This window comes from Chryseobacterium sp. L12, assembly GCF_056133985.1.
The window spans coordinates 115,343-230,685 of sequence record NZ_JBVYOF010000012.1 but is presented as its reverse complement, the minus strand read 5'-3'; the positions used below and the strand labels follow the sequence as shown (position 1 = coordinate 230,685).

Here is a 115,343-nt window from a genome sequence, read left to right as displayed (position 1 = left end):
CCTCAGGAGCATCTGGATATGTTTACCAGCAGAAATGTAAATATTGAAGGAATTGAAATCGTAAAAGAAGGAAAAACTTTTTTCTGGGCGGGAAAATATCATAATGATCTTAATACGAGAGATACTTTGGTAACCGAAGTTAATGTATTGGAGAATTTTGATCCTAAAATTCCGGATTCAATGCAGGATGCAGAGATTTTACTCTTAGGAAATCTTCATCCGGGAGTACAGCTTTCTGTATTGGAAAAAATGAACAACCGTCCCAAGCTGGTTATTTTGGATACAATGAATTTCTGGATGGATTCTGCAATGGATATTCTTGAGCAGATGATTGCCAAAACTGATGTAATCAGCATTAATGATGAAGAAGCGAGACAGCTTTCAGGAGAATATTCTTTGGTAAAAGCTGCTAAAAAAATCCATGAAATGGGTCCTCAGTTTGTAATCATTAAGAAAGGGGAGCATGGCGCGCTTTTATTTCATGATAACAAAATTTTTGCAATTCCTGCGCTGCCTTTGGAAGAAGTTTTTGACCCGACAGGAGCAGGAGATACTTTTGCCGGAGGTTTTGCAGCTTATCTTGCCAAAAAAGGAACATTCGATTTTGATACCATGAAGTCTGCATTGATCGTAGGTTCTGCAATGGCATCGTTTACTGTAGAAAAATTTGGTACTGAAAGATTGGAAGAAGTAAAGGAGGCAGATATTCAAAACAGGTTGAAGCAATTTAAGGAATTGACAACTTTTAATGTGGAACTTCAGTAATATTCTTTTTTTAAGAAATATTTATAATAAAAAATTGAGTGCAATTCGTTAAGAATTATAAATTTGCAACTTGTTTAAAAATTTAAAATGGTAAATAAACTAAAAATCACTTTTCTTCTGGGAGTATTGGTGATGTTTTTTTCAGGAAACATCAATGCTCAGCTTAAAAAAGGACAGTTGGTAGATGGTATCGCAGCGGTAATTGGTGACGAAATCGTGCTGGAATCTGATGTTGAAGAACAGATCAATTACGGAAAGCAGCAAGGGGTTGCTGTTACCAACAGATGTGAGTTTTTGGAAAACCTAATCAATAATAAGCTTTTGGTATACGAAGCCAAGAGAGATACTCTTATCGAAAACCGTTCGGCAATGATCAAAGAGCAGGTAAATGCAAAATACAATCAATTGCTTTCTCAGTTTCCGGATGAAAAATCAATGCTTGCAGCTTACAAATTCAGAAACCAGTATGAATTGAAAAATGCCATCGAAAAAATTGATACCGATCAGTATTACGGGCAGGCAAAATTTCAAAGAATCACCGAAAAAGCAGACGTTACACCAAACGAAGTGACAGATTTTTATAATTTATACAAATCCCAGCTTCCGGAAATCAAAGATGAGGTTTCTCTTTCCCAGATTATGATGTATCCTAAACTTACGGAAGCTCATAAAGATGAATTGATCAACAAGCTTAAAAAAATAAAAGCAGATATTGAAGGAGGCGAAACTTTTGAAAGCCAGGCAAGAATTTATTCTGAAGATGAAGGTTCTGCGGCAAACGGAGGTTTGTACAAAAATATCAATAAAGGTCAGATGGTAAAACCATTTGAAGCAGCAGCTCTCAATTTGCAGGAAGGTGAAATTTCAGATCCGGTAGAATCAGAATTTGGGTATCACATTATTCAGCTTGTGAAAAAATCAGGTAAGAATTATGATGCAAGACATATTTTGCTGAAAGCAATTCCTACAGAATCAGAAATGATGACTGCAAGGAAAAAATTAGACAGTATCAAAGGGTTGATTGTGGCTGAAAAAATCACTTTTAAGGATGCTGCTTTCAAGTTTTCAGATGATAAAAGAACCAAATTTAATGCAGGAGTTATTACAGGAAATGATGGTTCAAACAAAATCGAAAGAGAAAATGTTTCGGGAATAATCAGTTACGAACTTGCGGGTTTAAATAAAGGAGATATTACAAATGCTTTTGATGATGTTGCAGACAGAGACAGAAAAGTAGTAAAAATCATTAAAATTGAAGATGTGATCCCCGCTCATCAGATAAAACTGGAAACCGATTACGACAGAATCAAACAAATGGCGCTCAATAAAAGGAAAAACGAAATGGTAGAAAAGTTTGTCAATTCCAGACTTCCTGCAACATTCATTTCCATAGATGGCAGATATGACAACTGTGATTTCAGAGCCAATTGGAAAAAAGATTCAATCAAAAAATAAAAAATTAACCTTCAGTTTTCTGGAGGTTTTTTTTGTAGCTGTACACATCATCTTAATGACTCTTTGTGTTTTCAAATCAAGTCGATTTCATATATTTGCTCATTATTCAACTTATGGAGGCAACACAAGATAAAAGGCTTTTTCTCATTGATGCGTATGCAATGATTTTCAGAGGATATTATGCATTGATTAGAAGTCCAAGAATTACCAGTACAGGAATTGATACATCAGCAATCTTCGGGTTTACTAATTCTTTGATAGAATTAATAAGAAGAGAAAGACCTACGCATTTGGCAGTAGTTTTTGATGTTGGTGAAGCAAGTGTACGTACGAATGATTACGTTGAATATAAAGCCAACAGAAGTGAAACACCGGAAGCCATAACAATTGCTCTTCCTTATATTAAAAGAATTTTGGAAGCCATGCATATTCCGCATTTGGGAGTTACAGGCTACGAAGCAGATGACGTTATAGGAACGATTGCCTGCAAAGCCGAAAAAGAAGGTTATACAACTTTTATGGTAACGCCTGACAAAGATTTTGCCCAGTTGGTTACGGATAAAATTAAGATTTATAAACCCGGTTTAAAAGGAGGTGATATAGAAATTTTAGGCGTTGATGAAGTGAAAGCTAAATACGAAATTGAAGATCCGAAACAGGTCATTGATTTCTTAGCCATGATGGGAGATGCTGTTGATAATATTCCCGGATTGGAAGGCGTTGGCGAAAAAACCGCAATGAAATTTCTCAAAGAATTTGGAAGTATTGAAAATCTTTTAGCTAATACACACCAGCTTAAAGGTAAATTGAAAGAGAAAGTAGAAGCATCTGCTGAACGTGGAATTTTATCTAAAAAACTAGCTACTATTATCTGTGATGCCCCAATTGAATTTCATCAGCAACAGTATGACTTAGAAACTCCTGATTTTGAAAAAGTAAAAGAAGTTTTTGATGAAATAGAGTTCAGAAGACTATATGAAAATCTGTACCGTGCTTTTGCTCCGGCTGAAACCAATACTGCAAAATCGGAAGGAAATAATGAAAAAGAGAAGCAGACTCCACAGCAGAAAGTTGCCGCAAATGTTGGTCAGTTAGATCTTTTTGCTACCTATGAAGAACTTGATCAGGCAACTTCAACGAAATCAACTATTGAGGATAACGATCATCTATACCAGTTTATAAACAATCCGAAAGCGCAGAAAATATTAGTTCAGAATTTGTTGCTCCAAAAAGCGGTATGTTTTGATACAGAAACTACTTCACTCAACGAAATGGAGGCCGAATTAGTAGGAATGAGCTTCTCATATAAAAAAGGTTTGGCTTATTATGTCCCGCTTTCTGAAGATCAGGGTGAGGTTTTGCAGACTTTGGAAATTTTCAGACCGTTTTTCGAGAAAGAAGATGTAGTCAAAATTGCTCATAACCTAAAATATGATTATAAAATTCTTCAGCAATACAACATTACCGTAAAAGGAGCAATGTTTGATACGATGATTGCCCATTATCTTCTCAATCCGGACGGAAGACACGGAATGGACTATCTTTCTGAGGTTTATCTTGGATATAAACCGGTTTCAATTGAGACGATTATCGGAAAGAAAGGAAAGAAGCAGGGTAATTTCAGAGATGCTGATCTTAGAACACAGACTGATTACGCAGCAGAAGATGCTGATGTAACTTTTCAGTTGTATGAATTGTTTGCACCGCAGCTTAAGAAAGAAAACCTTGAAGATTTATTCTTCAAAATAGAAATGCCGCTGATGGAAGTTCTGGCTAAAATGGAATTGGCTGGAATTTCTCTTGACGAAAAGTGGCTGGCTCAGGAAAGTATTGATCTGGAGAATGATTTAAGACAGCTGGAATCAAAAATTTTTGAAATTTCGGGCGAAGAATTTAATATGAATTCTCCAAGACAGTTGGGAGAGATTTTGTTTGAAAAAATGCAGCTTGATCCTAAAGCAAAGAAAACAAAAACCGGTCAATATGCAACTTCTGAAGACATATTGCAGAAACTGGCTTCAAAACATGAAATCATTCAGCATATTTTAGAATATAGAACATACCAAAAGTTGAAATCTACCTATGTAGATGCATTGCCGTCACAGATTGACAAAGATGATAACCGCGTTCATACCAACTTTTCACAGACAACGGCTGCAACAGGTCGTCTGGCGAGTGTGAATCCGAATTTACAGAATATTCCGATTCGTACTTTAAGAGGACAGCAGATTCGTGGCGCATTTGTTTCCGGTGAAGGAAAGAAAATCATTTCAGCCGATTATTCTCAGATTGAACTTCGCTTAATTGCTGAAATTTCTGGTGAAGATAATATGATTAAGGCTTTTCAGAACGGAGAAGATATTCACGCTTCTACAGCAGCAAAATTATTCAAAATTCCGTTGGAAGAAGTGTCTAAAACGCAGAGAAGTCAGGCAAAAACGGTCAACTTCGGAATTATTTACGGGCAGGGTGCTTTTGCTTTAGCCGAGCAGACCGGACTTTCAAGAACGGAAGCAAAGCAGATGATCGAAGCTTATTTTGAAACCTATCCGAAACTGAAAGCGTATATGTCTGAACAGGTCGCTAAAGCACGTGAACTGGGATATGTGGAGACCATTTTAGGCAGAAAACGTCATTTGAAAGATATTAATTCCGGAAATTTTGTGGTAAGAGGTCATGCTGAACGAAATGCTGTTAATGCTCCGGTTCAGGGAAGTGCGGCAGATATAGTAAAAATGGCAATGATTAGAATAGATAAACAACTTGAAGCGCAGAATCTTCAAACCAAAATGCTGCTTCAGGTACACGACGAATTATTGTTTGAATCTCCTGTTGAAGAAGTAGAAACTGCTACACAGCTTATCAAAAAAGAAATGGAATCGGCTATTGAAACAAAGGTTCCGCTATTGGTTGAAGTGGGTGTAGGAGACAACTGGCTGGAAGCACATTAAAACTAGTTCAAAAATTTGGAGATTTGATGTAAATCCAATTGTATTAAATATACAAAAATCATATACAGCAAAAGTCATGGAACGCTAAGTGAAAATCTATGTTTGTTTTTATTAAATAACACAAGTTTTTCAGTTCCGCATAAAAACACTAATTTAAGACCTTAAAATTTTATACTTAAAATGATAGATAAAAGAGTAAAAAATGCCAAAGAAGCCATCGAAGGAATTAAGGATGGGATGACTTTAATGTTGGGCGGTTTCGGTCTTTGCGGAATCCCGGAAAATTCAATCAATGCTTTGGTAGAAAGTGATGTAAAAGATCTTACCTGTATTTCAAACAATGCCGGAGTAGATGATTTCGGATTGGGATTATTGTTACAGAAAAAGCAGATCAAAAAAATGATTTCTTCGTATGTTGGAGAAAATGCTGAATTTGAACGACAGATGCTTTCCGGCGAATTGGAAGTTGAATTAACACCACAGGGAACACTTGCCGAAAAATGCAGAGCTGCACAGGCAGGAATCCCAGCTTTTTATACACCTGCAGGTTTCGGAACCGAAGTAGCAGAAGGAAAAGAGGTGAAAGATTTCAAAGGAAAACCACATATTTTGGAACATGCATTTGAGGCAGATTATTCTATCGTGAAAGCATGGAAAGGAGATCATGCAGGAAATCTTATTTTTAAAGGATCCGCAAGAAATTTTAATCATCCAATGGCAGGAGCGGGGAAAATTACCATTGCTGAAGTAGAAGAATTGGTTGCTCCCGGAGAATTAGATCCCAATCAGATTCATATTCCGGGAATTATGGTTCAAAGAATCTTTCAGGGGGAAAAGTTTGAAAAAAGAATCGAACAGCGAACTGTGAGAAAAAAGATATAAAAATTATCTACAAAAAGGGATAATTATCTTTTGGGACCTCTGCTGAGTGGAACGCCTTCGCGAACTTGTAAAAAGGGTGATATTTAAAAAAGATCTTTGCGCCTTTTGCGTTTAAAAAAAAGATGGTAGTCAATTTTCAAGTTGCTACATCAACAAATTTTCAAATTAAAACATATGTTAAGTAAAGAAGATATAGCAAAACGTATTTCCAGAGAAGTAAAAGACGGATATTACGTTAATTTAGGAATCGGAATTCCAACTTTAGTTGCCAATTATGTCCCTGAAAATCTCAATGTAGAATTTCAGAGTGAAAATGGCGTTTTGGGAATGGGACCTTTCCCTTTTGAAGGAGAAGAAGATGCAGATGTTATCAATGCCGGAAAACAGACCATTACCATTTTAGATGGCGGTTCATTTTTCGATTCGGCTTTCAGTTTTGGGATGATCAGAAGTCAGAAAGTTGATCTTACGATTCTCGGAGCCATGGAAGTTTCAGAAAACGGAGACATCGCCAATTGGAAAATCCCCGGAAAAATGGTAAAAGGAATGGGTGGTGCGATGGATTTGGTAGCTTCTGCAGAAAACATTATCGTTGCGATGATGCATGTGAATAAAGCAGGAGAAAGCAAAATTCTTAAGAAATGTACACTTCCTTTAACGGGCGTGAACTGTGTAAAAAGAGTAGTAACTGAATTAGCAGTTTTGGATGTAACACCTGCAGGTTTCAAGCTTATTGAAAGAGCTCCCGGAGTTTCCGTAGAACACATCATCAAATCTACAGAAGCCGATTTACTCATTGAAGGAGAAATCCCTGAAATGCAGTTCTAATAAAGCAAAAACCTTGTCAGTCGACAAGGTTTTTTATTTGTAGTCTATTGACATTAGGAAAAAGGAACGTTAATAAAATTAAAAATTAATCCGTTAAAAAATTTCCACTGTTTGAAGCGCGGCATAAACTTTTAATTAAAAAATATATCTCGAATCCGCGCAAGTTTTGGAAATTTTAGGATTAAATTTTAATTTTTAGTGGAATTTTCCAAGTCTTAAACTTTTGTTTCTTTTGTTTCAAGACAAAAGAAAAATTAAAATAAACTTGAATTCGTTTTGTTCTGCTAATAAAAACTAAAAACTTATTTCCCATCCTGCGCTCCAAAAACTTTCTGCAAAACACTTGTAGTTCTCATTGCAGGTGTATTTCTGATACCGCTTTCTTTTTCGGCAACCATTTTAAAAACACCGTTGATGGTTTCGTTGGTTACATATTCATTAAGATCTGTAGAAACAGCTTGTCCGGTTAAAGTATTATACTTTGAAATTAAATTTGTCCATACTTTATCAGCGCCAACTTTTCCTAAAGAAGCCTTTACTTTTGGCTGAAAAGCAGTGAATAATTGATTTTGAGTTTTTGTCTGAAGATAGCTGGTTGCTGCGTTATTACTTCCTAATAAAATATTTTTTGCATCCGTAATCGTCATTGAAGTAATTGCCTTAGTGAAAATAGGAGCAGCTTCAACTACAGCATCTTCTGCAGCTCTGTTCAGCAATTTTACACCTTGATCGGCTAAACTTCCCAACCCGAGTGCACGAAGTTTGGTGTCAATAACTCTTAATTTTTCAGGCATTAAAATTTTTACGGCTTCATTTTTTAAGAAACCATCAGTTACGCCCAATTTTTTTACACCTTCTGTAACTCCGAGAGACAAAGCTTCCTTCAAACCAGATGAAATTTGAGTTGATGTAAGACCCCCAAGATTAATGGGAGAATTTTTAGCTGGAGTGGCAGCCGTTGTAGTAGTAGAAGTAGTAGTTGTCGTTTTAATAGGTTTATTGAGATCAACTCCTGTTTGATTTTTAACGGTGGATTTTATAGCATCAAAAATTTGTGCGTTTGCAGAAACTGAAAATAGAAGTCCGCCAACCAATAGAAATGTTTTTCTCATCGTTTATTTTTTGCAAAATTAGATGTTTTGTTTCTTAATAAGTTAAATCATTCATTAAATTTTTCAGAAAAGAATTATATTCGCTAAACTCAAATCATTTCGGAATGAAGCGTTTTTTACTTCTATTTTCAATAATACTTTCGGGAATATTCTTTTCCCAGACTAAACTCAATCTGATTCCTTATCCTCAGAAAATTGAGTTTCAGGAAGGTGAATTTATTATTCCCAGGAATTTCATACTAGATGAAAATTTACCAAAACAGGAAACAGAATATTTCAAAAAGCAAGCAGATAAGAAACTGAAATTCATATATGGTAAAAAAGATGAAGCGGTTCAATTGATATATTCTCCATTTCCACCTATATTGAGTCATTCACCTTCGAGTAGAATTCCGCCAAAAGAAAGATATACAATTCATATTTCTTCAAAACGTATTACGATTAATTCATATACAGAACAGGGATATTTTTTAGCACTTCAAACATTACTTCAGTTGTTTGAGCAATATAAAGATTCAGGGAAAATTTCTGCCGTGAAAATTCAAGACGAGCCAAAATTTGCTTGGCGAGGAATGCATTTAGACGTTTCCCGTCATTTTTTTACAGTTGAAGAAGTAAAACAATATCTTGATTATCTCGCCATGTATAAAATGAATACTTTTCATTGGCATTTAACAGACGATCAGGGGTGGCGAATTGAAATTAAAAAATATCCAAAACTTACTCAGGTTGGCTCAAAACGTAAAGAATCAATGATCGGAGCTTATGTTGATGATACTTTTGACGGAAAACCATATGGACCCTATTTTTATACTCAGGAACAGATTAAAGAAGTTGTAAAATATGCCAAAGAACGTCATATTACGGTTGTCCCGGAAATTGAAATGCCGGGTCATGCTTTGGCTGCTTTGTCGGCTTATCCTGAATTGGCTTGTACAAAAGGACTTTTTGAACCGGCTACAAAATGGGGAGTATTTGATGATGTTTTTTGTCCGAAAGATGAAACTTTTACATTTTTAGAAAATGTTTTGGATGAGGTAATGACTCTTTTTCCATCGCAATATATCCACATAGGTGGTGACGAATGCCCTAAAACAAGATGGAAAGAATGTACTCATTGTCAGGAATTAATTAGAAAAAATAATCTGAAAGATGAACATGGTCTGCAAAGTTATTTTATCCAAAGAATTGAAAAGTATGTCAATTCAAAAGGCAGAAAAATCATCGGTTGGGATGAGATTTTAGAAGGCGGTTTAGCTCCCAATGCAGCAGTAATGAGCTGGACGGGTGTAAATGGTGGAATTGAAGCAGCAAAAACCAATCATTTTGCGGTAATGACTCCCGGTTCTTATTGTTATTTCGATCATTATCAGGGAGATCCTGCAACGGAGCCAAATGCTTTCGGAGGATTTACGCCATTGGATAAAGTCTATTCTTACCATCCTATTCCGACTGAATTAAATGCAGATCAGGCAAAGTATATTTTGGGAGTTCAGGCTAATTTGTGGACGGAATATATTCTGGATTTCAGGCAGGTTCAGTACATGATTTTTCCTAGATTAATGGCACTTTCGGAGGTTGCCTGGGGAACTTCAGATCCAAAAAAATATAAAGAATTTGAAAACAGAGTGGTAGAGCATTTTAAAGTTTTAGATAAAATGGATGTCAACTATGCGAAAAGCATTTACAACATTTCAGGAAAAGTGACTGCTGCAAGTAAAGGTATTGTCTACGAACTTTTCACTTCACAAAACCCAAACGGAATAAGATATACGTTGGATGAAACAGATCCAGATGCAAGCTCTCAGGTTTATGAAAACCCGATTCCTATTTCAAAATCATTAACGGTGAAATCAGCGTATTTTGAGAATGGAAAATTAAAATCAGCAATTTCTTCACAATCGTTTTCTGTTTCCAAAACAACAGGAAAAAGTATTGTTTTGGAAGAGCAGCCGAGTGAAAATTATTCGTTTGGAGGTGCATTTACTTTAGTTGACGGAATTATTGGAAATCAAAGACAATTGGGAAAAACATGGTTAGGTTTTCAGGGTAAAGATGTTGTAGCAACAATAGATTTCGGACAAAAAACTCAGTTTTCAGAAGTTTATTTCAATACTTTAGACAACAAGGGAAGCTGGATTCATTTAGCAAAATCTGCGCAGATTTTTATTTCTGATGACGGAACAGATTTCAAAATGATTAAGGAAATCGGAAAAGAAGAAATTCTTTCTTTAAAAGGAAAAATAAAATTAAATGTGGGAAATCAAAATTCTAAATATCTTAAAATTAAAATAGAAAACGCAGGAATTATCCCTGCCGGAAATCCCGGAGCAGATTCAAAAGCATGGCTTTTTGTAGATGAAATCGGAGCAAACTAAATAATTCAATGTTCAATGTTGAATGTTCAAAGTTGTTTGAGGCATTAACATTGAACTAAAAACTTTAAACCTTAAACAAAAATGTCTTCACGCAGAAAATTTATAAAAAATACAGCATTCATGTCTTCAGCATTATTGTTAAATCCTCTGGATTTGATTGCGAAAAATATACCTGAAGATAGTAAGCCGGTAAATAAACCTATTGTACTTTCAACCTGGAATTTTGGTTTAAAAGCCAACGAAGAAGCTTGGGAGATTTTAAAAAAAGGCGGAAGAGCTTTGGATGCAGTGGAGAAAGGTGTGCGTTTGGTTGAAAATGATTCTGCAGAAAGGAGCGTTGGTTACGGAGGTCGTCCCGACAGAGACGGAAGAGTAACTTTGGATGCATGTATAATGGATGAAAACTACAATATCGGTTCGGTTGCAGCTTTAGAAAATATTAAAAATCCGATTTCTGTGGCAAGAGCCGTGATGGAAAAAACGCCTCACGTGATGCTTGTCGGTGATGGAGCATTGCAGTTTGCAGTTTCTCAAGGTTTTAAAAAAGAAAACATTCTTACTGCAGAATCTGAAAAAGAGTGGAAAGAATGGCTGAAAGACAGTAAATATCAACCGATTGTCAATATTGAAAATCATGATACAATAGGAATGATTGCTTTGGATGCACAGGGAAATCTTTCCGGCGCATGTACAACCAGCGGAATGGCTTTCAAAATGCACGGAAGAGTAGGAGATTCTCCCATTATTGGTGCAGGTTTGTTTGTTGATAATGAGGTAGGTGCAGCGACGGCGACAGGTCATGGCGAAGAAGTCATCAGAACGGTGGGAACTCATTTGGTGGTTGAATTGATGCGACAAGGCAGAAATCCGCAACAGGCTTGTAAAGAGGCAGTTGGAAGAATTGTGAAAATTACTCAAAAAAGAAACAAAAACTTAAAAGATATTCAGGTTGGTTTTATTGCCATCAATAAAAAAGGAGAATATGGTTCATATTGTATTCAGGATGGGTTCAATTTTGCGGTTTACGACCAAAAAGGAAACCGTCTGGAAAAACCTGAATTTGCTTTGAAATAGAGTAGAAAATAATTGAATTTTTAAACCATTAAGTTCTTTAGTTTGTAAGTTTGATTAAGGATTATCTAAAGATATTGCTTAAGCCAGCTGCTAAACTCAGATTTATCTAAGTCTTAAAAATTCTTATAATCTAATTTAACTTAATGTTTAAATTTATAAATAAATAACCATAATAGATGTTCTTAGAAATTGCCACATTCGATATTACTTCTGCTGAAATTGCCCTGAATTCTATTGCCGACAGAATTGAATTTTGTGCAGACATCAGTTTAGGAGGAATTACTCCGAATATTGAAGAATTCAAATATTTAAAAGAGAAATACCTTACACCGATTCATGTGATGATTCGTCCTGTTGGTGGAAATTTTTTGTACAGTAATCAGGAATTTCTGCAGATGCAAAATGATATTCTGGCTTTTTCAAAAGCCAATGCCGATGGTTTTGTATTCGGAATTTTAGATGAAAATCACGAAGTTGATATGGAGAAAAATAAAATTCTTGTTGATCTTGCGAACGGCAAACCCTGTGTTTTTCACAGAGCAATAGACAGAACCAAAAATATTTTTGAGTCAACAGAAAAAATCATTGAATTGGGTTTTAAAGAAATTCTTACTTCAGGCGGAAAAAATTCTGCTGCTGAAGGAAAAGAAAATTTAAAAAAACTGATTGAAGATTATTCGCATGACATTAGAATATTAATCGGAGGTGGTGTCCGTTCCGGTAATATTTCCGAGCTGAAAAATATAACGAAAGGAAATTATTTCCATTCTTCAGCGGTTCTGCCTTATGAAAGTTTTGCGAATGCAGAAGAGATTAAAAATCTCAAGTTTAATTTTTAAGAATTGATTTTAAACGCAAAGTCTTATGTAAACATTTAAAGCTTAAGGAGCAAAGAATAATCAATAAATTGATTTAAGCGCATGTATATTCAAGCTTAAGCAACTTGTTTGCTATTCTTTGCATCTTAAAATGTTAAATAAAAAAAATGATCTTTGCGTTACAAAGTAGCATTTAAACGCAAAGTTTAATAAAAACATTCAAAACTTAAGGAGCAAAGAATAATCAATAAATTGATTTAAGCGCATGTATATTCAAGCTTAAGCAACTTGTTTGCTATGCTTTGCTTCTGAAAATAATCATAATGAAATAAACTTTGCGGTTATTAAAAATAGCATTAATTAAACACGCTTAGCTTAATCTTAGGTAAATATTAAGCACAAACACAAACACAAATGACAGAAAACGAATTATCCTATAAAATTATTGGTGCAGCACTAGAAGTACATAAAACAATTGGAGTTGGTTTATTAGAAAATGCTTATGAGATTGCTTTAGCATATGAATTGAAAAAACTAGGGCTAAAAGTTGAAAATCAAATTTTATTGCCTTTGAAATATAAAGAAGTATCCATTGATAATGCTTACAGAATAGATTTAATTGTTGAAAATAAAGTAATTATTGAAATAAAATCAGTTTTAGATATTCATCCAATATTTTATTCTCAGGTTTTGACTTATTTAAAGCTGACCAATATCAGACTTGGGCTTCTAATTAATTTTAATACACCTTTAATCAAAGACGGAATACATAGAATTGTAAATAAATTATAATGAAAAAAACTCTATTTTTTCTTTTTTGTCTTATTCAAAATATAATATTAGCTCAATCTTATGAGCGGAATTTATCTTCTGAAAAATGGCAGTTTAAAAATGGAAAAGATCAAAAATGGTTTACTGCAACAATTCCGGGAACTGTTCACTTGGATTTGATGAATAATAAGATCATTCCTGATCCCTTTAAAGATGAAAACGAGAAAAAAGTTCAGTGGATTGAAAGTGAAGATTGGGATTATCAGACTACATTTAAAGTTTCATCTAAAGAATTGGAGAATCAGAATATTGAGTTGGTTTTTAATGGTTTAGATACGTTTTCGGATATTTATTTAAATGGAAAATTGCTGCAATCAACGGATAATATGTTCAGAAAATGGACAATTCCTGTGAAGCAGAATTTAAAAATTGGAGATAATTTATTGCAAATCAAATTCAAATCTGCGGTAAACGTTGGAAAAGATTTAGCACAAAAAGTTCCTTTCACCACACCAGAATCTCCGAGGAGTTTTGTACGGAAAGCGCAATATCAGTTTGGCTGGGATTGGGGACCGAGATTGGTTACTGCCGGAATCTGGAAAGATGTGAAGTTGAATTTCTGGAATAATGCTAAACTTCAAAATATAAAAATTGAGCAGAAAAATATATCAAAAGAAGTTGCAAATTTAGTCTTCTATACCGAAGTTTTTGTTGAAAAAGAAGGGCAATACAATGTGAGTGTTGATAATAATTTCAAAGATTTTAATTTAAAAAAAGGAAAAAACTCAATAGAAATTCCACTTGATATTAAATATCCAAAATTATGGCAACCTAATGGATTTGGATCGGCTTATTCTTATCAATTTGCAGTTTCTATATTTAAAAATGATATAATTCTTGATCAAAAACTTGTTGAAACAGGTCTGCGAACGGTAGAGTTAATTCAGGAAAAAGACGAAAAAGGAAAATCATTTTATTTTAAAGTTAATGGAAATCCTCTTTATGCAAAAGGAGTGAATTGGATTCCCGGTGACAGCTTTTCGCCCAGAATGACAAAGGAAAAGTACCATAAACTAATCAAAGACTGTAAAGAAGCCAATATGAATATGATTCGTGTTTGGGGTGGTGGAATTTACGAAGATGATGAATTTTATAAAGCCTGCGACCAAAACGGAATTCTTGTGTGGCAGGATTTTATGTTTGCGGGAAGTTTTTATCCGGCTGATGAAAATTTTCAGAAAAATGTAGAAGTGGAAGTCAAAGATCAGATCGAAAGATTACAAAATCATCCTTCTCTGGCTTTATGGTGCGGAAATAACGAAATTGATGAAGCCATTGTCAATTGGGGATATCAGAAGCAATTTAAATATTCAAAAGAAGATTCTTTAAAGGTTTGGAAGGATTATAAAACCATTTTTCATGAAGTGATCCCGAATGCAATAAAAAAATATGCTACCGCAGATAAACAAATGTATTGGGAAAGTTCGCCTTCAATCGGATGGGGACACAAAGAAAGTCTTACAGAAGGTGATTCCCATTATTGGGGAGTTTGGTGGGGCGAAGAAACTTTTGAAATTTATAACGAAAAAGTTCCAAGGTTTGCTTCTGAATACGGTTTTCAGGGAATGCCGACTTTGGAGACCACAAAATCTATGTTTTCTGGGAAACCAGATTTAAGTTTAGAAAATTCAACCATAAAAGCTCATGAAAAACATTCCAGAGGTTGGGAAATTATTCAGAAATATATGGAAAGGGATTATAAAGTTCCGACTGATTTTGTAAAATACAATTACGTTTCTCAATTGCTTCAGGCTCGTGGAATGCAGATTGCCATTGAAGCACACCGCCGTGCAAAACCTTACAATATGGGAACTTTATATTGGCAGCTGAATGATTGTTGGCCAGTTGTTTCGTGGTCGTCCATAGATTATTTGGGAAATTGGAAGGCACTGCATTATCAGGTGAAGAGAAGTTTTGAAAATCAGGTAATTCTGACGGAAGAAAAAGACGGAATTCTGAATTTTTATGGAATTAATGATGGTTTGGAAAACTTTGAAGATGTACAATTGGAATTTGAAGTGAACAATTTTAAAGGTGAAAATTTTCTTACCCAGGTTTCCAACCAGAAACAAAAATTAGGTCAGATAGTGAAGTTTGATTCCTCATCGCTTGTTGAACTGACAGGTGATTCAGATAAAAACGAATTATACTTAAATTTAATTCTCAGAGAAAAAGATGAAAAAATCATAGCCGAAAGCAATTATTTCTTCTCAAAACCAAAAGATTTAAAACTCACAAAACCCAATATTCAAATTAAAAAAATATCATCAACAGAAATCGAAATTTCAACTGACGCTCTGGCAAAAGATGTTTATTTAATGGGAGAAACTCATTTTAGTGATAATTTCTTTGATCTGTTGCCAAAAACTTCCAGAAGAATCAAATTATCTGAACCATCAAAAAATATTGAAGTGATGAGTTTGTGGGATACGATTTCTGAATAAAAAAGACCGATCCCATAAAGACCGGCCAATTTCAAAATTATTTATCTACCTCTACATATTTTTATGTCTGAACTTCCTCATCATTATTAGCATAACGTATAAATTTTATTTTTATTTAAAAAAAATTAATTTTTTTTATACAATTAAAGTACTGCTGACAAACTGTTGTCATCAACTGCTCTTACCTTTGTTTTAACATTAACAAATAAAACAAAATTATGACAACAACAACAACAAAAATCCAACAGTTTATCTCTTCGGCACAATTACTGGAACACTGGCAAGGTCACAGAAATCTTACAAGAAGAGTTATTGAGATATTCCCTGAAAAAGAATTGTTTGAATTTTCGGTAGGTGGAATGAGACCGTTCGCAAAATTGGTAGTGGAACTTATCAGTATTGCAGCTCCTGCTTTGAAAGGAATTGTAAATCATCAGATTGAAGAATTTTCTGAAGAAGAATTTAAACCTAAAACCAAAGAAGAAATCCTTGCAAAATGGGATGAAGAAACTGAAGTGATTAATCATTATTTTAATCAGATTTCTGAAGAGCGATTTCAGGAAACATTCAATCTTTTTGGGCAGTACGAATTTCCTGTGTATCAGAATATTCTATATTTTGTTGATAATGAAATACATCACCGCGGACAAGGTTATGTTTATTTAAGAGCTTTAGGAATAGAGCCACCTTTCTTCTGGGAAAGATTTTAAATTTTTCCACCTGTTTTTATTGTAATTTAGATTATCTCTCACAGATTTTGATATTGAACACATTTAAAATCTGTGAGAGATTTTTATTGGAAATTTTTAGAAACTTTCTGAATAAGTTCTTTCATCTTAATTTTTAAAGTTGCTGGTTCTATAACTTCGGCATAATCAGCGAAAGTAATCAGCCACCGCGGAAATCCTTCATCAATCCATTCTGTTTCAAAGGTCAGTTCAAAACCATTTTCTGTCTCTGTTTCTTTAATTAAGCCATAATAGATTTTAGAATTTCCTAAATGTCCCATAATTTTTTTATCAACCAGAATTCGTACGAATGTTTTATTTCCATTGGGATTTTTCCGGTAATCGTTAATCTGTCCGTATTCCTGTAGAAAAGGAATCTGTGTTTTTGTTAATTTTAAAATCCGGTCAATCCTAAATTGCCTGAAATCATTTCTCAAAGTGCAATACGCAATGATGTACCAATAATTGAATTCAAAAAATACGCCGACCACTTCAATCGTTCTGGTAGAAATTTCATCGTTTACTGTTTTATAGTCAATCTTTAGCTGAACTTTTTCCGCAATACTTTCCAAAATAGTCGGAATAATATTTTTAATCTTATCTTCAGTTTTTGGATAATTGTCAAAAATATCAATTTGCTTTTCGATGTTTGCCAATAAATTTCGGTCAGAATATTTCAGCACCGACCGTACCTTTTCCATTGCTGTTTTATAATGACTTCCGAGACTTTCATGGGAGAAGCGCTGCATCAGTTTTTCAGCGGTAATAAAACTCAGAACTTCTTCTTTAGTAAACATTACCGGAGGAAGTTTGTATCCGTCCATCAGAGAATACCCGCTTCCTGCTTCTCCAATAATGGGAATTCCTGCATTTTCCAGAGTTTTTACATCACGATAAATGGTTCTGATGCTTACATCAAATTTTTCAGCCAAATCCTGTGCTCTTACAATGGGTTTTGATTGTAACTGAGTGAGAATTGCAGTAACACGGTCGAGTTTTTTCAGATAATGATCGTTCATTTTAATTAAAATGCTCTTATCGGTTTAGATACAGTGCAAATTTAATTTAATTTGATGCTTTCTAAGCAGAGTCTGATTTTTAGCATAAAAAAAACTGACCTACGTCAGTTTTTGTAAAGTATTAGTTTAAGTTTTATTACTATTTGTTGAGTTCTATAACCTGAATTTGATTGGTTCCGTCTGTTGATCTCCATTTCTGAAAATTCTTTTTATTTTCTAAGATAATCCAGATTTTTGAAAATTCTTCACCACCATTTTTTATAGTCACATATTTTTCAGTAGCAGTCCAATCAAATTTTAGCTGATCTTTTCTTTCAATACCCATAATCTGAAAATTAAGATTTTTCTCACCAGAGTTATTTCCATTAAAAGTAATTGTTCCAATATTATTCAGTAAAATATTTTGTTTGCCTGGTGTTATCGTTTCATACTTTGCTACATTCCAAGTTCCTACTAAACGACTAGAACAAGAAGTAAGTGCTGAAAAAATAATAGTGGAAACAGTAATAAATAAAGATACTTTTTTTGAATTCATCATTGTAGATAAGTTGTGTTAAAGATTAAAATTAAACCAATTATACAAATTATTTAATAACATGTTTGGTTCCGATAGATTTTTTAAATAACAAAAAATAAGCCAATATTGTCATTATTTGCAGAAGATTATTAAAAATATGTTTATTAATTTAATAACAATTATTTTTATTTTAATGATATAATAAGGGATTTTAATTTTTTATATATATAATTCATTAAAATATGTGTAAAATGAATAATTAGCCCTCAAAACTGTAGCTGGTAAGATAATGCAATTCTTCTTTACCTGCCGCTTTTGATTCTGCTTCAGCCTGCTCCGGAGAATACTGGAAATTAATTTCTTTCTTCTGAAAAACAAAAGAATTATTGGCGGTTTTATCAACGATTTCGCTGAAGATGTGTTCAATCTCAGAATTGGCAAGAGAGGCAAAACTAATGTCTTCAAAACCATACATTAGCCTCAAATCATTAAACTGACTGAAGTTTTCATCCACAAAGCTTTGAAGTTGTGATTTTGAATCAAAATTTCCTGCCCATATATTATAAACATACGTTTTCTTCTTAGGTTTATCGAAAATACTCTGGTAAACGAAATTTTCTCCCAGATACGCTTCTCTCACCTGCGGATCATTGGCAAGATCTTCAGGAAGACCTTCTTTCAGAATTTTACCTTCAAACATGATATAGGTTTTGTTGGTAATCGCCAGTGTCTGCTGTACATTGTGGTCGGTGATTAGAATTCCGATATTTTTGTCAGTTAAGCTTCTTACGATTTTCTGAATATCTTCTACAGCAATCGGGTCAACTCCTGCAAATGGCTCATCCAGAAGGATAAAACTGGGATCTGTTGCCAAACATCTTGCAATTTCAGTTCGCCGTCTTTCTCCTCCGGAAAGAAGATCTCCTCTGTTTTTACGAACGTGCTGCAAAGAAAATTCCTCAATCAGCTCATCACATTTGATCTGCTGTTCTCGTTTTGAAAGCTTGGTAAGCTGTAAAACCCCAAGAATATTATCTTCAACGGAAAGTTTTCTGAAAACCGAAGCTTCCTGCGCAAGGTAACCGATTCCTTTCTGAGCACGGCGGTACATGGCATCATTTGTGATTTCCTGTTTATCGAGGAAAATTTTTCCGGAAGTAGGCTTTACCAATCCTACAATCATATAGAAAGACGTAGTTTTTCCGGCTCCGTTCGGGCCAAGCAAGCCTACAATTTCTCCCTGCTGAACCTGTACAGAAACACCTTTTACAACTTTTTTAGGGCCGTATTCCTTGATTAAGTTTTCTCCTCGTAAAATCATAGTCGCAAAGATAAAGTTTTTTGAATTATGAATATATTTTCAGTATTGTTAATTACTGTCTGAAAATTAAATGAACAGATTTTAAAATCAATGTCTTTCAACGGATGAAAAATATACTTGTCCTTTTATTTTTAAAAAGAAAAATCTAATTTTACACCTTAAATATTCCCTTGCAGTACGCTCAGATTATTTTACCGCTCAATCTTAAAGGAACTTTCACTTATAAAGTTCCCGATAATTTAGTACCAGCTATTCAGCCGGGAATGAGAGTTTTGATTTCCTTCGGCGGAAAAAAAATCTACACCGGAATTGTGTTTGAGCTTCATGATTCGGCTCCGGAAAGTTTTGTGCCGAAAGAAGTCATCAGCATTTTAGATGAGCAGCCAATTTTAACGCCACAACAGATCAGATTCTGGAAATGGCTTTCTGATTATTATTTGTGTAATCTGGGAGAAATTTACAGATTTGCTTTTCCGTCTTCCTTAAAACTGGAAAGCGAAACCTATCTTAAATTAAAGCCCAATGCAACGATCGAATTTGAAAATCTGGATGTCAATGAAATGTATCTTATTCAGGCGCTGGAAGTGAGACAACTCATTAATTTGTCTGATATTGAGGCTTTTATTCCCAAAAAGGATATTATTAAAACCATCAATTCACTTATTGATTTACAATATATCGAAATTGATGAAAAAGTGGCTGAAAAGTATAAAGCAAAAGAAGTTGCTTATGTGAAAATAAATGATGAGGTTCTGAAAACCAGAAATCTTACCGAAATTCTTTTACAGCTAAATAAGGCTAAAAAACAGAAAGATCTTTTCCTTCATATTCTTGAAAAACAAACTGAGCATCCTGATCTGCTAATCAGAAAATCAGAATTATTTGAAGACGGGTATTTCGTCAGTTCACACTTTAAATCTTTAGCAGATAAAAATCTTGTTGAAGAATATTATCTGCAGAAAGACAGGATTGAAAGCTACGACGGAGAAATTGAAGACGTAGAAGAGCTTACAGAAATCCAGAAAACAGCGGTTGTTGAAATTGATGATGCTTTTTCTGAAGATAAAAATGTATTGCTTCATGGGGTAACTTCCTCAGGGAAAACTCATATTTATCTGGAAAAAATTGAAGATTGCATTTCTCAGGACAAAAATGTGCTTTTTCTTTTACCGGAAATTTCCCTTACCAAGCAAATTACGCAACGTTTAGAAAAAAAATACGGAAGACAGTTGGGTTTTTACCATCAGAAACTCACCGATTTTGAAAAAGTAGAAATCTGGCGAAGAATCAAAAATGATGATATAAAAGTTTTAATTGCTACAAGAAGTTCCTTATTTCTGCCATTTCAGAATTTGGGATTGATTATTGTGGATGAAGAACATGATTCCGGATACAAACCCCGTGAAGTTTCTCCTTATTTTAATGCAAAAGATGCAGCATTGGTTTTGGCTAAATTTTATGATGCTAAAGTAATTTTGGGTTCGGCAACACCCTCTGTTGAAAGCTATTATTCCGCCAGAAAAGGAAAAATGCAGTATGTTTTTCTGGGCGAAAGATTCGGAAGTGTAAAAATGCCCGAATTTGAGCTCATCAACTTCAAAGAAGCACAGGATTCTAAAAAGGTTTCCGGTAATTTTTCTCTGAAACTGATTGATGAGATCAGGAAAACGCTTGAAGATAAAAATCAGACTATCATTCTTCATAACCGGCGTGGGTATGCAAGTGTTTTAGAATGCGAATCTTGCGGATATGTAAATTACTGCTCAAATTGTGACGTGGTGATGACGTATCACAAGTCTGCCAACGAAATGAAATGCCACTACTGCGGACAAAGGGCTGCAAAGCCAAAAGTATGTCCTAAATGTTATTCTGAAAACCTCAACGAAAGAGGGGTGGGAGTAGAGCAGATTCATGAGGAGGTTTCTAAAATCTTTCCGGATAGTGAAGTTGACAGGATGGATGTAGATTCTATGCGGAAAAAGTTTGCCTACGAAAAACTGTACGAAAAAATTGAAGAAAGAGAAACGGATATTGTTGTGGGAACTCAAATGATTTCTAAAGGTCTTGATTTTGATCATATCGAATTGGTAGCTATTCCTAAAGCAGATTCTATGCTGTATGTACAGGATTTCAGAGCAGAAGAAAGAGCCTATCAACTGATCACCCAGGTTTCGGGAAGAGCAGGAAGAGTTTCAGGAGCAGGAAGGGTTTTAATTCAGACTTTTAATCCTGATCATTCTGTTTTTCAGCTGATTAAAATGAATAGTATTCCTAAAATTTACAAATATTTTCTTACAGAACGTCAGAAATTTAATTATCCTCCGTTTACGAAGTTAATTATGATTGAGCTAAAACACAGACGTGATGAAAAAGTGAACAGAGCTTCTCAGTTTTTGGGATCTGTTCTAAGAAAATACCTTCCGGAAGAATGTGTTTTAGGACCAGAAAGATCGCAGATTGCACGTCTTAATAATCTTTATCAGTTTCAGATTTTACTCAAGTTACCGCGTGGCAAAAATTATGAAGCTTATAAAAAGCTGGTTTTGTTAAGTTTAATCGAATTTGATGAAATTACTGCATATCAAAGTATTAAAAAAGAGATTTTAGTGGATTTTTAACAAATTTTAACAAATTTTATAGCGTTTTATCATTCCGCTCTGGCTCAACGTACAGCAATAATCTCTACATTTGACCGTTGATTATATGCTTGGATTGTAATTAATCATTTAACCAATCATTTTTTATAGAATCCAAATTATATCAAAAAGAAAATTAGATGGTAAATTTCAGAAAATATATTTCAGGTGTAACGGTGTTGGCAGCCGGTTTTTTGTGGGCTCAAACCACTGTTTCTACAGTTCTTTACTCTCATAATAATGACAACTCAAGAAGTTTAAATCTGCCTTCTCCTGTAGATGCTTTAGAAAAAGCTGTTTTATCGCCCAAGGATATTGTTGATATCAATGTCAATACAATGATGGCAGATCCGGTGCTGAAAAATGCAACGTGGGGATTTGTAGTTTATGATCCTGTAACTAAAAAAGTAATTTCTTCTTATAATGAAACTACTCCTTTGGTTCCGGCTTCAACAACAAAACTTTTAACGACAGAGACGGCTTTGAGTTTGTTGGGTGAGAATTATCGCTGGATGACTCAGCTTGAGTATTCCGGAGAAATTGATGAGAACGGAGTACTGAACGGTAATCTTTATATTGTAGGAAGCGGAGATCCTTCTTTGGGAACCAACAAAGCGGGAGCATGGTCTTATAAAGATATTGTAGCAGATTTCGTTTCAGGTATAAAAAATGAGGGAATCAAAAAGGTAAATGGTGATATTGTCATTCAGACAGCGCTTTTCAAAGGTAACTTATCAAGACTTCCGGAAAATGTTGTGTGGTTGGAAAACAATAATTATTATCTTCCTGTAGGGACTACCAAAGAAATAAATCCTGCAAACGAAAAGCTGATTGTAAAGAAATCTTTAACGACTGCTGCAGATAAAAAGTTTTTCTATGTTTCACCTTATGCCGATCAGATGGTGTATGCAGAGAAATATGACGGTGACGGAACTTTAACTACCAAACTTCCTGATGCACCGGCTTATCTTGCCAATTCTTTCAAGGCCAATCTTGTAAAAAGCGGTGTTGGAGTTACAGGAAAAGTAAGTCCGAAAATGACTGATGCTGCGCCGGAAAGCAGAAAAAAAATAAGTGTTTATCAATCTCCGACTTTAGCCGATATTGTGTATTATACCAATCAGAGAAGTGACAATTCCTTAGCAGAAGCTTTACTGAAGACAGTAGGTTTCCAGAAAATGGGAGACCAGACTTCTGAAACAGGCAGAATTGTTGTAAACAATCATCTTAAAGATATTGCTTTCGATCTGGAAGGTTTGAATTATATGGATGGAAGCGGTCTTTCAAGAAGTAACAAGGTGACCCCGATTTCGCAGGTAAAATATCTTTCTTCTCTTATGGGAAGTAAGTTTTACAAAACTTATTTTAATTCATTACCGATCGGAGGTCAGTCAGGAACATTGAAAAGTATGTTTTTGACAGAAGGCAACGGACAGGTTTTTGCAAAAACAGGAACTTTAAATAAAGTAAAAACTTTAGCAGGGTATTTAAAAACCAATTCAGGAAAGACACTTTGTTTTTCGTTAATGGTTAATAATTACGCCGGTTCGGTGAGTCAGGTAAAAAGCAAAATGGAAGCAATTTTGAAACCTGCATTAGATCTATAAAAATATCAACTTTACATAGAAACCTTTTAATCTTTGATTGAAAGGTTTTTTTTATCTTTAAGCCTTAATAATTTATAAATGAAAAATATATATCTTTTGCTTTTAAGCCTGTTCACAGCAGGTTTGCTAAAAGCTCAAAATATGAATATTGAAAAAAAAGGGCTTGTAGAGAAAGAAATGGCAGCTTACACTGCAAAGATGGGGGCAGGAAACATCAACAACAATACTCTAAACTACGATCTTCAGTATCAAAGAATGGATGTTTCTATTGATCCTGCAGTGCTGCAGATTTCCGGAACGGTAACTTCTCATTTTAAACCCAGTCAGCCAATCAGCAATATTTATTTTGACCTCAACAATAATATGCCGGTTTCTCAGGTGGTTTTTCATGGTCAGAATCTGAATTTTCAACAGCTTTCAACCAGAGAATTAAAAATAGATTTTACATCATCTCTTCCTGCTAATGTGTTGGATTCTCTTACGATTCATTATTCCGGCAGTCCGTTCTCGTCCAATAATGCATTTTTTAACGGAACTCAGGGTGGTAATTCGGTTCTGTCAACACTCAATCAACCTTACGGTGCGCAGGATTGGTTTCCCACAAAACAAAGTCTTAACGACAAGATTGAAAAATTTGACATAAAGGTGACTACTCCTCCACAATATAGTGTTGCGGCTAATGGAAGACTTGTTTCGGAATCTATTTTAGGAAACGGACAGAAGCTTACATTCTGGCGAACTCAGTATCCCACAACTGCTTATTTAATCGCCTTGTCAATCACTAATTTTATTAAGATGAATGACACCATTGGCAATCCTCCGTTTCCGTTCGTAAATTATGTTTTTCCGTCTACTTTTTCCAACACTACAAGCATGAATAATATTGAGTGGACGAAAACACTGATGAATACTTTTGAAACTTATTTCGGAACTTATCCTTTCAGAAATGAGAAGTATGGTCATATGGAATTTCAGGCAGGAGGCGGAATGGAGCATCAGACGATGTCTTCCATGGGAGGCTGGAGCAGATCGCTGATTGCTCATGAACTGGCGCATCAGTGGTTTGGTGACAAGGTTACCTGTGGTGCATGGAACGATATCTGGCTCAATGAAGGTTTTGCAACATTTGGAGAACATCTGGCGAATGAAAAGCTTTTAATGACCAATGCACAATTTCTGAATTATCTGCTCAGCGAAAAAAATTATATCACAAGCTCTGCGGGAGGAAGTGTTTATGTTGCTGATGCAAATCTGGCAAATATTAATGCGATTTTCAGCAGCAGGCTTTCTTATTCTAAAGGAGGGTACATTGTAAGGATGATGAAATGGATTTTGGGAGATACTGTTTTTTATCAGGCAATAAAAGATTATCATGCAAGACCCAATCTGGCGTACAGCTATGCAAGAACAGCAGATCTTAACGCCTCTTTACTCCAATCCACAGGTAAGAATTTTACAGAATTTTTTAATGATTGGGTTTACGGTCAGGGGTATCCTACTTATGATATACGTTGGAAACAGGTGGGAAATCAGCTGACGTTTAAGGCTTCACAAACTCAAAGTCATTCTTCAGTAGGTTTTTTCGAAATGCCTTTACCGATAAAGGTGACAGGAACAGGCGGACAGATTGCTTATTTTGCTTTAAATAACACTTCAAACAATCAATATTTTACAGAAACTATCAGTTTTCCGGTAGCAAGTGTTCAGTTTAATTATGAATACCAGATTCTTGATAGAAATTCTACTGTAACGCAGGACAGCAGCCTTAATACTTCCGAATTAATTAGTAATAATTTCAATATATATCCTAATCCTGCTAAAAATGAGTTATTTGTTTCAGGTCTTAAAAAAGAAACAGAATTTGCAATTTATACAGCAGACGGAAGATTGATTATGAAAGGGAAAACTCTAAATAAGGTAGATGTATCTTCATTGGAAAAAGGAATTTATTTTATATCATTATCAGATGTTCATCTGAAATTCATTAAAGAGTAAAAATATCTTAATTTAAATAACTAAACTTTGTCTGTACAGGCAAAGTTTTTTGTTTTATAACCCCTCAGAAAATTGTATTTTTGTTGAAACTATTAGATTTTATGGAATTTTTAGACCGATACCAGCAGATTGTTGCTGACGCTATTAATAAATATACCTTTAAGGATAAGCCGACTGAATTGTATGAACCGATGAACTACATCATTTCTCACGGCGGCAAGAGACTTCGTCCGATTATGGTTTTAATGGCTTGTGATTTATTCAATGGTGATCAGAAAATGGCGATAAAGCCAGCGCTGGCGATAGAGTTTTTCCATAATTTTACGCTCATTCATGATGATATTATGGATGAAGCTCCACTCAGAAGAAACAAACCAACCATTCATACTCTTCACGGTATCAATACCGGGATTCTTTCAGGAGATGGGTTGATGCTGAAAGCATACAAGTTTTTTGAAGATCTTGAGCCCGAAATTTTCAAAGCCTGTATCCGGATTTTTACCCATACCGGATTGCTTTTGTGCGAAGGACAGCAATACGATATCAATTTTGAAACTCAGGAAAATGTAACTTTTGATGATTATATCCGAATGATTACATACAAAACAGGAGTACTGAGTGCATCATCCTTTGAAATTGGTGCTATGATTGCCAAAGCTCAGTTCAAAGATGCCAAAGCGATTTTCAACTTCGGAAAGCACATCGGAATTGCATTTCAGATTATGGACGATTATCTGGATGTATTCGGAGATCAGGCTCAGTTTGGTAAAAAACACGCAGGCGATATTTACGAAAATAAAAAAACTGTACTGTATCTGCTGGCAAGAGAGCACGGAACGGATGAAGAACGTAAAGAGCTGGATTACTGGTATTCTAAGAAAACGGATAATATTGATAAGGTTTATGGGGTGGAAAAGATTTTCAGAAGAACAAAAGTTGATGAGAAAGCGTTGCGCCTGATTGAAAAACATAATGAGATAGGACAAAGCTATCTTTCTAAAATTGATGTTCCCGAAGAAAAGAAAAAGCCATTTATAGAACTTGCAAATTATCTTTTGAGAAGGGAGAGTTAATTTATAATTCTCAAGTTTAATGAATGAAATTCCGTACAGAAGTTGATATTTACGAATCTGAAAGAAAAATAGAAGTTGAGGATAGAATATTTTCAATAGGATCTTGTTTTGCTTCTGAAATGTCAGATTTATTGGCGAAAGGTCAGCTTCAAAGTATGAATAATCCTTTTGGAACGATTTTCAATCCGTTTTCTATTAATAATGCCGTTAAAAGACTTCATGATTCGGAGTTTTACAGGGAGGATGAGCTGATCGTTTATGATGAAAAATATATTTCTCTGGATCATCACACCAGTTTTGATACAAGATATATTCATCAGACTTTACAAAAGATAAATTCAGGAATAGAACAGGGAAATCTTTTTCTGCAGCAGGCAGAATGGGTAATTATTACTTACGGAACTTCTTATATTTACGAATTTGAGCCTAAAGAAAAACTGGTTGCCAATTGTCATAAAATCCCTTCAAAATTTTTCAATAAAAGACTTTTGACCCAACAGGAAATATCTGATTCTATTTATGATACAATTATTAATCTGAAAGATATCTGTAAAGATCAGCTTCAGATTTTGTTTACCGTTTCCCCCGTGCGTCATACCAAAGACGGAATGATTGAAAACCAATTGAGCAAATCGAAATTGATTGCGGCAGTCCATGAAGTGGCTAATGAGTTTGACGATTGCCATTATCTCCCTGTTTATGAGATTTTGATGGATGATTTGCGGGATTACAGATTTTATAAGGATGATATGATCCATCCTAATTCTCAGGCAGTCAATTATATATTTGATAAATTTGGCTCGGCTTATTTTTCAACAGAAACAAAAGATTTTATCAAAGAAAATTTTAAGATTGTAAAAGCTCTTGAACATCAGAGTGATGACGAAAAAGATCCGAAATATATAGAATTCAGAGAAAAATTACATCTTAGAATTGAAGCTCAAAGAAAAAAAGTAAAGCACAAAGTATTTCCAAATGATTGATTTCACGAATATTGATTATCTGATAACCGGAAACGAAAAGCAAAAAAGAGCTTATGAAGTTTTAACTAAATATCATATTTTCAGGAAATTGAAATCTTATTCGCCCATTTTAGCAGGAACAATCCCAATAGAAATTGATGTTGATGGAAGTGATCTGGATATTATTTGTGAAGTTGATGTAGAATTTGAAGAAAATTTTTTAGAGGATCTTTCTTTGAATAAAATAATTCTGAACGAAAATGATGTTAAGATTGATTATCCGATTTTATATGGTGAAAAGTGCATTACAGTAAATTTTACACTTGATGAATTTCCTATAGAAATTTTCGGACAAAACAAACCTGTAAAAGAACAGAATGCTTACCGCCACATGATCGCAGAATATAAAATATTGCAGGAGAAAGGTGAGAATTTTAAGCAGAAAATAATAGAATTAAAAAAACAGGGAGTAAAAACGGAACCCGCTTTCGGAATGTTACTGAATTTGGAACATCCTTACGAAGACCTGTTAAAATTATAAAAATGATTGATACACATACACATTTATACTCTGAAGAATTTGATAATGACAGAAAAGAAACAATTCAGAGAGCTTTAGAAAAGGGAGTTACAGCGTTTTATCTTCCGGCAATTGATTCCGAATCACATGATAAAATGCTTCAGCTTGAAAGCGAATATCCTGAAAACGTTTTTTCAATGATGGGATTACATCCTTGTTATGTAAAACCGGAATCGTGGGAAAAAGAACTTGAAATTGTAAAAAATTATCTGGATCAGAGAAACTTTCCTGCTATTGGAGAAATTGGAATTGATTTATATTGGGATAAAAGTACTTTAGACATTCAGATAAAAGCTTTTGAACAGCAGATTGACTGGGCAATTGAAAAAGACTTGCCGATTGTCATTCATACCAGAGAAAGTTTTGATGAGACATTTGAAGTTTTAGAAAGAAAAAAGCATCCTAAACTTAGAGGAATTTTCCATTGTTTCTCTGGAAATGCAGATCAAGCAAAACATGCACTAGATTTAAATTTTTTATTGGGAATTGGTGGAGTTGTTACTTTTAAAAATGGGAAGATTGATCAGTTTTTACATGAGATTCCTTTAGAAAAAATTGTTTTGGAAACCGATTCACCTTATCTGGCTCCGGTTCCGCACAGAGGTAAGAGAAACGAAAGTTCATATCTTGATCTGATTGTGGGAAAACTGGTAAATATCTACAACAAAGATTTTTATGAAATCAGCATGATTACAACCGAGAATGCCAAAAGAATTTTTCAGTAATATTTGTTTTTTATAAGTAAATGAAAACAAGAATTTTACAGTTTTCGGATAATAAGAAAGTGATGAAAATCATTGTCTTTACAATTTATTTTATCATCAATTTCTTGTTTCTGGTAAAATATGGTATCCGTCAAAATTTCATTCATCCATTTTTATTAACAGCTGTTTTTGTGGCTTTGCATATAATCTTGTTTTATAGTGACCGTTATTTTAATAAATCACTGAAGATTAATACTAAGACTATCAATCTTTTAATTGTTTTTAGTGGTATTTTTTATCTTTTACTTTCCCACCTGATTACAGATCCTTATTCTTTAAAAATAGACAGATGGCAGACTGTAGAATATTCGCTTGATTATTGGCTTCATGGGAAATATATCTATGCAACCAAAAATTTCATGGGAAATATACCGTCTTACCTTCCTGGCCAACTCTTACTGATGCTTTTGTTTTATCTTTTGGGAAATGTTGGCTATATGCAGGCTGCTGCGATGATTTTATTTGGCTGGATTGTAAAAAGGGAATTCCATTCAGGTAAAATACGTATGATGGGAATTTTTTTGCTTTTTCTTTCTTTATCGTACATTTATGAAGCCGTTTGCAAAAGCGATTTTATTTCCTTATTTATAATCACTTCGTTTTTTATTTTATATTGGCATCAGAACTATAGAACGAATTATTTTCAAAAACCAATTATTTTGGGATTAATTGTAGGGGTGTTATGTTTAACCAGAAGTGTTGTGATTTTGCCGTTAGTTTTATTTTTATGCCGCCCGTTTTTTGTTTCCACTTGGAATGAAAAAATCAAATTTTCTGCTACTTTCTTTTTGACAGTTGCTTTTCTGATGTCTACCGTAATTCTTCCGGCAGAAAGTATTGATGAAGTATTGGCTTACAATCCTCTAGCAATGCAGGGACAGCTGAATTCCGCTGTAGTATTATTCTTTCTTTTTATTACAGTTTTTTTATCATTTGTGCTTAAAGAAATAAGGCATGTTTTTTTGTGGTCTTCAATCATTATATTTGCTGTTATGGCATCACATATTATAGAGCAAATTCTGAGAAATACAGCAGTTGAGTTTTTAAATGTTACCTATCTTGCAGCAGCATTACCATTTTCTATTGTAAATTATTGTTTTCTGTTACAGGAAGATAAATTTAGATCAAATAAAAATATCAGGACTGAATAGATTCTTTCAGAGTTCTTTTTAGCAGTTGGTAATCTTTGTCGGTCATAGATTTTTTCGGGAACATATAGCTGTATTTCCCTTCAACCAAAATACACTCCTGATTGCTGTCGAAATATTGAAAGTCTTTCCATTCACTGGTTTCTTTCTCACCGTTGATGTTTACGGTGAAAAAATTTTCATCAAATCTTATTTCATACGTTTTACAATTTTCAATTTTTAAAAGATATGCATTTACCTGTTTTCTCCATCGGGAAACTTTATTGATGCTTACAGAAAGAAAAACGGCACAAAGAAGGAAAAGAAAACTCACAAAATATAATATTCCTGCTTTTTCTTTGGTGAAATCGTTACGGAAAACAAAAACAATCAGTAAGATTGCTGCCACAACAATTGTTGTAATTGTTTTTCCTCTAGTTGTAGGAGAAAAAAACAAACTCCCCTGATTGCCTCCGAAATAGATTTTCTCAAAATCTTCTCTTTTAGGTCGTAAAACAATTAGTCTTTCTTCACTCATGATGATTAATTCTGATGCAAAGCTAAAAGAAAAAATCTATTTTGAGCCATAAACAATAGTTGGTAACAATGAATATTTGTTTTCGGGTTACATATTTTGTACTATGATATATTTAAATTACTCTATCTTTGATTAAAATTCGGTTATGAGCCAGATCCTTAAAAACTATTCCGGAATTTTACTTTTACTCTTAGGAATTACGGTGGGAAGCATCATTGGGATGTTGATGCCGGATATTGTTGATTATATAAAGCCTTTAGGTGATATTTTTCTGAATCTGCTTTTTGTAAGCGTTGTTCCGCTGGTATTTTTTGCAGTTTCCAATTCTATTGCTTCTCTTGAGCAGCAGTCAAAATTCGGGAAAATAATGCTTACAATGTCCTTTACTTTCCTGTTTTTTATTTTAACGGCAGCAGTATTTACAATTTGCGTTGTATATCTTTTTCCTGTTTCGGGAGTTTCAGGAAGCCATGAAATTGTAGAGGAGGCTGTAAGTAATGACACTTGGGGAAATAGGATTGTCGGATTTTTTACTGTAGGAGAATTTACTCAGCTTTTTTCACGGCAAAATATGCTGGCTTTGTTGATCTTCGCTTTTATGACAGGTTTTTCAGCACGAAAGGCAGGTGAAAAAGGACATCATTTCAGAGCATTTATTGCTTCAGGATATGAAGTAATGAAAGAGTTGTTGTTGTTAATCATGAAAGTAGCGCCCGTTGGCTTGGGAGCATATTTTGCATATCAGGTTGCCACTTTGGGACCACAGCTTTTCGGATTTTATGCTAAACCTCTGGGATTGTATTATATTGCAGGAATTGTTTATTTTTTCGTCTTTTTTTCTTTGTATGCATTCATGGCAAAAGGTCAGAACGGATTTAAAAGCTTTTGGGCTCATGCAGCTTACCCTTCTCTCACTGCTTTGAGCACATGCAGCAGTTTTGCAACAATGCCTGCGAATTTGCAGTCAGCTTCTTATATGAAAATTCCGGATCAGATTTCCAATATTGTCATTCCTATCGGAACAACATTGCATAAAAATGGGTCGTCAATGTCTTCTATTATTAAAATTTATATTGCTTTTTTGATTATTGGCAGAGACTTTTTTGACCCTGTGAATTTGCTTTTGGCTTTGGGAATCACTGTTTTTGTGAGTGTTGTTGCAGGTGGTATTCCAAATGGAGGATACATTGGGGAAATGTTGATGATTTCGGTTTATCAGTTACCACAGGAAGCAATTCCTGCTGTGATGATAATAGGAACATTGGTAGATCCTCTCGCAACTGTTCTCAATGCAGTCGGACAATTGGTGGCTTCTCTTTTTGTAAGCAGATTTGTAAAAGTTTAAATATGATTTATTTTATGAAAATGTGAAAAAATCATTTATAAAAAAGAGGCTTTCTAATGTAGAAAGCCTCTCTTCGTATGTGTTGTTGTCTGAATTATTTCTTGTAAGGAACGTCTTTAATTCTCGCTTTTTTACCTCTAAGGTCTCTGAAGTAGTAGATTCTTGATCTTCTAACTTTACCTCTTCTGTCAACTTCAATTTTTTGCAAAGCTGGCATGTTGATAGGGAAAACTCTTTCTACACCTACATCACCAGACATTTTTCTGATGGTGAAAGTTTTTGTAGAACCAGTACCTCTCAATTGGATAACTGTTCCTTTAAAGAACTGAGTTCTTGTTTTTTGTCCTTCTTTAATTTCGTAATACACAGTAATTGTGTCTCCTGCTTTGAATTCAGGGAATTCTTTTTTAGCGATGTACTTGTCTTGTACGTACTTTAATAAATCCATTATTAATTAAAATAAAATGTTAAAGCTAAGCAACTTACACGTTCTTCGTCAGAGGTTGAATAACAGACTGCAAAAATAAAACAAATTTTTCTGTTAACCAATACCTTATACAATATTTTTATTATTTTTTGTAGAAATGACTATAGCAAAAATAAAAACAATTTTTAAAGGTTTGTGTTCCTTCCAATCAATAATATGTTGAATAAATTTTGTCTTTTTCACATAAGAGAATACTTTTTGCTAAGACTATTTTCATGAAAAAACTTTACTTGCTCCTGACTGCATTTTGCAGCCCGTTTTTATTTTGTCAGGAGACAGATTCTGCTGCGGTAATTTCTGAAGTTACGATAGATGCTTATAAGAAGCCGGGTAAACTAGTCAATTCAACAAAATCTGTTTCAGTAATCACTAAAAATCTTCTCAATCAGAATACACCAGAACGTTTGCTGGAGTCTGTCAATCAGATTCCCGGTGCAAGAATGGAAGAGCGTTCGCCGGGAAGTTACCGTATTTCTCTTCGGGGAAGTACTTTACGATCTCCTTTCGGAGTAAGGAATGTAAAAGTTTATCTTGACGATTTTATCTTATCAGATGCTTCCGGGAATACTTATTTCAATATTATTTCGCCTGAGCTGATTGAGGGAATGGAGATATTTAAAGGTCCGGAAAGTGGTGATTACGGAGCCGTGACAGGCGGAACAATAATTCTAAATACTAAAAAATCGGAAAGTCTTTCCGTAAATTCTGCGATTGGAAGCTATGGAACATTTAACCAAAGTGCTGTTTTTTCCAGACATGCAGGGAAACACTTTTTTGAAATTTTTCAAAATTATTATCAGACAGATTCTTACAGAGATCAGTCTTCAGTCAGAAGAAAGCAGATTTTTATAAAAGATAATTTTCAATATTCTGAAAAAGGTATTTTAAAAGCAATGGTTATGTTCTCAGATCTTAATTATCAGACTCCGGGCGGATTAACTTTGCAGCAGATGGAAGCCAACAGAAAGCAGGCAAGACCTAAAACGGCAGTTCTTCCCGGTGTACAAGAACAAAATGCAGGAATCAGAAACAAAATGATTTTGGCTGGACTTTCAAATGAATTTAATTTTAATCAGAACTTTTCGCATTTCATCCTCGTTCAGGGTTCGTATGTAGATTTTGAAAATCCGTTTATTACCAATTTTGAAAACCGATTTGAAAAAAATCTGGCATTACGGACACATTTTAATTATGAGAAAAACTGGGATGCACTTTCTTTAAGCTACCGATTGGGTTTTGAAGGCGGAATAAACGATATATTTGTTAAAAATTACGACAATAACAAAGGAATTGAAGGGAATCCACAAAATTTTGATCAGATTAAAAATGCTTCCGGATTTTATTTTATCTCTCAAAGGCTGAATGTGCAGGATAAATTGTTTACCGACATTTCTTTAAGCCTCAATTCCAATTCTTATCAATGGCAAAGATCATTTCCGGAAGCTGAATCGGGCAATGTAAAATTTAGAAATCAATGGCTCCCAAATTTTGGAGTAACCTACGCATTTACAAAAGGATTTTCAGTTCGCGGTAAAATAGGGAAGGGTAATTCTGCACCAACGAATGAAGAAATAAGGTCTTCTAATCAGGAGTTCAATCAAAATCTGAGTCCTGAATTTGGTTGGAATAAAGAAATCGGGATCAGAAAACAATTAGGAAATTTTCTGTTTGCAGAAGGAAGTTATTTTGATTTCAGGCTGAATGATGCCATTGTGAGAAGGCAAAATGAATCCGGACAGGAATACTTCGTTAATTCGGGCGAGACGGTGCAGAAAGGTGTTGAATTTTTATTGGAATCTAAGAATTTCAGTCTTAAAAATGATTTTTTCAGCCATTTTAAATTTAGATTTTCAGGAAGCTTTTATGATTTTAAGTTTAAAAATTATCAGGACAATGAAAATGATTTTTCAGGAAATGATTTGACCGGAGTTCCCGCAACTGCTATCAACAGTTTGCTTAATTTTACTTTTTTTAAAAAACTGAATATTGATTATTCTCATTTTTATACTTCAAAAATACCTTTAAATGATGCCAACTCTGTCTGGTCAGAATCTAATTTGATTGCAAATATCCAGTGCAGATTTCCGTTGAATTTTGAGAAAACTAAAGTTAACTTATATCTTCAGATTCAAAATTTATATAATGAAGATTTTGTTTTAGGTTTTGATATTAATGCTTTTGGAAACCGTTATTACAATCCTGCAGCCAAAAGAAATTTTGTTTTGGGAGCGAAAGTTGATTTTTAAAAGGACTGTTTTGTAAGAATATTGTTTACGATCATTTCTGCATGAATTCTGGAGTTTTCTATAAACCACAAATGGGTGTCTTTTCCACCACAGACAACGCCTGCTAAATACAGATCAGCGATATTGGTTTCCATCGTTTCAGAATTGTATGTAGGGTTTAGACATTCGCCATTCAGCTCAATTCCTGAGTTTTTCAGAAAATCAAAATCGGGAAGATACCCTGTCATGGCGAGAACGAAGTCATTTTCAATTTCGTTAATAGCTCCGGTTTCATCTTTAAAAATAACAGAATTTTCTTTAATTTCAATTAATTCAGCATTAAAGAAAGCCTTAATAGATCCTTCTGCAATTCTGTTTTCAATGTCTGGTCTTACCCAATATTTTACATTGTCAGAAATTGTCGAGTTGCGAATGATCATGGTTACGTCTGCACCTTTTCTATAAGTTTCCAAAGCAGCATCTACAGAAGAATTGCTTGATCCTACAACTGCAACTTTTTGTCTCGCATAAGGATAAGGCTCAGTGTAGTAATGTTTTACCTTCGGAAGTTGTTCTCCCGGAATATTCATTAAATTCGGAATATCATAAAATCCGGTCGCAATAATCACGTTTTTGGCAAAATACTTAGATTTTGAAGTCTCTATATGAAAAGTTTCTTCTTTTTTTGAGACTTGTACCACTTTTTCGTAAAGCCTGATGTTGAGATCTTTCTGTCTTGCAATTCCCTGATAATATTCCAGTGCTTCCTGTCTTCCGGGTTTTGGAGCTGCTGAAATAAAAGGAATTTCTGCTATTTCGAGCTTATCGGCAGTAGAAAAAAACTTCATATAAAGAGGATAATTGTATAATGAGTTTACGATTGTTCCTTTTTCTATAATTACATAGGTGAGATTTTTCTTTTCAGCTTCCAAAGCACAATTCAGCCCGATGGGTCCGGCTCCGATGATGAGAATGTCTACAATTTCCATTACACAAATTTACAAAATCAAAAATTCCCGGTGGTCAATCTGCAAAATCTTTAGAGCAACTCGGCATTAGTTTTGATTTTATCGGATAAATTTTTTAGTTATGAAACATTTTTTTGTCATATTTATGATGATTTTTTTTATTTCATGTGAAAAAAAAGTAAGCGAAAATCCTCCGGTTTTTTCTGATACAGTCAAAAAGGCTGAAGAAAAAACAGAAACTAATCAGAAATCATTTTCTAAAGAAGTGATATTAAAGAAGATGAATAATGATTTGCTTCAGGCAATCAAGCTGGGTAATTATGGAACCTTTTCAGATTTTATTCATCCGGAAAAAGGAGTAAGATTTTCTATGTACGCTTTTGTGAACAGAAATGAAGACAAGCATTTTTCCAAAGCAGATTTTCAGAAATACTTTCCTTCAAAAACTATATTTACCTGGGGAAGCCGTGATGGAACGGGAGAAATTTATCGAGCGGCAATTGATCATTATTTTAAAAAATGGGTCTTTAAAAAAGACTTTACAAAAGCAAAATACTCACTCAATACATTTCAGGGAAGCGGAAATTCTCTGAATAATCTTAAAGAAATTTATCCTGATGCCGATTTCACAGAGAATTACGTTGCAGGTTCGGAAAAATACAGCGGTATGGATTGGAACTCACTGCGTTTTGTTTTCGAGGAAATTGAAGGCAAGTATTATCTGGTTGCTGTGATTAATGATGAATGGACGATATAAAAATTGTCATTCAGTATTAAAGGTGTCAAATTATATAATTTATTGTTGCACGGAATTTAATGCAGGTTTTTATCTAATATTTCTACTAACTGTTTCGTTAAATTTCTTCTTGAAAACTGTTCAATATTTTGAGTGCTTTGTGAAAGATCTCCGTCTTTCCACAATTCAAATCGGTTTAAAATAAAATCTTCAATTTCTTCAGAATCATGATAACTGAAATGTCTTCCCGCTTTTGTTTCATTTAAAATTTTGGAAACATCTGCTTCTTTTGGTCCAAAAGAAATAATCTGTTTTCCTGTCGCTAAATATTCAAAAATTTTACCCGGAATTATTCCTTTAGAAGTTTCACCCGGAAAATTAGTAATGAGGAGAAGTGATGATTTTGTCATTTCTACCACTGCTTTATCATGTGAAACGTAGCCCAGGTTCAGAATATGATTTTTCAGTGTGGAGTTTTCAATCGTATTTAAAATCTTGTCATCAATTCTTCCAACAAATTTTAAGCTGAAATTTTCAGCAAAATCTGAATTTTTTTGTACTAAATTTTCTAATGCTTTCCAAAGATTTTCAGGATTTCTCAATTGTTCCAAAACACCGATATAGCTGATGGTGAATTTAGCATGAGTTTCTGGAAGGTTCAGAGTTTCAGGTTTTGAATCTGCTTCATCAAATCCGTTGGTAATGCAGACCGCATTGGCTCCGTTTTTCCGAAAGTTTTCTGCATCAGTATAACTTGTTGCCAAAGTAATATCTGCATTTTTAAAAACTTCACTTTCCAGAAAACGATGCTTTTTATCAGATCTGTTGGTCAGTTTTAAATGTTTGTAGTAAGAAATTTCAGTCCATGGATCACGAAAATCAGCAACCCATTTTAATTCAGGAAATTTCTTTTTTAGATTTAAACCAATCAGATGCATAGAGTGGGGTGGTCCTGAAGTAACAACTGTGTCTATCTGATTCTCTTTCAGATATTTTTCAAGAAATTCCGTAGAAGGTTTTACCCAGAAAACTCTTGCATCAGGAATAAAAAAATTTCCTCTCACCCAGATTGAAAGTTTAGATTTCCAGCTTTGATTTGCTCCTACATCAAATTGTCCGGCTTTGAATTTTTTATTGCTTTTATTCAGTTTTTCTGCAAGCTGATAAGGCTCCCATATTTTTGTTTTTACAATTTCTAAATCTTTAGGAATATCTTTCACCAGACTTTCATCCAATAAAGGATAGCTTGGATTTTCCGGGGTGTAAATAATAGGTTTCCAGCCAAAATCAGGAAGGTATTTTGCAAACTTGAGCCATCGCTGAACGCCGGGTCCTCCCGCAGGAGGCCAATAATAAGTAATGATAAGAATTTTTTTATCTTCCATGAATTTTAATATAAATCCTGCGTCTTTTGTCATTCTGAATGAAATGAAACTGAATGAAGAATGGCAGTACAGAATTTAAACTTCTTCTTTAAATTGTGTCTCTTTTTTCTTATTTTTATTCAACCAGAAAATTCCGAAAGCACTTAAACCGATAAATAGTGCGAAACAAATCAGAGAAATCCATTTTCCTTTTTCGATAACTTCCGGCTCAAAAATCATTTTGATATTGTGAGTTCCGGCAGGAACGTACACCGCACGTAAAAAATAATCTGATTTAATGTAAGAAACTTCCTTTTCATCTATAAAAACTTTCCAGCCATGAGGATAATATACCTCTGAGAAAACAGCCAATTGCCCGGTTTTAGACTGCGATTTGAATTCTAATTCGTTCGGTTCGTATTTTGTGAGATTGATCGAAGCAGTAGAGTCTTGCTGTACATTTTTACCATTAAAATAGGCTTTATCATCAGCATTGATTATTGCCGTTTTTTTAGTGTCAATCTCTCCGATTAATTTTATTTCTTCATCTGGTGTACCTGCAAATTTCAGATCACTTACAAACCATGCATTTCCGTTGGCATTTGGATTAGGAACGACCTGTGGTTGTGAAGGATCACCAAAAATCATGTATTTTGTGTTGAGAAGATTGAGGATTTTTGGTGTTTTGATGCTGTCAACATTAGAAATATATCTGTTCATTACATCATCAAACCTTCTCAGTCTCACTGCATGATAACCGCCTACTGAAGATTTAAAATATGAAGTATTGGTTTCGCTGGTTACCCCTAAAACCTGATTGTAAATTCTGTAATGTTTTTTATCTTTTTCGGCAATAGTTTCCAGCGCTTTGTTGGTTGGAATGCTTGCTAAGATCGACTGCAGATTGGCGTTATCCCCCACTTTTTCAGCAAGATACTCTGAACCTTCAGTCTGAAAAGGGTTTTCAGCAAAAATTTTGTCAACGTAATTATCATCATTCAGATAACGTTTGTTCACCGTCCAAAGATCAAACAAACTTACTGCTCCGATAATGATAAGTGCAATATTCTGATTTAATTTTTCTTTTAAAGCAAAGAATAGAACCGCTGCAGTAATTCCTACATATAATAAGGCTTTGATGGCATCAGTTCGGAACATTCCAAATCTTGTATCAACCAAATAATCTAATAAGAAAGGAGGTAAGTAGGTTTTTTCGTTATCGGTAGCAAATCCTAAAAGTGATTTTCCAAAAAGGATCAATATAAGTGTTAGAGCCAAAGTGCTTCCTCCAACATAGGTAAGTATTTTCTTTTTATAATTTTCATCAAGATTTTCACTCTTGAAAAATCTGTATAATCCTACAATTGCAATTAAAGGGAATAATAATTCCACAACAACCAGAATAGAAGAAGGCGCCCTGAATTTGCTGTAAAACGGAACATATTCAATAAAGAAATCAGAAAGGAACATAAAGTTGCTTCCCCATGCTAATAAAATCGTTAAAATAGTAGCACCTAAAATCCAGTAGCGGTATTTTTTCGGAGCAAAAAAGAATCCTAAAAGAGCCAGAAAGCAGACAACGGCTCCCTGATAAGCAGGACCTGAAGTTCCCGGCTGATCTCCCCAATAAGTAAGGCTTCCGAAACCTTTGGCAATTCTTTCATATTCTGCCTGAGAACTTACGTTTTCCTGTACAAGCTGCTGTACATTTTCCATCATTTCTTTTCCTTCCGGTTCCTGGCTTCCGCCTCCCATCAGTCTTGGGATAAAAAGATTCAGCGTCTCCAGTTTTCCGTAGCTCCACATCAGAATACTTTCTTTATCCATTCCGGTATTTCCTGCTGTGTTGGTTTCGGTATTGAGAATCTGTTTTCCTCTTACTGTTTCTTTGATGTATTCGGAGTTTGCCATAATTCTCTGAGAATTCATCCCGACTCCGATTGCCAATGATGCCGCAACAATTCCTGACGAAATCAGAAAATGTTTCATCGGAACTTTCTTCTGAATGGCTCTTACCAATTCGGAAATAAATAGAAATCCTAATCCTAGAAAAAGGTAATACGTCATTTGCGGATGGTTTGCCGCCACCTGCAATCCGAAGAAAAGGGTAGTGACAATGAATCCCAGAATGTATTTTTTTCTGATATAAACGAGTAAAATTCCAGCCAAAAGCGGAGCAAAATATTCTATGGTATTTACTTTCCCATTATGTCCGGCTGCAATAATAATGTAAAAATAAGTGGAAAGACCGAAAAATGTGGCTCCCAAAAGGGCATATTTCCAGTTTCGTACAGCAACCATTCCCAGAAGAAAAAAACCTGAAAACAAAAGAAATAGATAATTAACCGGTCTTGGCAAAATGTTGAGATAGCTGTCGATTTTTTTGATAATATCTCCCTCAAACCGGCTCCCCATCTGGTAAGTGGGCATGCCTCCAAACATTGAGTTGCTCCAATAAGTTTCTTTATCGAAGTTATTTCTGTAGTCGATAAGTTCTTTAGCACCTCCGCGATATTGTACAATATCATGCTGAAAAAGCTGTTTTCCCGTAAATACAGGAGTAGAATATAAAAATCCCAATAATAAGAATACAACCAGTGAAGCTGCAACGTAGATTAAGTTTTTATTTTTTGCCATTTTGGTCATTAGGTAGATTAATTTTCAATCTTTTTAAATTATTTTTTCTCTTTTACCTCTTCATAGTCAACGGTTTCTGCATCCCATTTCACTTTCTGTTCAATATTCGGTTTTGAGCTTTTCTTTTCTTCCTGCTGATTATTTTGCGGTCTGAAACCTGTGTATTTGTAAAAAGATTTAAAAAACATTCTTTTTAAAATATTCCAGACAAAGAAAATAATTATTGTTGCGAGAATTAACTCAAAAATAAATTTCATAGATAGATATTTATTGTTTTTTCAGATCATAAGTTATCGCCTTTTTGTATTATAATTTAATATAAATTCTTTTGGGCGATTTCATAACCTTATTACTTTAATGTTCGGTTTTAAAGCTGAGGTTCAATTAAACATAAAATTGAACCTCAGACTGTTGTATTTATTTAGAAGAAGGATTTACCATTACAGAAGAGTTGGAGACACTTTTCATAGATTTAGATTCTTTACCGTCTGAAATGGTTTCTACCTGAGTAGTTTTTACACTGATGTTCTGGTTGTGGATCCATCCTGTATTTTGGTCAAACTTTATCGTTCCGTTTTGCTCAAGCTCGCTGCTCATGCTGTGGTTGATGCCGTTCTGACTTTGCTTTTCTGTTTTTTTAGGAATACCTCCGGTAATAGAAATCTCGGCAATTCCGTTGCCTACGCTTTTCAGAGTATAGTTTGAAGTAACTTTTACTTTTCCTGCTTCATCAGCACTTTCTGACGTATTCCATTTATCGCCAATTTTCACTCCTTTTTTGGGAAGTATAGACAGATTTTTTTCAAACTGATCTTTCAGCACTTTTTCGTTGAAAGTTTCTTTAAGACTTGCCACAACACTTGCTCTCTGATTGGCATCTTTCACAATATTTTTAAGTGCATCAGAAATTTTGGTATAAACTGCATCAAATCCTGTGATGGAAATTACCTTTCCGCTGGTATCCATTTTCATGTTCAGTTTATTCCCTGTGAGTGCTTTATTTACATTCCAGATCATTTTAAGATTGTCATCTTTCGGAATCGGCTGATTGGTATCTACTACGATTGTTTTTCCTTGTGCGGACTGAGAGTTTCTTTTTGCAATCAGATTAATGGTCATGTCGTATACATTTCCTTTAATATCATTTACCGTAAAGCTCATTTCATCTGTAGATTCGCTGGTTCCGCTCATGCTTTTTCCGTCCGGGTCGGTCATGGTTTTGGTGTCTCTCTGGTAAGTTGTTAAAGGATATGTTTTTCCTTTTTCCAGTTTAAAAGTCTGCTTGAAAATACCTGCCGAATCTTTGATTGCAGCATCGGCTTTTACTTCTTTTACAGAATCGGCAGGAACTTCTACCGTTATCGTTTTACCGGTTTTGGGATCTACTTTGGTGATGGTTGCCGTTTCTTTTTTACATGAAACAACGGCTAATGTAATTATGGCTAATGCAAATATTTTCTTCATAAATTTTTCTTGATAAACCGGACGTATTTTTTACAGTTAAATTTCCTGACCGGTTGTAGATGTTGATTAAAATTAAATTTTCGTGAGTTTCTGTCTCATCGCTTCATACAAAATAGCTCCACATGCTACAGAAACATTCAGAGACTGGGTTTTTCCTTCAATCGGCAGCTTTATTTTTTCGTCTGAATGATGCAGAACTTCCTTAGAGATTCCTGTTTCTTCATTTCCCATGACAATAGCGCACGGTTCGGTAAAATCTATATCATAGATAAGCTTTTGGGCTTTTTCTGTTGCCGAAAATACGGAAATCCCACTTTGCTGCAGGAAATCTACCATATGTGCCAAATTGGGTTCTTTACAGATTTTGATGTTGTACATTGCACCGGCAGACGTTTTTATGGCATCAGAATTAACGGGTGCACCGCCTTTTTCAGGAATAATTACGGCATCAATACCCACACATTCAGCAGTTCTGCAGATTGCTCCAAAGTTTCTTACATCTGTTAATCGGTCTAAAATCAGAATGAAAGGAGTTTTTCCCTGCTCGAATAATTCAGGAACAATATCTTCAATTTTGTGAAACTGCACATCGGATATAAAAGCCACCACACCCTGATGGTTTTTTCTTGTAAAGCGGTTAAGTTTTTCTACAGGAACGTAATTGGGACGGATTTTATTTTTAGCTAAAATAGCTTTCAGTTCTGCATAAATTTCTCCCTGCAATGCGTTTTGTACAAATATTTTGTCAATAGTTTTTCCAGCTTCAATAGCTTCCAGTACGGGACGAAGCCCAAATATAAAATCGTCTTTCATTTATTTGGTTTAAAGTTTAATGTTCAAAATTCAAAGTTTAGTTTCGTTGTATTTTGAACCTTTTAGTTCTGAATTTTTTAAGTAGTTAATAAAAGCACCAATTTTTTTATTTAAAGTTTCAGATTTCTCTTTTAAAATTTCAAATTCTTTAGAGGTAATAAATTTTCTATCGAAAACGCGATATAATTGTGACCTCGTTTCTCCACAAGATGCTTTTGCAATAGAAAGAAACTGCACAAATTCTTTATTTCCATTTCTTTCAAAACCTTCTGCAATATTATCCATTACTGAACCTGAAGAACCGTCAATTTGGTTACAAAGTCTGTAATTATTTTTAAGAGGTGTTGTTTCTATTATGGTGTAAATTTCATTACAAAGTTCTCGGGATAATTTCCAAATTTCTAAATCTTCGAATTTTTTAATAGTCGCCATAACTTTGAATTTTAAATTTTTGAACCTTGAATTGTTAGATTTTTTCTCCCAAAACGGCTCTTTTCTGCGCCATCGCATAGCCGAAGTGCAGACTTTCGTGGAGGTTATTAAAAATAATAGCATCCTGAATGCTTTTCAGATCCATGCCGAAACTAGTCGTGTAAGGAGTATAATCTGAAAAAAAATCGCTGTCAAAATCTTTCATTAAAGTTTTTGAAGTTTCGGTCAGTAAAAATTCAAGATCTTCCACTTCGGATTTTTGAACATTCAGGTTAGGTAAAGTTCCTTTTTTGTAAGTTTCTATCCAGTATTTGTCTATTCTAAAAGGATTTCCGCTCAGATAATAATGCAGCAATTGCTGTGTGGCAACTGTATGGGCAATATTCCAGTAAATATTATTGTTAAAACCATCGGGAATCAGCAAAAGATCTTCGTGGGAAGTATTTTGAAGAATATCTAAGAGGTTTTTTCTGACTTGTCTGTGCGCTTGAAAATGATAATTCATTTTGCAGAATTTTAATCCCCAAAATTAGTTTAATAAACTGAAAATGACAATTATTTGTAGTAGGAAAGGAAAATTTTTAGAAATGTTAACAGAGTTATTTTTGAATTGGGAAAGTTTTCTTATTTTTTATGTTTGTAAAAAACTAAAAAGAAAATAATTATGATGGAAACCATTAAACAAGAAATAGGCAAAGAATACAATCCTTTTAAAACAGAAGACAAACACTATTTCGGTGGATTTTTTAATTTAGCTGATAATAATATAAAAGAAGCTTTTAATGAAGTAAGTATAAGGCTGTCCCAGAAAGGAGCAAGTCCAAAAACTTTAATTGAAAAATATACAAAAGAAAATGTGTCTTTAGTTGATTATGAAAGGTTCGTCATTTTACTTTCTGATTATTTTCCTATCATAAAAGAAATAGATCAAATTAATAAAGATGAAAAAGACAATAAAGGAATTCTAATACCCAAAACTAAAAATGACCGAATTAAAGATTTTGAGGTTATTTTGGTATCAATGATAGATGCAATTGAAAATTTGAGAAATTATTATACTCACTTTTATCATGAATCAATAGAAATCGATAATAAAATGTTTTATTTTCTAGATAAGGTTTTATTTAAAACCGTTTTAGATACTAAGAGAAACTATCTTAAAGAGGATAAAACCAAAGAGATGATAAAAAATACTTTAAAAGAAGATTTTAATAAAATTTTTAATTTAAAAGTTGATGAATATCTAACAAAAGACAACTTAACTTCAAAAAAAATAAAAAAAGCAAGAAAATACGGTAATAGTTTCGATATTGGATTAACAAAAGAAATTACTGCATCAATTTACAACGATGCAATAAAATATTTCACATATGATAAAAATGAAAAATCAATATTATCAGATTCTAGAAAAACAGCTTTTAATGAAAGAGATTATTTTTATAGAGATAAAAATTTTGATTTACCTATTTCTTCCAGCGGAATTATATTTCTGTTATCTTGTTTTTTGAACAGAAAAGAAATTGAGGATTTAAAATCTAACATTAAAGGATACAAAGGAAAGGTAACTAAAAACGAAGAGCCGACTTTAGAGAAAAACAGCATTCGTTTTATGACTACACATAGAATTTATTCTATTTGGCATTACAAAGGATTAAAAAATAAAATAAAGACTTCGGAAAGTGCTACAAAAGAAACTTTACTCATGCAGATGATTGATGAAGTAAGCAAAGTTCCAAATGTTGTGTATCAAAATCTATCCAAAGATTTGAAGGATAGTTTTATAGAAGATTGGAACGAATATTACAAACATAACGAAGAAAATACCGAAAATACAATAAACTCAAAAGTAATACACTCCATTGTTAGACGACGTTACAAAGACAAATTTAATTATTTTGCCATTCGTTTTTTAGATGAGTTTGTTAATTTTCCTTCACTGCGTTTTCAAGTATATTTAGGAAATTATCTAGTAGATTCCCGACCCAAAGAAAGCGCAAATGTGATTACCGAAAGAGAAATAAAAAAGAAAATTTTTGTTTTTGGAAAACTTAATGAAGTGAATCAATTAAAAAATGACTTTTTTAGCAAAATTGAAGAAGATAAGCTAGAAACCAATTTGGAAGTTTTCCCAAATCCTAGTTATCATTTTCCTATGGAGAATAGTGAGGAATTGAAAAGTGCTAATAAAATAGGAATTTATCTTTCAGATATTGAGAATCTGTTAGAACCTTTCAAAAAGCATTTAAATAAAAATACTTCCCAAGAAAAAATATCGTTAATAGAAGATATAACGCAACAAAATGAGAATATAAAAATTGGGCAGCCTTTGGCGTATTTGAGTATGAATGATATTCATTCTGTTATATTTGAAGTTTTGAAAAACCCAATTATTAAAGATGGGAAAATTGATGGGAAAAGCGTTGAGAAAAAAATAAAAAATCAAATCTATAAACAGATTAATGAAATAAAAAATAAAAAAGAAGAGTCGAAAATTATTAAAAATTTTCGCAAAAAGACAGAAAGTGATCTTGATTTAAAAAAAATGATTGATGATCTAATAAAGGAAATAAAAATTACAGATGATAAGATTAAAAAATTAGATGAAAACAAAAAAGAATATTTTGATTACCAAAAGAATAAAACAGCTAAGAAGAGAAATTATATCTTACAAAATTCTGAAAAAGGAGAAATAGCTACTTGGCTTGCCAATGATATAAAACGCTTTTTTCCTAAAGAATTCAAAGAAAAATGGAAAGGTTATCATCATCGTGAGTTACAATTAAGCATTGCTTATTATGATACGCAAAAACAAAATGTAAAGCTGCTTTTGTATGGTCTAGATTATAGAAAGGAAATACCAATGTTAGATTTTTCTAAACCTAATTTTCTTGATTTTTACGAATATTATTTGAAAAAGAGGAAACCACAATTGTACAACCTTTTATCTGATTTAGAAAAACTAGAAAGAGGAGAGTCGATAAATAAGGAGATGCTTTTATCAAAATATTTTAAGCTTTTTAGAAAAAGTAACTATCAAAACAAAAGTTTAGATGATAAAATAAACACCGCTTTGGCAAATCCTATTTTTATTGAACGTGGTTTTATGGACGGTAATCCTACTGTTATTCCAAATACTACTATTAAAGGAAATGAAAGCCGTTTTGCCAATTGGTTTGTAGCCTATAAACAATTTGACGAATATCAAAAATTCTACAATACGGAAGAGTATTTTTTAGAATTAAAAGACAAAACGCCAAATGAGATAAAGAAAATACAATCTCAAATTTATACACAAAAGAAAAATGATTGGGCAATCTGGAAAATGATAAGCTACATTTTTAAAGATATTTTTAATCAGGATTTGCAAAATGTATCTCTTTCAGAATTATACCAAAACAGAGAGCAGCGTTTGGAGAATGAAAAAAAATCAAAAGAAGGTGAGCGAAAACAAAACTTTTTTTGGAACAAAACCGTTGATCTGCAACTAAATAATAAAATAAATATTCCAGAAGTAAAACTAAAAGATATTGGCAATTTTAGAAAATACGAAAAAGACGAACGTATAAAAGTTTTTTTATCTTACAATGATATTACCGATTGGATGGCTTACTTACCAAACGACTGGCAAGAAAAACACACAATAAAGCCTATCAATGTAATTGATATACAAATTGATAAATATGAGAAAATAAGACAGCATCATTTATTAAAAGAAGTGCAAAATTTGGAAAGCGAAATTTACAATAAGGCGATAAACAAAGAAGAACTTTTACAGGAAGACATAAAGGGCAATAAAAATCCTAATTTTAAAAAGTATATTGTCAATGGATTATTAAAACAGATAAAAGGATTGAATGTTGAAAATTTTAAAATACCAAATTCCGATAAAGAATTTAACGCATTATCTGAAGAAACACTTAGATCTTACACAGAATTAGAACAAAAAGTAACCCTTTTGGTATTGATAAGAAATAAATTTGCTCACAATCAACTGCCAAATAAGGATGTTTATGCTTTTACCCAATCTATCCGGAAAAGACAAAAGAATGAAACTTATGCTGAATATTATTTCAACTTATTTGAAAAAATAAGAGGAGAAATATGAAAGTTTGCATTTGATTAATTTTTCATCGACAAATGTAAAAAAAAATGAAGAAAATTGCTTGTTTTCAGGATTCTGAAAACAGGCTTTACACTCCGATAAAAAGAGCACTTTGCAACTCAAAAACATTGAGGTTGTAATTGCTCTCAGTTTTGGAGGGTAAACACAACTGTCCTTGGTAATTTCAAAAAAAGGATTTCGTTGTAACTGCTCTCAGTTTTGGAGGGTAAACACAACCGCCTTGATTTCTAACATATATATTGTGATGTTGTAACTGCTCTCAGTTTTGGAGGGTAAACACAACTCTATCAGAGTAGATACTTAATTTTTGTGTGTTGCGACTGCTCTCAATTTTATCAATGAATTTTTATGTTTTTAAAGGAATTGATGAATCTTCGATTTGGAGGGTAAACACAACAGTTCTTCTAAATAGTCATTAAGTGTTGTAGTTGTAACTGCTCTCAATTTTGGAGGGTAAACACAACATAATAGTACTCAAAATCCCATCTTTATGTGTTGCGACTGCTCTCAATTTTATCAATGAATTTTTATATTTTTAAAGGAATTGATGAATGTTATTTGGAGGGTAAACACAACAAACCCTGTCAAGATTCAGAACCTTGACAGGGTTATTCTTTGGTACATAAAAGAAGATGTAGAAATGTGAAAATTAAACAGTTGCTTTGTAATTCCTGTATATTCGAGATTTTTAACAAACTTTAACTCAAAAATGGCATTCATTATGTTGATTAATGCAAGTATTTATCAGAAATTTACCCATTATTTTAAATTAAACTATGTCAGATTCATATCAAGCAGAAGACATCCGTCAGCTTACGGAAAAAGTGAAAGAGCAAAATTACTTTTTTAATCTTCTGAGACAGGAAATCAATAAAGCAATCGTAGGGCAGCAATATATGATAGACCGTCTTCTGATCGGTCTTTTGGGGAATGGTCACGTTCTTTTGGAGGGTGTTCCGGGTCTGGCAAAAACTTTAGCGATAAAGACTTTGGCAGAGGCCGTTCATGGGGATTTTTCAAGAATACAGTTTACACCGGATCTGCTTCCTGCCGATGTTGTAGGAACGATGATCTTCAATATCAAAGACAACGATTTTTCCATAAAAAAAGGTCCTGTTTTTGCCAATTTTGTTTTAGCAGATGAGATCAACCGTGCTCCTGCAAAAGTGCAGTCGGCTCTTTTGGAAGTAATGCAGGAAAAGCAGGTAACCATAGGGGACGAAACAATGCCGTTGCCAAAACCGTTTTTGGTTTTAGCTACCCAAAACCCAATTGATCAGGAAGGAACTTATCTTTTGCCTGAGGCACAAAGTGACCGCTTTATGCTGAAATGTAAAATAGATTATCCGGAATTTGAGGACGAAAGAAAGGTTATGAGAATGGTTTCTACTTCATATCAGCCGGAAATCAGACCTGTAATTTCTCTTGAGAATATTGTGGAAGCAAAATCTTTGGTTAATCAGATTTATCTGGATGAAAAAATTGAAAAATATATCTTAGATATGGTTTTTGCTACCCGTTTCCCTGAAAAATATGGACTTTCTGATTTGAAAAATTACATCAGTTTCGGAGCTTCTCCAAGAGCATCAATCAATCTGGCAATTGCTTCCAGAGCGTATGCATTCCTGAAGGGAAGAGCATTTGTCATTCCTGAAGACGTAAAAGCTTTGGCGCAGGATGTTTTAAGACACAGAATCGGACTGACTTTTGAAGCGGAAGCGGAGGAAATTTCAGCCGAAGAAATTGTTAGCAGAATTTTAGCAAAAATAGAAGCACCGTAATCAGAATTTGAAAATTTGAAAATCCGGAAATTTGAAAATTATCTTTTCACTTTTTATTTTCAAATTCTCAAATTAGCACATTTTCAAATTGAGTATGCAGATAAAAGACATCATTAAAAAAGTAAAGCAGATAGAGATCCGGACCAGAAGGAAAACGGAAGCTTCGCTGATGGGACAGTATCACAGTGCTTTTAAAGGACAGGGAATGACGTTTTCAGAAGTTCGCCCTTATCAGTTTGGTGATGAGATCCGCAGAATCGACTGGAATAAAACAGCACGTTTCCGGGAGCCGTTTGTAAAAGTGATGGAAGAAGAGCGGGAACTTACGATGATGATTCTGGTAGATATTTCTGCATCCATGGATTATGGCACAAAAACTCAGCTCAAAAGAGAATATGCCGCAGAAATTGCAGCAAGTCTCGGCTTTTCTGCAGCAGGAAACAATGATAAAGTAGGTTTAATTCTTTTTGCTGACAAAGTCTATAAAGTGATTCCGCCACAAAAAGGAAGAAAACATATTTTATCAATCATCAGTCATATTTTAACGGCAGATTATATACCTGCTGTTTCAAAGATTGATAAAGCTTTAGAATATATGATGGGAATTTTCAAAAGAAAATCTCTGGTATTCCTGCTTTCCGATTTTGAAGATGAATATGATCCTAAAACGCTGCGTGTGGCATCCAAAAAACATCAGCTTTTAGGAATGAGAATTTATGATGAAAAAGATAACGAGATTCCCGATGTAGGATATGCGCTGCTGAACGATGCAGAAACCGGAAAAAAGATTTGGGTAAATACATCCAGTGCAAGATGGAGGTATACTTTTGCGGAAGCGCAAAAACAAAAAATAAAAATGCTTGAAGAAGATTTTGCCAATTCTTCTGCCGAGCTTCTTAATATAAACACAGGAACAGATTATTCTAAATTGTTGTATAATTATTTTCAGAGAAAATAGATCAGCAGCTATGTTTGCTAATCTTATTCTGACTTTAACCTTGAATGATAAATTAAATTGAAAAAAGTACTTTTATTACTCTCTTTTTTAATCTGCGCAAATTCTTTTGCACAGCTTCTATCTTCTAATCTGGAGAAAAAAACTCTGGCTTTGGGTGAGGTTAATCATTTGGTAATAAAAATTGATAATCTGGGAAGCAGACCTGTTACTGCTGCACAGAAAAATGAACTTCTGCCTTTTCATATTGAAGAAATAAAAGACAGTATCGGGAGCAATTTTAATTCCTATGAAAGAAAAATTGAATTTGCTGTTTACGAAGAAGGAACTTTCAAAATCCCTGAACTTGAGTTTAAAGTTGGAGAAAAAGTCCTGAAAACCATTCCCTACGAAATTGAAGTCATCAATACCGCTCACAAAGAAGATCAGATCAATGATATTATGAGCAACAAAGAGGTTCAGCTAGAAGTTACCGATTATTGGGAGCTGTACAAATGGTACCTTTTGGCAGCTTTAGCATTGATTGCCCTGATTATCGCGATCATAATGTTTGTAAAGTATGGCAGAAAAAGTAAAGATTCTCCTGTTGTAACCACCAACCAAACATTAAAGGAACTGGATTCATTAAAAAAGAAAAAGTATATCGAAGAAGGAAATTACCGTTTGTTTTATGTGGAATTAATTGATATTTCAAGGAAGTTTATTACCAGACAATACAGCATTCCTGCCGATGTTTTACTTACAGATGATCTTATTTCTCTGATGAAACAGAATAATACAATTTCTCAGGAAAATGAAAAAATAGTGGAAGATGTATTTTTAAGAGGTGATTTGGTGAAGTTTGCCAAAACATTTCCCGATCAGCAGATGATGGAGAAAGATTTTGCCGAAATAAGAGATTTCGTAAAACGCTCATCCAAAGATATAGAATTTGAAAACTTGAGAAAAGATGTTTAATGTAGATTTGGAATTGTACAGCCCGTGGTTTTTGCTTCTTTTTGTGGTTTTTATACCTCTTTTATTCAGAGATTTAAGCCAGAAAGAGAAAAAGGGAATCAAAGTTCCGACTACCCAAAGTATGGAGCAGAACAATGGTATTCTGCCGGTTCTTTTCCTTTTAAAAATTTCAAAATACATCATCCTTTCTGCCTTGATTATTGCCATGGCAAGACCCAGAACCTTTTCTGTGTCTCAGGACAGGGACGAGACAAAAGGAATTGATATTATGCTCGCTGTGGATGTTTCTCTGAGCATGTTTTCCAAAGATTTTGATCCGGACCGGTATTCGGTCTTAAAAAAAATTGCCGTTGACTTTATCAGAAACCGCCCGAACGACAGGTTTGGTCTTGTAAATTATAAGCTGGAAGCTTTTCTGAAAGTTCCGCTCACTTTTGATCACGACGCAGTCATCAACGAAATTCAGAACCTGAATCAGAGAGAAATGGTTGACGGAACATCTGTGGGAGACGGTTTGGCTGTTGCTGTGAATCACCTCGTGAAAAGCAAGGCAAAAAGCAAAATAGTAATCTTGATGACCGATGGAGTGAATAATCAGATCAACGGATTGTTTCCGCCACAACTTGCCGCCGTTCTTGCGAAAGAAAATGATATAAAAGTTTACTGTATCGGGATCGGAAGCAACGGATATGCTCTTATGCCCGTAGACGTAGATGAATTTGGATTTTTTTATCAGGAAATGCCGGTTTCTATTGATGAAGATACCTTGAAAGAAATTGCTTCTACAACGGGAGGGAAATACTATCGTGCAGATTCTGAAAATAAGCTTCAGGAGATTTATTCTGATATTAATACACTCGAAAAAACTGATATTAAAGTGACCAAAAATTATAATTATGAAGAGTATTTCAAAGTTTTTCTCTGGATTGCTTTGGGAATGCTGGTCTTTGATGCCGTTTTGCGTTGGGTGCTTTATAAATTTATAAGCTGATGAATTGGTATTTAGGAAATTACTGGTACTTACTGCTGTTGTTGATTTTGCCGTTTCTGTCTGTGCTTTTTGTGCGCTATCTTCGCTGGAAAAGCAGGAAAAAGGAACTTTTTGCAGAATCGAAATTTCATGACGGTTTATTTGAGAAAAACACTTCTTTTCTCAGATTTTTTCCTGTGCTTTATTTTTTGGCGGTTCTTTTTCTTATTTTTTCTATTGTTGATTTGCTGAGCGGATCCGAGAAAATAAAATCTGTTCAGAAAATGAACAATGTGATGTTTGTAATGGATGTTTCTAACTCAATGAATGCGGAAGACATCAGTCCAGATCGTCTGACTCAGGCCAAAAATATCATTATCAATACAATTAAAGAACTGAAAAATGATAAAATAGGCATTGTGATTTTTGCAGGAGAAGCTGTTTCTGTCATGCCGCTTACGACAGATTACGGTACGGTTGAAACTTATATTTCAGATTTAAAAACGGATAATATTACAATTCAGGGAACCGATTTTCTTCAGGCAATGGAAATTACTTCCGGAAAATTTAAAAATATCAGTAAAGGTTCGAGAAAGGTAGTTTTAATCAGTGACGGAGAAGATAACGAAGGGAATGATAATGCTGCGATAAGATTGGCAAACAAAGAAGGGATTACTATTACCTCTGTAGGAGTAGGAACCGATGAAGGTGCACCCGTTCCTGTTTATGAGCTTGGTCAGCTTGAAGGATATAAATTTGACAGAAATGGTGAAACAGTTATATCTAAAAGACAGACAGAAGCGCTAAAAAAAATGGCGGAATCTACAGGCGGAATCTATATTGACGGAAACAATATGAATGATGCACCTCGAAGAATAGCTCAGGAAATCAGCAAAAAGTCTTCCGAAACTGATACGGTAGTCAATTCCCAGAATGCGAATCATTATTATCAGTATTTTTTAGGAGTTTCCATATTCTTTTTTATACTCATTTATCTTTTTAATCCCAAAAGAGATTTTAATCTTTGATAAATTGCAGAATAATTACTTTAACCCAATTTTAACAATTAAACCGCTGTTTATTAACATATAAAGAGATAATTTTGCAATAGATGAATACTAAAATTCTATTTTCAGCGTTAATACTCGTTTTTGTGTTCTCAGGTTTTGTATCTGGGCAGGAAAATTACAGAACTTTAGTGTTTGAAGGAAATCAGAAGTTTAAGGGGAATGACTTTGATGGGGCATCTTCAAAATATATGGAAGCTATAAAATCCAACGAAAATGATTTTACAGCGCACTACAATTTAGGAAATGCACTTTATAAAAAGCAGAAATATCAGGAAGCGCAGGTAGAATATTCAAAAGCCGAAAAGCTCTCGCAGACTTTACCGGATAAAGCTGCAGCATTACATAATCTTGGGAATACGATGATGCAGATTAGCGAGCCGGCAAAAGCAGCAGAATATTATAAGCAGTCATTAAAGCAGGATCCTTACAATGAAGCAACAAGAAAGAATTACGAAATTGCCAAACTTAAAATAAAGGAACAGCAAAGAAATAACGGCGATAAAGATAACAGCCAAGGCAAAAGCGGAGGCGGAGAAGATCAGAATAAAGGCGAAAAAGGAGATTCTAAAGATCAGAAAAAAGATCAGGGAAATGGTCCTCAACAGAGTAAGGGAAAAGATAATAAACCGAATGGAAGCGGACAAGAAGGAAAACTCCCGAAAGATCTGCAAAAAGCGATTTTAGACAGTATTGACGGCAGGGAAAAACGTACTGCCAGAAGAATATTAAATAATAAATCTTATTCTAAGCCTGCGAGCAACGAGAAAGATTGGTGATGAAGCAAAAAATTATTTACGCATTTTTTACCCTCATATCTGTAATTTCTTACGGACAGGTTGAGCTTTCTATGAAGGCTGATAAAACCGATTATAACGGCAAAGATATCGTAAATCTCACCATCGTTCTGGAGCTTAATGGAGATGATCTTGTACAGCAAAGCAAAATAATGCTTCCTGATCTGTCCAAATTCAATATGATCGGGAACGGTTCATACAGCCAGGCTTTTATGGATGGCTCTACCAATACTTCTGTAGAACAGTATATAACCAGAATAGCACTGGAACCTAAGCAAAAAGGTAAGATAAGAATCGGATCTGTATTGGTCAATGTAAATAATAAGATTTACAAAACCGAACCATTTGATATTTTCATCAGGGATATAGATAAAAAACCTGTTGCTAACGTCAGCAATGATGTTTATCTCAATATGGAAATTGAAGATAGGGAAGTTTATCAGGATCAGCCGACAATCGCTGTTTTGAGGGTGTATTCAAAAAATATGGATCACCTTAGAAAAGTAAAAAACATCCGTCTTCCGCAGCAGGATAATATCAATGTACATCCCGTAAGTTTAAAAAGATCTGATATAGATCCGAATGGCTTTGGAAATATGGCATCACAGATTCTGGCAGTTTTCATGGTGTTTCCTAATGAATCCGGATTTGTGGAAGTTCCTCCGGTATCTGCATCGGTCAATACTTTTTCAAGCAAAAATTCAATTATTTCCAATAAGGTAAAATTAAATGTAAAAAAACTTCCTGAAGGTTCTCCTGATTCATTCAAAAATGCTGTAGGAAACTTTAAAGTAGATGTTTTCTGCAATTCAAAAGAAAAAATTGAAGTAAAAAAGCCTGTAAATGTTACGGTAAAAGTATCAGGTGAAGGAAATCTTGCTGACATGACTCTTCCCAAAATAGAAGAATCTCCTTTTTATGATGTGTTTACACCAAAAATCTCATCATATATACGTCCCGGTACAGCAGGGATGAAAGGTGAGATTCTAGCAAAATATGTAATTATTCCAAAAAAATCCGGAGATCTTGTCATTACAACGGAGGCTTTTTCGTTCTTTAATCCTCAGGAAAAAGAATATGTGGATCTTGGGGAGGAAAAAATTGCGGTCACAGCATTTTCGCACGATGAGGTTTTGGAAGCAAGATCTACTGTAGAAAAAGTAAATGAATATACGAATACATTTCTGGAAACGGTAGACAGCCCTGTATTGAAAACCACTTCTTTCAAAGTAAAAGAAAAAAGTAAATTTAACTGGAGTATCTTAGTTACCAATATTGTTATTCTTTTAGGATTAATCATTGCCTATTTTCTGTTTAAAAATTGGCAAAAAAAGCGAAATATTGTTAAAGAAAAGTCAACTCCTAAACCATTGGGTTCTGTAGCTGAAACAGAAGCTGAAATGAGACAGAGCTTAAAAACAGACATTACCGACTATTTTGCATACCTTGAGAATCTTAAACTTTCAGCAGAAAAACAAAAGTTTTTTGAAACATTTGAAGAAATGGATGCAGAAGTCAGAAGCCAGTATTTTCAAAGCTCTAAAGAGGATTTTATTGCTTTTCTCGAAAGACACAAAGGTCATGATGTAGCTGAAAATTACCAACAGCTGATTCATAAAATTCAGATGGAGAAGTTTTCTCCTCTTACTTCTGAAGAATCTCTTAATGATCTTCTTGTTGATATTGTTAAATTATACTCTGTAATTAGCAAATAATCATTTTTTATTCATAATTTTGCGAAATTAATAATTTTGAGTGATGGAAATCTTTGAAAGTTTTGCTATTAAAGAAGTATTTACCTGTTTTATGGTTCTTTTTGCTGTGATAGATATTATAGGTTCTGTACCTATTGTTGTAAGTCTGCAGCAAAAATTTGGTCAGATAGAAGCAGGAAGAGCCTCCATTACTGCGGGGCTTATTATGATTGTATTTCTTTTTGTAGGGAATAAAATTCTGAAATTTATCGGAGTAGATGTCAACTCATTTGCAATTGCAGGTGCTTTTGTAATATTTATTATTGCTCTGGAAATGATCTTAGGGATTGAAATTAATAAAACAACGGAAGCCAAATCGGCATCTATTGTTCCGATTGCATTTCCTCTGGTTGCAGGAGCAGGAACATTAACGACTACCTTATCTCTTCGGGCAGAATTTCATGATATTAACATTATCTTTGGGATCATTCTCAATACAATTTTCGTATATTTGGTGCTGAAATCAGCAAAGTGGATTGAGAAGAAAATGGGAGAGGCGTCGCTGGCTATTCTTCAGAAAGTTTTCGGAATTATTCTTCTTGCTATTTCAATTAAATTATTCACCGCCAATTTTGCACAGCTCGTGCAGAATTATATTAATTTTTAATGATCATGCAAAAGTTTTATAAAGTATTTCTGGTAGTTTTTATTGTCTTTATTGCTATCAATCTATATGCAATTGACTGGAGAACAGATGTATTGTCTGAAGATAACCTTAAGTTTGTTTTTTCAATTCTTGCTGCCTTTTTAGGTTTAATATTACTTTTTGTTCTGAATACATGGAGTAAAATAGGTGTGAAAAAATAATAAGACTTACAAACGATAAAAAACCTCTTTTAAATTGCTGAAAGAGGCTTTTTTATTTAAAAATTTATCTTATTGTTGTAATCCTGACCAGCCAATTGCCCAGGTCGGAGTTGAAATTCCGTTGCCTGCCCCAGTTGCATCTGGCTTTTTGAAGTAAGTAGAATCTGCAATTGCGACTGCAGTACCTCCGGAAGATTTTAATGAAACTTCAGTAGAAACATTATCAAATAAAATATTGCTGATTTTTTTTTTCCCGTTAAAATAAGTTACTGACGCATCACCTTCAATCATAATTCCTGTTTTCCAGTTAGATAAAACGATGTTGTCAAAACTTGCTCCAGCTCCTTTGGAGAATTTTACAGCAATAGAATCTCCCACATTACCTCCTGTGAAAGTGGCATTTCTAATGGTTGGATTAGATTTTGGAAGTGCATTATCGTTAAGGTCGTTGTTAATTCCTTTTAAGCCGAGATTTCCGGTACCGTCAGTTTTTCTTTTGGTGTAAATATTGGTTGCTGTACCAATCCAGCCATCTCTGTAGCTTATAGAATGATTTGTATTTCCTATCGAAACAATATTGGAAACATTCACTGTTCCGCCATAAATTTCTATGCCGTCTTCTGCGTTATTCACAGTTGCAATATTCTCAATTCGGGTTTCGTTGCCTACACCAAACAATGACAAACCGTTGAATTTCTTTCCACTGGTGATTTCTGCACCTGCGTATTCAATTCGAACATAATTTAAAGATCCCGAATTATCATCAGAATCTGTTCCGCCATATGCTGCATTTCCTATTTCTGAAACACCTGAAAACCCATTATTCACAGGAGCCTTGCCACAGATAACAATACCGCCCCAATTTTCAGAGTCAGGATTTTCTGAAGTGAAGAGCACCGGTGAACCAGAGGTACCGTTAAGATAAATTTTTCCGCCTTGTTCTACCAGAATATATGAGGATGCACCTTCAGTTGCAGTAATTCTGGTTCCTGCGGGAATTACAAGAATGCCACCGTTTTTGATAACAACAGAACCTGTGAGTTTGTAGTTTATCATGGCATCCAATGTTACAGTTTCTCCGTTTTTCACTTCTCCTTTAAAGTTATCAGGATTCAGTGCAATTCCCATCGGAACGATAGAGGGTAAAGTTTCTTCATCTTTACTGCACGTATGTATGGATGCACTTATTGCGAAACTTAGTAAAATTATTTTCAGCAGGTTTTTTTTCATTCAAAAAATATTATGTTTCAGATATTTTAATGATCTAAAACGTTGAATTGTTATTAAATATATTAAATTAAATGAATAATGTTATCAGTTTTCTGCTAATTTTTTAAAGCTTTCAATCTTATTTTGCAATTCAGTCAGCATATCGGGATTGATGATTCCGCTTTCCAGATCAAAATTTTCGTAGAACTTTGGAAGAGAAAATGTTTCTTTAATTTCTGCTCCGAAGTTTGGAAAGAAAGTTTTCGCAGCATTCATCACATTTCCTCCACCATATCCGCCAGGTGAAGTGCTCATCAGAAGCATCGGTTTATTTTGAAAAACTTTTACATTAATTCTTGATGCCCAGTCGAAAATATTTTTGAAAGCAGCAGTATACGAACGATTGTGTTCTGCTAAAGAACAAATAATGGCATCGCAATCTTCAATTTGCTTTAAAAACAAATGTGCTTCTTCAGGAAATCCTTTCTTTTCCAAATCAACTGAAAATACAGGCATAGAATAGTCATTCAGGTCAATGAGGTTGATATCATCGTCCTTAAAGCTTTTCAATACAAATTTTACAAGTTCTCTGTTGATGGATGTGGAAGAAACACTTCCTGCAAAAGCAAATATTTTCATAAGTAAATTTATTGTTTTTTAAAATTAAATAGCAGCTATTTTCGATTTAAAACAGCCTTCGGAAGAGGAACATATTCCTGATCATCACCGGGAATCAAAGGAAATGCTTCATGATTCTGGTCATGCCAATTGATTTTTGCTTCATCAATTTTTTCTTTATCCGAATGTACGAAATTCCAGAAGATATGTCTTTCTTCGGGAAATGGCTCTCCTCCAAACAGGTAGAGTGTGGTATTTTCATTGATCTCAAACTCACATAGTGAAGCATTTTTTGCGATCAGAAGCTGTTTTGTACCGTATTCATTTCCTTCAATATTCACAGAGCCTTCCAGAATATACATTCCGACTTCACCAAAAAGGTGATGGCCAATATTCAGTTTCTCTCGAGATGTGCTTTTTATTTCTACAAAATACAGCGGGCTGTGTACAGGAACTGTAGATTTTTGCCCAAAAGCTTCACCGGCAATGAGTTTATATTGAATATTACCTTCATTCCAAGAAGGAATTTCTTCTGCTTCAATATGGAAAAATGATGGTTCACTTTGTTCCAACTCTTTAGGAAGCGCCACCCAGATTTGAAAACCATGCATAAACTGGGGAGAATTTCTAAGGTATTCAGGAGTTCTTTCAGAATGTACGACACCTTTTCCGGCGGTCATCCAATTAACGGCTCCCGGCTTTATTTCTGTGGCTGAACCAAGACTGTCACGATGAAAAATTGAGCCTTCAAAAAGATAAGTAAGTGTAGAAAGACCAATATGAGGATGCGGCGGAACATCAAAATTCTGGTATTCCTGAAGACATATAGGTCCCATGTGATCTATAAAAATAAAAGGACCTACGCTTCGTTTTTCACGAAAGGGTAAAAGTCTTCCTACAAGAAAATTGCCTATGTCTGCAGCTCTTTCTTCTACGACAAGACCAATATTTGACATCATATTTATTGAATTTAGCAGTTAAATATAAGTAAGTTTTAATGAATAGAATACTATTAAACCAAGAGTTTGTTTATTTTTATCTCAATTATCTGTTAATATCTAAATGATCAACAAGGAATCTGTAATTTTATGTACTGTTTTAAGTTAAATAAACAAGTATCACGAAGCAGATAATTTTATTAAAATAAGCAAAGTTCTAGGAGTAAAAATAATCAAAAAGAATTAAAAGGATTATAGTTTTTCATAACCTTCAAATCTTTCATCTACAAGACCTTTCCATTCAGGATTTTTTTTAATAAAAGCAAATACATAAGGACAATAGGGCAGAAGCTTTTTACCACTTTCTTCAATATACATTAAAGTTTTTTCGACTACTGCAGCGGCAGCTCCGGTTCCTGCTAATTCTTTTGGCGACTCTGTATGAATAAGGGCAATCTGTCTGCTGTTTTCTTTATAGTCTATAAAAGCAAAATAACCATTTACTTCTATTTCAAATCTTTTTTTGTCTTCGTTTTTTATCAACGGGATGTTATCAAATTCTGGTTTCATAAGTTAAATATTTAAATCAAAATTATCATTTAATGCAGTTCTGTACATTGATGTGTGATAAGTTTGAAAAATTATTCCTGAGATTTCATATTTTTTCCGTCATAGACATGAAGTCGTCTGAAAACCAGTGAAGATAAAATCGTAAGCACACCAACCGTAAGAAAAGTATAACGGAAAGCCTGATGTACTTCATTATTGATAAGTTCTGTATTGTTTTCATAAATTTTCAGAACAATCAAGCCAAACGCAATTCCGAAACCGACCGCAAGCTGTTGATTAACTGATAAAAGTGAATTTCCGCTGCTTGTCTGAAAATTTCTGAGGTCTGCAATGGAAATTGTATTCATAGAAGTAAATTGTATGGAATTGAAAAAGCCCATGATAGCAATTATGGGAACAAACCAATAGATGGAAGTTTGAATATCCGGAATGGCTAGACAACAAATCAATATTCCGATTACAGAAGTATTCACCATCAAAGTACGTTTGTAGCCAAATTTATTGAGAATTCTGATTACAGAAGATTTTCCAAACATAGCTGTAAGTGCCATCGGAGCAACAATCCACCCCGAAACTACCGCTGACTGCTGATAGGCAATCTGAATCATCAAAGGGAGAAGGAGCGGTACAGCACTGATTCCTAATCTTGTGGCAAGATTTCCTACTATACCAACCCGGAATGTTCTTACCTGAAACAGATTTAAAGGAAATATAGGATTTTCACCTTTTTTAGCATGACGGTAATAATAATAAAGAAATAAAAAGCCTAATATAAAGACAACCAAAACAGGAGTGGTATTCTGCGATTCACCGAAAAGTTCCAGCGAAATTGACAATAGAAGTGAAGCGGCGGCAAATATGAGAAATCCTTTCAGATCGAAGTCTGTTTTTTTGGAATTGTAGTTGGGCATAAATTTCAACCCTAAAATAATTCCCAGGATTCCGAAAGGAATATTGATAAGAAAAATCCAGTGCCATGAAAGATAGTCTACCATATAACCTCCCACTAAAGGACCGAGAACAGGGCCTATTAATGCAGGAATGATCGCAAAATTCATTGCTTTGAGCAATTCATTTCTGTCAAATGTTTTAATAAGGGCTAATTTTCCTACAGGAGTCATCAGACTGCCTCCAACTCCCTGAATTACCCTTGATATGACGAGCTGTGTAAGGTCTTGTGAAACAGCGCAAAATAAAGAACCCAAACTGAAAAGAATCAGAGAAAAAACAAAAACTTTTCTGGTGCCGAATCTGTCTGCCATAAAACCGCTTACCGGCATAAAAACCGCCAAAGTAAGAACATAGCTGATAATCGCATTTTGCATATTAAGAGGTGACTCGTTGAGGTCTTTCGCAATTGATGGGAGAGAGGTGTTGAGAATAGTAGAATCCAGCATCTGCATAAATATAGCGGTTGCTAAAATCAGTGGCAGTACTTTTTTTACGGTTTGTCGCGGTGTAGATGTTGAAGGCATTAGCACAAAGATTAAAATCAGTTTAGATTTATAATTGAATATTCAGCTGTTTCGGCTCAATAAATTTAAGAATCTTATAATGAAAATAAATTCAGAAGATTCAGAATAAAAAAATATTTTTTGGATTGAGCAGCTATCTATTTTAAATAAAAACAGAAAACATCATTCCAAATCAATTATTTTACGAAATTTGTTTGATAAAAGTAATCTCAAAATATCATGATTAAAAGTAAAACATATCCCAACCAGCCTGTCATAAAAATGAACAACGGAGTAGATATTCCGGCTTTAGGCTTCGGTGTCTGGCAAATGGAAAATCAGCAGGAATGTGAAAATGCAGTAGTAAAAGCAATAGAAACCGGCTACAGAATGATAGATACTGCTTCTATTTACCTCAACGAAACGGCAGTAGGAAATGCTATTAAAAAAAGCGGAGCAAACCGGGAAGATTTATTTGTAACTTCTAAACTCTGGGTACAGGATTTTAGTTATGAAAAAGCAAAGTCTGCTTTTCGCAGAACACTGGAAAGGCTGCAGCTTGATTATCTTGATATGTATCTTATTCACTGGCCTTTCGGAGATTTTTCAGGAGCATGGAAAGCAATGGAGGAGTTATATGAAGAAGGACACATTAAAGCCATTGGTGTCTGTAATTTTACGGTTGAAAAAATGGAAGAGCTTAAATCACGTTCCAATATTCTTCCGGTGGTGAATCAGATTGAACTGCATCCTGTTTTTCAGCAGAAAGAACTTCAGGTTTACAACGAAAAAAATAATATCATCACACAGCCGTGGAGTCCGCTTGGTAATGGAAATGCAGAACTTCTGGATAACCCTGTGCTGAAAAAAATTGGTTTTAATCATAATAAATCAGTAGCTCAGGTGATTTTAAGATGGCATTTACAGGAAGGTTTTTGTGTGATTCCTAAATCTGTAACTCCGTCAAGAATTGAACAGAATTTTGATGTTTTTAATTTTCAGCTTTCAGAAGAAGATATAAAAATAGTTCGTTCTTTAGATACCGGAAAACGCTTGTTTTTTGATCCAAAAGATCCTGAATGGGAAAAGAAAATGCTGAATGCTGTGGCGGATATTTAATAGTTTTTATTCCTAATAAATGTTTTTTGTGCAAGTAAGAAATTAATCATACTCAGCAATATCAAATTATAACTAAACATCACCCTTCAGAATTCAGCCTTTTTAAAATAACCGATCGCAAACGCTCTTCATTTTTGTCGCCCCAGTTTCCTAAGGTAGAAATGACAGGAATCAGCGTTTCACCAAACTCGGTGAGGCTGTATTCTACTTTTGGAGGAACAACGGGATAAATTTTCTTGGTAATTAGCTCGTGCTCTTCCAGTTCTTTCAGTTGGATATTCAAAACCCGTCTTGTGGCATCGGGTATTTTTCGTTGCAATTCGCTTGGTCGTTGGTGACCTTCATTGATGAACCAAAGCAAACGGATTTTCCACTTGCCATACAATACTTCGCCTATCAAATCAAGACCGCAGTTCAGATTGGGTAAAATTTTTCTCTCATACATCATGTAAATTTAAACCTATGTTCCAAAATGTGCAATAGGGGATAAATTTATCCCTATGTGAATCGTATTTCCGTACTTGTGAGAAGGGTACATAAGTCTCAACTTTGCCCTAAATAATTCAACAATGAAACAAGATTTTAATTTCAACAATGAGCTTTCAGAAAAAATTGCTTTGGTTACCGGTGGTACAAAAGGTACAGGAAGAGCCATTGCACAGCGGCTTTCTCAGGCGGGAGCTACGGTAATTATTACTGCAAGAAATGCGCCCGAAGTCAGTAGTGAACAATTACATTTCATTTCGGCAGATCTGAGTACAACAAACGGAACTGAAAAAGTAGTAGATGAGGTTTTGGCAAAATACGGCAAATTAGATATTTTAATCAATAATTTGGGCGGCTCTGAAACAAAAAGCGGTGGTTTTTCGGTTCTTACCGATCAGGATTGGGAACATTCCATTCAAACCAATCTACTTGCCCCGGTCCGCTTAGACAGAGGATTTTTACCGAAAATGCTTGATCAGAAATCGGGAGTTATTATTCATGTTGCTTCTATTCAGGGAAAATTGCCTCTTTACGATTCCACATTGCCTTATGCAGCCGCAAAAGCAGGCTTAATCAATTACAGTAAAGGCTTGTCTAAAGAAGTTTCGGGAAAAGGTGTTAGAGTTTTAACGGTTTCACCCGGCTGGATTATGACCGCATCGTCCGAAAGGATGATGGATCGTATTGCAGAAAGTTCAGACATAACAAAAGAAGAAGCCACAAAAAGTGTGATGGATGCATTAGGCGGAATTCCCATTGGCAGACCTGCGCAGCCTGAAGAAATTGCAGAGTTGGTCGGTTTTTTGGTTTCGCCGAGAGCTGTTTATCTTACAGGAACTGAATTTGTAATTGACGGCGGCACCATTCCTACTATTTAACATTTGGGCGTGTCCCTTCGGGTCGGGCTATCCGCTATATCTTTTGCTCCATTTTATTTCGCAAAAGGATGCCGCTTCTATCCCTCACGCAATAAAAAATAATATTAAACATCAAAATATAAAAACAATGAATTTACCAAAAGTAATCACAGATCTCGTAATGGCACAAAACAGTTTTAGCAGTAACGCTTATGCCGATTGTTTTACCGAAACAGCAGTAGTTTTCGATGAAGGAAAAACATACAAAGGGAAAAAAGAAATACAGAACTGGATTGATAAAGCCAACAAAGAGTATCAGGCAACAATGAAACCGCTGGAATATTCTGAAAAAGATCATACTCTGAAGGCTGAAGTTTCGGGTACATTTCCCGGAAGTCCGCTAGTTCTGAATTATCACTACGAATTTCAGGAAGGCTTAATTGAATTACTGGAAATTGTATAAAAATCAACTTAACAGACAAAGGTTGGAAGAGAATTTAATATTAGTATTTAACCTCAGTTCGGGATAAGAAATAAATTTAAATAATTGATTTATAGCATCATATTAATTTATCGCAAGGAAACAAAAGATTTTTTACTTTTTGAAAGTTTTTAAGCTAAACAAAGGCACTTCGTTTATTGAAAAAAGACAAAAAATGGTATTATTTTGATAAGTTTTACGCCTTTGTATATCTTAAAAGCTGAATTCTTGATAATTGAATCTCTTTGTTTAACGTTGCGTTTAAGAAAACTTATCCCGAACTTAGGTTATTTAATAATCTTCCAACCTTTAACCAAAAAAATAAAATTTTGTTAAAAAAAAATGATGTTAATATTTTTTACACTTTTTTTATATATTTGAAGTGTGGTATGTGAAACCATACTTATTATTGTATGACACAACGTTAAATCAAATCTATTAACAAATGAAAAAAAAATTATTTCCTGGTTACTCTTTATTTTTAATTTCAAATTTCTATTTTGGACAGGTCGGGATAGGAACTACAACACCGGATCCATCCTCTATTCTGGAGCTTTCTTCTGCTAATAAAGGTTTGCTCATTACTAGAGTTGCTTTGCAAAGCCTTACTGATAATACCACCATTACCACCGGAAATGTAGAAAGTCTGCTTGTTTACAATACGACCGTAAATACAGAATTAAAAAAGGGTTACTATTATTGGTCAGGAACAAAATGGGAACTGCTGTCTGTTGAAGGAATCAATGATTGGAGTACTCTAGGAAATTCAGGGACAAATCCGGCATCCAATTTTTTAGGAACAACAGATAATCAGCCTGTTTTAATAAAGACAAACAATGTCAACAGACTAAGAGTGGGATCAGAGAGTTCTGTCGGACTTACAAATTTACAGTCAGGGGTTAATTCTTCTACTGCATATACAGGTGATGTTACCAACTTCAATTCGAATACAGATCTGCTTTCTGGTGCTCAGGCTGCTAATGTATACGGAATTGATAATCTGATGTATTTAAGAAGCGGTTCAACAATTACCGGGACTTTCAGGGCACAACGAAACCGTCTTTGGAATGTACAGACAGCTAATTATCCAAATGTAATAGGAGTTCTGAACGAATACAGAGGAGAAGGTACAGATATAACTACTTTTTACGGATTTCAGAATACCTATGATTTCAGGGTAGCTTCCAATACAACAGACCTGTATGGTTACAGCAATAATTTTACAGGACAGGTTAACGGCACCATTACGAACTATTACGGTTTTTTCTCCGGAGTTCATTCGTCATTAGGCGGGGCAACTAATTATTATGGATTTTATCAGCCCAATTTAGGAACAGCTTCCAACAGATTTGCTTTTCTTTATAAAGGAAACGGAACATCTACTAAAGATGTGTCAGTTACAGGATTAGGCAGAGTTGGCGTAGGAACTTCCACTCCAAATTCTCAACTTCAGGTCGATGGTTCTGTATCTACAAGTTACATTACAACCGGAACTAATACCGGAACCTTCAATGCCAATGAAAACCATTATACTATAAGAGTTTTTAATGATGTTTCAACTGTTAACCTTCCCAATCCAACGACTTGTCCGGGAAGAATTTATATATTAATTGGAAGTAACGGTATTACGAATAAAAATCTTACGGTAACCGGTGGCGGTGGTATTTATGATGATGTTGCCAATACTACAATCAATACTATTTCTGAAAGACAAAGGTTTCAGCTGCAGAGTGACGGGACAACGTGGATTGTTATCGGAAATTAAGCTAACGCAAAGTAGTTTTTTAGAAAATTATCTGAAGCTTAAGTATTTTAATCTATTTGATTCTAATAATTTGGCTTCAGGTCTTTTTCTCTTTCCAGTTTTTGAATTAGCTTTCCTTTTACTACTGTAAAAGTATAATCCTTCGCTTCTGCAAAAGAAATTTCATACCTTCTCTCAATATTTGCCAGCTCATGCGGGAATTTTGCCAGAAGATGATCATAGTATTCATCCAGAAAATCTCTGGAAGGTAAAATATAGTTGATTTTAAGCTGAAATCTTCTGAGAAGTGCGGCATCTATAATTTCGGGATGATTGGTAGCGCAGATTAAAAGCGCATTTTCAGGATAATAATCAATAAGCTGAAGCAGAGTGTTTACCAGTCTTCTCATTTCACCAACATCTTTGTCGTCGCTTCCTCTTGCTTTGCCAATCTGGTCAAGTTCATCAAGAAAGAGAACTGATTTTTCTCTTGCCGCTTTATCGAAAATCATTTTGATGTTCTGAGAAGTTTCCCCGATTCTTGAAGAGACGATATTGCTCAGATTAAGAATAATAATATTTTTGCCTAAAGCATTTGCAACGGCTTTTGCGGTCATGGTTTTTCCACAGCCTGAACTTCCCTGCAGCAGGATTTTGTTGTTGACAGGCAAACCATATTCCTGAAGTTCTTTGATATAAGTGTGTTCTTTGATGAGCTGTACAATCTCTGATCTGTTTTCAGGTGAAAGATACACATCATTCAGATTAAATTCTTCTTTGTCTTGAATGATAAGATTATACAAATTCATAATTATTATGCTTTAATGAAGCACAAATATAATCAGAACCGCCTGAATGAAAGATAAATTCTAGAAGAATAAATGGGAAATTATGTTTTCTAGGCTCTTTTACTCAGAAAGAGTAAAAGAGCAGCAGTTTAATGATAAACTGAAAACATATGAATAATAAAATTTGTTAAATAAGAAATGTTATAGCAGAAATTAATTCCCTTCTCTCCTTACTGTTGCAAAATAAGAAGTTACTAAAACTGCACATGTTGCGATACCGATATAAGCGATCATAATTTTTAAATTTTTAATATTATTAATTTATTTTGTGAATTTTGTAATGCAAAGATATGGTAATATTATCACTTTGCAAATACTGTAATTATGACGTTTATCAGTGTTAAGTGTTGTTTAAATTAGGTTTTTTGCTGTTTTAAGGTTTGTTTTAATAATAATTAAATAGGGATTCTCAGTGGTTATTTAATTATATTATTGCTAAAAAATTATTAAATTTTTAACAATTGTATATTTTGCTTTAAAACTGTGATAAATCCAAACTTCAGATCGTGCTGAAGATTTTGAACGAATTTTATAATTTCACAGAACTGTAATGTTCTCAGATTTAATGATTTTTTAATACAGCTTTTGGTCTTTTTCACAGTAAAAACTTGTCCTTTTACTTTTCCCTGTTTCTTTTTTACTAATTGATTTTCCGCAAAGAGGACATTTTTCCTGATGATATATCTGAAAATGCTTTTTTAGTTCGTTTTTCCTTTTCCATTTCAAAAAATCAAAGCTGTAACCTTGTGTTTCTTTAATTACTTGATGTAAAACTTTATCCGGAATCGCTTGAATTTTGCATTCAGGATGCACTTTAGCCCTGAACAATGCCTCGTTCTTAATGATATTTCCAACACCTGAAAACAGATCCTGATTCATCAATGCATCACAAATCATCATTTTTGGTAACGCTCTCATTTTTTCGACCGCTTTTTCAGAGTTCCATATATCACTCATAATATCAGCTTCCCAATCAATTGTATCAAGTTCTTTATTTTCGATGATTTTTGCAGAGCAGGTATAGAAATACATTGTTCCGTTATCAAACTGTAAAGAAAGTCTCAAAGATTTAACTTCGGGTTTTTCCTGTAAGCTGTATGATCCGAACATCAATAAATGAATTCTGAAGCTGAAATCTTCAAAGATTAAAAAAGTAAGTTTTCCAAAAGTTTTAATGTCTTTCAGGATTTTATTTACAACTGCTTTTTTATCAGAGATAATGCTTCCGTGTGCAGCGATAACTTTTTTTCCTTTGAATTGCTGCAAATCTTCTTTCATCAAAATAATGGTAGGTCCTTCCGGCATGGTAATGATTTTAGACGGAAAACTCAAATATTATTCCTTTAAAAGTAAAATTTGCTTTAATTTTGAAAAATGATGAATTTGAACCGTATATTTACCAGTCAGCGTACCGGTAATAATCCAAATACTGCTGCTTCAAGAACAGACTTTCAGAGAGATTTTGACAGGATTATATTTTCGTCAGCTTTCAGAAGATTGCAGAATAAAACGCAGGTGTTTCCGCTTCCGGGGAGTGTCTTTGTGCACAACAGGCTTACACATTCGCTGGAAGTATCTTCTGTCGGACGGAGTTTGGGAAGTGTGATTGGCGAATATATTGCGGATAATTTTCGTTCAGAACTTTCCGAAGAATCCATAAACTTTTATAATCACAATTTAGGAAATGTCATAGCTGCTGCCTGCCTGTGTCATGATGTTGGAAATCCTGCTTTCGGACATTCTGGTGAAGACGCAATTGCAAGTTATTTTGAAAGGAATGAAAGCCAGATAAAACATCAGTTCTCCGAAAGGGAGTGGGCAGATCTTGTAAATTTTGAAGGAAATGCAAATGCAATCCGTGTATTGACTCATCAGCAACAGGGAAAAGATTTCGGCGGAACGCAGCTTACTTTAACAACCCTTGCAAGCATTGCAAAATATCCTTGTGAAGCGGTTGCAAAAAAGAAAGGAATTATTCACAGGAAAAAATTCGGTTTTTTTCAGAACGAAAAAGAAACTTTTCTGGAGATTGCAAAAGGCGTCAGTTTATTACAGGAAAATGAGGAACCTTTTATTTTTAAAAGGCATCCCTTTGTCTGGCTGGTAGAAGCTGCTGATGATATCTGTTATAACATTATTGATATGGAAGATGCACACCGTTTGGGGATTGTTTCTACAGCCGACTGTAAAAATCTCTTTTTTGAACTCGTAAAATCAGAAACGGATGATATTAAACGGGTAGAGTCCAAATTAAGCTCTATAGGAAATGAAAATGAGCAGATTTCCTATCTTAGAGCAAAAGTGATCAATGCTTTGATTAATAAATCGGTTGAACTTTTTAAATCTAATTTTAATACGATTCTTGGAGGAAATTTGGATAAAGCACTTCTGGATATCTATAAATCTGAAAATAAAACTTTGCAGGATATTGAAATTTTTTCCATTGAAAAAATTTACAATCATAGAGCGGTTGTAGAGATCGAAAACGCGGGTTATAACGTGATGTATGAATTGCTGGATCATTTCATTCCTTCTATTTTAAAATCTGAGGATGAAAGAAAATCTTACGATAAAAAAGCGCTGAAACTATTGCCGAAGCAGTTTGTGTATGAAGAGGGAAGTGATTATCAGAAAACCTTGGGAATTATTGATTTTGTTTCCGGGATGACGGATAACTATGCTACAGATCTTTACCGAAAAATAAAAGGTATAGATATCGGGATGACGATGTAAAAACTCAGAAATATCATGATATTTCTGTAACAAATCCGTATCTTATCGACAAATCAATTAAAATAAAAAACTTATGGTGTATTTAGGTATTTTGGTCTTTTTCGGACTGGTAACATTACTGGCTTCTTTTTTTATCGTAAAACAGGAAACGGCAGCTATTGTAGAGCGTTTAGGTAAACTTCACTCTGTGCGTCATGCAGGTCTGCAATTGAAGATTCCTTTTATAGATCAGATTTCCAAGAGAATGAATCTCAGAATTCAGCAGTTGGATGTTATCATTGATACTAAAACTTTAGACAACGTATTTATCCGTATGAAAGTTTCGGTGCAGTTTCAGGTCATCAGAACACAGGTTGCAGACGCATATTATCGTCTTGAAAATCCTGAAGGTCAGATCACGTCATATGTTTTTGACGTAGTAAGAGCTGAAGTTCCTAAGATGAAACTGGATGATGTATTTGTTAAAAAAGATGATATTGCTGTTGCCGTAAAAGGTGAGTTGCAGGATGCAATGCAAAGTTACGGTTATGACATTGTAAAAGCTTTGGTAACCGATATTGATCCGGACGAGCAGGTAAAGCATGCAATGAACAGAATCAACGCAGCTGAAAGAGAAAAAACAGCTGCAGAATACGAATCTGAAGCACAGAGAATCAGAATTGTTGCGGTAGCAAAAGCTGAGGCAGAGTCTAAGAAACTTCAAGGGCAGGGTATTGCAGATCAGCGACGTGAGATTGCAAAAGGATTGCAGGAGTCTGTACATATGCTCAACTCGGTAAATATCAAGCCACAGGAAGCATCTGCATTAATCGTGGTAACGCAGCATTATGATACTTTACAGTCTATTGGTGCTAATAACAGAAGTAATCTTGTGCTTTTACCCAACTCTCCGACTGCAGCAAGTACAATGCTGAATGATCTTGTAGTGTCTATGGCAGCAACGCAGAAAATAGATGATTTAGGAATTAACGACAAATAATAATATTCTAAGTAAGAAAAAAATAGCTCTCAGATTCATGAGAGCTATTTTTATTTTTTGACTTTGGAAATCTGTTTTAGCAAAATATATCTTATTGAAGAGCCGTCCATCGGAGGATTTTCAATTTTTTCGGTTTTAATTTTTAGAGTATATTCAAAACCAGTTTCATAGGTAAATCCTTCAATATTCGTATACATCATTTCCCAGTTGTCTGATTCTTTCTCTTTTATCTGGAGGCATTTCATCGGAGCAACTCCGGTGCAGTCTGCAGTTTGAGAAGCAACCATAATTGTCTTTTCGTTGGACATATTTGATGTGGTTTTACACTGAAAAATAATCAAGAATACTGCTGATGCTGCAAAAGCTTTTAATAGTGGTTTAAAATAATTCATACGTTTAATTTTTCTTATTGAGAATTAAATTTTTGCTTTCCGGTTAAAAGTTCAAAAAATAACCTGAAATCTGACAGCAAAGACCATAAAGGATATCTGAATGTCGCCGGACTGTTTTTTTCTATCATGGCATGACTAAGCCAGGCAAAGCCGTATCCAAAAATCGGAACGTACCACAAAAATCTTTCTTTTCCTGAATAAATAACGTATCCTATAACCAACAATACCAAAAGAGTTCCGATAAAGTGAAAAATTCTTGTTCCTGTTTTGCTGTGTTCGGTAAGATAAAACTGATAGAATTCGGAAAATGTTTTTATTCTTTCTGACATGGCTTCAATTTTAGTTTAGAAAATTATTGCAATAAATCCGCCAAAATAAAAAGACGAACCATTTTCTGATTCGTCTATATCATGTTATTGTGCAGTGCTTCTAAGCTTGCTGTTTCTATACCCATAGCAGAAATATATAACCAAGCCTACAGCAAACCATAATCCGAACCAAAACCAGTTATCATGGCTCATGCCGGTTAGAAGATAAAGACAAGAGCTTAATCCTACTAAAGGAATTAAAGATAGGTTTTTAATAAAAGTAATAATGCACAGTAAAATATTAAGAATGATAAATACAAATATTGCAATTCTAAACTCAAGATATGTGTTATCTTTTACAACAATATGATTTTTATTCGAGAATGTTTTAAATGAACTTTCAATTGATTTTGATGCATCCTGACTTTCATTTTTTAAAACGAAAAACGGATCTTCTGTATTTTTTTTAGAAGTAATCAGTCTGTTTTCAATGTCTGTAATGCTGTATTTTTCACCATTTAAAAAAGTTTCTCCGTTTTTGGTAATAATTACCTTATCTGGTTCTTCAAAAAATGCTGGTTGATAAAAGTAAAATCCAATTAATCCTCCAATAAACAGGATGGGGAAAATAATTTTACCATTAATATAAGGAAGGTGAAAACGACCTTTGATTTTTTCTTTCGGAGGCAGCATTAAAACCCCTGCGCAAACCAAAACAAATGCAAAAATAGTTCCTATGCTTGTAAAATCCAGAATGAAACTTTTATCAGTGAAAATAATGGGAACTCCCACTACAATTCCCGTAACTATAGTTGCAAAAGCCGGTGTCTTATATTTTGGATGTACATTCTGAAATTTTTCCGGCATCAGTCCGTCGCGGCTCATGGCGTACCATATTCTCGGCTGTCCCATCTGGAAAACGAGTAAAACGGTTGTAATGGCGACAATGGCAACAAAGGAGATAGTAAGTTCCATCCATGCGACATTAGCATTAGATTTTTCAAAAATAAACGAAAGAGGATCTCCGATTCCGTCAAATTTTCTGTAATCTACCATTCCGGTAAGAACAAGAGTAAGACAGATATAAATTACCGTACATAAAGCCAGAGAAATAATCATTCCTTTAGGAAGTGTTTTCTGTGGATTTTTTGTTTCTTCTGAAAGTACACTGAGTGCATCAAAGCCAATATAGGCAAAGAAAACTCCGGAAACGGCGCTCATTACTCCGGCAAAACCATTCGGCATAAAAGAAGGAATTCCGGTTTCCAGACTTACAGGAGTCCAGTTTTCTGTATTGATGTAGGCTGTTCCAACCAAAATAATCAGAACTATTACAGCAAGTTTTAAGATAACAAGAGAATTATTAAAATTTTTGCTCTCTTTTACACCACGGTAGCAAAGCCAGGTAATCAATCCATTAATAACCAAAGCCGGAATATCCACAATAAATTTTAGATTTCCAAGCAGGGGAGCGGTGTTCCAGGCATTGATGAGTTCTTTATTTTCAGAACCGTTCTGGAAAGCTTTTTTTGCTTCTGTGTAGCTACAGGTAAAATAATCAGGAATATGCATTCCAAGTCGTTCCAGAAAGCTTGTAAAATAATCCGACCATGAAAAAGCAACATAAATATTTCCGAAAGAATATTCCATAATCAGTGCCCATCCGATAACCCATGCCATTAACTCCCCAAAACTTGCGTAAGCATAGGTGTAAGCAGAACCGGCTTTAGGGATTCTGCTTGCAAATTCAGCATAGCATAAAGCAGTAAAACCACAAGCAAAACCACAAATTAAATATAATAAGATCACGCCGGGTCCCCCTCTGAAAACAGCTTCTCCCAAACTGCTGAAACTTCCCGCACCAATAATGGCGGCAATACCGAAAAATACGATGTCCCAAACACCGAGAACACGTAATAAATTTGTTGAAGTATCGTTATCTGAGTACTGTTTTCTTCTGAAAAGCTGGTTCATTCAATAGTTGATTTGAAGTTTGAAAAAAACAAATGTAATTATTTCTCTTAAATAATTAATATTTTCTTAATATTTCTTTAGGCTATATTAAGATATATTAAAATATTGTCCACATATTAACATTGTCAAAAAAGGCTTGTCTGCATAATATATTTTACCTATTTTCGTTGGTAATTTGTGGATAAAATCTCATCTGAAATTTAAATAACCGGTCTAGATTTGCTTCCGGTTTCCATTTAAAATTTGATATTAATGAAATCAAAAAAAATACTATTAGCCGTTGCGGTTTTCTATTTCGGAATTTCCGAAGCGCAACAGTCTCAATATTTTACCCAAAAAGAAAACTACAGGTTTAATCTTGCCGAAAATCTTTATCAGACCAAAGTGTACAATGCTTCACAGTTTGAATATGCACGGCAGTATTTTTATAATCAAAATCTGGAACAGTCTAAGAAAGAAGCTGCTCAGTTTTTTGACAATGTAATTGGAGTTATTCTTCAGAAAAATCATGCAGAAGAAGGTCTGACTGCTTTTATGAAAGAATATCCCAAATCTGCATATTTTGCACAGGCAAATTTGCCTTTAGCCGATTATTATTTAGCAAAAAAAGATTTTAAGGAGGCTTTAAAAACGCTGAAGAAAGTTAATCAATATCAGCTTACCCGCGAAGAAAATACGCAATATGTTCTGAAACTCGGTTATGCAAAATTTATGACCGGAAATTCTAAAGGTGCTATTGATGCGCTGGAAGAAGCTTATAAAACAGCCGATGAATCTCAGAAAGGTGAAATTGCTTATATGCTCGGACATTTACACTATTCCAAGAGAGAAAACAGTGAGGCGTTTCAGTATTTTGATTCCATCAAAGATCAGCCTAAGTTTTCAAGACTTGTACGTCCGTATTATGTACAGATGTATTATAATGATAAAGATTATGACAAGGCAATAACTGAAGGAACAGCATTATTGAATGAGGATCTTTCGGATTCTTATAAAGCCGAAGTTCATAAGATCATCGGGGAAAGTTATTTTATGAAAAATGACTACAATTCTGCTTATCCACATCTGAAAGATTATCTGAGCGTACAGCAGAATCCTTCTGAAAATGATTTGTACGAAATGGGATTTGTTGCGGCACAGCTTAAGAAATATGACGAGGCTGTTTCTTATTATAATCAGTTACTGAACAGCAATTCTGCATTGGCTCAGAATGCTTATTATCAATTAGGAAATGCCTATTTGGCGGTTGATAAAAAGCAGGAAGCGCTTTCAGCATTCCGTTCTTCTTACCAAATGGATTATGATGTAAATGTTAAAAAGCTGGCTCATGAGCAGTATGCAAAACTCAGCTACGATATCGGAAATCCTTTTGAAAGCCCTACAACAGTCATTCAGAATTACATAACCATCAATAATAATGATGCTAAAACTGCAGAAATGAGATCACTTTTGGTGAAATCTTATCTGTATTCCGGTAATTTTAAAGAAACGCTTAATGCGATTGATAAACTTCCCAACTCAACTCCAGAAACGGATAAAGTAGACCAGGAGGTTTCTTATTTATTGGGAACAGAAGAATTCAACAAAGGAAATTTTGATGAAGCAGAAAGATATTTTCTGAGAAGTCTCGAATTTAATATTAATAAAGAATTTCACAGCAGAGCATTGTACTGGCTTGGACAGGTATATTACCAAAAAGGCAATTATCCTTCGGCAATCGTTCGCTACGAAAAACTTCTCAATCAGGATTTTCCTGAAAAACAGCAGCTTTCTTACGATTTGGGATATGCTTATTTTAAATCTAAAAAATTTGATCAGGCAGAGCAGTATTTTACGCAATATTTGAAAAATCCGAAGCCGGAGTTTAAAAATGATGCCGAACTTCGTTTAGCAGATATCAATTACGCCAACAATGATCTGGATAATGCAATCGCAATTTATGAAAAGAACGAAGATGCAACAGATTATACATTGTATCAGAAAGCTTTGGCATTAGGTTTTAAAAACGACAATGCTGCCAAAATCAGTAATTTGAAATCGCTCATCTCGAAATATCCAAATTCTGAATATGAGGATGATGCACAGTACGAAATCGGGGTTGCTTATGCTGCTCAGGATGATTATAATAACTCGAATGATTTCTTCGGGAAAGTAATAAAATCTTCTTCCGACCGGGATTTGGTTGCCAATGCATCTATCTATAGAGCCCAGAATTATATTGATCAGAACCAAAATGATAAAGCTTTATCTGAGCTGAGATCTTTAGGTGAGCAATACAAAAATACAGCTTACGCACAGAAAATTGTACAGGCTTCTAAACCGATTTTTACTAAAAACGGAGATGTTGCCGGGTATGAAGGTTTTGCGAGAAATATAGGAGTTAATATAGCGGCTTCTGAGATCGATGAAATCAATTTGTCTACAGCAAAACAATATTTCACCAAGAAAGATTACAAAAATGCAATCTCTTATTATGAAAAATATTTAACTCAGAATCCTACAGGAGAAGGTCTTTATCAGGCTAAATATGAATTGGGCGAAAGTTATTATCAGAATAGTAATCCTACAAAAGCACTTCTTGTTCTGCAGGAGGTTGCAGAGGTACAGAATGATTATCAGGATGATGCCGCAACCAGAGTAGCTCAGATTTATATTGCTCAGGGTAACAGCAGTGAAGCTAAAAAATACCTTCAGAATATTAGAAATTCGTCTAACATTAATGTCAGAAATTATGCGAATGTAGAACTGATGAAAATGTATGCGGAAGAAAAGAATTTCCCGGAGGCTGAAAAATTAGCCAATGCTGTTATTGCCAACAGTAAAAATTCTGCAGCAGTGATCGAAACTGCAAAAGTAATCAAGGCGAGAAGTCTTATGAATTCGGGGAAAGATAAAGATGCTCAGACAGCTTATGCTGCTCTTGAAAAATCTTCCAATACAGAAGTTGCTGCAGAAGCGCTTTATGCAAAAGCATATTATCAGAATAAAGGAAAAGCGTATAAATCTTCAAACGAAACTATTTTCAAACTGGCAAATAATTATGCATCAGAAGATTATTGGGGAGCAAAAGCACTGGTTTTGATGGCTAAAAACTATATTGGTCTGAAAGATAATTATCAGGCAAGTTATACCTGTGATCAGATTATTGCCAATTATGCAGATTTCCCTGAAATTGTAGCAGAGGCAAAAGAGGTGAAAAAAATGATTAAAAAGTAAAATGTACTGTCGTATTCATGTAAAATTTGTTGATGTAATTTAATCATTAATACTTTTTACTTTATACATTAATACAACATATATGAACAAGAAAATTCAAATATTATCTATACTTTTCTTAGGAGTTTCTTCTGTAGCGTTTTCTCAGATTAAAGAAGAAAGATTGATTCTTAATAAAAAAAGAGAGCCGGAAGTAAAAAAAATCGAAAAGAAAAAAACTTCTGTAGTAACGGAGAAGAATTATCCGCCCGAAGAGAAATCCGCAAATCCCGTAAAATATACAATTACAGATGTTCCTGCGGTATCAGATTTTAAAACTTCAACCATCCAGGGAGAAGATGTTGCTCCGAAATTTGAAGGAACAGCCCAAAACAACTATTTCCAGATTGGAATGGGGAATTACGGGAAGATTCTGGCTGATGGAAATATTTCCAAAACTCTTGAAAATAAACTGGAAGTAGGAGCGGATGTTCACGTTTTGTCTACCAACGGATTAAAAAAAGACTATCCTTGGGATTCTAAACAAAGTTCAGCAACTTTAGGTGCATTTTTAAATTCTTACGGAGAAAAGGGTAAGATCAACGTAAATGCAGAATATGGCTTAGATAATTATAATTATTACGGAATTTACGCTTTGGCTCCTTCGGCGGATGTAGATTTGACGCAGAAAGTCAATCAGTTTAAAGTGAATGGTTATTACGATTTTTACTCTAATGAAATCTTAAATGACGTAAGAGTAAAATCATCATTCTTAACGGATCATTTTAATGCCAAAGAAAATCAGGCATCTATTTTGGCAAACCTTTCCAAACACGCCGTTGAACTTTCAAAGAACGGAATTGTGATGAATGCTGATTTAGGTTTGGGCTTAGAAACCGTAAAAACCGACTTTGCTTTACTCAGCAAAAATTCTGCAACATTTTTTAATGCAGATATTGCTCCGAAAATTACTTTTGCGAAGGGAGAATCTTATCTTACTTTAGGTTCTGTATTTAATTTTTTAAATGCCAGAAACTCAAATATGATGCTTGCTGAAGAAGTGAAAAACAACAAAACGTATTGGTTTCCAAAAGCAGAATTTCAGGTAGCTGCCTCTAATGAATTTAAATTTTACGGAGGAATCGACGGTGGTTTAAAATTAAATACCTACGGAGAATTGCTTCAGGCAAACCCCTTTCTTGTTTCAGATCAAATGCTGAGACCTACAGAAACAACGTATCATTTTTATGCAGGTTTGAGAGGGGATATTGATGAAACTTTTAAATATGATGTTTCCGCAGGATTTGGCAAGATGAAAAATATTATGTTTTTCAGCGCCAACAATCTTTTTTCTAACGAGTTTACTTTAGACAGACCGGGATTTGATTTTGCCAACACATTTTCTGCTGTTTACGATGACGGAAATGTAAGCGACATCAAAGGAAGTCTTCAGTATTTTCCGCTGGAGAATCTGGTTGTAGATGCCGATGTAAGATTTTTAAGATATGATCTTAAGAATTACGAAAATATTTATAATGTTCCTTTACTGACAGGAAGTATCGGTGCAAAATATACTTTATTGGATAAAAAACTGTCTTTAGGCTTCAGAGGAATATTTGAAAGTGACAGAACTACAAACTCTTACTTGCTAGAAGGTGTGGCAAATCCTGCCATGATGTTTCAGTCTACGGAGGATACCAATGATAAAGTTGGCGGTTATGCAGATTTAAACTTATCAGCAGAGTACAAAATTCACAAAAATTTCAGTATTTTTGCACTCGGAAATAATCTTTTAAGCTCTAAATATCAGACGTACAAAGGATATAAAGTTCTTGGTGCACAGATTACAGGAGGAGTGAAGATCACTTTCTAAAAAATTATTGATAAATGGTGATTAATGAATGACCATCATATCAATTAAATAAAAAGGGCTGCATAGTTTAATGGATAGAACTTCGGATTTCGGCTCCGACAGTGAGGGTTCGAATCCTTCTGCGGTCACTTGACGGGAAAAGGCACTTTTAGGAGTGCTTTTTTCTTTTTTTTTAATTTGTAACTCATTGTTTATCATTAAGATATAAGCGAGTGCGGAATTAAGTTTGGGTGTTCGAAAAGCATTTTCGTAAAATTCAAGTTTTTCAGACAAAATCGAACACAGTATTTCTTTTTTTGTCTCAGAATCGCCTGTTTGATAGAGATGAGAGAGATTAGGAAGTACTTTTAATACTTGATCAAGTCTTAAAGTAATATCTGTATTTTTACGAGTTAATCTTTGATTTTGGAGCTCCATTTCTAATTCGTCGATTTTCTTTTTACTTTCATTTTTAATAATTTGATAATCTTCAAAATCTAATTTATCCTCTAAATATTTTTCTCTAGCACTATCTAATCGATTATTTAAATTGACAATTTGTAGTGATATTTCTCTTTTCTTAGTGCCAACACTTTGTTGAATATGTTTAAAATTAGCTGTAAGAACTTCCTTCAATAATGAATTTATTGCTTGATGATATTCATATTTTTTTAGTTCTTTTTCGAACGCCAGATTAACTAAATCTGCAGAATGTCTGTAACCACATTTTGAATTACAGTGGTAATAGTAGTAAACATCCTTTTTTCCCTTAGACCCGCTACCAGTAATATGTCCTCCACATCTAGGACATTTTAAAAAACCTCTCAATGGAAACTCACTAGTTGCAATAATTTTTCCTTGAGGTCTTTCAGCTAGGGTTTTTCCACTTAAAACATTTTGAACTGTATAAAATAAGCTCTCTGATATTAAACTTTCGTGCTTGGCATCTACCGTACATGCTTCCTCATCTTTGTATGGTTTTATATAAATTTTACCAATGTAAACAGGATTCTTTATTGCCCTGTAAAATGAAGTACTGCTAATCTTAGCACCTCCCATTTTATTCATTTTAAGCCGGATTTGATTGGTAGCGTATTTTCCCTTAGCAATTTCATTAAACGCCCACCGCATGTTTGAGGCTTCAGGTTCTTTTAATGCTATATATTTTCTTCCATCTTCTGTACATTTATTAATATAACCGTAAGATGCAGTCCCCATTAATCTTCCTTCTTTTTGAGCTCTTCTCATGCCGTAAAAAGTGTTAAGTGCTCTTCTGTCATTTTCAACCTCTGGAGCAGCTAAGTAAATTGCAAGCATCATCTTATTCTCTGGCACAGACATATCTAAGGGTTGTTCTATAGCTTGAGGAGAAATATTATGGTTTAACAACACTTTTATCATTTGATATGCATCACCTGCATTTCGACTAAAACGATCCCATTTTGTAAATAAAACGACATTAGATTTTAGACTTCTCTTCTTTAGATGATTGATATATTTAGTCCATTCAGGTCTGTTAAAATTTTTAGCGGAGTGATCTTCGAAAATAACCTGACCTATGGTGATTTGGTTTTGATGACAATATTTCTCTAATCTCTCATGTTGATCTCTTTGGGAGTAGCCTTTATCGGCTTGTTCATCTGTAGAAACTCTAATATATAAATCGGCTATTTGCATTGGTGAATATTTTGTGTTAATGATTTCGTAATCAAGGCAATATAAGGAATTTATTTTAAAATAAATTCTTTTATAGTTAGTTCAGCTAATTTGTGAATGAATTCCATAACTTCCTTAATTTCATTTTCTGTTAAATTGAGGTTATGATCATTTAATATTTTTTTTGATTTTTCAAAAGAAATTTTTTGAAATACATGATTGCTCTTCTCATTTTCAGATTGCGTATCGGTAGACAAGTTAATGGGAGTATTCTTTTTCATAAGCACGTATCATTATCTTCTTTTCAAGAGATTATCTCTTGGTTTTATTCAAATTATGATATGTTTCATGCATTGATTATTTACTGTCGCTACTCAATAATTACTTGTCAGCTTTTGTCTTCATTAAGTGGTTAAGAGTAAATTTTTTTGAATTCAATTTAGAATAGATGTAAACACATTTTCTCAAATACAACCGGTAAAAAGGCAGCTAAGGTATATCGGTCAGCCATCACACATTCCAGCCAAAAGACTACGGCATAAACGGTTTTCTCCCTAAAGGTACCCTCCAATTCCTTTGGTCGGAAACGTCTTTTCGCATTTTTTTTCAATAAAGTATGTTAAAGATAGTAGTATTGATATTTTACATATTCTTTTGATATTATTGCCCTTTATATTTTAAGATGATATTAAATCTAGTTCAAGGAATTTCTTTCAAAAATCCTTTTTCAAAGCTCACTTCTGCAAAGGATAGACTTAAATCTTGGCTTTATATTATTTTTTATGTGCTTTTTGCAATCTCACTATTTACTGGAATTATGATAGTCAATGGACCAAAAGGATGGAAAGATTTGATGGAAACTATCCATATAAATAACTGTAGTATATCGTTACCTTTATCGTTATTCATATTGGAGGAGTCTTATTGGCAGATATGGGCTCGGAACCAGGTATTATTTCGAAGATAATCAGTGGAGATAAGAACGTTTAAAAATTTAAATTCAGAAGGGAGTATATTTTAAAACAGACGCTAATCTGTAATCGAATCTTTTTTTCCAAATTTTTGATTCAGCTACAAAATTAGTGGATCTAAATTTTTAAATATACATTCTCTCTGTTTACTGATAGAGATATAATGACTTCAGATGTCTTTTGCTTAAATTGATTTTCAAATAATTAATTTGTCTAATTTTTCTCAAAATCTTAAATTTTGTACCTCAAAATTAGAATGTACAATAAGACAGGTATAATTGATGAAAAAGTTCTTTCATAATTTACTTTATATTTTGAGCTTCCTTATTTTGGTAATAAAGAGCTTTATTAACTCTGTAAATAATAAAACGGTTTTTTTTGTTTTGGAAATGTTTTTTATTTCCACAAAATATTTTCCACAATTTTTTTCATTGAATTGCACTGATCTGCATTGGTAAAAAAAACATAACCAAATTTTTTATTAGGATTGATTGTAAATGAATTGGTGTAACCCAAATTATTTCCTCCGTGCCAATAGTTTTGAGAACCATTAATCTCCTCAACGGCTAGTCCCAATGTCCAAGACTTGATTCCAAAGTATTGTTTGATGATATTATTATCTTCCAATTTTATAAAAGGCTTAAACATATCTTTGTATTCCGATTTGTGGTTCATTAACTGGATTAAGAACTGAGCATAATTCGTAGGATTGGAGTAAAGTCCTCCTGCCGGATCAAAACTTAATCGATCTCTTTCATCTTTAACTTCACTTTTTCCCTGATAAGCTGTTGTTAGATCCTTTTCTATTTCGGGGGTGATTACAAAATTAAAATTGTCTAATTTAAACTCATCGGCGACTTCTTTCTGAAAAATACTATCTAAATTTTTGAGATTAGTGTTATAAATCTTGGCAATAACTTTGGCAAGATAAACAAATGCCTCACCTGAATAAGAAAAGCTGGTTCCTGGTTCTGATTCTAAAGTTACCATTTTGGTCTCGCTCCAATTTGGAAGACCGGTAGTATGACTTAAAACCATTCTTGCTGTAATCTTTTTATAGCGTTCATCGCTAATATTATCAGAGGGAAGATATTCATGAACGGGTTTGTCAAGATTGATTTTTCCCTGATTGGCCAATTTAAGAACGAATAAGCAAAAAACGGGTTTGGACAATGATGCAGCCTCAAAGTAAGTTGAATTAGTAATTCTTTTTCCAGATTTTACATTAGAATAGCCAAAACCTTTGTTGTAGACAATCTTTCCATTATTAATTACTGCAATGCTCATTCCGTTGACGTCTAAAGAATCCATTGCCTTAAGTAATTTATTTTCAAATTCTTTTTTGTTGATTGTGTTATTGCTAAATGTTTTTATTTGTGCAAATGACAGCTGGGAAGTGAGTATTATGAAAAGAGCCTTTTTCATCATTAATAATCTTAAATTTAGATTTTAAAAATATTAATTATTTTAAAATTAAGGTATTATCTGTAATAAAATTAAATTAAAAAAGTGATTTTTGCTTTCAAATGTTGCTTTTCGACAGTTTTCAAATCTATTTATCCCTAATCTAAAGTATCAATTATATTTAAATTATCAATGTTACGGATCAGATTACTGATGAATAGATAATTTAAAATAAAAAAATGAAGTTTTTATTTGTTATTGAATTATGATCTTTTCTTAAATAAAATGATTATAAACTATAAATTTCGTTGATTTTGAACTGCTTAGGTAGAATAAATAAGTATTTTACCTATTGTATAGCATATAAGGGTGTCCTAAATTTGAAATCAATCATCTGGTAGCTACAATGATGAGTAAGTATGATTATTTAATTTCTAAAATTTAAGTATTATGGGTACGACCTCAATTTTAAGCAACCCATACAATCAAGTTGGGCAAATGCACAACGACGGAATGCAATTTGTTAGCGGCAATATCAATCCTTCTTCCACCATAGACCAGATTGTTCAGTCTTGCGCATTGTACGTTCAAAAATTATCAGACAATTCCAGTTCGGAAACATACGTAAATTGGAACGCTTTCATCTCCGAATCAATTAACAGAACCGAAAAATTACTATTGTCCGGTATGATCGACTGGTTACTGCAAAAAGATTTAATTACAAAAGAGGGGATGGATTTTATAAACTCCATTAATGATTTATCAGACGATCTATCGTTAAGCGAAGTAGTAAGTAAGATTGACAGCATTGAAAATGATATTCTATCGAGTAAGATGAGTGTCGAAAACAATCGTATCCTCTTCTTTATGCAGCTGTTGCAAAATACAGTGCCCAATATGGTGAATTACAGGAAACGAGTTCTAACTCAAAATGGAAAGAGATCAAAACTGCAAGAAAGTTTAGATGGCCTTGGAAAAAAGATGCTGAAGGAGCTATAAGTGGAGCAATTGGAGGTGCTATCGGTGGAATAGGTGGTGGTTTAGCTGGTGTAGGTATAGGGGCGTTACTCGGAGCTGTCGGTGGTAGGCTAGGATCTTCAATAGCAGCACTTTTTATCAAAGAATAACTGTTGAATTTAAATCTTAAAAAACTAACCTAAGTAAGGCAGTTCTCAAAAATTGCCTTACTGTTTAAATATATTGAGGATATGTTATCGAAAATTTTGTTTGTGCTTCTGTTAAATCCTTTGGTATTACTCTCTCAAACAAAGGCTGCTGAAAATTGCATTGAGAGTATCAAGCTTTACACAACCTATAAGAACTATGAAAATAATCAAACTAACGATAGCATCTGTCTTTCTGGTAAATCTAAAAAGTTCAGCATTTTCTATAATAAGTTGGTATTGAAAGATGGACAAAATAAACGTAAATATGCACATGGGAGTTTATGGGGATATCAAAAAGGCAACGATTTATTTCGTTATTTCGACAAAAATGCCACTTTTGGTACGTACGGGTATCACAAAGTCATAGATACAGAAGGGCTTATCATATATTCCAAAAAGGAATCAGGTGGTTACCGGATGTCTTCAACGTATAATGTGTATTTCTACAGTAAGGATCTGAATTCGCCTTTAAAAAAACTAACTATAAAAAATTTGGAAGCCGACTATCCTAACCCTGAGTTTATAAACGAATTGAAAAATTTGAAAAGCCTTCCAGATAAAGGAATCAACTCGAATACAATAATTAATGACATTTACAATAGGTTTTACAAACGTTAGCGTTTGGTTTATCTCAGCAAAAGAATAAATCTGTTGTAATTAAAAGAATAAATATGATTAAATCAATCTTTGCAATTATCTTGTTCTTGATAAGCATGTCACACTTAAAAGCTCAAGTACCTTTTTACAGGTATTACATACCACCGCATAAAAATCATTCTCTCACAAACAATCTTTACAAAAGAGGTGTTCTACCAAAAGAAGCCTTTCCAAATAAGATTATAGAATTGGATAAAAAACAATTTTTAATCATTCAAAAAACTGAAAAAAGTAGTGTTAGAGCTTTTAAAATATTGGATGAAAATGAGAAATTTTACATTTTATGCAGTGAAGACGTTGATATGTGCAATTGTGGATCAGGCAGTTTTATTTATTACAAACCTAAGTTAAAACTTCAGAGAATTGAAAAAGCCTTTAGTTTCTCATTGAAGAGGAATTTAGTTTCGAGACTTAATCAATTAGATATTCCAGTTCCAGCAAATTATAAAGATTTCAAATTTTGTGAGATTTTAGAGCAATTGAATTGAGATAGAGGTTTTAATGTGTGAGGTTAGCTATAACGTGGAAAACATAGAGATTTAATCGTATAGCAATATTATTATTCTCACATAGCTACAGTATATCAATAGTGTTAAAGATCATTAATCTATACGGACTTTATATTAAATGGTTTATCATATATTAAAGCAAATTTTAAATTTAGTATCATTTTATTAAAAAGTTAGCATATCATTTCAGTATAAAAGTAACCTAAATTATTTATTATGAGTAATAATCAAAACAGTTCTGGACAAGGCCAGGAAAAGCATGGTCATCAAGAACACCATTCCGAGAAAGAGCATCACGAACATCAAGAGCACCATGAAGGCTTTGATTCCAACCAACCAGAACAGCATGAGGAAATGGAGCATCATGATCATTCTGAACATCATTCTGAGAAAGAACATCACAATGATAAAGATCAGGAAAAACACAATGATGAAGAGCATCATGCTGAAAAGGAACATCATGAACATAAAGAACATCATCAGGGTTTTGATCCCAATCAACCAGAGCAGCATGATGAAAAAGAGCATCACGATCATCCTGAACATCATTCTGAAAAAGAACGTCATAATGATGACAAAAAAGAAAAAGAGAATTAAGAAAAGAGACTGTTTTACAAAAAACAGTCTCTTTTCTTGTGCTTTAAGCTATGATTAAAAATTCTACTTTTTCACTATTTTAAAATATATTTAATTTAATTTTCGGTTAGTCAAAATATATTAAAATCATAACAATTTTTTTTACGCTTCGTAATTTGATAGGAATAATTCTAACTAAAAAGTTTATGTAAAATTTATAAAAGAATATATGTGGAAATACTTCTCTATCAATTTAAAAAGTATGGTAATAATTACTATTATTACCATACTATGATAAATTAATTAAACTATGGAAAGCTATTTAGTATTTATTCTGAAATAACATCTAGCAGTCATCCTCAAAGTTATGATTGAAATTGGTATGACAAAATAGGTAAAACGACTATTTTTTAAATTGAATTTGTTTCAAGTCAATGATATTGTTATTGATACAATATAAAATAGCTTCCATAATGCTTTCAAAACCATACTTCTGCTGAATGTTCTGTTTATGTGAGTTAACTGTTTTCGTACTGATAAATAATGTTTCTGCAATATCTTTAGCTTTTAATCCCTGAACTATAAGAATTATTATTTCCAATTCCCTCTCTGTAAAAACAACTTTTTTGCAATCATTAGATAAAGAGGTCTTTGTATCGAGTAAAATTTCGTTTATGACAGATTGCAGGTTTTTCTCAAAATAAAAGCCATCTGTTTTAAGCTTCCAAATTGCATCCTCAAGTTCTTTAGGTGGGGTATTTTTTGTAAAAAAACCATGGACTCCTGATTTAAACATTCTGCGAATAGTATCTGTTTCAGTCATATGAGTTAAGATTAAAATCTTTATATGCGGAAACATCTCTTTTATTTTCAAAGCAGTGGAGTACCCGTCCATTTCAGGCATTTGTAAATCAAGTATCACTATATCAACATTTCTATAAGACAATTCTTTCAAAAGATCCTTACCATTGGCAGCATCAATTAGAACATTAATGCTATTAAAACTATTAATCAGCAAGACCAAACTCTTTCTAAATAGGGTGTGATCGTCAGCAATTGCAATACGCATCATAAGTTTTGAGATTAATTAAAATTTGTATTTTGTTACCTTTTGCAACGGAATGCTGGAGAAGGCTGGCATGAATGTATCGTATTCTTGATGTTATATTTTTAAGCCCCATACCCATAGGTTCTTTTACGCTTTTATAAAAGTTAAAACAAGATCCATTATCTAATATTTCAAAAATAATATTGCTTTCTGCCTGGAATACTGAAATTGTTATTTGATCCGGTTTACCATGTTTGATAATATTGGTAACAAGTTCCTGAATAATTCTGTAAATTTCGTACGAATCCGATGCAGGAATTGGTATATCCTCGATTAAATATTCTTCAAATATTAAAACATTATTCCACTTTCTTATCCTTTCAAAATAACTTTTTAAAGTGGAAACAATACCTAGGCTTTCCAGCATTGGAGGCATCAGATTATAGCTAATAGCCTGAATGTTTTTGAGAGTATTATGTAAAGCGAGTTCTACTTCCTGAAATATTTCCTTTTTAAAACTATCAGACTCTTTATTGTGAAGATAGGTAATGTAATTCTGAACAGCACTAAGATCCCCACTAACACTATCATGAAGATCAGATGCAATCCGCTTACGTTCTTTTTTTTCAGATTCTAAAGATATATTCAACAAACTTTCAGACTCTTTCCTTTTAATTTTATATAGTTTATTGCGATAAATTGTAATTAATAAAATAATACATAAAATAGAAATTGCAACAATTATTGCTCCTATAAAAAAAACGAATTTTAAACTTTTTTGATGTTCCATAAATTTGCTGTATACACCCTTACAAGAGTATTGTTAATATTGCTTCATTTCTATTAGATTGGAAATAGAATTCATAAAAAGGAAAAATAAGAAACAGTAATAATTATTTGAAATTGATTTCATTATGCAACAAAAGCTAGTGATTATTATTTTTAAATAAAATTAATTTAAGTGGTATACAATTTAGTTATTATTTACAAAAATCGACGGTTTTATAGTAAGGGTCAATAGGTAATTTAACTATTCCAACATGTGTAAGAAGAGGCGTATTGCCTGAGCTCTTTTGCTTAATATATTTTTTATTTTTCTAATATTCCCTTTTCTAAATGCAATCATTTTTTTAAACGTATAAAAATGTATCTTTTTAACTATTTTTTAGTCTACATAATAGAATTTAAAAATAAAGATTATTATGTCAAAATGTAAATGTAAAGATTGCAGCTGCAAAAAATGTGATTGTGTTAATTGTAAGGACAGAAAATGTACCTGTTCAAATTGTGATTGCACAAAATGCAGCTTCTGTAATAATTAACAGGTATAAAGGGCTGATTTTCTCAGCCTTTTTTTAATTTTGTTTCGATATGAACAGTGAGGATAGACTTTTAAAATACCATAAGGAATTATACAACTTTATTTTAAAGTTTTCAGAGAAAAGCTGTATCGGCTGAATACAAGGCTCTTATGTGGATAATCAAAGATTACAAGGTAACGATTTGGTAACGGTGCTTATTGCTTTGCTTTTCAACACGTTTCCGTTAGCTCATAGCAAATATACAAAATATTTACTTCTCAAAAACAAATAAACATTTTATTCCCTGTGTGGATTACAGGACAAGAAAAAAGGGCTTAGCAAAGCCCTTTTAACATAATACTGATAGAACAATTGCTATCTTCCGTCCTGCTCGTCCATTTTTCTGATAAGGGTTTCTTTAAGACTGTCAAGGAATTTGGTGCGGTTTATTTTTCGGGATTTAAGTTCTACAAATGTATGGTAGAAATCCCCCAAATCAATATTAAAGGTGCTTTCAAAGACTTTGACGATAGGTTTAGTATCTGCATTGCCATTATTGAATATGCCTTGTGAATGTAGTGCGTAAATCAACTCCGTTAAAGCGGTCTTGCTACCTGTCCAATTCAATTTTTGCAGTGTTGGCGGTTTATTCTCGTTGGCAATGTCGTTAAGTTGGTCTTCGAGGTAGCCCTTTATCAAATCGTTGGCAATAATCTTGGCGACCTTGTAATCGTGGGAAGTGGCAAAGCTGTGGTCGGTTTCAAAATAGAACGTGTCCAAATTCAATTTTATATCGTGCTTGCCACGCACAAAATAAGTATGGTCGAGATACTCACTATCGGTTCTGTAATAGCTGTAAAAAGTCATATTGTTATCGAAAAACCTTTTGAGCTTTGACAATTCCTTATTTAAGTAGGCTTCCATAACTTCTTTTCCACCGTAAGGCTTCTTGGCTTCAATCTTATAGACTGCATTGTAATAAATGAGCTTTGCAACAATTGCAGGTTTCTGATGCTTGAAAAAGCGGATTTCTTCGTCTTCACTGCTGAACCCTGTTTTTAGCACATATGCTTTTACTTCGGACAGGCATTGGGTAATAGTAGAAATAATGGCTTCTATCTGCTGTAAAGGATTTTCGGTTTCAATTTCCAACCCGTTGATTGCCGTTTCTAACCTGCTCAGCATTTCGTTGTAAAATTGTTCCATTCTGTTTATGATTGACATTATTTGACACACAAAAAATAGCAATATTCACGCTTTTCTCGGCTACAACTTAGGCAAGTAGCTTTCGTCCACCTTATATTGCTACCTTTTTGTTCTTTTGGGGAGTGGGTTTAAACTTGTTCAGAAATAAAGCCTTTTAATCTTGTTGTGATTTTATTTTTTTTCGTTTGTAATACAGTTGTGTCAATCCTGTTTCAAACGTTTTGACTTCGAGAAATTCAAGTGTTTGCTCTGGTCTGCTGTCTTTAAAAAGTCTTGTTCCATTACCTAATAAAACAGGGACTATCGAAATGATAAACTCATCTATTAAATCGTGCTTCAATAGTTCATTTATTACTTCCGCTCCTCCGTCACAATAAATATTTTTACCTTTTTCAGATTTCAGTCGTTTGACCAATTCATTCAAATTACCTGTGTAAAAAGTCGTTCTACCTACTTGCGGTCTTTCCGTTCTTGTGATGACATAAACATCTCGTTGTCCATTGTCGTAATGAGATAAACCGACATTTTTTAGCACATAATCATAGGTTCTTCTGCCAATAATCAATGTGTCAATTGTGTCTGTAAATTCTCCATAACCATAGTCTTCTCCTGCTTTTTCAACGAGTTTCAAGAAAGTAAGGTCGTCATTAGGTTTTGCAATGTAACCGTCTAAACTCATTGCAATGAAAAGTGATATTTTTCGCATTTTTTTAAATATTAATGTTTCTGCAAAGTTAGCTTTGGACGGCAGTTTCTACTTTGGAAAAATGCGACAATTTTAAAGTTGTGATGGCGAAAGTCCCGTATTTCGTTTGATTTCATTGGTAAGGTGCGAATGGTCATAGTAGCCACATTCAAAGGCAATATCTAAAAAACTTCTATTTTCATCTGAATTTTTGATAATGGTCAAAGCATTTTGAAAGCGAATGATATTTGAATATTCTTTCGGGGATAGTCCAACGAACTTTTTGAAATTTCGCTCTAACTGTCTTACGGTTGTGAAATTTCGTTTTGACAGCTCGTGAATACTGATCTGTCCGTTTGTAGAATGAATATCATTAATAACCGATTGCAATGGAATATTTTTTGCTTTTATTCTGTCGGAGAAAAATTGGCTAAGATAATCAAATGGGTTGTCAAAGATTTTATCGACATTGAATGAATTGGATTTTTCAAACTCAATTGTATCGTTTGTCAATTCATTTTGTGAGGCATAATTATAGAAATTTGCAAAAGTTGCGGGTTTTAGACACACGCCCAATAAATGAGTATCATTATCGATAAAGCTGTCTTTAAATGAAGTCATCGCACCCACCACATACGTTTTTCCAAACTCCAAAGAAAATGAGCCGTTGTCTGTCAAACAAGTATTTCCTAAATTTATCAATACACCTGCACAACCGTCTGGAAAAACCCGTTCCCACTGTCTTTCAAGTTTATTTCCTTTTAATTCCCAATAGAAATGAATAAAGCGTTTGAGGTCTTTGTAAGGCTCTTTCTTTTTGTACTCCATTTATTTTTTGACGATTCTACAATGAACACTAACGTGTTTATAGATACGACAAAATTACAAAATATTTTCTGCTGTTCGCTTTGCAGGGAAGGTGTGATTTGCAAGCAAATTACAATCTCCTGCCTTTCTTTTTTTTCTTTTTCATTCGGTTGGCAAACTGCTCTTCCTCGTAATCCTCGCCCTGTGCTTGGGGTAACGGGCTGAACAACCCCAAATCCACATTTTGCGAATGCTCCCGTGAGATAAACCCAAAAAGGTCTTTTGTTGGCAAATTATCTATTGTATTCGTCTTGGAAATAGGGTTGTCCTGTGTTTTCAGTTTGGGTTTGTTACCGTTGTTCCACCAATCGTTGAAAACATTTGCCGACAGGTTTCTATCTAAAGCTGAACCGTTCCAAACGGTACGGCTCTCGTGGTCGATGAAAGTTACTCCGTAAATCCGTTCGTCGTCGTTTCTGCGAACAACCATATTAATACCGTGTTCGGTCAATTGTTTTCTAAATTCTATTTCGTTGCTTGTCGTGTGCATAGCCAATTCAACGGTATTCTTTAAAACTGACCTTGCAGGGTTGGTTTTCATCTTGTCTTTGGACTGTTCAAAGTGTTTTTGAAGATGTGCAACCCCTGCTTCTTTACCGAAAAGCGATGCTTTGAATGGATTGCTTGCCTTGTTTCCGTTCCCGTCCAATGCCACATACACCAATCCGTTTACGGTCTGACCGTTCCGCTCGCCTTTGACTTCTTCTGCTGTAATGTTAAATAGCGACAGCAAAGCATTATAGCTTCCCATAGTCGGAAAGCTGTAATATTTCGGCAAATGACGGACTACCGAAGCAATTTGGCTTTTTATATCGCCACGCCGATAATCAACAGGTTTGAAAACTTTATTGCCCTGTTTCTGTTCCTGCTCGGTGGCTTTGTGCAGGTTATATTTCTGTTCCAAATCCCGACAGATAGCCATTGAACGTGGGTGGTCGTAATCATCGGGGATTTTCTTTCCGTCAACGCCTACGCAGGTCGAAACGATGTGGATATGCGTTCGGTCAATGTCGGTATGTTTGAAAACGATATAGGGCTGATTGCCGTAGCCCATACGTTCCATATACTCTTGTGCCATTGCCGTAAACTGTTCATCGCTTACCTTGTCTTTTGGGTCGGGATTCAATGAAATGTGCCGTACCGTTTTTTCCGTTTTGATGTTTGCTGACAGATACGGCTCAAAACACTGATTGAAATACGCTACGGAATACCGACCGTCCACCGTGTCGGGTATTTTGTTCAGCAACAGAACCGCTCCGTTTTCCCTGTCCACTTTCTGCTGATTGTACAAAATCGCTCCGTACATTCCCGACATATATAAAAATATTTTGATTAAGATATATGTTGAAGCAAAAAGTCAGAAGGAAGTCGCTGAAGAGAATTGTATATCATTATCTAATGTAAAGGTTAGGCTGAAGAGAGCTAAAGGTATTCTGATCAGTAATTTTGTTGACTGCTGCAGATATGAAATCGACTCAAAGGGGAAATTGAGAGGGGAGTCCATATGTCAAATTTGTGGGCAGTATATCAAATCTTAACATCAAATAACTTTGATAAGTATTGTAGCTTAAGTATCGTCATCAAGTTTTGATTTTCTGGATATCTAGACTACTCATGACTGATATTTTAGTTTTGTATTATTGATGTTTAAAATTTTAGGTATTTAATATGGTCTATTTTAGGCTCTTGGGATTTTAAGAATAATTCTTGTGCCTTTTCCTTTAATAGACTCAATGTCAATTTGTATATTAAGCAGTTGAGTTATTTTTTTAACTATTGACAGTCCCAATCCAGTTCCTTTAATGTGCTGATGTTCTCCTGGTTCAGAACGATAAAACTGGTCAAAGATTTTATCCATATTATTAGAATGAATACCAATGCCTTTATCGCTCACGACACAAATAATATTATTATCATCAGTTTTAACTAAAATATTAACAGTCCCACTTTGATGGGAATATTTCACAGCATTTGAAAGGATATTTCCTATCATAATTGACAGCATAGATTCGTGTGAGAAAACTAAAATATTTTCTTCACAAGAAACCTCTATGGTAATGAATTTAGATTCAATTTTGTCCTTATTTCTTTGTATTGCATTTTCTATTGTGTTTCTAATATTTAGAGGCTGAAGCATAAAATTTGAATCGGATTCTTCGAATCTTGCAAGCATCATTAACTGAGTGATTGTATGTTCGATTCGGTTAACCTCTTCTATACAGGAATTAATCTTTTCCTCATATTCTTCTAAACTTCTTGGTCTTCGAATGAGTATTTCAAGTGTTGTCTGAATGATGGCTAAAGGAGTTCTAAGCTCGTGTGAGGCATCAGTTGTAAATTGTTTCTCACGATTAACAGCATTTTCTATTCTATTCAACAATTCATTGATATTCTGAGACAAAGTGTAAAGCTCGTCTTTGTTGGCTGGCAGTGTAATTCTTGCCTTAAGATTGTTTGCGGTTATGTTTTTGGTTGTTTCCATTATGGAAAGGGCAGGACGAATACTCCTTCCAGCAATAAAACGCGTGAGGAAAAATAGAAACAGCAAGGAAAAAAAATAGGTTATTACCAAAATATAGATCAAACTTGATAATATACGGTACTGAGGATTTACAGACATCGCAATTACTGTGTATCCAAACTTTTGCCCATCTTCCTCAAGATTGATCTGAATCTGCCTTATAGGAACTGAATTTAAGTGGGAATCTGAAAATTTTTCATCTTGAGAAGAAAGATCTAAAATAAGACTTTTAGCTCCGAGGTTCGGAGATTTGTCTATGCTTTCACCATTGTTGTTGAAAATCTGGATATAAACAGGATTCATATCAATCGTGTTATGCTCTGACTGCTGCCACTCTTCTTTATGAACAAGCGTAATTTTACCGTTGATTTTAGTGCTTTTTTCACGATGTACATTTACTTCCCTCTTCAGCTCTTCATTAATATCAAAATTGATGGTCACCGCAACGGTTATATAAATGGCTGAGAAAACGCCTAAAATCAGTACTGCAACTCCTAATAAATTGTAAAGTGATATTCGGTCTTTAAATGTTAAATCTGGCATTGTTTATCAGTCTTTTGCAATAAATCCACGACCACGAACAGCCTTTATTCTCTCATCACTTGGGGTTATGCCCAGCTTCTTTCTAATTCCGTTGATAAATACATCAATAACTCCGGCGTCATACTGATAATTAATGCCCCATACATGGTGCAAAATATCTGGTCTTGACTGAACAGTACCTTTATTCTTAACGAGATATTTCAGGAGGTCATATTCTGTTTGGGTGAGCGGAATTTCTTTGTTATTCCTTAAAACCTGAAATTTTTCCGTTAAGATTTTAATATCTCCAAGCGAATATTCTCTGTCTTCTCTATCAATATTTCGAGCGTATACATTTATCCTTGCAATAAGCTCCTCAAAGCGGAAAGGTTTTTTAATGTAGTCGTTTGCTCCTGTTTCAAGACCTAATATCACATCTTCCAGAGAATCACGTGATGTTAGAAATAGAATAGGAGTATTACTGTCATTTTTTCTTATCCTCAGGCATACTTCCAGGCCTGATAATTCGGGAAGCATCCAATCAAGAAGTATGAGGTCAAATTTTTGATTAACAGCCTTAATTAGACCACTGTTTCCATCTTTAGCAGTGTCGATTTGATGCCCTTCTTCTGCCAGCCCATCTTTTAGAAGCTGAAGCAGCTTCTCTTCATCTTCAATAATTAAAATCTTCATCTAATTGCCAAATAGTTTTTAATATTTCAGTTAAAGGATAATTTGTTCAAATTATCAGGTTTACTAACAAAAGTAAAAATATTTTCGAAGAACGACTTGTATTTATCGCTAAAAAAAATAATTAGTAAGTAAAGACAAATAATTAAGTAAATCTTAAGGCATATTATTTATTTGTCATCTGAATATAGAATAATTTTGCAGGGTACGGTTTATATTCTCTGTCTTGTAGATTGGATCCCGTAGTTTCTGTAATTATCTCAATGCTATGTATTATCTCTGAGTTTAGTTTTTTTGAGGTTTCATAATTTATATACATAGTTTTTCTTGTTGCCGGAAGATTGTCTTCCGGTTTTTTGTAAACTGGAAATTTTGATAATTGTTATTGATTGTAAATTTTTTAAGTTAAAGAGAATTTTAAAGAAATCCTTTAAAAATTTTAATGACAGTATTTTTTTAAATTTATTATCTGTCAGAATATCTATTTTAATGATTCGTATAAATGTTATGTGAGAACTAGATGAAATTACAACCTGTGGTGTTATTATAAAAACCTATAACTTAAGATTTACTTAAGAATGCTATTGTCAATATGTGTGTTGGTTAAAAAGCAGTATTTTTACATCGGTAAAATAGTTAACCTATTTTTTCTGATATTATGTTGATAGATGAAAAAACCTAGGTCACTTATTATACTTGTTTTAGGATTAATTTTTTTTTAATGAAATTTTTGAATCTTTTATTGACATTCTACTTTATGGTACTTTCTTTTGTACCATGTAGTGATGTGTATGTAAAGTTTTCAAATAATGCTAAAGAAACTTACAGCAGTCAGCAAAAATCTGAAAAAAACCATTCTGATGAACATAAGGAAGATCTTTGTTCACCTTTGTGTTCTTGCAATTGCTGTCAGATAACAGTAGCTTCCTTTCACAGTGAACCCCTTCCATTTCAAAAAAAGGTCACTGAATATTTCTCAAAAAAAATTCATTTTCAGAAAAATGATTTCGCTTATTTAGTTTACGACCAGATCTGGCAACCCCCCAAGATTTAATTTTTATTGATTCAATGAAGGTCATTCGACTTTCATCAATTTGTCATAGGAAACATTGCAATATCATTGCATGGTATTTCTGTTCATCTTTGTAGTTCTTTCAGGTATCTTTTATAATGGTACCTCGTAGAAGTTCAATAAAAATTATATTTAATGTTAGATAAAATCATAAGATTTAGCATCAAAAATAAGATCATTATAGGAATAATGACCTTGATGTTAGTCATTTGGGGAGCGTGGAGCGCTACCAAACTGCCAATCGATGCCGTACCTGACATCACTAATAATCAGGTACAGATTATAACTGTATGTCCTACACTTGCCGGACAGGAAGTTGAACAACTTGTCACATTTCCTATTGAACAGAGCATTGCGAATGTTCCAGATATTGAAGAAACAAGAAGTATTTCAAGGTTTGGACTTTCTGTAATTACCGTTGTTTTCAAAGAAGATGTCGACGTTTATTTTGCCCGCCAACTAATTAGTGAACAATTAAAAAGAGCTGCCGAAGAAATTCCGAAAGGTGTGGGAACACCTGAAATGGCTCCTGTAAGTACAGGTTTGGGCGAAGTCTATCAATATATTCTTCACCCTAAAAAAGGCAGTGAGAAAAAATACAGCAGTAAGGAACTAAGAACAATGCAGGACTGGATTGTCCGCAGACAGCTTAACGGAACTCCAGGAGTTGCAGAAATTAACAGCTTTGGAGGAGAGTTGAAACAATATGAAGTTGCAGTAAATCCAAACCGTCTAAAAGCAATGGGAGTAAGTATCACAGATATATTTACTGCTTTAGAGAAAAACAATCAAAACACCGGAGGTGCTTATATTGATAAAAAGCCGAATGCTTACTTCATCCGTGGAATCGGAATTGTTACTTCGATTGAAGATGTTAAGAATATTGCCGTTAAAAACGAGACAGGAAGTGTTCCGATTTTCATTAAAGATGTAGCTAATGTTGGCTTAGGCCACGCAGTTCGTTATGGAGCTTTGACTTATAATGGCGAAGTAGATGCAGTGGGAGGTGTAATTATGATGCTGAAAGGCGCCAATAGTAATGAAGTCGTTCAAAGAGTTAAAGAAAAAATTCCTACCATTCAGAAATCGCTCCCTGCAGATGTTGTGATTGAGCCATTTTTGGACAGAACAGATCTGGTAGGAAGAGCAATCAGTACTGTTGAAAAAAACCTGATTGAAGGAGCATTGATCGTAATCTTTGTTTTGGTTCTTTTCCTTGGAAATTTAAGAGCAGGTTTGATTGTAGCCTCAGCAATTCCCCTTTCATTACTATTCGCTTTAGGAATGATGAATGTTTTTGGGGTAAGTGCCAACCTGATGAGTTTGGGAGCGATTGATTTTGGTTTGATTGTCGATGGGGCAGTAATTATTGTCGAGGCCACCCTTCATCATCTCGGAATGAGAAAAAGTATGAAAGTAATGACTCAAAATGAAATGGATGAAGAGGTTTTCCTTTCTGCGTCAAAGATTAGAAGCAGTGCTGCATTTGGAGAAATTATTATCTTAATCGTTTATATTCCGATTTTGACTTTAGTGGGTGTTGAAGGTAAAATGTTCACACCAATGGCTAAGACAGTAGGATTTGCAATTCTAGGTGCTTTGATTTTGTCACTGACTTACATTCCTATGATGAGCGCCTTGATCTTATCAAAAAAGCCATCTCATAAAGAGACTTTCTCAGATAAGATGATGAACAGACTCCAAAAGATCTATCAGCCTCTTCTGGAAAAAGCTCTGAAAATTAAATATTGGCTTGTAGGAGTGACAGTTGCCATATTTGCCATTGCAGTTTTGATTTTTGGTAGAATGGGAGGAGAATTTATTCCTCAATTACAGGAGGGAGATTTTGCTTTTCACTGTATTTTACCACAGGGAAGTTCTTTAAGTCAAAGTATTGAAACTTCAATGCAGGCTTCAAGAATTATCAAGCAATTCGATGAGGTTAAAATGGTTGTAGGAAAAACAGGAGCTGCAGAAGTACCTACTGATCCGATGCCGCCGGAAGCCACAGATATGATTGTCGTATTAAAACCGCAGGATGAGTGGAAGACCAAGAAATCCTATGAACAATTAGCCGATGAAATTTCTGAAAAACTGGAGACCATTCCAGGAGTTTTCTTTGAAAAAAACCAGCCGATCCAAATGCGCTTCAACGAGCTTATGACGGGTATCAGACAGGACGTTGCTGTGAAGATATTTGGTGAAAACTTAGATTCATTGGCAATTTATGCAGATAAAACAGCAAAAGTTATTCAATCGGTTCAGGGAGCAACTTCTCCACAAATAGAACGTGTCAGCGGTCTTCCGCAGATTAATGTGGAATACGATAGAACCCGAATGGCCAACTACGGACTGAATATTCAGGATGTCAACAGTGCTGTAAGTACTGCATTTGCAGGACAGGCAGCAGGGCAGGTTTTTGAAAATGAAAGAAGATTCGATCTTGTTGTCCGTTTAGACAGTTTGAACAGAACGAATATAGACGATGTAAATAACCTAATGATCTCTACCAATTCCGGAGTGCAGGTTCCTCTTTCACAGGTGGCAAATGTAAGTTATAAATTAGGTCCCGCACAGATCAGTCGTGAGGCAGGAAAAAGAAGAATTGTTATCGGTTTCAATGTGAAAGGCAGAGATGTTGAAAGCGTTGTGGAAGATATTCAGAAAAAGCTGGATCAACAGGTTAAGCTCCCGTCGGGATATTATTTCACCTATGGTGGTCAGTTTGAAAATCTAAAGGCTGCGAGCGCAAGGTTGATGATTGCTGTTCCTGTGTCGTTGCTACTGATCTTTATGCTTTTATATTTCACATTCCATTCCTTTAAACAGGCAGCATTGATTTTTACAGCTATTCCAATGAGTGCTATTGGTGGTGTCTTCGCTTTACTATTAAGAGATATGCCATTCAGTATCAGTGCAGGAATTGGATTTATTGCTTTGTTTGGAGTTGCGGTTTTGAACGGAATTGTTTTGATAGGCACTTTCAACCAATTGGAAAAAGAAGGCGAGACCGATATTCTAAAGCGCGTAATGGAAGGTACAAAAACGAGATTAAGACCTGTTTTGATGACGGCAACTGTAGCTTCTTTAGGATTTTTACCAATGGCGATTTCTACGGGAGCAGGAGCAGAAGTTCAGAAACCATTGGCAACAGTTGTTATCGGAGGTTTGGTTACGGCTACATTCCTTACTTTGTTTGTATTGCCTATGCTCTACATTATTTTTAATACTAAAATCAATTTTAAAAAAATAGGCAGTAAATCTGTTACAACAATTGTTGTTTTAGGGTTTCTTTTTTTAGGTCAGACTTTTAAAGCACAACAAGGTAATCCTTTGAGTCTTGAGGAGGCTACCAAGATGGCGCTAACCAACAATAACCTCATAAAGTCAAAAGATCTGGATATCAAAGCCACGGAAGCACTATTGCCTACAGCTAAAGAACTTCCTAAAATGAATGCAGATATGCAATTGGGACAGTATAACTCGAAAAAGTTTGATCAAATGTTCTCCATTTCCCAGACAATTCCATTTCCAAGCTTATTTAAGGCAAAAAGAGAGCTGATTAATGAGCAGGTAAAAGGTAAACAGATCAGTAAGGAAGTTTCTGCAAATGAGCTGGCTAAGCAGGTTAGAACATATTATTATCAGATAGAGTATCTGCAGTATAATCAAACAAAGTTGCAGAATCTAGATAGCTTATATACTGATTTTATTAGAATTGCAACAGTTAGGTTTAAAGCAGGGGATGTCAAAAAAATTGAGATTAATACTGCAGAAACGCAGAAAGGAGAAATTAATCTGTTACTTAAGCAAAATTGGGTGTACTTGATTAATGCGTACAAAAACCTGAAAGCACTTTTAAATACCTCTGAGGATTTTACCATATTATATGATGAGAACTATCATCCTCTGAAAGCGGATTATGTTCTGGACAGCACTGTTGTTGCAAGACATCCTACGGTGAGGGCTTTTTATCAGGATATGGAGATCGCTGAGAAAAACAAAAAGGTTGAAAAGTCCCTAGGTTTACCAGATTTCACAATAGGTTATACGAATCAGTCACTGGTTGGTTTTCAGACTGTCAACGGGATGGATCAATATTTTAATAGTGGAAACAGATTTCATTCTGCGACAATAGGCGTTTCAATTCCTTTGACTTTTGGTGCAACAAAGGCGAGAATTCGTTCATTGGATTATCAAAAACAAATGGCGGAGTCCAATGCTAAGTATCAGCAAAAACAATTGGAAGCACAGTTGGAAAACGCTTTAAATCAGTATCAGCAAAATGTAAAACAATATGATTACTATGTCAATCAGGCTATTCCAAATGCTGAGAAGATTACGAAAGCAGGACAGTTGGGATATAAAACAGGGGAAATCTCATATGTGGAATATCTTTTTGCTTTGCAGACTTCGACTAACATTCAATTGAAATATCTGCAATCCATTCAGCAGGTCAATGAATCTGTCATTATCATTAATTCAATAATCAATCAATAAAATGAAATGCCTGTAATGCTATTAATAAATCGGTATTACAGGTACTTCATCTGACAAATAAATTTATAAAGATGAAAATCAAATATAGTATTGTATCTCTAGCTTTAATTTCACTTTTTGCCATTAGTTGCGGAAAGAAAGATACAGCGGAAGCAACAACCGAAAAACCCAAAACAGAACAAGCTGAAGAAGGTGCTCACGAAGAAGGACCGAAAACTATTGCTGAACTTACAGAAGAACAAATGAAATCTGTAGGAGTCTTATTGGGACAGGTAGAAATGAAAGATCTAACGTCAAACATAAAAGCTAACGGATTGTTGAGGGTTCCCAATGACAAAAAAGCAATGATGACCTCATTATATGGGGGTGTTATTAAAACGATTAATTTTCAGATTGGTGATTATGTAAGAAAAGGGCAGGTGTTGGCAAGTATCAGTAATCCAGAATACATTCAGCTGCAAGAACAATATCTCACCATAAACAGTAGAATATCTTTTGCGGAACAGGAATTCAGAAGACAGAAAGAGCTATTTGACAATGATGCGGGAGCAAAAAAGAATCTTCAGAGTTCTGATGCAGAACTGAAAAGCCTGAGAACACAAAGAGCATCTTTACAGAGACAGCTTCAGCTGATGGGTATAAGCCCAGGAAGAGTAACTAATGGAAACCTGCGTTCAGGATTGGTTATTACTGCTCCTATCAGTGGTGTAATTAGTAATATCAACGCCCAAATAGGAAGCTATGTAGATGTTTCATCTCCTGTTCTGGAAATGATTGATAACAGTTCAATTCACTTGGATCTTCAGGTTTTCGAAAGAGACTTACCTAAAATGAAGGTAGGACAGAATGTACAGTTTAAACTTACAAATAACCCAGAGATATTTTATAATGCAACGGTTTACAGTATAGGTTCTTCTTTTGAAAATGAAAGCAAGACCATTTCTGTTCATGCCAATGTGACAGGAAATAAAGTAGGATTGATTGACGGAATGAATATAACAGGTGTAATTAATCTTGAGAGTGCTACAACACCTGCTGTTCCTGATGAAGCAATAGTAGAGGCTGACGGTAAATTTTATGTATTTGTACAAACAGACAAAAAAGCTGAGGAGCATGAAGCTATAGAGAAGGCAGATGATGATCACGGACATGGACATGATGAAGGGGAAGCTGAACACGGTCATAAAAATGAGCAGGAAGCTGGAAATCATGCAAAAGAACAGGGAAAGAAAATGAATTTTGAAAAAGTTGAAGTGGCTAAAGGTTCATCAGAAATGGGCTATACCGCTATTACTCCTGTTACTGAAATTCCAAAAGATGCAAAGATTGTAGTTAAGGGAGCTTTCTTCGTGAATGCTAAATTATCGAACGCTGGAGATCACGGACATTAATTAACAAAAAGAGTGAAATTAACCGGAAGGTATTTCACTCTTATTTTTAAATATTGATTATTATGGCTTTAAGACAAGAATTAGAAACACAAGGAAACTGGCTATTCAGATACAGGAGTTTTTTACCACTTATTGTTATTTTCATTGGCTTAGCAGTTTTTATTGAGACCAACTGGAACAGAAGTGTTTCTGAATGTAATCTTTATTATGAAATAATTTGCCTTCTTGTCAGTATATTCGGATTAGGTATAAGAATTTACACAGTTGGCTTTACTCCAAAAAACACATCGGGCAGAAATACAAAAGCGGGTCAGGTGGCTGATGAATTAAATACAACAGGTATTTACAGTATTGTCAGAAATCCATTGTACCTGGGAAATTTCTTTATGTGGCTTGGTTTGGCTTTGTTTACTGAAAACGTATGGTTTATCGTTTCATTCATCCTTTCCTATTGGATCTATTATGAAAGAATCGTATTTGCTGAGGAACAATTTCTTGAAAGAAAATTTGGGGATTATTATATCAGATGGACTGAAAGAGTCCCTCCATTTATACCCAATTTTTCATTATTTAAAAGTAATCATCTAAGATTCAGTATCAGGAAAGTTTTACTTAAAGAAAAAAACGGACTTTTTGCCATCTTTCTGATTTTTACAGTCTTTGATCTTACAGCTGAGCTTATGAATAATCACCTTCATTTTAATAATGTTTTTATTGCAGGCTGCATCGTAACAATGCTGTTATATGTAGTTCTGAAAATAATAAAAAGAAAAAAAGTATTCTCCCTCGAAAATAACAGGTAGAAAAAATATAAATATCAAAAAACAAAAAGCGATGTTACTCAACAAAAGAATTTCGATTGGATATTTTGTCAGTCAGATTAAATACCAGATCATATTGATCGTATTTTTTGCTCTTATTATAGGTTTTTTGGATGACATATCTTTATTTAAAAAAATATCTATTCCATTAAGCATCCCTGCATTACTGGGAACAGCAGTGTCATTACTTCTTGCATTCAGAACAGCACAGTCCTATGAGAGATGGTGGGAGGCGAGAACTGTTTGGGGAGCTATTGTCAATGATTCAAGATCTTTTATAAGATTAGTAAAACAATTTGTTCCTGGATTACCTGATGAGAATAAAGAATTTGCAGAAAGACAGATCATATGGGTTTATGCTTTAGGTGAAGCATTAAGAAAACAGACATTTTCGGATAAAGTGAAGGATTATCTTCAGACCCACAACATAACGGGAACAAATATTCCTAATGCAATTTTGGATAAGCATTCAGAACAGATTAGAAAAATTGCTGCAGAAGGCCATATTTCTGATTTTAAGGAAGTTCAGTTAAATGAGGTTCTGATGAGATTATGTGACAGTATGGGAAAATGCGAGCGATTGAAAAATACAGTGTTTCCAAGAGCTTACAGTATCCTGTTGCATACATTAATTTATGTTTTTGCTTTTTTATTGCCTTTTGGTTTGGAAGATTCTCAGTTGACTGTAGAAATAGCCACTACCATTATTGTCCCTATTATATTTATTTCTATAGAGAAAACAGCTATTATCATGCAGGACCCTTTTGAGAACACTCCTGTTGACACACCCATGACAGCTCTGGCTCAGACGATTGAAATTAACCTTCTTCAAATGACAGGTGAAAAAAATGTACCTCATAAAAAAGAAAATACCTCCTATTATGAGATGTAGGGCGTTCATCAAAAAAGTTAAATTATGAGTGACAATACTGTAAATACTGTTTCGGCATCCGGAAAACACAAGAAGAGCCTATTGATTGTTCTTTGTCTGAGTGGAAGTTATATGATTGCTGAAGTTATAGGGGGAGTTGCCACCAAGAGCCTGGCATTACTTGCCGATGCGGCACATATGATGACAGATGTTGTCGGTTTATTTCTGGCATACATGGCAATCAAAATCGGAGAGAAAAAAGCCAATTCCAAAAAGACCTTTGGTTACTACAGAACAGAGATTCTTGCTGCCGTTATTAACGCAGTGATCCTGCTGGGTATTTCAGTATATGTGTTATTTGAAGCATATCAAAGACTCAAAAATCCTCCAGAGGTTCAAAGTGGTGCCATGATGATTGTTGCAGGGATAGGATTGGTTGTAAATATTGTCGGAATTTTTATTATCAGGAAAGGTTCTGATGAGAGCCTAAATATGAAAGGTGCTTATTTTGAAGTTCTATCCGATGCTCTTACTTCAGTTGGAGTCATGATTGCGGGAATTATAATGCTTACAACTGGATGGTATTATGCTGATCCGCTCATTTCGGCGGCAATAGGCCTACTGATCTTTCCAAGAACATGGCGATTGCTAAAAGAAGCAGTTAATGTTTTACTGGAAGGAACACCGAAAGATGTGAATATTGAAGAACTCAGGAAGTCTCTGGAATCCGTTCAAGGCGTAAAAAAGTTACACGACCTTCATGTCTGGTCACTTACTTCCGGACTCAATGCAATGAGTTCACATGTCATAGCTGAACACAGTGAAGATCTCAATGTTTTGTTAAAAACACTTTCCGATAAAGCGACTACAGAATTTAAAATTTCACACACTACGTTCCAGATCGAGACAGAAGGTCATCAGGAAGGCGAAGTTCATCTATAAGTTTTTGTTAACCATTTTAAACAACAGAAGTATGGAAAATCAGTTCGATGTAATTATTATTGGTTCAGGACCTGGAGGTTATGTAGGAGCAATCCGTTGCGCTCAACTCGGTCTGAAAACTGCGATTGTAGAAAAATATGCCGTTTTGGGAGGTACCTGCCTTAATGTAGGCTGTATTCCATCTAAAGCTATGCTCGACAGCACCGAGAGGTTTGCCGGGATTCAAAATGATATGAGTGAACACGGTATTTCAGCAGAAAATGTGACAGTAGATTTTGATAAGATGGTACAACGTAAATCCCAGGTAGTTTCCAAAATAAACGGAGGAGTTAAGTTTCTGATGAAAAAAAATAAAGTGGAAGTTTTTCATGGTCTTGGTTCATTTCTTAATAAAAATACTGTGTTGGTCGAGAGAGAATCAGATACGATCGAGTTATCAGCTAAGAATATTATCATTGCGACAGGATCAAAACCTGCTTCATTACCTGGTATTACAATTGACAGACAACGTATTATAACTTCAACGGAAGCTCTTTCGCTGAAGGAAATTCCTAAACATTTGATCATTGTAGGAGGTGGGGTTATCGGAATGGAGATGGGATCTATTTATGCAAGGCTCGGTGCCAGAATTACTGTTCTTGAATACATGGACAGACTTGTTTACGGTATGGATGGAAAGATGGGTATCGAGCTGCAGAAGTCGTTGAAAAAGCAGGGTTTTGAGTTTTTAATGAAGCATAAGGTCACAGAAGCTGTTCACACCCCCACTGGAATAATTGTCCGTGCTGAAAATAGTGAGGGCGAGCAAGTATTTATTGAAGGAGATTACTGTCTTATGGCAACAGGAAGAAAACCTTATACTGAAGGTTTGAATCTTGAAAATGCCGGAATTCAGCTATCAGCAACAGGACAGATTGTAACTGACAAAAATCTTGAGACCAACATTAAGGGAATCTACGCAATAGGTGATACGGTAAAGGGAGTTATGCTGGCACACAAAGCATCTGAAGAAGGTGTTTTTGTTGCTGAAACTATTGCAGGGCAGAAACCTCATCTCAATTACAATCTTATTCCAAGTATTGTCTATACAAGTCCAGAAGTTGCAGGAGTGGGAAGTACAGAAGAAGAGTTAAAATCTTCTGGTAGGCTGTTCAGGGTAGGTGAATTCCCGTTTTCAGCTTCAGGCAGAGCCATAGCCAGCAGCCATACCACAGGACTAGTAAAAGTTCTGACGGATGAAAAGACAGATGAAATTCTCGGAATCCACATTATAGGGGAGCGGGCATCGGATATTATAGGACAGGCTACAACCGCAATGGAATTCAGAGCTGCTTCTGAAGATATCGCAAGAATTTCACATGGACATCCCACGTATTATGAGTCTCTTCGTGAAGCTTGTCTGGCTGTTCTTGGGATTGCTATTCACATTTAATTTTGCACAAATCTATTCTCGGCATGAAACTCAAAAACTTGTTTAAAAGCAGCTACACATTGCTTATAAGATTTTTTCTATTCTTTATCATCATGTCTTTGATACTTAGGCTGGGATTTGCCTTGACCTCATTTCAAAAGGCTGAGTTTTCGGTGGCCGCTTTTATCAGAGTATTTCTAGTAGGTTTTGCGTATGATGTGGGGGTAGGTTTGTTTTTTATATTTCCATATAGTATTTATCTGTTGATTTTACCTCAACGATTTGTTGATTCCCGATTTAATAAAATCATTACCTACTTTTGTTTTTCACTTGGTATATTAATTCTGTTTTTTTCCTTTTTTGCTGAAATAACTTTTTGGCAGGAATTCGAAAGCAGGTTTAATTTTATAGCGGTAGATTATCTTATTTACACCTACGAAGTAATTAATAATATTAATGAATCATATCCACTGCCAATATTAATTGCAGTGATGATTATCCTCACATTTTTTGTCATCTTTTTCTGTATCCGAAAAAACTACTTTTCAGATACTTTTAAAGGTAATACAAGATTTTTGTCAAGGCTGAAAATAACGGCAGGAATTTTAATAGCAACAGTGGTCTATGCTTTCTCAGTCGAAAACAGTTTTGCTGATTTGAGTACCAACCGCTATCAAAATGAACTGTCAAAATCAGGAATCTATTCTTTCTTTTCTGCTTATAACAACAATGAAATTAATTACGATCATTTTTATCAGCTTATGGATAACAGGGATGCTTTTAAAATTATTAAAAATGATTTAAAGGACAGCAGTTCCAGATTTCTGCAGAACAGTTTCTCAATTGAAAGAAAAATTGAATCTTCTGTAACAACCGTACAAAGACCTAACGTCATTATGATTACAATGGAGAGTTTCAGTGCAGATTTCATGAAAACTTTTGGAAATAGTCAGGGGATAACTCCTGTACTGGATTCCCTTGCCAACGAAAGTGTTTTATTCACAAATATGTATTCTACAGGTACGAGAACAGTTCGGGGAATGGAAGCTCTTTCCCTTGCAATACCCCCTACACCCGGTAACAGTATTGTCAGACGAAAAAACAATGACCATCTCACTACAGTAGGATCAATTTTCAGCCACCAGGGTTATGATACAAGTTTTTTTTACGGAGGGGATGGTTATTTTGATAACATGAACAAATATTTTGGGGATAACGGATATGCTATCATTGACAGAAACAGAAATGCATTTGCAAAAGAAAACTACTACGCACCAAGAACTTCAGTAGATGATCGAAATGTTACTTTTGAAAACGCATGGGGTATTTGTGACGAGGATCTTTACAACGAGGTAATAAGAAAATCAGATGAGCAATATAAAAAAGGCAAACCCTTCTACGATTTTGTGATGACTACGTCAAATCACAGACCTTTCACTTATCCGGATGGCAAAATTGATATTCCCTCCGGTTCAGGAAGAGAAGGAGCAGTTAAATATACGGATTATGCGATAGGAGCATTTATAAAAAAGATAAAAAATAAGCCATGGTATAAAAATACTGTTATTGTCATTGTTGCAGACCACTGCGCCAGCAGCGCCGGGAAAAATGAAATTGATATATCAAAATACCATATTCCCGCATTGATTGTAAATCTTCAGGAAAGGCAGTCTTTAAAAATTAACAAAATGTGTTCTCAAATTGATCTTTATCCTACTTTATTTAACCTTTTAGGATGGAATTATACAAGTAATCTGTATGGGAAAAATGTACTTAGTGATAGTTATATTCCCAGAATATTTGTTGGAACCTACCAAAAACTTGCCTATATGGAAAATGATAATCTTGTTATCCTTTCTCCTCAACAAAAAGTTGAAACTTTTAAATATGTACAGGAAAAAAACGAACAGATTGCGGTGGTACCTAAGCAGGAAATAGTAGGAAGGGCAATTGCTAACTATCAGACCGCCTACTATCTTTATAAAAATAATGGTTTGAAGCAGAATCAAAAATAATAATTGATATGAATATGGATCTCCGCTTTGAGTTACTCATCGCAGCGAAACTTTTGTTGTCACTGGTTTTAGGCTGCATTATAGGTTTTGAGAGGGAAACATCTCATAAAGATGCCGGAATCAGGACTTTTGGTGCAATTACTCTGGCATCGTGTCTGTTTGTTGCAATTGCATCTCATCTAACAGATGATAAATCTGCTATAGCAAGAATGCTCGCAGCAATAGCTACAGGACTCGGTTTTATAGGTGCAGGTTTAAGTTTTAAGGATAAAAGCAACAGCCTTTTAGGCTTAACAACTTCATCAGCTTTGTGGGCAACGGCGGCAATTGGCTCTGCAGTTGCTCTCAATATGTATGTACTGGCTATTTTTTCTACTGTTTTAATTTACTTTTTATTATCTCTGAGTAAATTTAACTGGTATAAAAGAATGATTGAAAATAGCTTTTCAGAAAAACAAGGTGAGGATGACGGTAAAAATAATAAAGTAGTGTAATTAAAAAAGTTATTGAAATAAGTAAAAACCTCTAAACAATATATTATGGAACATAAGCACGAATATGATGCTCAGGGCAAACAGCTCTGTTGCTCACCACAAGAAGAAAAGATTGATAAAAAAGCAAATAAATTGTTAAAAGAAGAAAAGCACAGCTCCGGTGACGGACATAACCACGATCACAGTGATGATGATGGCCATGATCACGGCTCCACCGATAAAACTGTTTTTCAAATGTTCTTACCCTCTGCAATCTCCCTGATATTGCTTCTGGCAGGAATTGTATTTGACAATTATATTAAGATGGAATGGTTTTCCGGATGGGTAAGAACGGTATGGTACATTGCTGCTTATGCTCCAGTTGGTTTGCCGGTTATCAAAGAAGCTGCGGAAAGTATTATAAAAGGTGACGTATTTTCAGAGTTTTTTTTGATGAGTATTGCTACTATAGGTGCATTCATTATTTCTGAATATCCCGAGGGAGTAGCCGTCATGTTATTTTATGCTGTTGGGGAAACCTTTCAGACTTTAGCTGTTACAAGAGCGAAAAGTAATATTAAAGCATTGCTTGATCAGCGTCCTGATGAGGTAACAATCTTAGAGGATAACAAACCTAAAACAATTAAAGCGGCTCAGGCGATCATTGGAGAAATTATTCAGTTAAAACCTGGAGAAAAACTGGCTTTAGATGGTGAACTGCTTAGTGATTCTGCTTCTTTTAATACGGCTGCACTTACAGGAGAAAGTAAGCCTGACACAAAAACGAAGGGGGAAATTGTACTGGCAGGAATGATTAATCTAACGACGGTATCACAGGTGAAAATTACAACAGCTTACGAAGACAGTAAACTGAGTAAAATTTTAGAGCTTGTGCAAAATGCAACATCACAAAAAGCACCAACAGAGCTTTTCATAAGAAAATTTGCACGTGTTTATACGCCAATAGTTGTCGTCCTGGCAATTTTAATATGCCTTATCCCATACTTCATCGTTGATGATTATGTATTCAGAGATTGGTTGTATCGTGCGCTGGTATTTTTAGTGATCTCATGTCCTTGTGCATTGGTAATTTCGATTCCTTTAGGATATTTCGGGGGTATTGGTGCCGCAAGCAGAAACGGCATTTTATTTAAAGGAAGTAATTTTCTCGATAAAATTGCTGAGATACAAAACGTTGTCATGGATAAAACCGGAACAATGACAGAAGGTGTTTTTAAAGTTCAGGAAGTTCAAATTCAGCCTGATTTTGACCAGAAAGAAATTCTTAAGCTGGTATATGCACTGGAGAGTAAATCAACACACCCTGTCGCGACTGCTATTCACGAGTATGTTGGAGAAATTGATAATTCTATTAATCTTGAGAATACGGAAGAGATTGCAGGTCACGGTCTTAAAGCGACTGTGAACGGAAAAGATTTACTGGTAGGTAATTTTAAGCTAATGGATAAATTCAATGTCAAATATGATATTGATCCTACAACAATTGTATACACCATTATTGCAATAGCCTATGGAGGAAAATTTGCAGGACTCATTACCATTGCCGACAGTATTAAAGAAGATGCAGAACAGACAGTCAATAAACTTCATAACCTTAATGTGAAGGCCACAATGTTAAGTGGTGATAAAAGCAGCGTTGTAAAGTATGTAGCTGATGAGATTGGAATTGACAGTGCGTTCGGAGATCTCCTTCCTGAAGATAAAGTCAATAAGGTTAAAGAAATTAAAGCTAGAAAAGAAAGTGTTGCATTTGTAGGAGACGGAGTTAATGATGCGCCTGTTGTTGCCTTAAGTGATGTAGGTATTGCGATGGGTGGTTTGGGAAGTGACGCAACTATTGAAACAGCGGATGTTGTTATTCAGGATGATAAGCCATCAAAAATACCAATGGCGATTAATATTGGAAAACAGACAAAAAAAATAGTATGGCAGAATATTATACTTGCATTTGTAGTGAAAGCAGTTGTACTTGTTCTGGGAGCCGGAGGGCTGGCAACGATGTGGGAAGCTGTTTTTGCTGATGTAGGTGTTTCACTTATTGCTATTCTGAATGCCGTAAGAATTCAGAAAATGAAATTTGAATAATTACTTTTCGGATTTTTTTAACATTACATTTCAATAGATAAAAGGAAGTTTTTATGATGGTTTTTAAAGCAACCTCCAATATCTAATTAATCTTTAAATAAATAGAATTCTATTGTTTTTATTCCGGTTTTATATCGGAACAGCAATAACTATGTTCGAAAATAACCACAGAAAGTAATTCAAAATGCATATTCACATGACAAATTTTTCAAAAAATATATGCTCATACTATTGATGCAGATCTGTTGTTTATCCTCAGCACAAGACAGTCTGAAGTTAAATACTGTAGATTACTATGATTCTTTAGAGATGTCTGATTTGAAGCATCATCAATTAAGTTACAAGAAACTAATTGTTCCGGCGAGCTTGATTACAGCCGGAGCCATCAGTTTTGCAGTTCCTCAGTTGAAAGAGATAGATCGTGATGTAAGAGGAGAAGTCAATGAACATAATTTGTCCAATTCAAAACTGGATAATTATACACAATATGTCCCTGCTGCAATGGTTTATGCCTTGAATATAGCAGGGTTTGAGGGTAAACATAATTTTAAAGAAAGAACAATTATGTATGCAACCAGCCAGGCTTTGACGGCGGCTATCGTGCTTCCAAGTAAGAAACTTATCGGAGAAGAACGACCTGATAAATCCAATAATATGTCGTTTCCTTCAGGACATGCTGCTGTTGCCTTTTCGACTGCCCACTTTTTATTCCGTGAATATAAAGACGCCAATTACTGGCTTGGAATATCTGGATATTCATTTGCGGTTTTTACAAGTGTATACCGGGTAATCAATAACAAACATTGGGTAACTGATGTATTTGCAGGTGCCGGAGTTGGAATACTCTCCACCGAGCTTTCTTATTGGCTTTACCCTAAGATTATATCCCTGTTTGAGAAAAAAAAGAAAAAATCATTTTCAATGATTGCTCCTTATTATCAAAGGAGCAATCAAAGTAATATGATGGGTCTTTCATATCAGTTAATTTTTTAGTTGTCGAGTATTATGAGCTTGCGAAGAAGAATGAGAAGAAAAAAGCTAAGAAAAGGCAAATACAGATTATCATCAACAGATACTTTTTTTATAATTTTTTTTAGTCTTTTTATTGTACTCCTGATGATCTATCAGGTTAACAAATATGCACATCCTCAGCATAAAAAACATTCTACCTATCATCGAATGAATTTCCACTGAGATTTTACAAACAATTATTTATGAAATATGATATAAATAAATTCTAGATATAAAAAATGAAAAAATCACTTTTACCCGTTTTAATTGCTTCTTTAGCAATTTTTCCCAACGATTTATTGGCACAGAACAATGATGTACTGATCAAAAACTATATTTCCGGCAATACGCTTAGGGAATACAAAAAGTCTGGTCTTACCGACTTTATTACTGACAACACAGATCCATCAAAATCTCTCAATGGGGATGTAGTCAAAATTCAGCAGACATACAAAGGATTTCCCATCTTTAATGCCGTTGCGACAGCGTTGATAAAAAATGGAAAGATTGTTTATTTTTCTGATAATTTCATTAAAGATTACGAAACTGCTGATTTGGACGCGAATATTTTTAAAAAGGAGGACGCACTTAATAAAATTGCAGAATTGATAGGTAGTGCTGAAGTTAAAGATTATAAGATTCTTAATTTTTCAGATTCCTCTAATGATGACAGGCGTTTCGTCAAACAGAGACCGATTTATATTCAAGTGGAGGGACATCTCAAATTTGCCTATGAGTTTATTCTACGCGAGCCAAAATCTCCGAATTCTTGGGATATTATAGTAGATGCGAAAACAGGAAATATTTTGCATAAAGAAAACCTCAATCTTTCATGTACCTTTCATCCCGGTGCTTACGGACATGAACACAGTTATAACGCATTTATTGGTCCTGTAAATAAAACTCCGGCAGATGTGTCTTTTTTAGCTCCTAATACTGCTACCTACAATGTGTTCCCTTTACCTGTCGAAGCTCCGACTTTTGGAAACAGGGCAGTTCTTACGAATCCATGGATGCCTGCATCTTCTCCTGAAGGTTGGCATTCTGACGGAACAACTCATTACACGACCACAAGAGGAAATAACATACATGCCTATGAGGATTCTGCCAATATGGATACCGAGGGATTTATACCTGATGGGGGAGCATCAAGAAATTTCGATTTTCCTTTCAGTATCTATGGTCAACCTCTCGATAATCAGTCTGCATCCATTACCAACTTGTTTTATGTTAACAACAGGGTACATGATATTCTTTATAAATTCGGGTTCACTGAATCTGCAAGAAATTTTCAACAGAACAACTTTGGGAATGGTGGTTTAGGCAATGATTATGTAGAAACAGAAGCACAAGACGGAGGAGGATTGAACAATGCCAATTTCGGAACACTGCCTGACGGTAATATCTCTTACATGCAGATGTATCTGTGGTCTTCGGTAAATCAGAATTTTTTCTATAACAGTCCTTCTGCTGCAGTCCAAAGACAGCCTTTGATGGGAACTGCACAGTTCGGTCCCGGACTTACGGTAACAGGTGTAACTGCCAATGTCCAGTTAACGAACATCATCGATGGCTGTACAGCTCTGACCCCAGGCTCTCTTACCGGCAAAATTGGATTGATTGAAAGAGGAACATGTAATTTTTCCGTTAAAGTTAAAAATGCACAAAATGCAGGAGCATCAGCTGTAATTATTTATAATAATGCTGCAAACGGTTCAAATATCGGAAATATGGCAGGAAATGATGCTACGATCTCAATACCTTCTGTCATCATTACCAATGAGGAGGGGGAGTACATTAAAACACAACTCAATACAAATGCAGTTGTAAACGTCACTTTAAAAAATGATCCGTCAACAACGATTACTCCTGACGGAAGTTTTGATAATGGTATTGTTGCACATGAGTATGGACACGGAATCTCTACCAGACTTACAGGAAATGGATACAGCTGTCTATCTTCTTCACAAAGCAAGGAGCAGATGGGTGAAGGATGGTCGGATTTTTATGCGTTGTTGCTGACCAATAAGCCAGGAGACAATGCCTCTGTAGCAAGAGGAGTAGGTACCTACGCCCAAGGTGAACCTATTACCGGCGGAGGAATCAGACCCGCAAAATACTCTCCTGATTTCAGTATAAATGACTATACATATGGCGATACCAATGGTATGGAGTACAATAACGGTTCAGCTATAGTTCCCAATGTTCATTCAATTGGATTTACCTGGGCAACTATGCTTTGGGATCTCAACTGGGAGTATGTAGCAAAATATGGTTATGCTTCTGATGTAACATCAGGAACCACAAGCGGGAGTGCGAGAGTTTTACAACTGGTAACAGACGCATTGAAACTTCAGGCTTGTAATCCGACTTTCATCGATGGCAGAAATGCAATTCTGGCAGCCGAAATGAATACCACTGGCGGCGCAGACCGATGTATGATTTGGAGGACATTTGCTAAAAGAGGTCTTGGAATCAATGCATCTGCCGGTCTTAAAGCTAATATAAATGATCAGACAGAAGATTTTGGCATTCCCGGAGATTGTGTACTGTCTACAGAAGAAACAATTTCAAATAAAAACTTGGGAATTACCATTTATCCAAACCCTGCAAAAAATGAATTCTATATCAACTTTCCTTCTAATACAATCGGAAAAGTTAACGTAGAAATTTATGATATGTCAGGAAAATTGATTTCCGTTGAAAATAAAATATCTCCTGATTCTAAGAAAGCTGTTTCTACAGACAAATTAACCAATGGAGCATATCTTGTAAAAGTGAAAGGACTAGGTTTGGAAAAAGCTACAAAAATTATAATCAACAAATAATTAGCCTTGGTTGCTTCAGGATTATTCTGAAGCAACTTTTTTATTGATGATACAGGATTACTATTCAGTATAAAGCAGAACTGTAAATTTTATTAAAAAAATGATCAAATACCTGAAAGAAATTGAAGCGTACGTAACTACTTTACTGACAGTTTCAAAAAACAAAAATTTATTATTTCATAATCTAAAACATACTCAGGATGTTGTGGGTGCCGCATCTGAAATAGCTGCGCATTCAAATATTACTGAAACCGAACTCGATATTTTGATTGTATCGGCATGGTTTCATGATTGTGGATATGTAAAGAAGTATACACAACATGAAGATGAAAGCGTAAAAATTGCAGAGCATTTTCTGAAGGAACTGATTTTCCCAGAGGAATTTATTGAGCAGGTCATACAATGTATAAATTCAACGAGATATGCTCATGTACCAGCATCCTTAACAGAAAAAATAATCAGAGATGCCGATATGTATCATTTATGTAAGCCCAACTATCCTTTTTATGAAGAGTTACTCAGGATAGAACTTGAAATCAATCAGGGTCTGTATTTAAAAGATAAAGAATGGCAGTCAAAAAATTATGAATTTTTGAGAAATCATGAATATTATACAGAATACGGTAGGACTGTTCTGTCTCAATTTAAGGAAATCAATGTGCAGGCCGTTAAAGAAAAATTGCAGTTAATCCCTCCAGTTCAGTAAATAATCCGTCATATCTAAAAAAATGAAAAAATTAATTTTAGCTATCTTAACGAGCCTTGTATTTTCCATAGTATCTGCACAGGCTCCTCCCAACTATTACAATGGTACAGCGGGTCTTTCCGGTGCTTCACTTAAGAGTCAATTAAAAGTTATCATTACCAACGGCCATGTAGACAATGGTTATAATGCTTTATTGACAGGCTTTCAAACTTCTGACCGCGACTATTTCTACGAAAATGACGGAACGGTACTGGACATGTATTCTGAAAATCCTTCGGGTACAGATCCTTATAATTATAACCATGGATCCAATACCTGTGGCTCATATTCCAATGAAGGGGATTGTTATAACAGAGAGCACGTTGTTCCGCAAAGTTTATTCAATCAGAATCTGCCGATGCGGTCAGATATCCATTTTGTTACCCCTACGGATGGAAAAGTCAATGGGATGCGATCAAATTTTCCCTTTGGACAAGTGGGTACAGCATCTTTCACTTCATTAAACGGTTCAAAATTAGGAAACTCTGTTTCACCTGGATACTCAGGAACAGTATTTGAGCCTATCAATGAATTTAAGGGAGACATAGCCAGGATGATATTCTATTTTGTAACGCGGTATGAAACTCAATTGTCGGGTTTTGGAAGTGGAAATATGTTAGGGAATACTGCATATCCGGGACTTCAGGCATGGGAACTTGATCAATTATTAGCATGGAATTATTCAGATCCTGTTTCTTCATTTGAAATAGCCCGAAACAATGCTTCTTACGCTTACCAGGGTAACAGAAATCCCTACATTGACAATCCTAACTTTGTAAACTTAGTTTGGGGAACACAAATTCCCGATACTCAAGCGCCTTCCATTCCTGCAAACCTGATTGCCAGCAATCCAACTTCCACTACAATAAACCTGAACTGGACCGCATCTACTGATAATATCGGGGTAACCGGATACGATATTTACGCCAATGGAATTTTAAAGGCTACAGTTTCAGCAAATTCGTCAACAGTACAAAATTTGAATTCCTTAACAACATATCAATTTTATGTTGTTGCCAAAGATGCCGCAGGTAATCTTTCAGCACAAAGTAATATTGCGACTGAGACAACTCTTGCAGGATCTGGAGGTTCCGGAAGCTGTGGAACTGAAGATTTCTCTAACATTCCTGCAGCCGCTTCAAGCTACGCAACGAGAACATGGACTAACAATAATATAACCTGGACTGCTACTGATGCCAGAACCGATCAGACTATTAATGGAAAAGCAATCGTTATCCAGAATGGTGACCTGACCAGCAGTGTAATTTCTGGTGGAATACAAGGTCTGACAGTTACCACTCAGCGTAAGTTCGGAGGCACTGCCTCAAATCTTAACGTTATGGTTAATGGTTCAATTGTAGGAACAATTCCCTATAATGAAAACATAACAACTACGACTATTAATAATATTAATGTGACCGGAGATGTCGTTATTAAATTGGTCAACCCAATATCAGCGAACAGAGTAGCTATTGATAATCTTTCATGGATTTGTTCAACACTGTCAACTGTAGAAGTTATTAAAAATGATGAT

General features: G+C 34.5%; 93 protein-coding genes, 1 tRNA gene and 2 pseudogenes (2 of these 96 running past the window's edge). 60 read left to right on the top strand and 36 right to left on the bottom strand.

Annotation, left to right across the window (positions count from 1 at the left end; genetic code table 11):
- The 5 genes from AC0NBN_RS07780 to AC0NBN_RS07760 all read left to right on the top strand — a co-directional run.
- Window positions 1-765, top strand: partial view of a PfkB family carbohydrate kinase gene (locus AC0NBN_RS07780; RefSeq protein ID WP_143884564.1) — the 3' portion only. It extends 159 nt beyond the left edge of the window; 765 of the gene's 924 nt are visible here — the last part of the coding sequence; its start codon lies off the left edge, out of view; it ends in the stop codon at window positions 763-765.
- An 87-nt stretch (window positions 766-852) separates the two neighbouring features.
- Window positions 853-2,220 (top strand): peptidylprolyl isomerase, encoded by a 1,368-nt coding sequence (locus AC0NBN_RS07775; RefSeq protein WP_160812739.1) that lies wholly within the window; start codon window positions 853-855, stop codon window positions 2,218-2,220.
- A gap of 113 nt (window positions 2,221-2,333) precedes the next feature.
- Window positions 2,334-5,171, top strand: a complete 2,838-nt coding sequence (gene polA / locus AC0NBN_RS07770) for a DNA polymerase I (RefSeq protein ID WP_160812740.1) — start codon at window positions 2,334-2,336, stop codon at window positions 5,169-5,171.
- Between the two features lie 180 nt (window positions 5,172-5,351).
- Complete coding sequence (locus AC0NBN_RS07765) at window positions 5,352-6,053, top strand: CoA transferase subunit A (protein WP_160812741.1); 702 nt, start codon at window positions 5,352-5,354, stop codon at window positions 6,051-6,053.
- 174 nt (window positions 6,054-6,227) lie between these two features.
- The gene (locus AC0NBN_RS07760; protein ID WP_160812742.1) at window positions 6,228-6,881 is read left to right on the top strand and encodes a CoA transferase subunit B; all 654 of its coding nucleotides are present in this window, start codon (window positions 6,228-6,230) and stop codon (window positions 6,879-6,881) included.
- A gap of 302 nt (window positions 6,882-7,183) precedes the next feature.
- Here the strand turns inward: AC0NBN_RS07760 and AC0NBN_RS07755 are convergent, their stop codons facing one another.
- Window positions 7,184-7,993, bottom strand: coding sequence for a DUF4197 domain-containing protein (locus AC0NBN_RS07755; RefSeq protein WP_160812743.1), 810 nt, complete (start codon window positions 7,991-7,993; stop codon window positions 7,184-7,186).
- A gap of 104 nt (window positions 7,994-8,097) precedes the next feature.
- Between AC0NBN_RS07755 and AC0NBN_RS07750 the strand changes: the two genes are divergently transcribed.
- From AC0NBN_RS07750 to AC0NBN_RS07725, 6 genes are all read left to right on the top strand, one after another.
- Window positions 8,098-10,371, top strand: coding sequence for a family 20 glycosylhydrolase (locus tag AC0NBN_RS07750; RefSeq protein ID WP_160812744.1), 2,274 nt, complete (start codon window positions 8,098-8,100; stop codon window positions 10,369-10,371).
- An 81-nt stretch (window positions 10,372-10,452) separates the two neighbouring features.
- Window positions 10,453-11,445: a glycosylasparaginase gene (locus AC0NBN_RS07745; protein WP_160812745.1), complete on the top strand. Its 993-nt coding sequence runs from the start codon at window positions 10,453-10,455 to the stop codon at window positions 11,443-11,445.
- A 176-nt stretch (window positions 11,446-11,621) separates the two neighbouring features.
- Window positions 11,622-12,284 (top strand): copper homeostasis protein CutC, encoded by a 663-nt coding sequence (locus AC0NBN_RS07740; protein ID WP_160812746.1) that lies wholly within the window; start codon window positions 11,622-11,624, stop codon window positions 12,282-12,284.
- Between the two features lie 393 nt (window positions 12,285-12,677).
- Window positions 12,678-13,055, top strand: coding sequence for a GxxExxY protein (locus AC0NBN_RS07735; protein WP_160812747.1), 378 nt, complete (start codon window positions 12,678-12,680; stop codon window positions 13,053-13,055).
- Complete coding sequence (locus AC0NBN_RS07730; protein ID WP_160812748.1) at window positions 13,055-15,538, top strand: glycosyl hydrolase 2 galactose-binding domain-containing protein; 2,484 nt, start codon at window positions 13,055-13,057, stop codon at window positions 15,536-15,538. Before AC0NBN_RS07735 ends, AC0NBN_RS07730 begins: the two co-directional genes overlap by 1 nt.
- Window positions 15,539-15,756: 218 nt before the next feature.
- A complete protein-coding gene (locus AC0NBN_RS07725; protein ID WP_160812749.1) occupies window positions 15,757-16,248 on the top strand; it encodes a DinB family protein in 492 nt (163 codons plus the stop codon).
- An 83-nt stretch (window positions 16,249-16,331) separates the two neighbouring features.
- On the opposite strand, the gene AC0NBN_RS07720 is transcribed toward AC0NBN_RS07725, so the two are convergent.
- The 3 genes and pseudogenes from AC0NBN_RS07720 to lptB all read right to left on the bottom strand — a co-directional run.
- The gene (locus tag AC0NBN_RS07720) at window positions 16,332-17,285 is read right to left on the bottom strand and encodes a helix-turn-helix transcriptional regulator (protein WP_160812750.1); all 954 of its coding nucleotides are present in this window, start codon (window positions 17,283-17,285) and stop codon (window positions 16,332-16,334) included.
- 139 nt (window positions 17,286-17,424) lie between these two features.
- A complete protein-coding gene (locus AC0NBN_RS07715) occupies window positions 17,425-17,823 on the bottom strand; it encodes a hypothetical protein (protein ID WP_143884552.1) in 399 nt (132 codons plus the stop codon).
- 574 nt (window positions 17,824-18,397) lie between these two features.
- A pseudogene (gene lptB / locus AC0NBN_RS07710) lies at window positions 18,398-19,123 on the bottom strand (LPS export ABC transporter ATP-binding protein); the annotation flags it as partial.
- A gap of 170 nt (window positions 19,124-19,293) precedes the next feature.
- Between lptB and priA the strand changes: the two are divergent.
- From priA to AC0NBN_RS07670, 8 genes are all read left to right on the top strand, one after another.
- Window positions 19,294-21,741 carry a replication restart helicase PriA gene (priA, locus tag AC0NBN_RS07705; protein WP_160812751.1) on the top strand — a complete coding sequence of 816 codons (2,448 nt, stop codon included), beginning with the start codon at window positions 19,294-19,296 and terminating at the stop codon, window positions 21,739-21,741.
- A gap of 158 nt (window positions 21,742-21,899) precedes the next feature.
- A complete protein-coding gene (gene dacB, locus AC0NBN_RS07700) occupies window positions 21,900-23,366 on the top strand; it encodes a D-alanyl-D-alanine carboxypeptidase/D-alanyl-D-alanine endopeptidase (RefSeq protein ID WP_160812752.1) in 1,467 nt (488 codons plus the stop codon).
- A 78-nt stretch (window positions 23,367-23,444) separates the two neighbouring features.
- Window positions 23,445-25,361: a M1 family metallopeptidase gene (locus AC0NBN_RS07695; RefSeq protein WP_160812753.1), complete on the top strand. Its 1,917-nt coding sequence runs from the start codon at window positions 23,445-23,447 to the stop codon at window positions 25,359-25,361.
- A gap of 101 nt (window positions 25,362-25,462) precedes the next feature.
- Complete coding sequence (locus AC0NBN_RS07690; RefSeq protein WP_160812911.1) at window positions 25,463-26,434, top strand: polyprenyl synthetase family protein; 972 nt, start codon at window positions 25,463-25,465, stop codon at window positions 26,432-26,434.
- 23 nt (window positions 26,435-26,457) lie between these two features.
- The gene (locus tag AC0NBN_RS07685; RefSeq protein ID WP_160812754.1) at window positions 26,458-27,417 is read left to right on the top strand and encodes a GSCFA domain-containing protein; all 960 of its coding nucleotides are present in this window, start codon (window positions 26,458-26,460) and stop codon (window positions 27,415-27,417) included.
- Window positions 27,410-27,937 carry a DUF4269 domain-containing protein gene (locus tag AC0NBN_RS07680; protein ID WP_160812755.1) on the top strand — a complete coding sequence of 176 codons (528 nt, stop codon included), beginning with the start codon at window positions 27,410-27,412 and terminating at the stop codon, window positions 27,935-27,937. Before AC0NBN_RS07685 ends, AC0NBN_RS07680 begins: the two co-directional genes overlap by 8 nt.
- Before the next feature lie 2 nt (window positions 27,938-27,939).
- Window positions 27,940-28,701, top strand: a complete 762-nt coding sequence (locus AC0NBN_RS07675; RefSeq protein ID WP_160812756.1) for a TatD family hydrolase — start codon at window positions 27,940-27,942, stop codon at window positions 28,699-28,701.
- Between the two features lie 20 nt (window positions 28,702-28,721).
- The gene (locus tag AC0NBN_RS07670; RefSeq protein WP_160812757.1) at window positions 28,722-29,891 is read left to right on the top strand and encodes a hypothetical protein; all 1,170 of its coding nucleotides are present in this window, start codon (window positions 28,722-28,724) and stop codon (window positions 29,889-29,891) included.
- Here the strand turns inward: AC0NBN_RS07670 and AC0NBN_RS07665 are convergent.
- Window positions 29,878-30,405, bottom strand: coding sequence for a YcxB family protein (locus AC0NBN_RS07665; protein WP_160812758.1), 528 nt, complete (start codon window positions 30,403-30,405; stop codon window positions 29,878-29,880). The two genes, AC0NBN_RS07670 and AC0NBN_RS07665, sit on opposite strands and share 14 nt — an antisense overlap.
- A gap of 145 nt (window positions 30,406-30,550) precedes the next feature.
- Here AC0NBN_RS07665 and AC0NBN_RS07660 point away from each other — a divergent pair, with 145 nt between their 5' ends.
- Window positions 30,551-31,750 (top strand): dicarboxylate/amino acid:cation symporter, encoded by a 1,200-nt coding sequence (locus AC0NBN_RS07660; RefSeq protein WP_160812759.1) that lies wholly within the window; start codon window positions 30,551-30,553, stop codon window positions 31,748-31,750.
- 94 nt (window positions 31,751-31,844) lie between these two features.
- On the opposite strand, the gene rplS is transcribed toward AC0NBN_RS07660, so the two are convergent.
- Window positions 31,845-32,198, bottom strand: a complete 354-nt coding sequence (gene rplS, locus AC0NBN_RS07655; RefSeq protein WP_089742977.1) for a 50S ribosomal protein L19 — start codon at window positions 32,196-32,198, stop codon at window positions 31,845-31,847.
- Between the two features lie 254 nt (window positions 32,199-32,452).
- Here rplS and AC0NBN_RS07650 point away from each other — a divergent pair, with 254 nt between their 5' ends.
- Entirely contained in the window at window positions 32,453-34,483 is a 2,031-nt protein-coding gene (locus tag AC0NBN_RS07650; RefSeq protein ID WP_160812760.1) for a TonB-dependent receptor domain-containing protein, read from the top strand.
- On the opposite strand, the gene AC0NBN_RS07645 is transcribed toward AC0NBN_RS07650, so the two are convergent.
- Window positions 34,480-35,451, bottom strand: coding sequence for a YpdA family putative bacillithiol disulfide reductase (locus tag AC0NBN_RS07645; RefSeq protein WP_160812761.1), 972 nt, complete (start codon window positions 35,449-35,451; stop codon window positions 34,480-34,482). The two genes, AC0NBN_RS07650 and AC0NBN_RS07645, sit on opposite strands and share 4 nt — an antisense overlap.
- Window positions 35,452-35,551: 100 nt before the next feature.
- Between AC0NBN_RS07645 and AC0NBN_RS07640 the strand changes: the two genes are divergently transcribed.
- A complete protein-coding gene (locus tag AC0NBN_RS07640) occupies window positions 35,552-36,187 on the top strand; it encodes a hypothetical protein (RefSeq protein ID WP_160812762.1) in 636 nt (211 codons plus the stop codon).
- Window positions 36,188-36,243: 56 nt separating this feature from the next.
- On the opposite strand, the gene AC0NBN_RS07635 is transcribed toward AC0NBN_RS07640, so the two are convergent.
- From AC0NBN_RS07635 to AC0NBN_RS07605, 7 genes are all read right to left on the bottom strand, one after another.
- The gene (locus AC0NBN_RS07635; RefSeq protein ID WP_160812763.1) at window positions 36,244-37,551 is read right to left on the bottom strand and encodes a glycosyltransferase family protein; all 1,308 of its coding nucleotides are present in this window, start codon (window positions 37,549-37,551) and stop codon (window positions 36,244-36,246) included.
- 75 nt (window positions 37,552-37,626) lie between these two features.
- The gene (locus AC0NBN_RS07630) at window positions 37,627-40,167 is read right to left on the bottom strand and encodes a YfhO family protein (RefSeq protein ID WP_160812764.1); all 2,541 of its coding nucleotides are present in this window, start codon (window positions 40,165-40,167) and stop codon (window positions 37,627-37,629) included.
- Window positions 40,168-40,205: 38 nt separating this feature from the next.
- The gene (locus tag AC0NBN_RS07625; protein WP_143884535.1) at window positions 40,206-40,424 is read right to left on the bottom strand and encodes a hypothetical protein; all 219 of its coding nucleotides are present in this window, start codon (window positions 40,422-40,424) and stop codon (window positions 40,206-40,208) included.
- A 160-nt stretch (window positions 40,425-40,584) separates the two neighbouring features.
- Window positions 40,585-41,631: a DUF6263 family protein gene (locus AC0NBN_RS07620; protein ID WP_160812765.1), complete on the bottom strand. Its 1,047-nt coding sequence runs from the start codon at window positions 41,629-41,631 to the stop codon at window positions 40,585-40,587.
- Window positions 41,632-41,703: 72 nt separating this feature from the next.
- A complete protein-coding gene (rlmB, locus tag AC0NBN_RS07615) occupies window positions 41,704-42,444 on the bottom strand; it encodes a 23S rRNA (guanosine(2251)-2'-O)-methyltransferase RlmB (protein ID WP_160812766.1) in 741 nt (246 codons plus the stop codon).
- Window positions 42,445-42,474: 30 nt separating this feature from the next.
- Window positions 42,475-42,876, bottom strand: a complete 402-nt coding sequence (locus AC0NBN_RS07610) for a four helix bundle protein (protein WP_160812767.1) — start codon at window positions 42,874-42,876, stop codon at window positions 42,475-42,477.
- Window positions 42,877-42,910: 34 nt separating this feature from the next.
- Window positions 42,911-43,381, bottom strand: a complete 471-nt coding sequence (locus AC0NBN_RS07605; RefSeq protein WP_143884532.1) for a DinB family protein — start codon at window positions 43,379-43,381, stop codon at window positions 42,911-42,913.
- Between the two features lie 159 nt (window positions 43,382-43,540).
- Between AC0NBN_RS07605 and cas13b the strand changes: the two genes are divergently transcribed.
- The 10 genes from cas13b to AC0NBN_RS07555 all read left to right on the top strand — a co-directional run bounded on the left by cas13b (window position 43,541) and on the right by AC0NBN_RS07555 (window position 56,087).
- A complete protein-coding gene (gene cas13b / locus AC0NBN_RS07600) occupies window positions 43,541-46,981 on the top strand; it encodes a type VI-B CRISPR-associated RNA-guided ribonuclease Cas13b (RefSeq protein WP_160812768.1) in 3,441 nt (1,146 codons plus the stop codon).
- 794 nt (window positions 46,982-47,775) lie between these two features.
- Window positions 47,776-48,780, top strand: a complete 1,005-nt coding sequence (locus AC0NBN_RS07595) for an AAA family ATPase (RefSeq protein WP_160812769.1) — start codon at window positions 47,776-47,778, stop codon at window positions 48,778-48,780.
- Window positions 48,781-48,874: 94 nt separating this feature from the next.
- On the top strand, window positions 48,875-49,738 hold the full coding sequence (locus tag AC0NBN_RS07590; RefSeq protein ID WP_143884528.1) for a DUF58 domain-containing protein: 864 nt from the start codon (window positions 48,875-48,877) through the stop codon (window positions 49,736-49,738).
- 57 nt (window positions 49,739-49,795) lie between these two features.
- The gene (locus AC0NBN_RS07585; protein WP_160812770.1) at window positions 49,796-50,692 is read left to right on the top strand and encodes a BatD family protein; all 897 of its coding nucleotides are present in this window, start codon (window positions 49,796-49,798) and stop codon (window positions 50,690-50,692) included.
- Window positions 50,685-51,683, top strand: a complete 999-nt coding sequence (locus AC0NBN_RS07580) for a vWA domain-containing protein (RefSeq protein ID WP_160812771.1) — start codon at window positions 50,685-50,687, stop codon at window positions 51,681-51,683. Before AC0NBN_RS07585 ends, AC0NBN_RS07580 begins: the two co-directional genes overlap by 8 nt.
- Window positions 51,683-52,690, top strand: a complete 1,008-nt coding sequence (locus AC0NBN_RS07575) for a VWA domain-containing protein (protein ID WP_160812772.1) — start codon at window positions 51,683-51,685, stop codon at window positions 52,688-52,690. The genes AC0NBN_RS07580 and AC0NBN_RS07575 overlap by 1 nt, the downstream gene beginning before the upstream one ends.
- A gap of 83 nt (window positions 52,691-52,773) precedes the next feature.
- Complete coding sequence (locus tag AC0NBN_RS07570; protein ID WP_160812773.1) at window positions 52,774-53,508, top strand: tetratricopeptide repeat protein; 735 nt, start codon at window positions 52,774-52,776, stop codon at window positions 53,506-53,508.
- Window positions 53,508-55,241, top strand: coding sequence for a BatD family protein (locus AC0NBN_RS07565; protein ID WP_160812774.1), 1,734 nt, complete (start codon window positions 53,508-53,510; stop codon window positions 55,239-55,241). Before AC0NBN_RS07570 ends, AC0NBN_RS07565 begins: the two co-directional genes overlap by 1 nt.
- 43 nt (window positions 55,242-55,284) lie before the next feature.
- Window positions 55,285-55,887 (top strand): MarC family protein, encoded by a 603-nt coding sequence (locus AC0NBN_RS07560; RefSeq protein WP_089742939.1) that lies wholly within the window; start codon window positions 55,285-55,287, stop codon window positions 55,885-55,887.
- A 5-nt stretch (window positions 55,888-55,892) separates the two neighbouring features.
- The gene (locus AC0NBN_RS07555; RefSeq protein WP_160812775.1) at window positions 55,893-56,087 is read left to right on the top strand and encodes a hypothetical protein; all 195 of its coding nucleotides are present in this window, start codon (window positions 55,893-55,895) and stop codon (window positions 56,085-56,087) included.
- Window positions 56,088-56,156: 69 nt separating this feature from the next.
- On the opposite strand, the gene AC0NBN_RS07550 is transcribed toward AC0NBN_RS07555, so the two are convergent.
- From AC0NBN_RS07550 to AC0NBN_RS07530, 5 genes are all read right to left on the bottom strand, one after another.
- Window positions 56,157-57,317 carry a hypothetical protein gene (locus tag AC0NBN_RS07550; RefSeq protein WP_160812776.1) on the bottom strand — a complete coding sequence of 387 codons (1,161 nt, stop codon included), beginning with the start codon at window positions 57,315-57,317 and terminating at the stop codon, window positions 56,157-56,159.
- Between the two features lie 84 nt (window positions 57,318-57,401).
- Entirely contained in the window at window positions 57,402-57,935 is a 534-nt protein-coding gene (locus AC0NBN_RS07545) for an NAD(P)H-dependent oxidoreductase (protein ID WP_160812777.1), read from the bottom strand.
- A gap of 35 nt (window positions 57,936-57,970) precedes the next feature.
- A complete protein-coding gene (locus tag AC0NBN_RS07540; RefSeq protein ID WP_160812912.1) occupies window positions 57,971-58,870 on the bottom strand; it encodes a pirin family protein in 900 nt (299 codons plus the stop codon).
- Window positions 58,871-59,104: 234 nt separating this feature from the next.
- On the bottom strand, window positions 59,105-59,422 hold the full coding sequence (locus AC0NBN_RS07535) for a GNAT family N-acetyltransferase (RefSeq protein ID WP_160812778.1): 318 nt from the start codon (window positions 59,420-59,422) through the stop codon (window positions 59,105-59,107).
- A 71-nt stretch (window positions 59,423-59,493) separates the two neighbouring features.
- Window positions 59,494-60,897, bottom strand: a complete 1,404-nt coding sequence (locus AC0NBN_RS07530; protein WP_160812779.1) for a DHA2 family efflux MFS transporter permease subunit — start codon at window positions 60,895-60,897, stop codon at window positions 59,494-59,496.
- Window positions 60,898-61,116: 219 nt separating this feature from the next.
- Here AC0NBN_RS07530 and AC0NBN_RS07525 point away from each other — a divergent pair, with 219 nt between their 5' ends.
- Window positions 61,117-61,995 carry an aldo/keto reductase gene (locus tag AC0NBN_RS07525; RefSeq protein ID WP_160812780.1) on the top strand — a complete coding sequence of 293 codons (879 nt, stop codon included), beginning with the start codon at window positions 61,117-61,119 and terminating at the stop codon, window positions 61,993-61,995.
- Window positions 61,996-62,074: 79 nt separating this feature from the next.
- On the opposite strand, the gene AC0NBN_RS07520 is transcribed toward AC0NBN_RS07525, so the two are convergent.
- Window positions 62,075-62,443, bottom strand: coding sequence for a winged helix-turn-helix transcriptional regulator (locus AC0NBN_RS07520; RefSeq protein ID WP_474467818.1), 369 nt, complete (start codon window positions 62,441-62,443; stop codon window positions 62,075-62,077).
- Between the two features lie 121 nt (window positions 62,444-62,564).
- On the opposite strand from AC0NBN_RS07520, the gene AC0NBN_RS07515 reads away from it, so the two are divergent.
- The 3 genes from AC0NBN_RS07515 (at window position 62,565) to AC0NBN_RS07505 (ending at window position 65,584) form a co-directional block, all read left to right on the top strand.
- Window positions 62,565-63,359 carry an SDR family oxidoreductase gene (locus tag AC0NBN_RS07515; RefSeq protein WP_160812781.1) on the top strand — a complete coding sequence of 265 codons (795 nt, stop codon included), beginning with the start codon at window positions 62,565-62,567 and terminating at the stop codon, window positions 63,357-63,359.
- A 127-nt stretch (window positions 63,360-63,486) separates the two neighbouring features.
- Window positions 63,487-63,801: a nuclear transport factor 2 family protein gene (locus AC0NBN_RS07510; protein ID WP_160812782.1), complete on the top strand. Its 315-nt coding sequence runs from the start codon at window positions 63,487-63,489 to the stop codon at window positions 63,799-63,801.
- A 463-nt stretch (window positions 63,802-64,264) separates the two neighbouring features.
- A complete protein-coding gene (locus AC0NBN_RS07505) occupies window positions 64,265-65,584 on the top strand; it encodes a hypothetical protein (protein WP_160812783.1) in 1,320 nt (439 codons plus the stop codon).
- 62 nt (window positions 65,585-65,646) lie between these two features.
- Here the strand turns inward: AC0NBN_RS07505 and AC0NBN_RS07500 are convergent, their stop codons facing one another.
- Window positions 65,647-66,372, bottom strand: coding sequence for an AAA family ATPase (locus AC0NBN_RS07500; protein WP_160812784.1), 726 nt, complete (start codon window positions 66,370-66,372; stop codon window positions 65,647-65,649).
- A 612-nt stretch (window positions 66,373-66,984) separates the two neighbouring features.
- Window positions 66,985-67,743: a DNA-formamidopyrimidine glycosylase family protein gene (locus AC0NBN_RS07495; RefSeq protein ID WP_228430018.1), complete on the bottom strand. Its 759-nt coding sequence runs from the start codon at window positions 67,741-67,743 to the stop codon at window positions 66,985-66,987.
- 45 nt (window positions 67,744-67,788) lie between these two features.
- On the opposite strand from AC0NBN_RS07495, the gene dgt reads away from it, so the two are divergent.
- Together dgt and AC0NBN_RS07485 are read left to right on the top strand one after the other, a co-directional pair.
- Complete coding sequence (gene dgt / locus AC0NBN_RS07490; RefSeq protein ID WP_160812914.1) at window positions 67,789-69,144, top strand: dGTP triphosphohydrolase; 1,356 nt, start codon at window positions 67,789-67,791, stop codon at window positions 69,142-69,144.
- A 73-nt stretch (window positions 69,145-69,217) separates the two neighbouring features.
- Window positions 69,218-70,123, top strand: a complete 906-nt coding sequence (locus tag AC0NBN_RS07485) for an SPFH domain-containing protein (protein ID WP_143884510.1) — start codon at window positions 69,218-69,220, stop codon at window positions 70,121-70,123.
- A 50-nt stretch (window positions 70,124-70,173) separates the two neighbouring features.
- Here AC0NBN_RS07485 and AC0NBN_RS07480 read toward each other — a convergent pair whose 3' ends face one another.
- The 3 genes from AC0NBN_RS07480 to AC0NBN_RS07470 all read right to left on the bottom strand — a co-directional run bounded on the left by AC0NBN_RS07480 (window position 70,174) and on the right by AC0NBN_RS07470 (window position 72,797).
- Window positions 70,174-70,515 (bottom strand): DUF4377 domain-containing protein, encoded by a 342-nt coding sequence (locus AC0NBN_RS07480; protein WP_160812785.1) that lies wholly within the window; start codon window positions 70,513-70,515, stop codon window positions 70,174-70,176.
- 14 nt (window positions 70,516-70,529) lie between these two features.
- A complete protein-coding gene (locus AC0NBN_RS07475) occupies window positions 70,530-70,844 on the bottom strand; it encodes an Mpo1-like protein (protein ID WP_143884508.1) in 315 nt (104 codons plus the stop codon).
- A gap of 84 nt (window positions 70,845-70,928) precedes the next feature.
- A complete protein-coding gene (locus tag AC0NBN_RS07470) occupies window positions 70,929-72,797 on the bottom strand; it encodes an amino acid permease (RefSeq protein WP_474467808.1) in 1,869 nt (622 codons plus the stop codon).
- A 252-nt stretch (window positions 72,798-73,049) separates the two neighbouring features.
- Between AC0NBN_RS07470 and AC0NBN_RS07465 the strand changes: the two genes are divergently transcribed.
- The 3 genes from AC0NBN_RS07465 (at window position 73,050) to AC0NBN_RS07455 (ending at window position 77,993) form a co-directional block, all read left to right on the top strand.
- Complete coding sequence (locus AC0NBN_RS07465) at window positions 73,050-76,013, top strand: tetratricopeptide repeat protein (RefSeq protein WP_160812786.1); 2,964 nt, start codon at window positions 73,050-73,052, stop codon at window positions 76,011-76,013.
- An 82-nt stretch (window positions 76,014-76,095) separates the two neighbouring features.
- Window positions 76,096-77,865, top strand: a complete 1,770-nt coding sequence (locus AC0NBN_RS07460) for a porin family protein (protein ID WP_160812787.1) — start codon at window positions 76,096-76,098, stop codon at window positions 77,863-77,865.
- 56 nt (window positions 77,866-77,921) lie between these two features.
- Window positions 77,922-77,993 (top strand) — tRNA-Arg (locus AC0NBN_RS07455).
- Window positions 77,994-78,615: 622 nt separating this feature from the next.
- Here the strand turns inward: AC0NBN_RS07455 and AC0NBN_RS07450 are convergent.
- The 3 genes and pseudogenes from AC0NBN_RS07450 to AC0NBN_RS07440 form a co-directional block, all read right to left on the bottom strand.
- A pseudogene (locus AC0NBN_RS07450) lies at window positions 78,616-79,521 on the bottom strand (recombinase family protein); the annotation flags it as partial.
- A 50-nt stretch (window positions 79,522-79,571) separates the two neighbouring features.
- Window positions 79,572-79,781 (bottom strand): hypothetical protein, encoded by a 210-nt coding sequence (locus AC0NBN_RS07445; RefSeq protein ID WP_160812788.1) that lies wholly within the window; start codon window positions 79,779-79,781, stop codon window positions 79,572-79,574.
- Between the two features lie 1,086 nt (window positions 79,782-80,867).
- The gene (locus AC0NBN_RS07440) at window positions 80,868-81,899 is read right to left on the bottom strand and encodes a serine hydrolase domain-containing protein (protein ID WP_160812789.1); all 1,032 of its coding nucleotides are present in this window, start codon (window positions 81,897-81,899) and stop codon (window positions 80,868-80,870) included.
- Window positions 81,900-82,325: 426 nt separating this feature from the next.
- Here AC0NBN_RS07440 and AC0NBN_RS07435 point away from each other — a divergent pair, with 426 nt between their 5' ends.
- The 4 genes from AC0NBN_RS07435 (at window position 82,326) to AC0NBN_RS07420 (ending at window position 84,804) form a co-directional block, all read left to right on the top strand.
- Window positions 82,326-82,874, top strand: coding sequence for a hypothetical protein (locus AC0NBN_RS07435; protein WP_160812790.1), 549 nt, complete (start codon window positions 82,326-82,328; stop codon window positions 82,872-82,874).
- 404 nt (window positions 82,875-83,278) lie between these two features.
- Window positions 83,279-83,659: a hypothetical protein gene (locus tag AC0NBN_RS07430; protein ID WP_474467800.1), complete on the top strand. Its 381-nt coding sequence runs from the start codon at window positions 83,279-83,281 to the stop codon at window positions 83,657-83,659.
- Window positions 83,660-83,712: 53 nt separating this feature from the next.
- Window positions 83,713-84,186, top strand: coding sequence for a hypothetical protein (locus AC0NBN_RS07425; protein ID WP_160812792.1), 474 nt, complete (start codon window positions 83,713-83,715; stop codon window positions 84,184-84,186).
- 237 nt (window positions 84,187-84,423) lie between these two features.
- Window positions 84,424-84,804, top strand: a complete 381-nt coding sequence (locus tag AC0NBN_RS07420) for a hypothetical protein (protein WP_160812793.1) — start codon at window positions 84,424-84,426, stop codon at window positions 84,802-84,804.
- A 382-nt stretch (window positions 84,805-85,186) separates the two neighbouring features.
- On the opposite strand, the gene AC0NBN_RS07415 is transcribed toward AC0NBN_RS07420, so the two are convergent.
- From AC0NBN_RS07415 to mobB, 6 genes are all read right to left on the bottom strand, one after another.
- Entirely contained in the window at window positions 85,187-85,855 is a 669-nt protein-coding gene (locus AC0NBN_RS07415; RefSeq protein ID WP_160812794.1) for a response regulator transcription factor, read from the bottom strand.
- The gene (locus tag AC0NBN_RS07410; RefSeq protein WP_160812795.1) at window positions 85,833-86,621 is read right to left on the bottom strand and encodes a histidine kinase; all 789 of its coding nucleotides are present in this window, start codon (window positions 86,619-86,621) and stop codon (window positions 85,833-85,835) included. The genes AC0NBN_RS07415 and AC0NBN_RS07410 overlap by 23 nt, the downstream gene beginning before the upstream one ends.
- 886 nt (window positions 86,622-87,507) lie before the next feature.
- Complete coding sequence (locus tag AC0NBN_RS07405) at window positions 87,508-88,356, bottom strand: RteC domain-containing protein (RefSeq protein ID WP_474467791.1); 849 nt, start codon at window positions 88,354-88,356, stop codon at window positions 87,508-87,510.
- Window positions 88,357-88,492: 136 nt separating this feature from the next.
- On the bottom strand, window positions 88,493-89,044 hold the full coding sequence (locus AC0NBN_RS07400) for a dihydrofolate reductase family protein (protein ID WP_160812796.1): 552 nt from the start codon (window positions 89,042-89,044) through the stop codon (window positions 88,493-88,495).
- Window positions 89,045-89,116: 72 nt separating this feature from the next.
- Window positions 89,117-89,851 carry a helix-turn-helix transcriptional regulator gene (locus tag AC0NBN_RS07395; protein ID WP_160812797.1) on the bottom strand — a complete coding sequence of 245 codons (735 nt, stop codon included), beginning with the start codon at window positions 89,849-89,851 and terminating at the stop codon, window positions 89,117-89,119.
- 109 nt (window positions 89,852-89,960) lie between these two features.
- On the bottom strand, window positions 89,961-91,205 hold the full coding sequence (gene mobB / locus AC0NBN_RS07390) for a conjugal transfer protein MobB (protein ID WP_160812798.1): 1,245 nt from the start codon (window positions 91,203-91,205) through the stop codon (window positions 89,961-89,963).
- On the opposite strand from mobB, the gene AC0NBN_RS07385 reads away from it, so the two are divergent.
- On the top strand, window positions 91,174-91,428 hold the full coding sequence (locus AC0NBN_RS07385) for a sigma factor-like helix-turn-helix DNA-binding protein (RefSeq protein WP_474467783.1): 255 nt from the start codon (window positions 91,174-91,176) through the stop codon (window positions 91,426-91,428). The genes mobB and AC0NBN_RS07385 overlap by 32 nt on opposite strands.
- A 140-nt stretch (window positions 91,429-91,568) precedes the next feature.
- Here AC0NBN_RS07385 and AC0NBN_RS07380 read toward each other — a convergent pair whose 3' ends face one another.
- Together AC0NBN_RS07380 and AC0NBN_RS07375 are read right to left on the bottom strand one after the other, a co-directional pair.
- Window positions 91,569-92,954: a sensor histidine kinase gene (locus AC0NBN_RS07380; protein ID WP_160812800.1), complete on the bottom strand. Its 1,386-nt coding sequence runs from the start codon at window positions 92,952-92,954 to the stop codon at window positions 91,569-91,571.
- A gap of 6 nt (window positions 92,955-92,960) precedes the next feature.
- Window positions 92,961-93,626, bottom strand: coding sequence for a response regulator transcription factor (locus tag AC0NBN_RS07375; protein ID WP_160812801.1), 666 nt, complete (start codon window positions 93,624-93,626; stop codon window positions 92,961-92,963).
- Window positions 93,627-94,344: 718 nt separating this feature from the next.
- Between AC0NBN_RS07375 and AC0NBN_RS07370 the strand changes: the two genes are divergently transcribed.
- The 14 genes from AC0NBN_RS07370 to AC0NBN_RS07305 form a co-directional block, all read left to right on the top strand.
- Window positions 94,345-94,677: a DUF6660 family protein gene (locus tag AC0NBN_RS07370; RefSeq protein ID WP_474467777.1), complete on the top strand. Its 333-nt coding sequence runs from the start codon at window positions 94,345-94,347 to the stop codon at window positions 94,675-94,677.
- A 153-nt stretch (window positions 94,678-94,830) separates the two neighbouring features.
- Window positions 94,831-99,195, top strand: coding sequence for a CusA/CzcA family heavy metal efflux RND transporter (locus AC0NBN_RS07365; protein WP_160812802.1), 4,365 nt, complete (start codon window positions 94,831-94,833; stop codon window positions 99,193-99,195).
- Window positions 99,196-99,266: 71 nt separating this feature from the next.
- On the top strand, window positions 99,267-100,586 hold the full coding sequence (locus AC0NBN_RS07360) for an efflux RND transporter periplasmic adaptor subunit (protein ID WP_160812803.1): 1,320 nt from the start codon (window positions 99,267-99,269) through the stop codon (window positions 100,584-100,586).
- Window positions 100,587-100,648: 62 nt separating this feature from the next.
- A complete protein-coding gene (locus AC0NBN_RS07355) occupies window positions 100,649-101,389 on the top strand; it encodes a methyltransferase family protein (RefSeq protein WP_474467772.1) in 741 nt (246 codons plus the stop codon).
- A 31-nt stretch (window positions 101,390-101,420) separates the two neighbouring features.
- A complete protein-coding gene (locus tag AC0NBN_RS07350) occupies window positions 101,421-102,299 on the top strand; it encodes a bestrophin family protein (protein WP_160812804.1) in 879 nt (292 codons plus the stop codon).
- A 24-nt stretch (window positions 102,300-102,323) separates the two neighbouring features.
- A complete protein-coding gene (locus AC0NBN_RS07345; RefSeq protein WP_160812805.1) occupies window positions 102,324-103,220 on the top strand; it encodes a cation diffusion facilitator family transporter in 897 nt (298 codons plus the stop codon).
- Between the two features lie 31 nt (window positions 103,221-103,251).
- A complete protein-coding gene (gene lpdA / locus AC0NBN_RS07340) occupies window positions 103,252-104,652 on the top strand; it encodes a dihydrolipoyl dehydrogenase (RefSeq protein WP_160812806.1) in 1,401 nt (466 codons plus the stop codon).
- 92 nt (window positions 104,653-104,744) lie between these two features.
- Entirely contained in the window at window positions 104,745-106,646 is a 1,902-nt protein-coding gene (locus tag AC0NBN_RS07335; RefSeq protein ID WP_474467766.1) for an LTA synthase family protein, read from the top strand.
- Window positions 106,647-106,660: 14 nt separating this feature from the next.
- Window positions 106,661-107,140, top strand: a complete 480-nt coding sequence (locus AC0NBN_RS07330; RefSeq protein WP_474467761.1) for an MgtC/SapB family protein — start codon at window positions 106,661-106,663, stop codon at window positions 107,138-107,140.
- Between the two features lie 45 nt (window positions 107,141-107,185).
- Window positions 107,186-109,225, top strand: coding sequence for a heavy metal translocating P-type ATPase (locus tag AC0NBN_RS07325; protein ID WP_160812809.1), 2,040 nt, complete (start codon window positions 107,186-107,188; stop codon window positions 109,223-109,225).
- Between the two features lie 219 nt (window positions 109,226-109,444).
- Window positions 109,445-110,218: a phosphatase PAP2 family protein gene (locus tag AC0NBN_RS07320; protein WP_160812810.1), complete on the top strand. Its 774-nt coding sequence runs from the start codon at window positions 109,445-109,447 to the stop codon at window positions 110,216-110,218.
- A 257-nt stretch (window positions 110,219-110,475) separates the two neighbouring features.
- A complete protein-coding gene (locus tag AC0NBN_RS07315; protein WP_160812811.1) occupies window positions 110,476-113,064 on the top strand; it encodes a T9SS-dependent M36 family metallopeptidase in 2,589 nt (862 codons plus the stop codon).
- A 100-nt stretch (window positions 113,065-113,164) separates the two neighbouring features.
- Window positions 113,165-113,770 carry an HD domain-containing protein gene (locus AC0NBN_RS07310; protein ID WP_160812812.1) on the top strand — a complete coding sequence of 202 codons (606 nt, stop codon included), beginning with the start codon at window positions 113,165-113,167 and terminating at the stop codon, window positions 113,768-113,770.
- A gap of 22 nt (window positions 113,771-113,792) precedes the next feature.
- Window positions 113,793-115,343: the 5' portion of an endonuclease gene (locus AC0NBN_RS07305; RefSeq protein ID WP_160812813.1), read on the top strand. Its footprint extends 222 nt past the window's final position; only the first 1,551 of its 1,773 coding nucleotides appear in the window; the start codon lies at window positions 113,793-113,795; its stop codon lies beyond the right edge, outside the window.

Excerpts from the sequence above, each read along its gene's own strand:
- AC0NBN_RS07345 (WP_160812805.1), top strand. The coding sequence starts at position 102,324 with ATGAGTGACAATACTGTAAATACTGTTTCGGCATCCGGAAAACACAAG.
- AC0NBN_RS07360 (WP_160812803.1), top strand. The coding sequence starts at position 99,267 with ATGAAAATCAAATATAGTATTGTATCTCTAGCTTTAATTTCACTTTTT.
- AC0NBN_RS07580 (WP_160812771.1), top strand. The coding sequence starts at position 50,685 with ATGTTTAATGTAGATTTGGAATTGTACAGCCCGTGGTTTTTGCTTCTT.
- AC0NBN_RS07460 (WP_160812787.1), top strand. The coding sequence starts at position 76,096 with ATGAACAAGAAAATTCAAATATTATCTATACTTTTCTTAGGAGTTTCT.
- AC0NBN_RS07555 (WP_160812775.1), top strand. The coding sequence starts at position 55,893 with ATGCAAAAGTTTTATAAAGTATTTCTGGTAGTTTTTATTGTCTTTATT.
- AC0NBN_RS07465 (WP_160812786.1), top strand. The coding sequence starts at position 73,050 with ATGAAATCAAAAAAAATACTATTAGCCGTTGCGGTTTTCTATTTCGGA.
- AC0NBN_RS07425 (WP_160812792.1), top strand. The coding sequence starts at position 83,713 with ATGATTAAATCAATCTTTGCAATTATCTTGTTCTTGATAAGCATGTCA.
- AC0NBN_RS07725 (WP_160812749.1), top strand. The coding sequence starts at position 15,757 with ATGACAACAACAACAACAAAAATCCAACAGTTTATCTCTTCGGCACAA.
- AC0NBN_RS07660 (WP_160812759.1), top strand. The coding sequence starts at position 30,551 with ATGAGCCAGATCCTTAAAAACTATTCCGGAATTTTACTTTTACTCTTA.
- AC0NBN_RS07525 (WP_160812780.1), top strand. The coding sequence starts at position 61,117 with ATGATTAAAAGTAAAACATATCCCAACCAGCCTGTCATAAAAATGAAC.
- AC0NBN_RS07690 (WP_160812911.1), top strand. The coding sequence starts at position 25,463 with ATGGAATTTTTAGACCGATACCAGCAGATTGTTGCTGACGCTATTAAT.
- AC0NBN_RS07480 (WP_160812785.1), bottom strand. The coding sequence starts at position 70,515 with ATGAATTATTTTAAACCACTATTAAAAGCTTTTGCAGCATCAGCAGTA.
- AC0NBN_RS07475 (WP_143884508.1), bottom strand. The coding sequence starts at position 70,844 with ATGTCAGAAAGAATAAAAACATTTTCCGAATTCTATCAGTTTTATCTT.
- AC0NBN_RS07355 (WP_474467772.1), top strand. The coding sequence starts at position 100,649 with ATGGCTTTAAGACAAGAATTAGAAACACAAGGAAACTGGCTATTCAGA.
- AC0NBN_RS07750 (WP_160812744.1), top strand. The coding sequence starts at position 8,098 with ATGAAGCGTTTTTTACTTCTATTTTCAATAATACTTTCGGGAATATTC.
- AC0NBN_RS07775 (WP_160812739.1), top strand. The coding sequence starts at position 853 with ATGGTAAATAAACTAAAAATCACTTTTCTTCTGGGAGTATTGGTGATG.
- AC0NBN_RS07565 (WP_160812774.1), top strand. The coding sequence starts at position 53,508 with ATGAAGCAAAAAATTATTTACGCATTTTTTACCCTCATATCTGTAATT.
- AC0NBN_RS07745 (WP_160812745.1), top strand. The coding sequence starts at position 10,453 with ATGTCTTCACGCAGAAAATTTATAAAAAATACAGCATTCATGTCTTCA.
- cas13b (WP_160812768.1), top strand. The coding sequence starts at position 43,541 with ATGATGGAAACCATTAAACAAGAAATAGGCAAAGAATACAATCCTTTT.
- AC0NBN_RS07735 (WP_160812747.1), top strand. The coding sequence starts at position 12,678 with ATGACAGAAAACGAATTATCCTATAAAATTATTGGTGCAGCACTAGAA.
- AC0NBN_RS07740 (WP_160812746.1), top strand. The coding sequence starts at position 11,622 with ATGTTCTTAGAAATTGCCACATTCGATATTACTTCTGCTGAAATTGCC.
- AC0NBN_RS07540 (WP_160812912.1), bottom strand. The coding sequence starts at position 58,870 with ATGTCAAATATTGGTCTTGTCGTAGAAGAAAGAGCTGCAGACATAGGC.
- AC0NBN_RS07350 (WP_160812804.1), top strand. The coding sequence starts at position 101,421 with ATGTTACTCAACAAAAGAATTTCGATTGGATATTTTGTCAGTCAGATT.
- AC0NBN_RS07545 (WP_160812777.1), bottom strand. The coding sequence starts at position 57,935 with ATGAAAATATTTGCTTTTGCAGGAAGTGTTTCTTCCACATCCATCAAC.
- AC0NBN_RS07590 (WP_143884528.1), top strand. The coding sequence starts at position 48,875 with ATGCAGATAAAAGACATCATTAAAAAAGTAAAGCAGATAGAGATCCGG.
- AC0NBN_RS07510 (WP_160812782.1), top strand. The coding sequence starts at position 63,487 with ATGAATTTACCAAAAGTAATCACAGATCTCGTAATGGCACAAAACAGT.
- AC0NBN_RS07320 (WP_160812810.1), top strand. The coding sequence starts at position 109,445 with ATGCTCATACTATTGATGCAGATCTGTTGTTTATCCTCAGCACAAGAC.
- AC0NBN_RS07405 (WP_474467791.1), bottom strand. The coding sequence starts at position 88,356 with ATGTCAATCATAAACAGAATGGAACAATTTTACAACGAAATGCTGAGC.
- mobB (WP_160812798.1), bottom strand. The coding sequence starts at position 91,205 with ATGTCGGGAATGTACGGAGCGATTTTGTACAATCAGCAGAAAGTGGAC.
- AC0NBN_RS07765 (WP_160812741.1), top strand. The coding sequence starts at position 5,352 with ATGATAGATAAAAGAGTAAAAAATGCCAAAGAAGCCATCGAAGGAATT.
- AC0NBN_RS07630 (WP_160812764.1), bottom strand. The coding sequence starts at position 40,167 with ATGGCAAAAAATAAAAACTTAATCTACGTTGCAGCTTCACTGGTTGTA.
- AC0NBN_RS07625 (WP_143884535.1), bottom strand. The coding sequence starts at position 40,424 with ATGAAATTTATTTTTGAGTTAATTCTCGCAACAATAATTATTTTCTTT.
- AC0NBN_RS07605 (WP_143884532.1), bottom strand. The coding sequence starts at position 43,381 with ATGAATTATCATTTTCAAGCGCACAGACAAGTCAGAAAAAACCTCTTA.
- AC0NBN_RS07440 (WP_160812789.1), bottom strand. The coding sequence starts at position 81,899 with ATGATGAAAAAGGCTCTTTTCATAATACTCACTTCCCAGCTGTCATTT.
- AC0NBN_RS07515 (WP_160812781.1), top strand. The coding sequence starts at position 62,565 with ATGAAACAAGATTTTAATTTCAACAATGAGCTTTCAGAAAAAATTGCT.
- AC0NBN_RS07670 (WP_160812757.1), top strand. The coding sequence starts at position 28,722 with ATGAAAACAAGAATTTTACAGTTTTCGGATAATAAGAAAGTGATGAAA.
- AC0NBN_RS07685 (WP_160812754.1), top strand. The coding sequence starts at position 26,458 with ATGAAATTCCGTACAGAAGTTGATATTTACGAATCTGAAAGAAAAATA.
- AC0NBN_RS07375 (WP_160812801.1), bottom strand. The coding sequence starts at position 93,626 with ATGAAGATTTTAATTATTGAAGATGAAGAGAAGCTGCTTCAGCTTCTA.
- AC0NBN_RS07620 (WP_160812765.1), bottom strand. The coding sequence starts at position 41,631 with ATGAAGAAAATATTTGCATTAGCCATAATTACATTAGCCGTTGTTTCA.
- polA (WP_160812740.1), top strand. The coding sequence starts at position 2,334 with ATGGAGGCAACACAAGATAAAAGGCTTTTTCTCATTGATGCGTATGCA.
- AC0NBN_RS07645 (WP_160812761.1), bottom strand. The coding sequence starts at position 35,451 with ATGGAAATTGTAGACATTCTCATCATCGGAGCCGGACCCATCGGGCTG.
- AC0NBN_RS07715 (WP_143884552.1), bottom strand. The coding sequence starts at position 17,823 with ATGATGAATTCAAAAAAAGTATCTTTATTTATTACTGTTTCCACTATT.
- AC0NBN_RS07730 (WP_160812748.1), top strand. The coding sequence starts at position 13,055 with ATGAAAAAAACTCTATTTTTTCTTTTTTGTCTTATTCAAAATATAATA.
- AC0NBN_RS07635 (WP_160812763.1), bottom strand. The coding sequence starts at position 37,551 with ATGGAAGATAAAAAAATTCTTATCATTACTTATTATTGGCCTCCTGCG.
- AC0NBN_RS07400 (WP_160812796.1), bottom strand. The coding sequence starts at position 89,044 with ATGCGAAAAATATCACTTTTCATTGCAATGAGTTTAGACGGTTACATT.
- AC0NBN_RS07330 (WP_474467761.1), top strand. The coding sequence starts at position 106,661 with ATGGATCTCCGCTTTGAGTTACTCATCGCAGCGAAACTTTTGTTGTCA.
- AC0NBN_RS07485 (WP_143884510.1), top strand. The coding sequence starts at position 69,218 with ATGGTGTATTTAGGTATTTTGGTCTTTTTCGGACTGGTAACATTACTG.
- AC0NBN_RS07470 (WP_474467808.1), bottom strand. The coding sequence starts at position 72,797 with ATGAACCAGCTTTTCAGAAGAAAACAGTACTCAGATAACGATACTTCA.
- AC0NBN_RS07560 (WP_089742939.1), top strand. The coding sequence starts at position 55,285 with ATGGAAATCTTTGAAAGTTTTGCTATTAAAGAAGTATTTACCTGTTTT.
- dgt (WP_160812914.1), top strand. The coding sequence starts at position 67,789 with ATGAATTTGAACCGTATATTTACCAGTCAGCGTACCGGTAATAATCCA.
- AC0NBN_RS07395 (WP_160812797.1), bottom strand. The coding sequence starts at position 89,851 with ATGGAGTACAAAAAGAAAGAGCCTTACAAAGACCTCAAACGCTTTATT.
- AC0NBN_RS07680 (WP_160812755.1), top strand. The coding sequence starts at position 27,410 with ATGATTGATTTCACGAATATTGATTATCTGATAACCGGAAACGAAAAG.
- dacB (WP_160812752.1), top strand. The coding sequence starts at position 21,900 with ATGGTAAATTTCAGAAAATATATTTCAGGTGTAACGGTGTTGGCAGCC.
- AC0NBN_RS07380 (WP_160812800.1), bottom strand. The coding sequence starts at position 92,954 with ATGCCAGATTTAACATTTAAAGACCGAATATCACTTTACAATTTATTA.
- AC0NBN_RS07695 (WP_160812753.1), top strand. The coding sequence starts at position 23,445 with ATGAAAAATATATATCTTTTGCTTTTAAGCCTGTTCACAGCAGGTTTG.
- AC0NBN_RS07640 (WP_160812762.1), top strand. The coding sequence starts at position 35,552 with ATGAAACATTTTTTTGTCATATTTATGATGATTTTTTTTATTTCATGT.
- AC0NBN_RS07325 (WP_160812809.1), top strand. The coding sequence starts at position 107,186 with ATGGAACATAAGCACGAATATGATGCTCAGGGCAAACAGCTCTGTTGC.
- AC0NBN_RS07675 (WP_160812756.1), top strand. The coding sequence starts at position 27,940 with ATGATTGATACACATACACATTTATACTCTGAAGAATTTGATAATGAC.
- AC0NBN_RS07665 (WP_160812758.1), bottom strand. The coding sequence starts at position 30,405 with ATGAGTGAAGAAAGACTAATTGTTTTACGACCTAAAAGAGAAGATTTT.
- AC0NBN_RS07610 (WP_160812767.1), bottom strand. The coding sequence starts at position 42,876 with ATGGCGACTATTAAAAAATTCGAAGATTTAGAAATTTGGAAATTATCC.
- AC0NBN_RS07335 (WP_474467766.1), top strand. The coding sequence starts at position 104,745 with ATGTCTTTGATACTTAGGCTGGGATTTGCCTTGACCTCATTTCAAAAG.
- AC0NBN_RS07370 (WP_474467777.1), top strand. The coding sequence starts at position 94,345 with ATGAAATTTTTGAATCTTTTATTGACATTCTACTTTATGGTACTTTCT.
- AC0NBN_RS07720 (WP_160812750.1), bottom strand. The coding sequence starts at position 17,285 with ATGAACGATCATTATCTGAAAAAACTCGACCGTGTTACTGCAATTCTC.
- AC0NBN_RS07315 (WP_160812811.1), top strand. The coding sequence starts at position 110,476 with ATGAAAAAATCACTTTTACCCGTTTTAATTGCTTCTTTAGCAATTTTT.
- AC0NBN_RS07435 (WP_160812790.1), top strand. The coding sequence starts at position 82,326 with ATGGGTACGACCTCAATTTTAAGCAACCCATACAATCAAGTTGGGCAA.
- AC0NBN_RS07310 (WP_160812812.1), top strand. The coding sequence starts at position 113,165 with ATGATCAAATACCTGAAAGAAATTGAAGCGTACGTAACTACTTTACTG.
- AC0NBN_RS07595 (WP_160812769.1), top strand. The coding sequence starts at position 47,776 with ATGTCAGATTCATATCAAGCAGAAGACATCCGTCAGCTTACGGAAAAA.
- AC0NBN_RS07575 (WP_160812772.1), top strand. The coding sequence starts at position 51,683 with ATGAATTGGTATTTAGGAAATTACTGGTACTTACTGCTGTTGTTGATT.
- rlmB (WP_160812766.1), bottom strand. The coding sequence starts at position 42,444 with ATGAAAGACGATTTTATATTTGGGCTTCGTCCCGTACTGGAAGCTATT.
- AC0NBN_RS07420 (WP_160812793.1), top strand. The coding sequence starts at position 84,424 with ATGAGTAATAATCAAAACAGTTCTGGACAAGGCCAGGAAAAGCATGGT.
- AC0NBN_RS07410 (WP_160812795.1), bottom strand. The coding sequence starts at position 86,621 with ATGGAACATCAAAAAAGTTTAAAATTCGTTTTTTTTATAGGAGCAATA.
- AC0NBN_RS07500 (WP_160812784.1), bottom strand. The coding sequence starts at position 66,372 with ATGAATTTGTATAATCTTATCATTCAAGACAAAGAAGAATTTAATCTG.
- AC0NBN_RS07520 (WP_474467818.1), bottom strand. The coding sequence starts at position 62,443 with ATGATGTATGAGAGAAAAATTTTACCCAATCTGAACTGCGGTCTTGAT.
- AC0NBN_RS07530 (WP_160812779.1), bottom strand. The coding sequence starts at position 60,897 with ATGCCTTCAACATCTACACCGCGACAAACCGTAAAAAAAGTACTGCCA.
- AC0NBN_RS07650 (WP_160812760.1), top strand. The coding sequence starts at position 32,453 with ATGAAAAAACTTTACTTGCTCCTGACTGCATTTTGCAGCCCGTTTTTA.
- AC0NBN_RS07570 (WP_160812773.1), top strand. The coding sequence starts at position 52,774 with ATGAATACTAAAATTCTATTTTCAGCGTTAATACTCGTTTTTGTGTTC.
- AC0NBN_RS07365 (WP_160812802.1), top strand. The coding sequence starts at position 94,831 with ATGTTAGATAAAATCATAAGATTTAGCATCAAAAATAAGATCATTATA.
- AC0NBN_RS07415 (WP_160812794.1), bottom strand. The coding sequence starts at position 85,855 with ATGATGCGTATTGCAATTGCTGACGATCACACCCTATTTAGAAAGAGT.
- AC0NBN_RS07445 (WP_160812788.1), bottom strand. The coding sequence starts at position 79,781 with ATGAAAAAGAATACTCCCATTAACTTGTCTACCGATACGCAATCTGAA.
- AC0NBN_RS07535 (WP_160812778.1), bottom strand. The coding sequence starts at position 59,422 with ATGAAACCAGAATTTGATAACATCCCGTTGATAAAAAACGAAGACAAA.
- AC0NBN_RS07550 (WP_160812776.1), bottom strand. The coding sequence starts at position 57,317 with ATGAAAAAAAACCTGCTGAAAATAATTTTACTAAGTTTCGCAATAAGT.
- lpdA (WP_160812806.1), top strand. The coding sequence starts at position 103,252 with ATGGAAAATCAGTTCGATGTAATTATTATTGGTTCAGGACCTGGAGGT.
- AC0NBN_RS07760 (WP_160812742.1), top strand. The coding sequence starts at position 6,228 with ATGTTAAGTAAAGAAGATATAGCAAAACGTATTTCCAGAGAAGTAAAA.
- rplS (WP_089742977.1), bottom strand. The coding sequence starts at position 32,198 with ATGGATTTATTAAAGTACGTACAAGACAAGTACATCGCTAAAAAAGAA.
- AC0NBN_RS07755 (WP_160812743.1), bottom strand. The coding sequence starts at position 7,993 with ATGAGAAAAACATTTCTATTGGTTGGCGGACTTCTATTTTCAGTTTCT.
- AC0NBN_RS07505 (WP_160812783.1), top strand. The coding sequence starts at position 64,265 with ATGAAAAAAAAATTATTTCCTGGTTACTCTTTATTTTTAATTTCAAAT.